The sequence below is a fragment of the Oerskovia sp. NPDC060338 genome, from assembly GCF_042726295.1.
Classification (GTDB): Bacteria; Actinomycetota; Actinomycetes; order Actinomycetales; family Cellulomonadaceae; genus Oerskovia; species Oerskovia merdavium.
Map to the genome: position 1 here is coordinate 1 of NZ_JBHXCQ010000010.1, position 115,343 is coordinate 115,343.

Below are 115,343 nucleotides of genomic sequence, written 5' to 3' on the forward strand. Positions count from 1 at the left end.
CGCCGATGGTACTGCCCTGGAGACGGGGTGGGAGAGTAGGTCGCCGCCGGACAACCATTCACCAAAGGCCCACCCCACACGGGGTGGGCCTTTGGTATTTCCATGAGCCCCGAACAACCGGCCCGCCAGGCCAGCACCACACCACCACCACACGGCCGGCCCACCAGAACCCAGCCCCGGAGCACCCCGTGCCCGGGGCACTTCCATGCCCTGACGACCACGGCGACCGTCCCGCGGGGCGGCGCGTTCGGGGGCGTCCGCCCCGCTAACCTGACGAGATGGGAGCGCGAGGTATCTACGTCGAGGTGCGCATCGCGGCTCCTCTCGATACGGTCTGGTCCCTCACGCAGGACCCCGAGCAGCACGTGCGTTGGGACGTGCGGTTCTCCCGGATCGTCCCGACCGAGCCGACCGGAACCGGGGCTACCCGGTTCACGTACACACGCCGCCTGCCGCTCCGCACGGTCGCCGGCGACGGCGTGAGCATCGGCGACACCAGCGGGCGGGAGGGCTCCCGCACCTCGGCCCTGCGGTTCGCGACGTCGGACCCCTTGTCACCGATTCGTTCCGGCCGTGGCTACTGGCGCTACGTGCCGGCCGGGGACGGCGTCTGCTTCGTCACGGGTTACGACTACGTCCCCGGCTGGGGGCGGCTCCTGGACCGTGTCGCACGACCCGCTCTGGGCTGGGCCACGGCGTGGAGCTTCGATCGCCTGCGCATCTGGGCAGAGCGCGGCGAGCCGCCCGAGCGCTGGCCGCTGCGCAGCGTCCTGTGGCTCTGGCGGCCCGAGCGACCGCGCGCAGGGCGCTGCCGCCGGGCTCCGGCTCGTGGCCGGCGCCGGGACGACCACCTGCGCGACGCACCAGCGACGCTCGTGTCCCTCCCCGCACCGAGGAGCGCACCATGACGTCGATCTTCCAGAAGGCCATGGGCCCCGACTTCGCGCGGCTGCACCCCATGCTGCAGCGCCGGTTCTCGGTCGGGCTCGACAGCGGCGAGGCGTGCACCGGTCGCGGCGTGATGTCCGAGGTCCGTCGTGGACCGTGGTGGACCGTACCCTTCCTCCAGCTCGGCCGGCTCCGCAACATCCTCGTGCCCGACACGGGCACAGACGTGCCGTTCACGATCGAGAACTACCCGTACCTGGACCCGCTCGGGCGGGAGACGGTGACGTTCGTCCGGGAGTACGAGATCCGGGGCAGGCGACGACGGTTCGACGCCACGATGGTCCTGGTGGGTGACCGGGTCGTCGACTACCTCGGCACCCACCAGCACCTGGCCGTCGACCTCGACCTCCGAGCGGACGAGCGCGGTGGCCTGGTGCTGACGTCCGACGCCCAACGGTTCTACGAGGGGCCGGTCGGGTTCCGGTTCCCCCTGCTGCTGAGCGGTCGCGCGCACCTCCACGAGTGGTATGACGAGGCCGACGCGGTGTTCCGGGTCGACCTCGAGGTCACCAACGAACGGCTCGGGTTCCTCTTCGGGTACCGGGGCTCGTTCACGTGCGGGTGGACCCCCGCGCGCGACGCGCCCGACCGTCTCAAGCCCCGTCGGCACGAGCAGCGGACCTGACGCCCGCCGCCCACGTGGTGCGACCGCCACGGTGCGCCGGACGCCCCCGTGACCGCCGTCGTCGGGCACTAGACTGACGACCATGTCCACCATCTCCCGTGATGAGGTCGCGCGCGTCGCCGTGCTGGCCCGCATCGACCTCCGGCCCGAGGAGCTCGACCGCCTCGCCGGCGAGCTCGACGTCATCGTCGATGCGATCGCCCAGGTGAGCGAGGTCGCCACTCCTGACGTCCCCGCCACGAGCCACCCGCTCCCTCTGACCAACGTCTTCCGAGACGACGTCCCCGTGCCGCCGCTGCCCGTCGAGGACGTCCTCGCCGCAGCACCGGCCAGCGAAGACGGACGCTTCAGCGTCCCGCAGATCCTCGGGGAGGAATGATGACGAACGACCTGACGCGGCTGAGTGCCGCGGACCTCGCCGCGCACCTGGTCTCCGGCGAGGTGAGCAGCGTCGAGGCGACGCAGGCGCACCTCGACCGCATCGGTGACGTCGACACCGCGGTCCACGCGTTCCTGCACGTGAGCACCGAGGACGCCCTCGCGACGGCTCGCGACATCGACTCGCGCCGCGCCGCGGGCGAGGACCTGCACCCCCTCGCGGGCGTGCCCATCGCGGTGAAGGACGTCGTCGTCACCAAGGGCCTGCCCACGACGGCCGGCTCCAAGATCCTCGAGGGCTGGATCCCTCCCTACGACGCGACGCTCGTCGAGCGCATCCGCGCCGCGGGCCTGCCGATCCTCGGCAAGACCAACATGGACGAGTTCGCCATGGGCTCCTCGACGGAGCACTCGGCGTACGGCAACACCCACAACCCGTGGGACCTCGACCGCATCCCCGGCGGCTCGGGCGGTGGCTCGGCCGCGGCCGTCGCCGCCTACGAGGCGCCCCTCGCGATCGGCACCGACACGGGCGGCTCGATCCGTCAGCCCGGCGCCGTGACCGGCACGGTCGGCGTCAAGCCCACCTACGGCGGCGTGTCCCGCTACGGCCTCATCGCCATGGCGTCCTCGCTCGACCAGGCAGGCCCCGTCACGCGGACCGTCCTCGACTCGGCGCTCCTGCACGAGCTCATCGGCGGCCACGACCCCCGCGACTCGACCTCGATCAACGAGGACCTGCCGCTGCTCGTCGACGCGGCCCGCCAGGGCGCGATCGGCGACCTGCGCGGCCTGCGCGTCGGCGTGGTCTCCGAGCTCTCGGGCGAGGGCTACCAGGAGGGCGTGAGCGCACGCTTCGCGGAGTCGCTCGACCTGCTGCGCTCGCTCGGCGCCGAGATCATCGAGGTCTCGTGCCCGCACTTCAAGTACGCGCTCGGCGCCTACTACCTGATCATGCCGAGCGAGGCGTCCAGCAACCTCGCCAAGTTCGACGGCATGCGCTTCGGCCTGCGCGTCGAGCCGGAGGACGGTCCCGTCACGGCCGAGCGCGTCATGTCCGCGACCCGCGGCCAGGGCTTCGGCGACGAGGTCAAGCGCCGCATCATCCTCGGCACGTACGCACTGTCGGCGGGCTACTACGACGCCTACTACGGCAGCGCGCAGAAGGTCCGCACGCTCATCCAGCGCGACTTCGACGCGGCGTTCGCCCAGGCCGACGTCCTGGTCTCCCCGACGGCCCCCACCACGGCGTTCAAGTTCGGCGAGAAGCTCGACGACCCGCTCGCGATGTACCTCAACGACGTCGCGACGATCCCCGCGAACCTCGCGGGCGTCCCGGGCATGTCGCTGCCGAACGGTCTCTCGGACGACGGCCTGCCCGTCGGCTTCCAGATCCTCGCGCCGGCCAAGGCCGACGACCGTCTGTACCGCGTGGGCGCCGCTCTCGAGGCCGCCCTGGAGAACACGTGGGGCGGGCCGCTGCTGGCCAAGGCCCCGGAGCTGGAGGTCGCGCGATGAGCGCACACGCAACCGTGGACCTGGTCGACTACGACGAGGCCGTCCGCCGCTACGACCCGGTCATCGGCATCGAGGTGCACGTCGAGCTCGGCACCAAGACCAAGATGTTCTGCGCTGCCGAGGTCGAGTTCGGCGGCGAGCCCAACACGCAGGTGACCCCGGTGAGCCTCGGGCTGCCCGGCGCGCTGCCCGTGGTCAACGGCAAGGCCGTCGAGTACGCGATCAAGATCGGGCTCGCGCTCAACTGCCAGATCGCCGAGTCCTGCCGCTTCGCCCGGAAGAACTACTTCTACCCGGACGTGCCCAAGAACTTCCAGACGTCGCAGTACGACGAGCCCATCGCGTTCGACGGCTACCTGGACGTCGAGCTCGAGGACGGCACGATCTTCCGCGTCGACATCGAGCGTGCGCACATGGAGGAGGACGCGGGCAAGAACACCCACGTCGGCGGGGCGACCGGGCGCATCCACGGTGCCGAGTACTCGCTCGTCGACTACAACCGTGCGGGCATCCCGCTCGTGGAGATCGTCACGCGCCCCATCACGGGTGCGGGGGAGCGCGCCCCGGAGGTCGCTCGTGCGTACGTCCAGACGCTGCGCGACATCTTCCGTGCGCTCGACGTGTCCGAGGCACGCATGGAGCGCGGCAACGTCCGCGCCGACGTGAACCTCTCCCTGCGCGCGACCCCCGAGTCGCCGCTCGGCACGCGGACCGAGACCAAGAACGTGAACTCGTTCCGCTCGATCGAGCGCGCGGTCCGCTACGAGGTCTCGCGTCAGGCCGCCGTCCTCGACGAGGGCGGCACGGTCATCCAGGAGACGCGTCACTGGCACGAGGACACCTCGGTCACGACGGCCGGTCGCGTGAAGTCCGACGCCGAGGACTACCGCTACTTCCCGGAGCCGGACCTGGTGCCCGTCGCACCGAGCCGTGACTGGGTCGAGCAGATCCGCGCCACGCTGCCCGAGCTCCCCGTCGCGCGCCGCAACCGCCTCCAGGGCGAGTGGGGCTACGCCGACGCCGAGATGCGGGACGTCGTCAACGCGGGCGCTCTCGACCTCATCGAGGCGACCGTCGCGGCCGGTGCGAGCCCCGCGGCCGCACGCAAGTGGTGGATGGGTGAGCTCGCCCGCTACGCCAAGACGAGCGACACCGAGATCGCCGAGATCGCGGTCACGCCCGCGCAGATCGCCCAGCTCCAGGCGCTCGTCGACTCGGGCCGGATCAACGACAAGCTGGCTCGTCAGGTCCTCGAGGGCGTCCTCGCGGGCGAGGGCGACCCGGAGGCCGTGGTGGTCGCACGCGGGCTCGAGGTCGTCTCGGACGACGGCGCGCTCCTCGAGGCGATCGACGCCGCCCTCGCGGCCCAGCCCGACGTCGTCGAGAAGGTTCGCTCGGGCAACATGGGGCCCATCGGTGCGATCATCGGAGCGGTCATGAAGGCCACCAAGGGCCAGGCCGACGCCGGGCGCGTCCGCGAGCTGGTCATCGAGCGGATCGGTTGATCCGTGCCCCGAAGCACCACGGAGGTGGTCGCGTGACACGCGGACCCGAGCTCTACGGCGAGATGATGCGGCTGCGACCCATCGAGGCTCGCGACGCCGAGCGCATGTGGGAGTCCGTGCAGGACCCGGAGTCCAACCGGCTCACGGGGACCACGGCCGAGTTCACGCGCGAGCAGATCGACGAGTGGGCGGCCACGATCAGCGACCGCGAGGGCCGCTACGACTGGGCCATCACCTCGCCGGCCAAGCGGGACGGTCAGCTCGTGAGCGACGAGATGTTCGGCGAGATCGTGCTCAACGACATCGACGAGCACGCGCTCTCGGCCAACCTTCGCCTGGCCCTGCTCCCCAACTACCGGGGGCGCGGCTACGGTCGCGAGGCGATCTTCGAGGTCCTGCGCTTCGCGTTCGACCACCCCGAGGGTCCGCACCTGCACCGCGTGAGCCTCGACGTGCTCAGCATCAACCCGCGGGCTCGCATGCTCTACGAGTCGCTGGGCTTCCGCGAGGAGGGCCGGCTCCGCGACGCGTTCCGGGACGGCGACGGCTGGGCCGACGCGATCGTCATGAGCATCCTCGAGGACGAGTTCCGCGCGGGGCTCTGAGCACGACCACCCCGCCGGGCTGGACACCAGGACGAGCGTGACCTCCGGGTCACGCTCGTCCTGTCGTGTCCGGGGCGGTCAGCGTCGCGCGCGCTCGAAGTCCTCGAGCGACACCTTGCGCTCGACCGCGTGGTCCACGATGCGCTCGGGATACCCGGGAGCACCACCGGGGAGCTTCCACGGCTCGTGCACGGCCTTGCCGGTGATGCCGCGCAGCTCGGGCACCCACTCGCGCACGTAGGCGCCGTCGGGGTCGAACTTCAGGCCCTGCGTGACCGGGTTGAAGATCCGGAAGTACGGCGCGGCGTCGCGCCCGGTCCCCGCGACCCACTGCCAGTTGAGCTGGTTCTGCGACACGTCGCCGTCGACCAGGTGGGCCATGAAGTGCTCGGCCCCGCGCTGCCAGCGCACGTGCAGGTCCTTGACGAGGAACGACGCGACGAGCATCCGGACGCGGTTGTGCATCCACCCGGTGCCGAGGAGCTGGCGCATCCCGGCGTCGACCATCGGGTAGCCTGTGCGGCCCTCGCGCCACGCGCCGAGCAGCGCGTCCTCGGTGGCTCCGCCGGCCCATGCGTCCTCGGGGACCACGGCCCGCAGCGAGCGCCGAGCAGCGCCAGGGTGGTGGAACAGGACGTCGGCGTGGAACTCGCGCCACGCGAGCTCCGAGCGGTAGGTCGCGGCGGCTTCCTCGGGCACCGCGCCCGAGCGGACGGCCGACGCGAGGTCCGCGAGCAGCGTCCGCGGGTGGATCTCGCCCCACTTGAGCGCGGGCGACAGGTACGAGGTCCCCGCGAGGTCGGGGCGGTCGCGGTCGGTCGGGTAGTCGGCCAGGCCGTCGGCCAGGAACGCGCGCCAGCGGTCGATCGCCGCCGCCTCGCCTGCGGCCGGCAGCCGTGCCCGGACGTCCGGTGCGTCCGGGAGACCGTCGGACGTGAGCATGGCCCACGCGACGTCGTCGGGCAGGGGAGCGGGAGCGCGCCAGCCGTGCTCGAGCCACGCCGTCCGGAACGGCGTGAAGACCTGGAAGGGCGTCCCACCGCGCGTGCGGACGCGCCCGGGCGCGACCGCGTAGGGCGAACCCGTCCGCTGCAACCGCGTGCCGCGCTGGGCGAGGAGCGCCTCGACCTCGTCGTCGCGGCGACGCCCGTAGGGCTCGTAGCTCGCGGCCACGTGCACGGACCGCGCGCCGACCTCGGCGCAGACCGCGGGCACGACCTCGCGCGGGTCGCCGTGGCGCACCACGAGCCGGCCGCCGGTCGAGGCGTCGAGCCCGTGCAGGCTGCGGGCCAGGTATGCCTGCCGCACGGGTCCGGCCGACGCCCAGAGCGCGGGGTCCAGGACGTAGAGCCCGACGACGTCGCTCCCCGTCGCGCGCGCCTCGCCCTCGGCCTCGCCCAGGGCCGGGTTGTCGGCCAGGCGCAGGTCGCGGCGGAACCACAGGACGGTCGGTGCGGGGGAGGGCATCCGCCCACGCTAGCCGGGGCCGGGCGCTGCGTGCACACGGGCCGCCACCAGTCGCCACGACCACCTGCCGGTGGCAGCATCGATCCATGAGCGGCAACGACGAGCGGCCCGTCCAGCCCGACCTCCCGGACCCCCGGCTCGAGGCCGAGGCAGCCCCTGCCGCCGGCCGGGTCCCGCGCGACCACGCGTTCTTCGGCCACCCGATCGGGCTGATGACCCTGTTCACCACCGAGCTGTGGGAACGGTTCAGCTACTACGGGATGCGCGCGATCCTGCTCTTCTACCTGACGGACTCGATCGCCGACGGGGGCCTGGCCCTCGACGAGGTCACGGGGCTCGCCCTGGTCTCGATCTACGGCACGGGCGTCTACCTGCTGTCGGTGGTCGGCGGCTGGCTCGCGGACCGGGTCATCGGCTCGCGGCGCTCGGTCCTGTACGGCGGGATCATCATCGCGGCGGGGCACGTCTCCCTGACGATCCCGGGGGCCGGCTTCTCGATGTTCGGCATCGCGCTCGTGGCGCTCGGCACGGGGCTGCTCAAGCCCAACGTGTCCTCGATGGTGGGCGAGCTGTACACGCGCGACGATCCGCGCCGCGACTCGGCCTTCTCGATCTTCTACATGGGCATCAACCTCGGCTCGCTCCTGTCGCCGATCATCGTCGGGTTCGTCAACCGGCAGTGGGGGTACCACGCGGGCTTCGCGGTCGCGGCGGTCGGCATGGCGATCGCCCTCGTGTTCTTCGTCGCGGGGCGCAAGTACCTGGGGGGCGCGGGGGACTCGGTGCCCAACCCGCTCACGCGCGAGGAGTACCCGAAGCTCGTCCGGATCGGGCTCTTCATCCTCGCGGGGCTCGTGGTCGCGGCGCTCATCGCCTGGGCCGTGTCGGGGGCGTTCGGCATCTCGACGTTCATCGACACGCTGTCCTACGTCGCGTTCGCGGCACCCATCGCCTACTTCCTGGTGATGTTCCGCTCGCCCAAGGTCACGGCCCCCGAGCGCTCGCGGCTCACGGCGTACATCCCGCTGTTCGTCGCGGCCATGCTGTTCTTCATGATCTTCGAGCAGGCGGCCACGACGCTGTCGAGCTTCGCGAAGAACCGCACCGAGCTCTCGTTCTTCGGGATCGCGATCGAGCCCGCGTTCTTCCAGTCCGTGAACCCGTTCTCGATCGTGGTCCTGGCACCGGTGTTCGCGTGGATCTGGGTCAAGACCAAGGACCGCCCGCCGACGGCCGTGAAGTTCGCGATGGGCCTGACGCTCGCGGCGCTCTCGTTCGTGTGGCTCTCGGCCGCGTCGGCGATCTTCGCGGACGAGAAGGCCCCGGCCTGGGTCCTGGTCTCGGTGTACGTCATCCAGACGCTCGGCGAGCTGTGCCTGTCCCCGGTGGGGCTGGCCGCGACGACGCTGCTCGCGCCCAAGGCGTTCCGCAGCCAGGCCATGGCGCTGTGGTTCCTGGCCCCCGCGGCGGGGCAGGCGATCACGGCCCAGATCGTCCAGGTCACGCAGGGGGCGTCGGACACCGCGTACTTCGGGGTCGTCGGCGCGATCACCATGGCGTTCGCGCTCGTCCTGTTCGCGCTCGCCCCGTGGGTCACGCGACACATCCGGCACGCGGACGCGCAGGAGGCGGCGGCACCCGCGCACTAGCGGGTGACAGTGCGGGACGGCTGCCCGGCGGGGACGTCCGGGTACTGACGGTGCCGCACGCCCGACGGCGCCACGCGCGCGGGTGCGTCGCTGCACCCGGGCGCGTGGCGCCGTCGGGCATGCCGGGCGACGGGTCGCCTCAGCGCATCCAGGCTGGCACGCCCACGCGCTCCGCGACCCCGCCCAGCCCCCACGTGCTGCCCGCACGGGTCAGGGCCACGACGACCACGACGAGCGCGGTCACGACGTGGTCCTCGACGACCGGGTTGGTGGAGCCCACGGCCACGGGCCACGTCGTGGCCCACAGCAGCGCCATAAGGAGCGTGCCCGAGACCGCGGCGACGCGCGTCCCGACGCCCAGGAGGAGCGCGAGGCCCGTCGCGCCCATGCCGAGCATGAACAGCCAGTCGGTCGCGGGGCCGGCCAGGGCGCCGAACGTGTCGGCGAACGGCCCCGAGAGCGAGGACAGGTAGCCCTGGGTCGGGGAACCCCCGCCGACCCACGCACGCTCGGCGGGGGTCGCGTAGCCCAGGCCGAAGGTCTTGTCGAGCACGGGCCACAGGAAGACGAGCGAGATCGCGATGCGCAGCACGGCCAGCGCTCGGCGTGCCGCGGGCAGCGTGACGACAGGGGGCGTGGTCGCGTGCGGTGCGGCCGTGGGGTCGGTCGAGATGGACGTGGAGCGGGGGTTCAGGGTCGGTGCAGCGGTGGCCTGGCTCATGGGTCTGGTCTCCCTGGTCGATGGGTCGTCCGCCGGACGGCGCGGGGCCGGGGTGCGGGACGAGGTGCTGCCTGCGGGGACCGCGGTCCCCTCGTGGTCGAGGGATCGGCCTCTGCGGGCCAGTGGCGGCGGGGTCCGAGCAGCCCTGTCAACTAACCACCGGGGTGAAGTCGCCTGCAACCTTTTGAGCAGATTGACGGGTTTTCCCGTATCGGTGGTGCTACGTAGGGGATCGCACATCCGGTCCCCGGTGGGAGCGCTGCCTCCCGGCGGGGACCACGAGCCGGACGCCCGACCTGCGGGGTCCGGGGCGGGCGTAGTGTGTCCGAGCGGTCACCTCCCAGGCCGCAGCACCACGTGAAGGAGCTGAACCGCCATGAGTCGCCCCCTGCGCTCTCGGACGTCCACCCACGGCCGCAACATGTCCGGTGCCCGCGCGCTCTGGCGCGCCACCGGCATGGGCTCCGAGGACTTCGGCAAGCCGATCATCGCGATCGCGAACTCGTACACGCAGTTCGTACCGGGCCACGTCCACCTCAAGGACATGGGCGACCTGGTCGCGTCCGCGATCCGCGAGGCCGGCGGCGTCTCCAAGGAGTTCAACACCATCGCGGTCGACGACGGCATCGCGATGGGCCACGCGGGCATGCTCTACTCGCTGCCCAGCCGCGACCTCATCGCGGACTCGGTCGAGTACATGGTCAACGCGCACTGCGCGGACGCCATCGTGTGCATCTCCAACTGCGACAAGATCACGCCCGGCATGCTCAACGCCGCGCTGCGCCTCAACATCCCCGTCATCTTCGTCTCCGGCGGCCCCATGGAGGCGGGCAAGGTCGTCGTCGCCGACGGTGTGGCCTCGACGCGCCTGAACCTCGTCAACGCGATCAACTACGCCGCGGACGACAACGTCAGCGACGAGGCGCTCGCGCAGGTCGAGGAGGCCGCGTGCCCCACGTGCGGCTCGTGCTCGGGCATGTTCACCGCGAACTCGATGAACTGCCTCACCGAGGCCCTGGGCCTGTCCCTGCCCGGCAACGGCTCGACGCTCGCGACCCACGCCGCGCGCAAGGAGCTCTTCCTCGAGGCAGGCCGCACGATCGTCGACCTCGCGCGTCGGTACTACGACGAGGAGGACGACTCGGCCGCGCCGCGCAACATCGCGACCAAGGCCGCGTTCGCCAACGCCATGACGCTCGACGTCGCGATGGGCGGCTCGACCAACACGGTCCTGCACATCCTCGCGGCCGCCCAGGAAGGCGAGATCGACTTCGACCTGACGGACATCGAGCGCATCAGCCGCCAGGTCCCGTGCCTGTCCAAGGTCGCGCCGAACCACCCCAACTTCCACATGGAGGACGTCCACCGCGCGGGCGGCATCCCCGCGCTCCTGGGCGAGCTCGACCGTGCCGGTCTCCTGGACCACGACGTGACGTCGGTGCACACCCCGACGCTGCGCGAGTGGCTCGACGACTGGGACGTGCGCGGAGGCAAGGCGACCGAGCAGGCTGTCGAGCTGTTCCACGCCGCGCCGGGCGGGGTCCGCACCACGCAGGCGTTCTCGACGTCGAACCGGTGGGAGTCCCTCGACGTCGACGCCGCGAACGGGTGCATCCGCGACCTCGAGAACGCCTACACGGTCGAGGGCGGCCTGGCCGTGCTGCGCGGCAACCTCGCCGAGGACGGCGCGGTGTTCAAGACCGCGGGCGTCGACCCGGACGTCTTCCACTTCGTCGGCAGGGCCCTGGTCTGCGAGTCGCAGGACGAGGCCGTCGAGAAGATCCTCACCAAGCAGGTCGAGCCCGGCCATGTGGTCGTCGTGCGCTACGAGGGCCCCGCAGGCGGGCCGGGTATGCAGGAGATGCTCTACCCCACGTCGTTCATCAAGGGACGCGGCCTCGGCAAGGTGACCGCACTCATCACCGACGGGCGCTTCTCGGGCGGGTCGAGCGGGATCTCGGTGGGTCACGTCTCGCCCGAGGCCGCCGCGGGTGGCGTGATCGGCCTGGTCGAGGACGGCGACGAGATCGAGATCGACGTCGATACGCGCCTCATCCGCCTCAACGTGCCCGACGAGGTGATCGCCGAGCGCCGCGCCAAGATGGAGGCCTCGGAGAGCCCCTGGCAGCCCGTCGACCGCGACCGCTACGTCTCGCCCGCGCTGCAGGCCTACGCCGCGATGGCGACGTCCGCCGACCGCGGTGCGGTGCGCGACGTGTCGCTGCTCAAGCGCCGCTGAACCGCGCACCGGCACGACGACGGGCCCGCCCCCGGCAGGGGGCGGGCCCGTCGTCGCGTGCGGAGCCTGGTGCGCGGCGGCGCGCGGTGAGCGGTGCGTGCGTCAGCACTGCTCCTCGGACTGCTCGGAGATGATCCACGTCGCACCCTCAGGGACCATGACGGCCGACCCGCAGGCGCCGCCCGCGTACGCGACGGACAGCACGGTCGCGTCGGGGCGCTCCTCGCGGACCGCGATCTCGACCTCCGCGACGTCGCCGACCGCGGCGTAGAGCTCGGCCGTGGTCGTGATCATCGACGAGCAGTCCGTGATGCCGGGCCACCCCTGCGCGGTCATCTCCGCGACCATCCGGTCGACGAGCGCGGGGGCCATGTAGCCGCAGGCCGTCTCGACCGCGGGCGCACGGCTCGCGGTGAGCCAGGCGCGAAAGCTCGCCTCGGGGGACTCGTCGGCGACGTCGGGCTCCGGCGTGGGCTCGGGGGCCACAGGAGTGGCGTCGACAGCGGCCTCGGTGGCCGCCGCGGTGCCCGTGCTCGACGGCGTGGCGGTGGGCGTCACCCGTGGCTCGGAGGTGCCCGAGCACGCGGCCGTGAGCAGGGCGAGCGCGACGACAGGAGCGAGCACCACGGCTCGCCGGGCTGACGGGAGCGAGGTGGTCCGGGAAGAGCGGACGGGCCGGAGCGAGGGGCGATATGTCGTGGTCATCGCGGCATCCTTCCCGACGAGGCGATGCCTCGGCGAGCCGCCACGCGCGCTGTGGCCGCACTTCACCCGTGAGGAGATACTCGGGTATGGCCAGCGACGACATCGACATCAAGCCCCGTTCCCGGACCGTGACCGACGGCATCGAGGCCACGGCCTCGCGCGGCATGCTCCGCGCCGTCGGGATGGGGGACGACGACTGGGTCAAGCCCCAGATCGGCATCGCGAGCTCGTGGAACGAGATCACGCCGTGCAACCTGTCGCTCGACCGGCTCGCGCAGGGCGCCAAGGAAGGCGTGCACGCGGGCGGGGGCTACCCGCTGCAGTTCGGCACCATCTCGGTGTCCGACGGCATCTCGATGGGGCACGAGGGCATGCACTTCTCGCTCGTGTCCCGCGACGTCATCGCGGACTCGGTCGAGACCGTCATGCAGGCCGAGCGGCTCGACGGGTCCGTGCTGCTCGCGGGCTGCGACAAGTCGCTGCCCGGCATGCTCATGGCCGCCGCGCGCCTCGACCTCGCGAGCGTGTTCCTCTACGCGGGCTCGATCATGCCCGGCTGGGTCAAGCTCGAGGACGGCACGGAGAAGGACGTCACGCTCATCGACGCGTTCGAGGCAGTGGGCGCGTGCTCGCGCGGGCTCATGAGCAAGGGCGACCTGGACCGCATCGAGCGGGCCATCTGCCCGGGCGAGGGCGCGTGCGGCGGCATGTACACCGCGAACACCATGGCGTCGGTCGCCGAGGCCATGGGCATGTCGCTGCCCGGTTCGGCCGCACCACCCTCGGCGGACCGCCGCCGCGACAACTTCGCGCACCGCTCGGGCGAGGCCGTCGTCGAGCTGCTGCGCCGCGGGATCACGGCGCGAGACATCATGACCAAGGAGGCGTTCGAGAACGCGATCGCCGTGGTCATGGCCTTCGGCGGCTCGACCAACGCGGTCCTGCACCTGCTGGCGATCGCGCACGAGGCCGAGGTCGAGCTGACGCTCGCGGACTTCGACCGCGTCGCCGCCAAGGTGCCCCACCTGGGCGACCTCAAGCCGTTCGGCCGGTACGTCATGAACGACGTCGACCGTATCGGTGGCGTTCCCGTGGTCATGAAGGCCCTGCTCGACGCGGGGCTGATCCACGGCGACGCGCTCACGGTCACGGGCCGGACGGTCGCCGAGAACCTCGCGGAGATCGACCCCCCGGACCCCGACGGCAAGATCCTGCGCGCGCTCGACAACCCGATCCACCACACGGGCGGCATCACCATCCTGGGCGGCTCGCTCGCGCCCGAGGGGGCCGTGGTCAAGTCCGCGGGCTTCGACTCGGACGTGTTCGAGGGCACGGCCCGCGTGTTCGAGCGCGAGCGCGCGGCGCTCGACGCCCTCGAGGACGGGACCATCACGGACGGCGACGTCGTCGTGATCCGCTACGAGGGCCCCAAGGGCGGACCGGGCATGCGCGAGATGCTCGCGATCACGGGAGCCATCAAGGGAGCGGGCCTCGGCAAGACCGTGCTGCTCCTGACGGACGGGCGCTTCTCGGGCGGGACGACCGGGCTGTGCGTGGGCCACGTCGCACCCGAGGCGGTCGACGCCGGACCGATCGCGTTCGTGCGCGACGGCGACCGGATCCGGCTCGACGTCGCGCGCAAGACGCTCGACCTGCTGGTCGAGGACGCCGAGATCGAGGCCCGCAAGGAGGGCTGGGCGCCGCTCGCCCCGAAGTTCACGCGCGGGGTCCTGGCCAAGTACGCCAAGCTCGTCCAGTCGGCCTCGCGCGGGGCGATCCTCGAGTAGGGGGCCTGGACGCGGTCGCGGCCGGGGCCGTTGAGAGCGCCCGGACGCGACCCGCCCACGTGCTCGGCACGCTCGTCGCGCGTGCTGGCGACGGACCCCCGCCTGCGGGATAGTTGGACAAGGAACGCTCCGTCGCAGCACCTCCCCGGTCCGACCGGCCAGGGCCCGCGACCCCGGCTCGCCACGACGTTCCGCAGGGTCCCCGTCCACCCGACACCGCACCGGAGCAGCAGCCATGAGCGACGAGATCACCGCCCGACAATTCCACGACAGCGACGGGGTGGAGGACTGGCGCGTGCTGCTCGGCACCGCGCAGACCAGGTTCAGGACGGGCTCGTTCACCGCGGGCGTCGAGCTGGTCGACGCGATCGGCGAGCTGGCCGAAGGCATGAACCACCATCCCGACGTCGACCTGCGCTACGCGACCGTGACCGTCCGGACGTCGTCCCACGACGTCGGCGGCCTGAGCAAGCGCGACCTGACGCTCGCCCGCCGCATCTCGTTGGCCGCCAAGGAGCTCGACCTCCCGGCCGAGACCGACGGCCTCCTCGAGGTCGAGATCGCGATCGACGCGCTGGACCGGCCCGCGGTACGCCCGTTCTGGCGGGCCGTCCTGGGCTACGTCGACGGGCCCGAGGAGGACGAGGGGCTGGGCCTGGGGGACCGCGCCGGCTACGGGCCCCCGGTCTGGTTCCAGCAGATGGACGCCCCGCGGCCCCAGCGCAACCGCATCCACCTCGACGTCACAGTCCCGCACGACCAGGTCGAGGCGCGCGTGACCGCAGCCATCGCCGCAGGAGGGCACCTGGTGTCGGACGACCGGGCGCCGGCGTTCTGGGTCCTCGCGGACGTCGAGGGCAACGAGGCGTGCCTGTGCACGTGGCGCGGGCGCGACTGAGCGGCCGTCCGGCGTGACGGTCGCGGCCCGACGGTCGTCGGGTCCGGCGTGCGTCAGGGCGCGCGCGACCTCGCGGCGCGGCCCGTTCGGGAGCGCCGCGGCGCGGAGAGGTCACGCGCGGGCCACGACCAGCGTCCGGTAGGACGGGATCAGGACCCCACGCTGAGCGCTGCGCGAGACGACCCGCAGGCTCTGCCCGTCCCCCCACAGCGTGCGCAGCAGCGCGCCGATCTCCGCACGCGCCAGGGCCGCGCCCAGGCACAGGTGCCGCCCGGCCCCGAACCACAGCTGGCGGCTCTCGCGCACGTAGGGGCGGTCGGCACGGAACCGGCCGGCGCCGATGTTCGCGCTCCACACGAGCATCATGATGCGCTCGCCCTCGGCGAGCCGGCGGCCCGCCACCTCGACGTCGGCCGCGACGCCCCGACCGATGACCGAGGCGGGGCTCGTGACCCGCAGCCCCTCGCGCACGGCGTTCTCGACCGCGTCGGGCTCGCCGGGACCGCGGACCTCACCCGCGGCCTCGCGCTCTGCGTCGACGCGCATCAGGTCCAGGAGCCGGTGCTGCTCGCCCGTGTCGACGAGCAGAGCGGTGGTCCGGGCCATCGCGGAGGCCGAGGTCTCCGTCCCCGCGACCATCAGCAGGCACGCGAGCCCCGTGGTCTCCTCGAGTCCGAGCCCCAGCTCGCGGCACCGGCCGAGAAGGGTGTCGCCGGGGGCGTCGCGCCACCCGGCGGGAACCCCTCGCGTGAGCTCGGCCACGATCTCGCGCGCCGCGGCGACCTGCCCGGGGGACAGGTGGGTCGAGCCCGCGCTGCCCAGGGCGATCGTCGCGAGGCGTTCGCCGGTCTCGAAGACCGTGAGCGCGTCGTCGTCGGCGGGCCAGGTCCCCGCGCCCGGAGCGCGGTCCGCCGGGGCCGGCACGCCCAGGAGCGAGATCATCATGCGGCCCACGAGCACGCGGGCAAGGCGCGCGACGTCGACCGTCGCCCCCTCGCGCAGCGCGGTCCGGGCGTCGGCGAGCGGACCCGACCACGCCCCGGCGACGAGCTCGGCCGAGCTGCCCTCGGTGAACAGCTCGCGCGAGCGTGAGCGGAGCTCGTGGTGCCCCGCGCCGTCGAACAGGTCGAGCACCCAGTCGCCGAGGATCTGCGCCCACAGGTGCCCGACCCCGCCCTCGCCCACGATCGTGAACGAGCGGTGGTCGCCCAGGACCGTGCGGGCGACGACCGGGTCGGCCGTGACCCAGCCGAGCCCGGGCACCTTGCGCAGGGGCGGACCGGGCAGCCGACGCGCGGCATGGCCGCCGAGCAGCACGGCGGCCATGCCGGGGCGTGCACGGCGCAGGAGGTCCACCTCGTGGCGGGTCGTGGGAAGCATGCCCGACAGTCTGGCCCATCCGGGCGGCACGCGGGATGGGGAGTTCTCACCCGTGGAAAACCCCCGACCGCGGCCGTTCCGTGGCTACGCTGTCGCGAGTGCCGATCCTCGCTGACCTCTCCGTGCGCCCCTCGGGCGCCCGCCACCCCGTCGTCTCGGCTCCTGTCCCGCCCGCTCCTGTCGCGGTTCTCGCAGGGGTGAGCGTCCACCTGCCCGAGCGCACGGTGCAGGTTGCGGACGCCGAGCGGGCGCTCGCCCGCTCGAGCCGACCGGGGGCGGTGCCTCGTCTGCCGATGGTCTCGCGCCTGACCGGTGTGCAGCAGGTCCACGTCCTGCCCGACGACTGGAACGCCTCGGACCTCGCGGTCGCCGCCTCGCTCACGCTGCTCGCGTCCCAGGGCCTGGGCGCGGCCGACGTCGACCTGCTGATCTTCGCCTCGGCGAGCCAGGACATGGTCGAGCCCGCCACGAGCCACATCGTCGCCGCCAAGCTGGGCGTCCGGGCCCCGGTCATGGACGTCAAGAACGCGTGCAACTCGGTCCTCAACGCGCTCGAGGTCGCGGAGGCCCTCGTCGCGACGGGACGGTACGCGACGGTCCTGGTCGCGTGCGGCGAGGCGCCCTCGCGCGCGGTCCGGTGGGACGTCCCGGACCGGGCGACGTACCTGCTGTCCGCGCCGGGCTACACGATGTCCGACGCCGGAGCGGCCGTCCTGGTCCAGCGCGCAACGGGGCACGGCGAGGGGTCGGGGCCCGCGCACGGGACCTGCGCGTGCTCGGACAGGCCGCGCGGCATCCTCGCGAGCGCGTTCGGCGCCGAGTCGAGCCACTGGGACGTCGGCATGCTCCCCGGTGGCGGCACGGCGTTCCCGCGCGACCTCGACCGCACGTACTTCGAGATCGACGGGTCGCGCCTGCGTGACGCCTTCCTCGCGCTGGGTCCCGGCGTGATCCTCGACGCGCTGGTGCGTGCGGGCCTCACGTGGGACGACGTGGCCCTCGTGGCCGTGCACCAGGTCGCGGTCGCCTACCTGGCCGACGTCCACGAGGCCCTCGGGCTGCCCGAGGACCGCACGATCGTCACGGTCGCCGAGCACGGCAACGTCGCCTCCGCGACGCTGCCGCTCCAGCTCGTGACCGCGCTCGAGAGCGGCCGTGTGGGTCCGGGCGACGTGGTGCTCCTGGTCGGTCTCGCCGGCGGGATCAGCATCGGCGCCATGGCGGTGCGGCTGTGAGCGCGCCCGCGCCCGGCGGGGGCGAGGCGCGCCACGAGGCGCGCCCGGTCCGGCTCGCGGTCGTCGTCCCGGCCCTGGACGAGGCGCACGAGCACGGGATCCTCACGACCCTGCGTGCACTGCGGGCCCAGGAGGACCGGGACTTCGACCTGGTCGTGGTGGACAACGGCTCGACCGACGGCACCCCGGACCTCGTCCAGGCGACCATCGCCGACTGGGCCGAACCGCGCTGGCGCCTCGTGACCGAGGAGCAGAAGGGCACGGGCGCCGCGGCGGACACGGGCATGCGAGCCGCGATCGCCGGGGGCGCGACCCACCTAGCGCGCACCGACGCGGACTGCGTCCCCCCGCCGGACTGGACGGTCCGCGTGAAGGCGGCGTTCGCCGTCGGGCACGACCTGGTGGCCGGACGCATCGTGGCGCGCACCGACGACCTGCCGGTCTCCCGCGTGCGTCAGGCCGTCCTGTCGGGGGCCGTGAGCCTCGCGAGCACGTTCGGGAAGTTCCGTCCGGGCAACCAGGACCCGTCCTACCTCGGCCCGTACGTCATGGCGCCCGGGTGCAACATGGCGATCACCGCGGACCTCTACGAGCGCGCGGGCGGCTTTCCCCGCACCGCGATCGAGGACCTCCACGAGGACCGTGCCCTGGTCAACGAGGTGCGCCGCCTCACGTCGTCCTACGGGGCGCACCCCGAGGTCGTGGTGCGGGCCTCGACGCGCCGAGCGCACGCCTGGGGGCTCGTGCGGACCCTGGGTTGGTACGCCGACCACCGCTACAAGCCCGAGGTCGTGGACATCCGATGACGACGTCGTCGACGGTGAGGAGGGGCGGCCCGGCCACGGTGGAGGACGCCGCGGCCCGCGCCGCCCACCGCTGGGAGGAGCGCGTCCAGCGCGGGGCGCACCCGCTCGTCTACCCGGCGTTCCGGGCGCTTGCCCGGCGCGGACCGGTCGTGCGCGTCCCGGGGCTCGGGATCGTCGTCAACGACGCCGTGACCGCCCGCGAGGTGCTGCTCGACACCGAGCACTTCTCCAAGGTCGGCCCGGGGGCACCCTCGGACCTGTGGACCCCCGTGCTGGGTCCGTCGGTCCTGCTCAACATGGAGGGCGAGGACCACGCGACGCTGCGCCGGGCCCTCGCGGGGCTCTTCACGCCGCGCTCGGTCGCGCAGCTCACGGCGACCGAGGCCGGGGCCTCGCTGGGGACGCTCGCGCCGCGACTGCTCGCGGGCGAGACCGTGGACCTCGTGGGCGAGGTCGGGGCGCTCGCGGGCACCGTGATCTGCCGCATGACCGGGCTGCCGCCCACGGACGCCGCGGTGCGCGACGCGATGGTCGCTGCGCAGTCCGTCGTCGGGATGGTGCGCCTGCACCGCCGCAGCCTCACCCCGACCCAGGTCCGTCACGCCCGGGAGGTCCTGGACCGCCTGAGCGAGCCGGCCCGCACGGCGTACCGCGACGGCGACCCGTCGACGGTCCCCGGGCGCATGCGCGGTCTGGGCCTGAGCGAGCGCGAGGCGCTGGGTGCGGTCGGGGCGTTCGTCATGACGGGCACCGAGACCATCCAGTCGTTCACGCCGCGCCTGGTCGCGCTCGCGACCGACACGGGCTGGACGGACCGCCTGCTGCGGGCCGAGCCGGGCGACCCGCTGCGCGGGCGGGTCGTCGAGGAGGCGCTGCGCGTCACGGTCCCGACGCCCGCGATGCTGCGATCGGTCCGCTCGGCGCACCACGTGGGCCCCGTGCCGGTGCGCGCGGGGGAGCGGGTCGTGATCGCGACCGTGACGTGCTGCCGGGCGGGCGGCCCGTTCGCACCTGACCGTGACGCGGACCCGGTCCTGCGCAACCTCTGGTTCGGCGCGGGCCCGCACTTCTGCCTGGGCATGCCGCTCGCCATGGCCCAGGTGGGAGCGGTCCTGGACGCGCTGCGCCCGCTCGCGGCGGCGGGGCGCACGCTCGCGGTCACCGACCGCGAGGTCGCGCGGGGAGTCCTCATCCCGTCCTACCGGCGCCTCGAGATCGCGGCGCGCCCGGTGGGCGGAGAGCAGTCGGCAGTACAGGAAGCAGGGGAAGAGACATGAACGGCCCGACGACGGAGCACCTGATCGAGACCATCGGCGTCCACGCGCGGGGAGGGCTCGGCGACGCGGTGGCGCTGCGCTGGTGGTCGAGACCCATCCACCGGGTGCGTGCAGACCGCGCCCCGCACGACCACGTGCGCGAGGAGCTGACCTACCGGGAGCTGATGCGCCGGGTCGAGGCCACGGCCGACGCCCTGCACCGTGAAGGGCTGCGCGCGGGGGACCGCGTGCTGTTCTCGGTCCGGCCCCGACCCGAGGGGATCGTCCTGGCGCTCGCGGTCGTGCGGCTCGGCGGCGTCATCGTGTTCGTCGACCCCGGCTCGACCCCCGAGCTCTTCGGGGCGCGCGTGACCGCGGCGGACCCCCGCTGGGCCATGACCGAGGCGTTGCTCTACGCGGTCTCGCGCGGGCCGCTGCGGCACGTGGCCAGGTCGCGCGGCCTCCTGCTGCCGGACTACGCGAGCCTGCCCCTGCGCCACGTCCGCTCGGGCAGGTGGCTGCCCGGGGTCCCGGGCCGCTCGCTGTCGGCGCGCTCGCTCGCGACGGGGCGTCACGGCGGCGGGCGCCGCCGGTTCGTCGCGGGGGCAACGCCCGTCTCGGACCTGCCGCTGGATGCCGAGGCGCTCGTGGTCTTCACGTCCGGCACCACCTCCGACCCCAAGGCTGTGGTCCACTCGGTGGGCTCGCTGGGTTCGGGGTGCGCGCTGCTGGCCGGGGCGTTCTCCCTGGAACCGGGCGGGGTCGTGCACACCGACCAGATGCTGCTCGGGATCCCGGCTCTCCTCGCGGGCGGAACGTGGTCCATCCCTCCGGGCACCCCGGGGCAGGACGTCGTGACGTTCGCCCGGCACGCGGCCGGCGAGGCCGGGACGTACCTCGTGCCCGCCGACCTCACGCTCCTGCTCGACGCGGTCGAGTCGGGACGAGCCCCTGCGCGCGGCCCGCAGGTCGCGCTCGTCGGCGGCGCCCCGGTGACGCGCCCCCTGCTCGACCGTGCGCGCCGCCTCCTGCCGGGCACACGCTGGATCGGGGTCTACGGGACGACCGAGATCCTTCCGATCGCGGTCGTCGAGGCCGACGACAAGCTCGCGCACGCGGGCGACGGCGACCTGGTCGGGCCCCTGCTGCCGGGGATCGAGGCGGTCGTCGACACGAGCGCCGTGGAACCCGACGAGGGGCTCGGGCAGGGCTCGACCGCCGGGAGGGGCTCGACCGCCGCGCCGGACGCCCCCGCGACGGCACCCCACCCTCTCGTGGGCGAGCTGGTCCTGCGTGGTCCCTCCCTCATGAAGGGCTACCTGTCGCACCTCGACGGCGGGCAGCCGCCCGTGACCGAGCACCGCACGGGCGACCTCGCCTACCTCGACGAGCAGGGACGGATCGTGCTCGTCGGGCGCACGCGCGACATGATCATCCGCGGCACCGTGAACATCTATCCCGGCCTGTTCGAGCCGCGCCTGGCCGCGCTGCCCGGGGTCGGCGAGGCCTCGCTCGTGGGAGTCCTCCAGGACGACGGCGACGAGAAGGTCGTGCTCGTCGTGACGTCGCGCCACGCGAGCGGCCCATGGACAGGGGACCACCCGGGCACAGTGGACCTCCGAGGCGACGGCCAGGGCGACGGGGTCGAGCGCCACGGTGCCGGTGACAGTGACGACGCAGCAGTCCGCGACACCCGGGGAGCGCACGCTCCCCGCACGTCCTCGGCAGCCCCGGCACCGGTGACCCCCGCGACGGGAGCAACCCTCGCACCCGCGGTGAGCGCCGCCGTCGGGCAGGGGAGGGCGCCCGTCCTGACGAGCGACCACCCGCTCGTCCGCAGCGTGCGCTCGGCGCTGCCGGCCGTGCTCGACCACGGCGCGCTGCCCGACCTCGTGCTGCACGCCGACCACCTGCCGCTCGCAGGTCGTAGCCGCAAGCCCGACCGCGCGGCCCTGTCCCGTGCGGCCGCGCATCACCTCGCAGGCGCGGAGCCCAGGGCGAGCACTGGCACGGGTACGGGCACCACGTGAGCCTGCGCATCGGGGTCACGGGGGCCTCGGGGTTCGTCGGGGGAGCGGTCGCCCGACGCGCCGTGGCCGACGGGCACCGCGTGTGGACCTTCTCGCGACGCGACGCGCGCGTCGACGGGGCCGAGCACCGGACGTGGGACCTCGCCGCCGGGCCGCTCGCCGACCCGCCCGCGCTCGACGTCGTCGTGCACGCGGGGGCCGCGGTCTCCGACTGGGCAGCCCCCGACGTCGCCTGGGCGACCAACGTCGAGGGCACGCGTGCCGTGCGCGAGACGTTCCCCGCAGCCCGGTGCGTGCACGTGTCCTCGGGCAGCGTCTACGACCCCTACACCCCCACGGTCCGCGGGAAGGAGCGCGAGGCCCCCGTCGACCGCTACCTCAACGCGTACGGGCGCACCAAGGCGGCAGCCGAGCGCGTGCTCGTGGCCGACGCCCGGACCCCCGGTCGGGGCCCCGTCGTGATCCTGCGCCCGCACGCCGTCTACGGCCCCGGCGACACCACGCTGCTGCCGCGGATCGAGGCGGCGGTCCGCGGGCGACGGCTGGTCCTGGTCGGGGACGGGACCGCGGCCCAGTCGCTGACGCACGTCGACAACCTGGTCGACGCGGTGCTCGCGGCCTCGACGGTGGACCTGCCGGGCGGTGAGGCGCTCGTCGTCAACGTCGCCGACGCCGAGCCCGTGGTCCTGGGCGAGGTCCTGGTCGAGCTCCTGCACCGCAGGGGGCACGACGGCGTCACGCTCACCGGCATCCCGGCCCGCCCCGGGTGGGTGCTCGCCGCGTGCGCCGAGGCCCTCTCGCGCTGGACGCGGCGGACCGAGCCGCCGCGGCTCACGCGGTACGCGGTCAGCCATCTCGCGGTCGAGCGGACCTACGACCTGACGGTGCTGCGCGAGGTCCTGGGGGTCGAGCCGCGGGCCACGTCGCTCGTGGGGGCCGAGGCGTGGTGAGGCCCCGGGAGTCACGGCCGGCTCCTGACGTGCAGGACGGGCGGCAGCACACGCGGCGTCACGGCCCACGCACGAGAAAGACCCTGGCGCGCGAGGCGGACCCCTCAGGGTCCTGCCTCGTGCGCCAGGGTCTTCTTCGCTGCGACCGCGATGGGCCGGTGGGCCGGTAGGGCAGCCAGGTCCGGCAGGGCTCTCAGAGCGCGGCGAGCGCCTGACGCACGGCCTGCGAGAGCGCCTTGCCGTCGACGCGGCCGATGCCGCTCGCGGCGGCCGTCGCGGTCTTCATGACGTTGCCCATGTCCTTCATGGACGAGGCGCCGGTCGAGGCGATCGCGTCGGCCACGAGCGCGTCGAGCTGGGCGGGCGTGAGGCTCGCGGGCAGGTACTTCTCGATGAAGTCGGCCTCCGCGGTCTCGTTCTCGGCGCGCTCGGGCGCGTCGGCGTCGAGGTAGATCTGCGCGCTCTCGCGTCGCTTCTTGACCTCGGCGGCCAGGACGGTCTGGACCTCGGCGTCGCTGAGCTCGTGCGCCGCGGAGCCGGACTTCTCCGCGGTGCGGACGGCGCCGATGACCTGGCGGAGGGTGTTCTTGGCGAAGTCGTCGCGGGCCTTCATGGCGGTGGTGAGGTCGGCGGTCAGCCGCTCGATCGTGGTGGTCATGGGTCAATGGTGCCTGGTGCGGGGCCTCAGGTCCTACGCCATTGCGCTTCTCGCCCACCGCCCGGGGTGGGAAGCGCCCTTCCCGGCGCGTCCCGGCGCGCACCCGACCAGGAGCGGTGAGAGGCTCGACGACGTGAGCGCATCGACCGAACCGACCACCACCCCTCCTGCCCGCCCGGTCGGCGGCTGGTCCGCCGGGGAGCCGCCCTGGTGGACGAGCGCGGTGGTCTACCAGGTCTACCCGCGGTCCTTCCAGGACTCGGACGGTGACGGGATCGGTGACCTGCCCGGGATCGAGCGGCGGCTCGACCACCTCGTGGCCCTGGGCGTCGACGTCGTGTGGCTCTCGCCCGTGTACCGCTCGCCCCAGGACGACAACGGCTACGACATCAGCGACTACCAGGACATCGACCCGATGTTCGGGACGCTCGAGGACTTCGACCGGCTGCTGGCCGCGGCGCACGACCGGGGCCTGCGGGTCGTCATGGACCTGGTGGTGAACCACTCCTCGGACGAGCACGCCTGGTTCCGCGAGTCGCGCTCCAGCCGAACCGACGCGCGGCGTGACTGGTACTGGTGGCGCCCGGCGCGCGAGGGCATGGAGCCCGGCACGCCCGGGGCCGAGCCCAACAACTGGCGCTCGTTCTTCGGCGGCCCCGCGTGGGAGTACGACGAGGCGACGGGCGAGTACTACCTGCACCTGTTCTCCCGCAAGCAGCCGGACCTCAACTGGGAGAACCCGGACGTCCGCCGCGCGGTCCACGACATGATGACGTGGTGGCTCGACCGCGGCGTCGACGGGTTCCGCATGGACGTCATCAACCTCATCTCGAAGGTCCCGGGGCTGCCCGACGGCGAGGTCCACTACGGCGCGTACGGAGACGGCAGCCCGTTCTACACGAGCGGCCCGCGCGTGCACGAGTTCCTCCAGGAGATGCACCGCGAGGTCTTCGCCGGGCGGCCCGAGAAGCTCCTGACGGTGGGCGAGACCCCGGGGGTCACGATCGAGGACGGCGTGCTCTTCACGGATCCCGAGCGCCGCGAGGTCGACATGGTGTTCCAGTTCGAGCACGTGGGCATCGACCACGGGTCGAGCAAGTGGGACGTCAAGCCTCTGCGCCTGACGGACCTCAAGGCGACGTTCGGGCGCTGGCAGGTGGGGCTCGCGGAGCGCGGCTGGAACTCGCTCTACTGGAACAACCACGACCAGCCACGCATCGTGTCGCGGTTCGGGGACGACGGCGAGCACCGCGTCGCCTCGGCCAAGGCGCTCGCGCTGCTGCTGCACCTGCACCGGGGGACCCCGTACGTCTACCAGGGCGAGGAGCTCGGGATGACGAACGCGGGCTTCACGTCGATCGACCAGTACCAGGACATCGAGTCCCTGGGGCACTTCCACGAGCTGGTCGACGCGGGCGTCGCGACCGAGGAGCAGATGCTCGTCGCGCTGCGCGCCATGAGCCGCGACAACGCCCGTACTCCCGTGCAGTGGGACGCGTCGGAGCACGCGGGCTTCACGACGGGCACGCCGTGGCTCGCGGTCAACCCGAACCACGTCACGATCAACGCGGAGGCCGAGCGCGCCGACGACGGCTCGGTCTTCCACTTCTACCGCCGCCTGGTCGCGCTGCGCCACGACGTCGCGGTCGTCGCGCTGGGTGACTTCCACATGCTGCTCCCGGAGCACGAGGCCGTGTACGCGTTCACGCGCACGCTCGACCTGCCCGCGCCCGCCGAGGGGCCCGACGGCGCAGCGGCCGCCGCGAGCACGGCGTCGCGCGACGAGCTGCTCGTCCTGGTCAACGTCGGCGGCGCCGAGCAGGAGGTCCCCCCGGAGGTCCTGGCCGGCTGGGAGGGCGCCGAGGTGCTGATCGGGACGCACGACGACGCGAGCGCGGGCCGAGCCGGCGCGCTGCGCCCCTGGGAAGGCGTGGTCCTGAGGAGGTCGTGAGCCCGTCCCGGGCCGCGGGGAGGCGACCCGTCGGACCCGGGCCGGCCACCGCCGTCGGGCCGGACGTCCCATTCCCTGAGACGTCCGGCTCGACGCATGACATCCCCGAGGCAAGGGCGTAGTGTGCACAACGTGCAGACGATCCTTCTCGTAGTACTTCCTGAGCGCGCCGGCTGAGGCCAAGCAACCAGGTCTCGTCAGCGCGCTCACCCCTCGAAGAGCCCTCACCGGGTACGAGGGGTTTTTTCATGTCACGACCACGACTGTCACGGCCCTCCCTCCGGGCACACCCCGCCCCGGAAGCGGCCACCGTCGCACCACACCGCGACCGCACAGCACGGAGAGCAGCACCAGCACCAAGAGCAGTACCAGCACCACCACGGTGAGCTCGATCCAGCCGGTGGCAGCCAGCCGCCACCGAGAAACAGGAGATACCGATGGTCCAGGGTCCCCACCCGGCACCGCCGACGCAGAGCGCCCCCGCGCCCGCCGGTGAGGCCGCGGCGCCGAAGCCAGCCCCGTCCCCCGCGAGCGTCGCAGCCCGCCCCGAGAGCCGAGCCCGCTCCGCGGCGCCGGGCGAACGTGCGGTGAGCTCCGTCGTCGGGCCCGAGGAGGTCACGGGCGCGCAGTCGATCGTCCGCTCGCTCGAGGAAGCCGGCGTGGACGTCGTCTTCGGCATCCCCGGCGGCGCGATCCTGCCCACGTACGACCCGCTCATGGACTCCAAGAAGCTCCGCCACATCCTCGTGCGCCACGAGCAGGGTGGCGGCCACGCGGCCTCGGGCTACGCCCACGCGACCGGTCGAGTCGGCGTGACCATGGCGACGTCCGGCCCCGGCGCGACGAACCTCGTCACGCCCATCGCCGACGCCAACATGGACTCGATCCCGCTCGTCGCGATCACGGGCCAGGTCGGCGCGTCCCTGATCGGGACCGACGCCTTCCAGGAAGCGGACATCGTCGGCATCACCCTGCCGATCACCAAGCACAACTTCCTCGTGACCGACCCGGACGAGATCCCGCGCGTCATCGCCGAGGCCTTCCACATCGCCCAGACCGGGCGTCCCGGGCCCGTCCTCGTCGACATCGCCAAGTCGGCCATGCAGGCCCGCACCACGTTCTCGTGGCCCCAGGAGCTCCAGCTGCCCGGGTACCACCCCGTGACCAAGCCGCACTCCAAGCAGATCCGCGAGGCCGCCCGCCTGCTCGCGACGGCCAGGCGCCCCGTGCTGTACGTGGGCGGTGGCGCGATCCGCGCCAACGCCTCGGCCGAGCTGCGCCGGCTCGTGGACCTGTCGGGCGCTCCCGTGGTGACCACGCTCATGGCCCGCGGCGCGCTGCCCGACTCGCACCCGCAGAACCTCGGCATGCCCGGCATGCACGGCACGGTCCCCGCGGTCGCGGCGCTCCAGAAGGCCGACCTCATCGTCGCCCTGGGCGCGCGCTTCGACGACCGGGTGACGGGCGTGCTGTCGAGCTTCGCCCCGCACGCCACGATCGTCCACGCGGACATCGACCCCGCGGAGATCGGCAAGAACCGTGAGGTCGACGTCCCGATCGTGGGCGACCTGCGCGAGGTGCTCTCGGACCTCGTGCCCGAGCTCGAGCGCGAGCACGGCGCCAAGGGCAAGCCGGACCTCGGCGCCTGGTGGCACCAGATCGACGACTGGCGCGAGACCTACCCGCTGGGCTACTCCGAGCCCGAGGACGGCCACCTCGCCCCGCAGCACGTCATCCAGCGCCTGGGTGAGATCTCCGGCCCCGACTCGATCTACGTCGCGGGCGTCGGCCAGCACCAGATGTGGGCCGCCCAGTTCATCCGCTACGAGCACCCCAAGACGTGGCTCAACTCGGGCGGGCTCGGCACCATGGGCTACTCGATCCCCGCCGCGATGGGCGCCAAGGTCGGCCAGCCCGACAAGACCGTCTGGGCGATCGACGGCGACGGCTGCTTCCAGATGACCAACCAGGAGCTCGCGACCTGCACGATCAACGAGATCCCCATCAAGGTCGCGCTGATCAACAACTCCTCGCTCGGCATGGTCCGCCAGTGGCAGACCCTGTTCTACGAGTCCCGCTACTCCAACACCGACCTCCACACGGGGCGCGGGACGCAGCGCGTTCCCGACTTCGTGAAGCTCGCCGACGCCTACGGCTGCGAGGGCATCCGGGTCGAGTCCAAGAGCGAGGTCGACGCCGCCATCAAGCGCGCCATGGAGATCGACGACCGTCCCGTCGTCGTCGACTTCAACGTCTCGCGCGACGCGATGGTGTGGCCCATGGTCGCCTCGGGCGTCAGCAACGACAACATCCAGTACGCACGCGGCATCTCGCCCGCGTGGGACCGCGAAGACTGAGTCCGGGGAGAGCCGCAACCATGTCCCGTCACACCCTCTCCGTGCTCGTGGAGAACAAGCCCGGCGTGCTCACGCGCGTCGCGGGCCTGTTCGCCCGGCGCGCGTTCAACATCCACTCGCTCGCCGTGGGCCCCACGGAGCACGAGGAGATCTCGCGCATCACCGTGGTCGTCGACGTCGACCAGAACCCGCTCGAGCAGGTCACCAAGCAGCTCAACAAGCTCGTCAACGTGATCAAGATCGTCGAGCTCGACCAGGCCTCGTCGGTCCAGCGCGAGCTGCTGCTCGTCAAGGTCCGCGCCGACGGCGCCAACCGCACGGGCGTCCTCGAGGTCGTCGAGCTGTTCCGCGCCAAGGTCGTCGACGTCGTCCCCGACGCCGTGACGATCGAGGCCACCGGCACGCCCGAGAAGCTCGCGGCCCTCCTCGGTGCGCTCGAGCCCTACGGCGTCCGTGAGATCGTCAAGTCCGGCACCGTGGCCGTCGGCCGTGGCGCCCGCTCCATCACCGACCGGGCGCTCGACCGCGCCCACCGGTCCGCCTGACCCGTCCTCCCGGTGGACACCCCCACACTGCCCACCGCCGTCGAACTATCGTGTTCGGCATCACCTCAAGAACCCAAGGAGTAACACCGTGGCAGAGCTCTTCTACGACGACGACGCCGACCTCACGATCATCCAGCAGAAGAAGGTCGCGGTCGTCGGATACGGCAGCCAGGGGCACGCGCACGCGCTGAACCTCCGCGACTCGGGCGTCCAGGTCGTCATCGCACTCAAGGAAGGCTCCAAGTCGATCGCCAAGGCGACCGACGAGGGCTTCGAGGTCAAGACGGTCGCCGAGGCCGCCCAGTGGGCCGACCTCATCATGATCCTCGCGCCGGACCAGCACCAGCGCTCGATCTACAACGACGAGATCAAGCCGAACCTGGCCGCCGGCAAGACGCTCGCGTTCGCGCACGGCTTCAACATCCGCTTCGGCTACATCGAGGCCCCCGAGGGCGTCGACGTCATCCTCGTCGCCCCCAAGGCGCCGGGCCACACGGTGCGTCGCGAGTTCGTCGCGGGCCGCGGCATCCCCGACATCATCGCCGTCGAGAAGGACGCGTCGGGCCACGCGTGGGACACCGCGCTCTCGTACGCGAAGGCTATCGGCGGCACGCGTGCCGGCGTCATCAAGACGACGTTCACCGAGGAGACCGAGACCGACCTGTTCGGTGAGCAGGCCGTCCTGTGCGGTGGCGTGTCGCAGCTCGTCCAGTACGGCTTCGAGACCCTCACCGAGGCCGGCTACCAGCCGGAGATCGCCTACTTCGAGGTCCTGCACGAGCTCAAGCTCATCGTCGACCTCATGTGGGAGGGCGGCATCGCCAAGCAGCGCTGGTCCGTCTCCGACACGGCCGAGTACGGCGACTACGTCTCGGGCCCCCGCGTGATCGACCCGCGGGTCAAGGAGAACATGAAGGCCGTCCTCGGGGACATCCAGAACGGCGCGTTCGCGAAGCGCTTCATCGACGACCAGGACGCGGGCGCACCCGAGTTCAAGGAGCTCCGCGCCAAGGGCGAGGCGCACCCGATCGAGGCCACGGGCCGCGAGCTGCGCGGGATGTTCGCGTGGGCGAAGTCGGGCGACGACGACTACGCCGAGGGTTCGGTCGGTCGCTGACCTCCGCTCCGCTCCGGCGAACCTTCTGAGGAGGGTGACCCGTGCTGCGCGATCTTCCATCCGGCCTGGCGGCCTCCCGCCAGACCCGACCACGATCGCGCAGCACGGGTCACCCTCCTTCTGCGTCGTCGGGAGTCCGGATCGCACGGCCCGACGGCGGTGCCTCCTCGGTCGCTCGGGTCGCGCCTCGGTACCTGTGCGTGCGCACGGTCGCGCCTGCGGTGACGATGACGGGTGCTGGCGCCCGGGGCGACGGGGTAGGTCCGCCAGGGCGACAGGTGCTCGCGCCGGGGGCCGTGCCGGTTCGCCGAGGGGGACGTGCTCCTCCGACGAGACGGTCGACCGGGTGGATTCTGAGCGACATCCACCGGTGAAAGTGCGACAAGACGGGCAGTCCGGCGCTCCGTGGTCCACCATGGACGCATGAGCGACGACATCGACCGCAGGGCAGACGGCACGAGCGCCGGTTCGAGCGAGGACCCGCGAGCCGCAGAGCTCCTGGAGTTCTGGGAGACCGCGCGCGTGCGTGCGGGGGAGGGCAAGGTCGGAGTGGTGACCGGGTTCGGTGTCTCCGCGACCGTCCCGCCCCCGGCCTGGTCGTTCGGCGACAACCCCGAGCTCGCCGACGGGCTGCTCCACGCGGTGCTCTCGGGCGAGAAGACCGCGACGTCGTCCTCGCACTGGGAGTACGACGACGAGACCCCGGTGCCGGCCGTCGGCGAGCTGTCCATCATCCTGGACGGCGACGGCCACCCGCGTGCGCTGATCCGCACCACGTCCGTCGAGATCCTGCCCTTCGACCAGGTCGACGCCGACTTCGCGGCGGCCGAGGGCGAGGACGACCGGACGCTCGAGGCATGGCGTGCCGGGCACCGCGACTACTTCACGAGGGTCCTGGTCGGCCACGAGTTCCGCGACGACATGCCCGTGGTCTGCGAGCGCTTCGAGCTGCGGTTCCCGCGCAAGCGATGACTCCAGCGGAGCTGCAGACGGCCTCGGGCATGTTCGCCGACCGGCTGCGTGTCCTGGTCGTCGCGGCGCACCCCGACGAACCCGACGAGTACGCAGGAGGCATCGCCGCACGGCTCGCCCTGGCCGGTCACGGCGTGAAGTTCCTGTCGCTGACGAACGGCGACGCCGGGCACTGGTCGACGCCCCGCAAGGCTCTCGCGCGCCGGCGTGCGGCCGAGGCGTTCGCCGCGGCGCGCGAGCTCGGCGTGCAGGAGTACGAGATCCTCGACGAGCACGACGGCGAGCTCGTGCCGGGCATCGCGCTCCGTCGTGAGGTGGTCGCCAGGATCCGCCGCTGGCAGGCGGACCTGGTCGTCACGTTCCACGACGAGTGCCCCGGCCATCTCGACAACCGCGCGGCCGGACGCCTCGTGCGCGAGGCGGTCTCCGTCGTCGGGCTCGCGAACGTCGTGCCCCGCGTCCCAGCCCTGGCGATCCCGCCCGTGTGCCTGCTCATGCCCGACCACGACGCGCTCGCCCACCACCGGCACGACGTGGTGGTCGACGTGAGCAGCACGATCGAGGCCAAGCTGCGGGCCTGCCTGGCCCACGCCTCGCAGTTCCTGGAGTTCGCGCCCTGGCAGCGCGGGCTGCTCGACCAGGTCCCGCCCGCGAGCGACCCCGCGGGGCAGCGGGCGTTCGTGCTCGAGCACTGGGAGCCGTACCTGTACACCCAGCCCGAGATGCGCGCGGCGGTCGCCGCGGCAGGCCTCGACCCCGTCGGGGAGTACGCCGAGTCGTTCCAGCTCGCCGACTACGGGCGGGCGACCACGGCGGCCGAGGTGCGCGCCCTGCTGGGGTGAGCGGAGATCGCGGCGAGCGGACGGCGCATGGTGCGCTCCGCCGTCGGGCAGGAGGGCCACGACCGCCAGAGGGTGGGTGGTGGTCGCCGTCCCAGGCCGCGACCACCACCCGTCGGGGCAGGTGAGAGGAGCTACCCCGAGTGCGAGGGCGCGCGGGCGGCGGTCGTCGTGCTGGGGCGCGCCGCCGGGGAGGAGACGGGCGGAGCGCCGTGGTCCGCGAGGTGCAGCGAGACCCGGTCGAGCAGCAGGGAGCGGACGTCGGCCGCGACGACGGCCTCGGCCCCGCGCAGCACGGGGGCGACCGGCACCAGGGTCGGCGCGATGGGCGCCACGCCCTGCTCGGTGTCGATGAGGTGGCTGCGGGTCGCGTCCGCGAGCCGCTGCCCGCCCGCGATGCACGTGGGGCCGCCGAGCACCAGAAGGTGCGGCTCGACGACCGCGACGACCGGCTGCACCACGGCAGCGACACGACGACCGAAGTCCTCGACGAGCGCCACCACCGCGGGGCTGTCGGGGTCGGCAGCCATGGCCGCGAGGATCTCGTCGTAGGTTTCGCCCGGGACGCCGTGGCGGCCAGCGAGCTCTTCGAAGCGGCGCCCGCCCACGAGGTCCTGCAGGTTCATCGAGTGGTCGTCGTACTCGCGGACCGTCACGGGGACCGGCAGGTAGCCGAGCTCGCCCGCGGCCCCCGTCGCGCCGTGGTGGAGCGACCCGTCGATCAGCGTGCCGAGGCCGATGCCTCCGCCGAGCCAGAGCAGCGAGAAGCTCTTCTCGGTGCGACGGCCCGCGTCGCGCTCGGCGATCGTGGCGAGGTTGACGTCGTTCTCGATCCGGACCGGGACGCCGAGATCCTCCTCGAGGAGCGAGCGGACGGCGAGCAGGGGCCACCCCGGCAGGTCACCCACGAGCCAGAGGTCCCCGCTGACCGGGTCGGCCGCAGCCTGGACCCCGGCGACGATCGTCCCGACCCGCTCGACGGGCACGCCCGCGTCCGCGCAGGCAGCGTCCCACGCGGCGCGGACGTCGCGGATCGCGGTGCGCTCCGCGGACGTGGGGACCTCGGCCGCGCCGAGGACGTTCCCGCGGGCGTCGACCACGCTCGCCTGCACTCCTGTCGGGAGGACGTCGAGAGCCAGGCCCACGACGACGTCGGTGCGCGCGGCGTACATGACGGCCTGCGGACCGCGCGCCCCCTGGACCGCTCCGGTCGCCTCGATCAGCCCGGCGGTCTCGAGGCGAGCGACGATCTGGGAGGATGTAGGGCGGGAGACGCCGGTGAGGTCGCCGATCTGGGACCGTGTCATGGGGCCGGTGTCGAGCAGGAGCTCGAGCGCTGCGCGGTCGTTGATCGTGCGGAGCAGTCCCGGTGTTCCTGGGATGTGCGTGCGGGACACGTCGTTGCGGCCTCTCTGCCAGCGTCTTAGGAAAGTTTCCTAAGAGTTCCCTACTCTGGCGATTTGTGCAAGTTGAGATGCAGGCGCGGCCATCGGTGGCCCGGATCGGCCGCTTGTACACCATCGCCGAGGCGCGCTGCGATCGTTGGCGGCGAAGAGAGCGCATCCCGGCGCACCGCATGGCGAAGGGCCGCGGAAACTCGCGGATCGCGCCGTCGGGAGCGTTCGAGGGGTGAGATGGGCGTCCCGAGGACTGGCGCCCGGGCGTAGCGTTCGTCGCATGACGCGCAACATCGAACTGGCAGTGGTGGCCGGAGACGGCATCGGCATCGAGGTCGTCGAGCAGGGCCTCGCGGTCCTCGAGGCGGCTCTCACGGGCTCCGACGTCAAGGTCTCCACGACCCCCTTCGACCTGGGTGCGCGCCGCTGGCACGCGACCGGCGAGACCCTCACGGACGAGGACCTCGCGGCCATCCGCACCCACGACGCGATCCTCCTGGGCGCGATCGGCGACCCCACGGTCCCGTCGGGCGTCCTCGAGCGCGGCCTGCTGCTCAAGCTGCGCTTCGCGCTGGACCACTACGTCAACCTCCGCCCGGGCAAGCTGTACCCCGGCGTGAAGTCCCCGCTGGCGGACCCGGGCGAGATCGACTTCGTCGTCGTCCGCGAGGGCACCGAAGGGCCGTACGTCGGCAACGGCGGCGCGCTGCGCGTCGGCACGCCGCACGAGATCGCGACCGAGGTCTCCGTGAACACCGCGTTCGGCGTCGAGCGTGTCGTGCGCGACGCGTTCGCCCGCGCCCAGGCGCGCCCCCGCAAGCACCTGACGCTCGTGCACAAGCACAACGTCCTGGTCCACGCCGGCCACCTGTGGCGCCGCACGGTCGAGGCCGTCAACGCCGAGTTCCCGGACGTCACCACGGACTACCTGCACGTGGACGCAGCCACGATCTTCCTCACGACGAACCCGTCGCGATTCGACGTCATCGTCACCGACAACCTGTTCGGCGACATCCTGACGGACCAGGCCGCCGCGATCACGGGCGGCATCGGCCTCGCAGCCTCGGCCAACATCAACCCGGACCGCACGGCCCCCTCCATGTTCGAGCCGGTGCACGGCTCGGCCCCCGACATCGCGGGCCAGGGCAAGGCGGACCCCACCGCCACGGTCCTGTCCGTCGCGATGCTGCTCGACCACCTCGGCCTGACCGAGCAGTCGCAGCGCGTCGAGGCCGCGGTCGCCGCGGACCTCGCCGAGCGGGGGAGCCGAGTACGGTCGACGGCCGAGGTGGGGCGCGAGCTCGCTGCCCGCGTCGCCGGCTGATCGGTCCCCGATTCGCCGTCGCGCCGCCGTTCGTCCCCCCGCGCGGGGGTCGGACGGCGGCGCGCACCCTCTGCCGTCCTCACCGCTCCCACGTCCTCTTCGAAGACCCGGGAGTTCTCGCCCGCCCTGCGGGCGCCACGAGGCGCTCCGTCATGGAAAACTAGGCGACGAACCCACCCGGGTCGCCAGGTGAAAGGCCCATGACATGACTTCCCCCCTCACAGCGCAGCCCGCTTCCTCGGCCGAGGACCTCGTCGCGCTCTTCGACATCCGCCCCTCGGACACCCCCACCTCTCCCGAGGCGAGGGCCGCAGCGATCGCCGCCCCCAAGTTCGGCACCGTGTTCTCGGACCACATGGCCCGGATCAGCTGGAACGCGACCGACGGCTGGATCGACCGCCGCATCGAGAAGTACGGTCCGCTCCAGCTCGACCCGGCCACCGCGGTCCTGCACTACGCCCAGGAGATCTTCGAAGGTCTCAAGGCGTACCGCCACCAGGACGGGTCCGTGTGGACCTTCCGTCCTGAGGCCAACGCAGCCCGCTTCGCCCGCTCGGCCCACCGTCTCGCGCTCCCCGCGCTCTCGGTCGACGACTTCATCGGCTCGATCACGGCGCTCGTGCGCACCGACATCGAGTGGGTCCCGGACGGCGAGGAGGCGAGCCTCTACCTGCGTCCGTTCATGTACGCCTCGGAGTCGTTCCTGGGTGTGCGCGCCTCGCTCGAGGCCGAGTACCTCGTGATCGCCTCGCCCGTGGGCCCGTACTTCTCGGGAGGCGTCAAGCCCGTCTCGATCTGGGTCGACCGCGAGTACAGCCGCGCCGGCGCGGGAGGCACGGGAGACGCCAAGTGCGGCGGCAACTACGCCTCGAGCCTCCTGCCGCAGACGCTCGCGCAGGAGAAGGGCTTCGAGCAGGTCTGCTTCCTCGACTCGTCGACGAACACCTTCCTCGAGGAGCTCGGCGGCATGAACGTGTTCGTCGTCAAGGCGGACGGCTCGGTCGAGACCCCCGAGCTCACGGGCTCGATCCTCGAGGGCGTGACGCGCTCGTCGATCATCCAGCTCCTCACGGACCGCGGGCACGACGTGAACGAGCGTCGCATCCCGCTCGAGGAGCTCCTGGCCGACATGCGCTCGGGCGCCGTGACTGAGGTCTTCGCGTGCGGGACCGCGGCGGTCGTCACGCCGATCGGTCGTCTGGGCGGGTCGAACTTCGACCACACGATCGCCGACGGCGGCGCGGGTGAGCTCACGCTCGCGATCCGCGGCGAGCTCACCGACATCCAGAACGGCCGTGCGGCCGACCGGCACGGCTGGATGACGCGCCTGGCCTGACGGACCGCCGCTGACCTGCCACCGGGTGCGGAGCAGCCGTCACCGATCGACGCGATCGGTGACGGGTGCTCCGCACCCGGCGTCTCTCCAGGTCTCAGACCGCCCGGCGCACGATCGTCCGGCCGGCGACCCCCGCGAGCAGCGACCAGACCGCGACCCCGATCAGCAGGTTCACGAGCCCGGACAGCGCGGCCGACGTGGTGTCCGACGTCCAGGCGAACGGCAGGGCCGTGATGACGACGGTCACGAGCGCCATGATCCAACCGAAGAACGCTCGCGGCCTCGGCGTCGTGAGGATCAGCAGGTGCAGCAGGCCCGCCGCGAGGAGGGCCAGGATCGCCCCGTCGATCGCGAACGCGGCCTGGTGCGAGCCGGTCGTGAAGATGTCCGGCGGTGGGACGAGCGTGAACGAGAAGATGCGCTCGAGGATGATGACCGCCACGAGGCCGATGAGCGCCGCGACGAGCGCAGTGGCGGCGGCGCCGGCCCAGAAGCGGCCCACCTCGACCGCGAGACGCGGGTCCGCGGGGTTGACGGGCTCGTGCGGTGCGGGGAAGTCGGCCCGCGGGTCGGGCGGGACGACGGGCGGGATCGCAGGAGGCACTCCCTGGGGGAATCCGGGGGAGCCGGGCTGCGGGACGTTGCCGCGGGGCGGGAAGTTCGGGTCGCTCATGGTGCGTCTCCTGTCGTTGCAGGCTGCCGTTCCGGGCGCTCACTGGTCGGGGTGCTCAGTCCGTGGACACCGTCCCATCCTCGTGGCTGCTGTGGCAGCATGTGTCCTGTGACACACCTCGTCTCCCACCTCATTATCGAGTAGCGCGCCCGGCCACCACACCGGACGCGCAAACCTCCCGCACCCTCGGGGGGTTTTTTTGTTGCCTGACACCACCCCCGTCGGGCTTCGAAGCGCCGGGCACGAGCTTCACGAGAGCGACAGCCCGGCGCGTGGGAACGACGAGCACCCGGTGGCGCGCAGAAGCGTCCCGCCCTGATCCACCTAGAGTGGTCTCGCCCAGGCGGCACCGCTGGACCCCGAGATTCTCCCCAGAGAGCGGCACGATGACTTCCCAGGTGAACCCCGTAGCTCCTGCCACAGCGAGCGCACCCTCGACGTTCCACGTCTACGACACGACCCTGCGCGACGGCGCGCAGCAGGAGGGCATGAACCTCTCCGTCTCCGACAAGCTCGCGATCGCGCCCTTGCTCGACGAGCTGGGCGTGGGGTTCATCGAGGGTGGGTGGCCCGGGGCCATCCCCAAGGACACCGACTTCTTCTCGCGCGCGGCCAAGGAGCTCACGCTCAAGAACGCCGTGCTGGCCGCGTTCGGCGCCACGCGCAAGGCAGGGATCCGGGCCGCGGACGACCAGCAGGTCCTCGCCCTCGTCGCGTCTCAGGCGCCCGTCGTGACGCTCGTCGCGAAGTCCGACATCCGCCACGCCGAGCGCGCGCTACGGACCACCGGTGCCGAGAACCTCGCCATGATCACCGACACGGTCGCCTTCCTCGTGGCCGAGGGGCGTCGCGTGGTCCTGGACGCCGAGCACTTCTTCGACGGCTACCGGTTCGACCCGGCCTACTCGCGCGCCGCGGTCGAGGCCGCGTTCGCCGCGGGAGCCGAGGTCGTGGCGCTGTGCGACACCAACGGCGGCATGCTGCCCGAGTGGGTCGGCGAGATCGTCACGGACCTGCGCGACACCGTCGGGATCCCGGACGGCCTCCTCGCCCAGGCCGGCGACCCCCTCCTCGGCATGCACGCGCACAACGACTCGGGCTGCGCGGTCGCGAACTCGCTCGCGGCCGTCGCCGCAGGGGCCGCGCACGTCCAGGGGACCGTCAACGGCTACGGCGAGCGCACCGGGAACGCGGACCTCATCACGGTCGTCGCGAACCTCGAGCTCAAGCACGGGCGCACGCTGCTCGTCGACGGCGGCCTGCAGGAGACCACGCGCATCGCGCACGCGATCAGCGAGATCACCAACATCTCCCCGTACGCGCGCCAGCCGTACGTCGGGGCGAGCGCGTTCGCGCACAAGGCCGGGCTGCACGCCTCGGCGATCAAGGTCGACCCGGACCTCTACCAGCACATCGAGCCCACGCTCGTGGGCAACGACATGCGCATGCTCATCTCGGACATGGCAGGCCGCGCGTCGATCGAGCTCAAGGGCCGCGAGATGGGCTTCGACCTGTCGGACCAGGCCGACGTGCTCTCGCGCGTGACGCACCGCGTCAAGGAGGCCGAGGCCCGCGGGTACACCTACGACGCGGCGGACGCCTCGTTCGAGCTGCTGCTGCGGGAGGAGATCGCGGGCGAGCGGCCGCAGTACTTCCGGGTCGAGAGCTGGCGCACGATCGTCGAGCGGGCCGGGGGACGTGGCACCGAGGCGACGGCCGAGGCGACCGTCAAGCTGCACGCCGGAGGCAAGCGCATCGTCAAGACGGGCGAGGGCAACGGGCCCGTGAACGCGCTCGACCACGCGCTGCGGCTCGCGCTGCGGCGCGTCTACCCGGAGATCGAGGCGTTCGAGCTGATCGACTTCAAGGTCCGCATCCTCGACACCGAGCAGGGCACGGATGCCATCACGCGCGTCCTCATCGAGATGACCGACGGGGCGACGTCCTGGTCGACGGTCGGCGTCGGGCCGAACCTCATCGAGGCGGCCTGGGAGGCGCTGACGGACTCCGCGATCTACGGGCTCATCCACGCGGGCGTCCTGCCGCGCTGATCTCCGGCAGGTCCCGGCGTCCGCTCGGCCCGGCCCCTGCGACGCAGGAGCGGGCGTGGCCTCCCGGTCACGCCCGTTCCCGCGCCCGCGTCAGCGGCGGGTGGCGGCCTCGAGCAGCTCGACGACGTGCACGTAGTCCTCGCCCGTCGCCCGGCTCAGGCCCATCTCGCACGTCCGGTTGCTCGACGCGTACGCCTCCGCGCGGCCGTGCTCGTGTGCGTGGGCAGCGACCTCGGCGGCCTCGGCGCGCGTCGCCGCGGCCGTGAGCTCGGGATGGAGCATCCCGCGGTCGCCCGCGAAGCCGCAGCACCCCGCGTCGAGGGGGAGCACGACGTCGTCGGCCACCGCGCGCGCGACCGCCTCGAGGTCGCCGACGACCCCCAGGTGGATCGACGAGCAGGTCGGGTGCAGGACGAGCGAGGCCAACGTGCTGCCCGCGGTCCGCGGGTCGCGACCGGCCGCCTCGAGCGCGGGCAGCACGTCGTGGCGCACGAACGTCACGGCGTCCAGCACGCGCAGCCGTTCGAACCGGTCGCGCGCCTCGCCCACGAGGTGCGAGCCGACCCGCTCGAGGCCGTGCGTGCAGCTCGACGCGTCCGAGACGACGGGCAGGCGGCCGCCGTCGGTCGCCGCCCAGAGCGCGTCGAAGGTCCGCTCGGCCATCGCCGTGGCGCCGTCGGTCAGCCCTTTGGAGACCCAGGGCGTGCCGCAGCACAGGCCTTCGACGCCCTCGGGGATCGCGACCGAGATCCCGGCGCGCTCGCACAGCGCGAGGAACGCGGGTCCGACGCCGCCCGGGCTGGGCGAGGCGTCGGCGGGCGAGAAGAGCGAGCCCATGCACGACTGGAAGAAGACGACGCTCGCCGCGCCGTGCGCCGGGCGGTCACCGGGGGAGACCCGTCGCGGTCCGGGCCCCGGGAGGTCGGGCCCCACGAGCGGCACGACGTCGTCGCCCAGCACCGCGCGCCCCACCTTCGACGCGGCAGTGACCAGGGGCGTGGGCACCAGGTCGACCACGCCGAGCGCGCCGCGCAGGCCCGTGACCGCGCCGCCCCAGTGGTCGGCCGCCACGCGCCCGGCGCGCTGGACCACGGCCCCGTGGCGCTGCGCGCGACGGACCTTCATGACCTTGCCCGTGTCGATCCCGACGGGGCACGCGGTCACGCACAGCGAGTCGACCGCGCACGTGTCGACCGCGGAGTACTCGTAGGCGCGCTCGAGCTCGCGGAGCTCGCCCGGGGCGGCCGTGACCATCTCGCGCAGCAGAGCGATGCGCTGCCGAGGAGTCGTCGTGACCGTCCGTGACGGGCACGCGGGCTCGCAGTACCCGCACTCGACGCACCGGTCGACGACGTCCGCGAGGTCTCCCGCTGCGGCCGTCCCGACGGGCGGCACGAGCTTGAGGTGCTGCAGGTGCGCCTCGTCGTCGTCGGTGAGGAGCACGCCGGGGTTGAGGATGCCCTCGGGGTCGCACAGTGCCTTGACCTCGCGCATCACGGCGTGCAGGTCGTCGCCGAACTGCCGCCGGACGAACGGCGCCATGATGCGGCCCGTGCCGTGCTCGGCCTTGAGCGAGCCGCCACGGCCGAGCACCAGGCCCACCATGTCCTCGGTGAAGGCCGCGAAGCGGTCGAGCTCGCCGTCGTCGGACAGGCGCGGGGTGATCATGAAGTGCAGGTTGCCGTCCTTGGCGTGCCCGAACGTCACGGCGTCGTCGTAGCCGTGCTGCGCGAAGAGCCCGCCCAGGTCGCGGACCGTCGCGGTGAGGTCGGGGACCGGCACGACCAGGTCCTCGAGCAGGGCCGTGCTGCCCGGGGCGCGGGCTCCCGCGACCGCGGTGTACAGGCCCTTGCGGACGCGCCACAGCCGCCCACGGGCCGCGGGGTCACGCGTGAGCTCGGCGGGCGTCGCGAGGTCGAGCGAGCCGACGACGGCGCGCGCTGCCTCCTCGAACGGCTCGAGCCCCTCGGCGCTCGTGGCCTGGTACTCGACGAGCAGGGCCGTCTGGGTCGTCGCGGCCGCGAAGACCCGCATCGACGCGTCGGCGAGCGGGTCGGCCGCCGCGACGCGCAACGACGCCGCGTCAAGCAGCTCGATGGCCCGCGCGCCCGAGCCCGTGATGGTCGCGAGCGCGTCGGTCGCCTGCTCGAGCGCGTCGAAGACCAGGAGCGTGGTCGAGGCCGCGGGGAGCAGCGGGACGGTCCGGAACGTCACGTCGGCCACGAAGGCCAGCGTCCCCTCGGACCCCACGACCAGGTGCTCGAGGATCTTGACGGGAGACTCGTGGTCCACGAACGCGTTGACCCCGTAGCCCATGGTGTTCTTCATCGAGTACTGGTGCGCGATGGTCGCGCGCATGGCCTCGCTCGCCCGCACCCGGTCGCGCAGCGCGGCCAGGCCGCGGTGGAGCGCGGGCTCGAGCGCGCGCAGGCGGTCGTCGGCGTCGGGTGCTCCCGTGTCGAGCACGGTGCCGCTCGGCAGGACGAGCGTCATCGACTCGATCGTGCGGTAGGCCGTGTCGACCGTGCCGCACGCCATGCCCGAGGAGTTGTTCGCGACGACGCCGCCGATCGTGCACGCGATCTCGCTCGCGGGGTCGGGGCCGAGCCGTCGCCCGTGGCGCAGGAGCCGCCCGTTGACCGAGCGCAGCGTCACGCCCGGCTGGCAGCGCACGCGCGCGCCGTCGTCGAGCACCTCGACGCGCGTGAAGCGCGTGCGGGTGTCGACGAGCAGCCCTGCGCCCGACGCCTGGCCCGACAGGCTCGTCCCGCCCGAGCGGAACGTGACCGGGAGCCCGCGGCGACGGGCCTCGGCGAAGGCGGCGACGACGTCGGGCACGTCCTGCGCGCGCGCGACCGCCTCGGGGCGCAGCAGGTAGTGCGACGCGTCGTGGGCCTGGGCGACCCTCGTCAGCAGGTCCGTGCGGATCTCGAGAGCCCGCGTCGTGGCGGCGGAGACGGTCGTCATGCTCGTGCCTTGCGCTCTCCGTCCAGCCGGTGGGGCTGGACCGCGTCGTAGGTGGCCTTGAGGTTGGCGCTCGTCTGGTCGTACAGGCGCTGCGCGACCCGGACGAACAGGAAGTCGACGACTGCGAGCTGCGCGATGCGGCTCGACAGCGCGCCTGAGCGGAACTGGGTCTCGCGTGCCGTGGTGCCGAGCACGACGTCGGCCTCCTGCGCGAGGGGCGACTCGGGGAAGTTGGTGATCGCCACGCTCGTCGCCCCGCGCCGGTGCGCGATGCCGAGCGCGTGGTTGGTCTCGACCGTCTGCCCGCTGTGCGAGATCCCGATCGCGACCGCGCCCGGGCCGAGCAGCGCGGCCGACTGGAGCTGGAGGTGCGGGTCGGGCGACGCGAAGCACACGAGCCCGATGCGCTGGAGCTTCTGTGCGAGGTCCTGCCCCGTGAGCCCGCTCGACCCGACGCCGAACACGTCGATCCGCGGCGCGGCCGCGACGGCCGCGGCGACCTGCTCGAGTGCCGCGAGGTCGAGCATGCGCGCGGTCTCCTCGATGGTCCGCGCCTCGTGGAACGCGATCTTCGCGACGACGTCCTCGGCCGTGTCCGTCTCGTTGATCTCGCCGTGCGCGACGTTCGAGCGCTCCATCTCCATCTCGCGGCGCGAGGTGGCCTGCGCGAGGTCGATCCGGAACTCGGGGTAGCCCGCGTAGCCGATCGCCCGGCAGAACCGCACGACGGTCGCCTGCGAGGCGCCGGCGCGCGCGGCGAGCTCGTTGATCGTCGACCCGACGACGGCGGTCGGGTCCGCGAGCACCGCCTCGGCGATCCGGGCCTCGGCGGGGCGGAGCGTCGGCAGGGCCTGTCGGATGCGGACGAGTCCGTCACCTGTCATGTCGGATCTCCTGTGATCGGGGTGGGTGTGGACGGTGCGGGAACAGGGGGTTCGTCGCCGAGGCTCAGCCAGGGTGCACGGGCGACGAGGGGAGCGGCAGGCGTGGGAGCGTCGGTGGTGCTGCTCGTGGCGCCCTGGGTAAGCAGCCGGGCTAGGTGGAGCGCGCCGTCGAGCGGGGTGCCCGCGGAGGGGACGAGCTCGGCGTCGGGACGCAGGGCCGCGAACCGGCGCGCGAGGGCGCCCGTCAGGGACGGGCCGGCCGCGAGGACCCCGCCCGTGGCCGCGGCGAGGGGTGGCAGGCCGGGAGCGAGCGCGGCGGCGAGCGTCTCGGCCAGGTGCCTGCCTGCCTCGGTGAGGATCTGGACGCTCGCGGGGTCGCCCGCGGCAGCAGCCGCGGCGACGTCGGGCGTGAAGGACCCGAGGACCTGGGCGCGGTCGGCGCGCGTGTAGAGCTGGGCGGGCCAGGTCGGCACGGGGCCGAACCGCGCCTGGGCCGTGGCGAGAAGGGGACGCGAACCACCGGTCGCCCGCCCGTCGTGGGCCGCGAGGGCTGCCCGCAGCCCGTGCGCACCGATCCACGAGGCCGACCCGAGATCACCCAGGAGGTGCCCCCAGCCGTCGGTGCGTCGCCAGACGTCGCGGAGGTCGGTGCCCAGCGCGATCGCTCCTGTGCCGACCGCGACGACGGCTCCCGCTCGCCCGCCCAGGGCGCCCAGGTGGGCCGTGAGGGCGTCGGCCGCGACCGCGGTCCGGCCCGTCGCGAGGGACGAGCGGAGCGCGGCGTGGACCGTGGCGGGGTCCGGGACGAGCGTGGCGAGGCCCGTCGCGCCGACCGCGGCCGCGGCGACGACCGGGGGTGCGCCGTGGGGCCCGGTCCTGGCCGCGACGAACGACGCGCACAGGTCGCGCACCACGTCGGCGACGTCGCTGCCGTCGGTTCCGATCGCGACGCTGCGCCCCGTGAGCTCGGTGCGGTGCCGTGCCTCGTCAGGGGTGACGGCGGGGTGGTCGGCGTCCGGCCGGTCGGCGGAGGGCGCGGGGACGGCGGGCAGGGGGACGGCGACGAGCCGGCTCCCGCTGCCGCCCACGTCGATCGCGACGAGCCAGCGGGGCGGCGTCGGGAAGGGTGGGGGCTCGGGAGAGGTGAGGGCGTCCGTAGCGCTCTCCGTGCGGGCGAGGTCGACGTCCGGCGTCCAGGTCACGCCTCATTCTGGCATGAAATTTCAGAACAACACTAGACCGCGGAGAAAACTTCCACGCGTGTCGTCCGGCCGGAGGTGTGCGGCGGGGAGGGCGTCGGGGTGCCGTGCTGCTTGGAGGTTACTCCTCCTTGTGGTTCACGTCACGGGTGCTCGGCGGTCGCGGGCGCCCGCGAGGGGACGGGGCGCGTGCCGCGCGACGTACCGTGGTCACCATGAGAGGCGAGTACAAGGTTCCCGGTGGCAAGCTCGTGGCGGTCGACGTCGAGACGGACGACGGGAGGCTGTCGCGCGTCGCGCTGAGCGGAGACTTCTTCCTCGAGCCCGACGACGCCCTCGAGGACATCAACGCGGCCCTGACGGGGCTGCCCGAGACCTCGACCGTGGCCGACCTGGCCCGGGCCGTCGAGTCCGTCCTGACCGACGACATCACCATGGTCGGGTTCTCTCCCGAGGCCGTGGCGATCGCCGTGCGCCGCGCGCTCGGCCACGCGACCGGCTGGGACGACCACGTCTTCGAGATCATCCACGAGGGGCCCGAGCAGCCCGCGATGCACCTCGCGCTCGACCAGGTGCTGACCGAGGAGCTCGACGCCGGGCGCCGCGGCCCCACGCTGCGCATCTGGGAGTGGGGGGCGCCGGCCGTCATCATCGGCTCGTTCCAGTCGCTCCGGAACGAGGTCGACCCCGCAGGAGCCGACAAGCACGGCATCACCGTGGTCCGCCGCATCTCGGGCGGCGGGGCCATGTTCGTCGAGCCGGGCAACACGATCACCTACTCGCTCACCGTCCCCGCCTCGCTCGTCGAGGGCCTGAGCTTCGAGCGCTCCTACGCGTTCCTCGACGACTGGGTGCTGGGGGCGCTCGCCGACGTCGGCGTCGAGGCGACCTACAAGCCGCTCAACGACATCGCGTCGCCGGCCGGGAAGATCGCCGGCGCCGCGCAGAAGCGACTGCGCGGGGGAGCGGTGCTGCACCACGTGACCATGGCCTACGACATCGACGCCGACAAGATGCTCGAGGTCCTGCGCATCGGCCGCGAGAAGATGAGCGACAAGGGCACCAAGAGCGCCAACAAGCGCGTCGACCCCCTGCGCTCGCAGACCGGCATGGCGCGCGAGGACGTCATCGAGGCGTTCAAGGCGCACTTCCGCTCGCGCTACCGCACGGTCGAGGGTGGCGTCACGCCCGACGAGCGCGCCCAGGCCGAGGAGCTCGTGCGCACCAAGTTCGGCACCCCGGAGTGGACCGCGCGCGTCCCGTGACGCGATAGGGGTGGGCCCGCCCCGGCGCATGCCCGGGCGTGCTCGCGGGGGGCCGGGAGCCGCCGTGTGCCGGGCAGGTTAAGAACGTGTCACAACTTCGCGACCGGCTTCCCTCTGCCCGTCGATGGCGGTAATCTTCACGGACACCCAACCTGATGTAAGTTTATTTCAGAGTCGAAGGGGCCCGAGGATCCGGTGCCCCACGAACGATCAGGTCCGCAGGGACGAACGGCTGGCCGCGACGCGGCAGCCGACCAGAAAGGAAGTCACGGCATGCAGCGACGCAGCACGGTGGCCGTCACGGGCACACTCCTCCTGGCGCTCGGCCTCACCGCGTGTGGCGGCGGGGACAGCAGCAGCGGCGAGAGCACGGGGGACGCAGCCGCCGCCGACCACTCCGGCGAGACCCTCACGGTCTGGATCATGGAGGGCACCAACCCCGACGGGGACGCCTTCTTCGACGAGGTCACCACCGCCTTCAAGGAAGAGACGGGCGCCGACCTCCAGATCGAGTTCCAGCCGTGGGCCAGCGCTCACGACAAGTTCACGACCTCCATCGCGGGCAACACCACGCCGGACGTCGCCGAGCTCGGCACCACGTGGACCGGCGAGTTCGCGGAGGTCGGCGCACTGTCCGACCTCTCGGACAAGATCAAGGCATCGGGCCTCGAGGAGGACCTGGTCCCCGGGCTCGTCGAGTCCGCGACGCTCGACGGGGCCCAGTACGGCATGCCCTGGTACGCGGGCGTGCGCTCGATCGTCTACCGCAAGGACCTCTTCGAGGCGGCCGGCATCGAGGTGCCGACGACCTGGGCAGAGCTGCAGACCGCAGCAGAGACGCTCAAGGCCGCGAACCCCGGCCTGATCCCCTTCCCGATCGCCGGCGACAGCCAGTACGGCGCCATGCCCTTCATCTGGGGTGCGGGCGGCGACCTGGCCGTCAAGGACGGTGACACCTGGACGTCCGAGATCAACTCGCCGGACTCCGTGAAGGGCCTCGAGTTCTACACCGGTCTCGCGACCGAGGCGGGGCTGTCCACTGCGGCGGCCACGACGTGGAAGGAGACCGACCTCCTCTCCAACTTCGAGCAGGGCAACGTCGGCATGATGATCTCCGGCAGCTGGACCCCGGGCAAGATCCTCACGGACGTCCCGGACATGGCCGACAAGATCGGCGCGTTCCCCATCCCGGGCGAGACCGACGGGCTGTCGGACTCGTTCCTCGGCGGGTCGCACCTGGGCGTGTTCGCGGCCAGCGAGAAGCAGGACCTCGCGTGGGAGTTCGTCGAGATGATGACCACGGGCAAGTTCGCCGAGGCGTGGGGCAACCAGTCCGGCTACTTCCCGGGTCAGACCTCGCTCCTCGAGAAGGTCATCGAGGAGAACGACCCGCTCGTCGCGCCGTTCGCCCAGCAGATGGTCGAGGCCGGCGCCTCGGTCCCGGTGACGCCGCTCTACGGCCAGATCCAGGGCAAGAAGACGGTCGAGACCATGCTGCAGTCGATCCTCTCGGGCAGCGCCACGGTGCAGGAGGCCGCCGACACCGCGGCCGCCGACATGAACGAGACCTTCGGGTCCTGACGAGCCCATGGCAGATCTGCACTCGGTTCCCGGCGCGTCGGCCGACCAGCTGACGCGCCGGGCCCCGGCCCCGGCCCCCTCGTCCACCCCGCGCCGCCGCTCCGGCATGCGCGGCCTGCTCGGGCACAAGTCCCCGCTGCGCCCCTGGCTGCTCCTGGCCCCTGCGCTCGCCGTCCTCGGCGTGCTGCTCCTGTGGCCCCTGGTCCGCGTCGTGATGATCTCTCTGCAGGACTACGGCCTGCGCCAGATCGCGTCGGGAGAGTCGAACTACATCGGCTTCGACAACTACGCCGCGATCTTCGGCGACTCGTTCCTGTGGACCGTCGTCCTGCCCAACACGATCGGCTTCGCCGTCGCGTGCGTGGTGCTGACGGTCGTCCTGGGCACGGCCGTCGCGCTGTTCCTCAACAACCTCGGGACGTTCTGGCGCACGATCTGCTCGACCGCGATCATGGTCGCCTGGGCCGTGCCCGCGATCACCGGTACCTACGTGTGGATCTGGATCTTCGACCCGCTCAACGGCCTGGTCTCGTCGGTGCTCGACTCGGTCGGGCTGATCGACCCCGCGACCACCAACTGGTTCACCGAGCGCCTGAGCTTCTACGCGATCGCGACGCTCAACGTCGTGCACCACGGCTTCCCGTTCGTCGCGATCACGGTCCTCGCGGGCCTGCTGACGATCCCCAAGGAGCTGCACGAGGCCGCCATGATGGACGGAGCCTCGCCCTGGCGCCGGTTCTGGGCCATCACCGCGCCCATCTTGCGCCCCGTCTTCGCGGTCGTCACGATCCTGTCGACCATCTGGGACTTCAAGGTCTTCACGCAGATCTACCTGATGCCGGGCGGAAACGGCGGCAACAAGGAGGTCTTCAACCTCGGCGTGTGGTCCTACATCCAGTCCTTCGCGCAGGGCAAGTACGGGATGGGCTCGGCGATCGCCGTGCTGCTCACCCTGATCCTGCTCGGGATCACCGTCGTGTACATGCGCACCCTGTTCAAGGAGGAGGAGCTGTGAGCGCCCTGACCGGTACCCCGTCCAGCGCCCCGCGCGCTGGAGACCGCACGGGGGGCGGAACGACCGACGACCGTGCCTCGCTCGCCCCGCGCCCCCCGCAGGTCCTGCGGGTCAAGGCGCGCAAGCGCCCCCTGCCCACCGCGGGCAAGGTCGTGGGCATCGTCGCGCTGCTCGTCTTCGCGCTGTTCCCGGCCTACTGGATGTTCTCCTCGGCGATCGACCCCGAGGCCGCGACCCGCGGGGCGCGGATCCTGCCCGCCGGCGTCACGTGGGACAACTTCGTGACCGTGATCGACGACGGCGGGTTCGGCCAGTACCTCCGGAACTCGATCGTCGTGGCGATCGGCGCCGTCGTGTTCTCCTCGGTGCTCGCGCTGCTCGCCGCGGTGGCCGTGAGCCGCTTCAGGTTCCGCTTCCGCAAGTCGATCCTCGTGCTCGTCCTCATGGTGCAGATGGTGCCCCTCGAGGCCCTCGTCATCCCGCTGTTCCTCCAGATGCGCACCCTCGGCATGCTCAACTCGCTCCTGGGCCTGACGATCGTCTACATCGCCTTCTCGCTGTCGTTCGCGATCTGGATGCTGCGCGGCTTCGTCGCGGCGGTCCCGGTCGAGCTCGAGGAGGCCGCGTACCTCGACGGCGCCTCGTGGGGTCGCATGTTCTGGAAGATCCTGCTGCCGCTCGTCGCCCCCGGCGTCGTCGCCACGAGCGTCTTCTCGTTCATCACGGCCTGGAACGAGTTCATCTTCGCCCTGACCTTCCTGCAGCAGTCGGCCAAGTACACCGTGCCGATCGGCCTGCAGAAGTTCTTCGGCGAGAACACGACCGACTGGGGCGCGGTCATGGCCGCCTCGACCCTCATCACGCTGCCCGTGATCGTCTTCTTCGTCCTCGTGCAGCGCAACCTGTCCTCCGGCCTGACCGCTGGGTCGGTGAAGGGATGACCACCGTGCACCACGACGCGCTGCGCGCCGTCAACGGCGTCCTGCTCCCCGGTTTCACGGGGACGGACGCCCCGGCCTGGCTGCTCTCGGCCTGCGAGGAGGGCCTCGCGGGCGTCATCTACTTCGCGTACAACACGCCCGACGTCGCCACGACCGCCAGGCTCTCGGCGAGCCTCCACGAGGTCTCGCCCGACCTGTTGATCGCGATCGACGAGGAGGGCGGGGACGTCAGCCGGCTCGAGGCCGCCACGGGGTCGAGCATCCCGGGGGCAGCTGCGCTCGGGACGATCGACGACGAGGACCTCACGGAGCGGGTCGGGCTCGCGCTCGGCCGCCTGCTCGCCGCGACGGGCGTGGACCTCGACCTCGCCCCCGTGCTCGACGTCAACTCCCGGACCGAGAACCCCGTGGTCGGTGTGCGCGCGTTCGGCGCGACGCCCGACCTGGTGTCCCGGCACGGGGCCGCGTTCGTGCAGGGCCTGCACCGGGCCGGGGTCGGGGCGTGCGGCAAGCACTTCCCGGGGCACGGCGCGACCGACGTGGACTCCCACCTGTCGCTGCCGGTGGTCGACGACCCGCTCGAGACGATCCGCGAGCGCGACCTGCCGCCGTTCGTCCGGGCCTTCGAGCCCGACGTGGGGATCGACTCGATCATGACCGCGCACCTGCTGGTCCCGGCGATCGGCCCGCGGCCGGTCTCGCTCGAGCCTGCTGCGGCGCTCGTGGCACGGGAGATGGGCTTCGAGGGGCCGATCATCACCGACGCCCTGGACATGGGCGCGGTCAAGGGCGCCGACGGGATCGGCGAGGTCGCCGTCCAGGCGATCGAGGGCGGGGCCGACCTGCTGTGCCTCGGCACCACGGTCGGGCGCGACGACGAGGAGCTGTTCCGCCAGGCGCAGAGCGCGCTCCTCGCGGCCGTCGAGCAGGGCCGGATCACGATCGAGCGCCTGCTCGGGTCCGCGGCCCGCACGGCGCGCACGGTGCGCCGGGTGCGCGAGCTCCAGGCCTCCGCGGGCGCGACGTGCGGCCCGACCGAGGCGACCGCTGCGCTCGAGGCGCTCGCCGCCGTCGGGCAGGAGGCCGCCGAGCGGGCCGTGCGCACGCACGGACCCCGCACGCACCTCGACCCCTCCGGCCCCGCACCCGAGGTGATCGACCTGCGCCAGCGGTTCGACCACGCCGCGGGGCGCACCGCCCAGCACGTCCAGAACGCGCTCCGGGCGACCTTCCCCGGCACCGACGTCCACGTCTTCTCCGACCCGGCCGGGTGGGAGGCGACGCTCGCCGCGGTCTCGGCGGTCCGGTCCGCAGGTGACCCCGTCCGCCCCCTCGTCGTGATCACGCGCGAACCCGTCCCGGGCAGCCGCGAGGCCGGCATGCTCGACGCCCTGCGCGGCGCGCGCCCCGGGCTCGTCGTGGTGCACACCGGGTTCCCCGACGCCGTGCCCGCCTGGTTCGGGGACGAGACCACCGTGGTCGTCGCGTGCGGCACCGGACGTGCCAACGCGCGCGCCGCCGTCGGGCAGCTGACCACCACCACCGCGGAGGTGACCCGATGATCGTCCTCGGCCTGTCCTCGGGCACGTCGGTCGACGCGATCGACGCGGCCGCCGCCGACTTCCACCTGGGCCCCGACGGGGTCCTGCGCATGCGCCCCCTGGGGCACACCGAGTACGAGTGGCCCGCGGCGCTGCGCGAACGCATCCTCAAGGCGCTGCCGCCGGCTCCCGTCGACATGGGCGAGGTCACGCAGCTCGACACGCTCATCGGGCAGGAGTTCGGCCGCGCCGGACGCCAGGCCATCGACGACGTGGCGGGCGGCGACGTCGACCTCGTCGCGTCGCACGGCCAGACGCTCTACCACTGGGTCGTGGGCGCCCGCGCGCACGGCAGCCTCCAGCTCGGCAACGCCGCCTGGATCGCCGAGCGCACCCGTCGCCCCGTCATCAACGACTTCCGGGTCGCGGACATCGCCGCGGGCGGGCAGGGGGCGCCGCTCGTGAGCGTGCTCGACGCGCTGTGGCTCGGGCGCGACCCGCAGTCCCCGGACGGTGCGCCGGCCGGGCTCAGTGCGGCGCTCAACATCGGCGGGATCGCGAACGTCACGCTCGTCGGCGAGGTCGAGGCGCCCGTGACCGGCTGGGACACCGGGCCTGGCAACTGCCTCATCGACCTCACGATGCGCCAGCTCACGGGAGAGCCCTTCGACCGCGACGGCTCCCTGGGCGCGACCGGGACCGTGGACCAGGCCGCACTGCGCGCTCTGCTCGACGACCCGTACTTCGCGGCCAAGGCCCCCAAGTCGACCGGTCGCGAGCTGTTCGACGCGACCTACGTGCCGCGCAAGCTCGCCGCGGTCCGCCCCGACCTCACGGGGGCCGACCTCGTCGCGACCCTCACCGAGCTCACCGCCGTGACCATCGCGGAGGGCCTGCTCTCGGTCGCTCAGGGCGCCCACCGTGACGGTGACCCCCAGCGCGAGGTGCGTCGCGTCGTCGTCTCGGGCGGCGGGGCGCACAACCCGACCCTGCTCGCCCGTCTGCGCGCCTACCTGCCCGAGGGGTGCGAGCTCCTCACGGCCGACCAGCTCGGCATGCCGATCGACGCCAAGGAGGCGTACCTGTTCGCGCTGCTCGGCTTCCTGTCGGCCCACGGGGTCGCCGGGACCGCCAAGGGCGAGCAGCGTCGACGCTCGACCGGGGCGCGCCGCGCGACCGTGCTCGGCTCGCTCACCCCGCCCACCCCGTTGATCTGGCCCGCGTTCACCGGGCCCATCCGCCGGCTCGTGCTGGCCAACACCCCGTTCGGGCTCGCCCCGATGCCGAAGGGAACGCACCGATGACCGACACCCGCCCCGCCACCCAGGGGGACCTCTCGGCCGGGCACGCCTCCGCCGCCGAGGACTGGCAGGAGGTGCTCCGGCTCGCGTCGCCGACCGAGGAGCGCAACCCGCGCACCACGGACATCGACCTGCTCCCCACGGCCGAGGTCGTGCGGCGCATCACCGACGAGGACGCGGGCGTCGCAGACGCCGTGCGTGCCGAGGCCGACCGCATCACCGCGGCCGTCGACCTCGCGGTGGCCGCGCTGCGCGGCGGTGGCAAGGTCCACTACTTCGGGTCGGGCACGTCGGGCCGCCTCGGCGTGCTCGACGCGGTCGAGCTGCTGCCCACCTACGGCGTGGGCGAGGAGTGGTTCGAGGCCCACCTCGCCGGGGGCGCGGGCGCCATGATGCTCGCGGTCGAGGGAGCCGAGGACGACGTCGAGCTCGGCCGCGCCGACGCCGACGAGGTCCGGGCCGGGGACCTGGTCGTGGGTCTCGCGGCGAGCGGGCGCACGCCCTACGTGGGTGGCGCGTTCGACGTCGCACGCGAGCGCGGCGCCGCGACCGTGCTCGTGAGCGCCAACCCGCAGGCACGCCTCGCGTCGCGCGTCGACGTCGCGATCCTGCTCGACACGGGCCCCGAGGTCGTCACGGGCTCGACCCGCATGAAGGCCGCCACGGCGCAGAAGCTCGTGCTCAACACGTTCTCGACCGCGACCATGATCCGGCTCGGCAAGACGTACTCGAACCTCATGATCGACGTCCGCCCGACCAACCAGAAGCTCCGCGCCCGGATCGTGCGCATGCTCGTCCAGGCCACGGGGCTCGAGACCGACGAGTGCGAGCAGACCCTGCACCGTGCCGGCGGCGAGATCCACGTCGCGCTCGTCATGCTGCTCGCGGGCGTCGGCGTCGACGAGGCGCGCGAGGCCCTGCGGGGAGCCGGGGCACCCGGCGTGCGCCGAGCGCTCGAGCTGCTGGGGGCCTAGGGCCCCGGGGCCTCGGGGCCGGGGCGGCCTGGGGCTGCCCGCGTCCCCCCGTGACCCCGGCCGTCACCTGTGCCGATCCCGGCGGTCGTCCTCGACCGCCGGGATCCGTCGTCCCTACCGGGGCTCGGTCGCGGGAACCGCAGCGGGCAGCGCCGCGGCGACCTGCGCCTGGAGCTCGGTGATGATCTTCTGGGCCCGTGCCGCACCGATCGCACCGGCCGCGATACCCGTGCTCACGAGCGAGACCCGCACGATCGAGCCCGAGTCGCCGAGCGCGAACGTGCTGACCTGGATCTTCAGGTGCTGGCTGGCCTTGCCCGCGAACGCACCGAAGGCCAGCGTGACCCACCGGGTGCCCCGCTCGCCGTCGGCGCTGTGCGTACCGGTCGGGGTGAGCCGGACGCCGGCCTCGGTGAGGGTCGCGTGGGCGATGTCGCGCGCCGCGTCCGGGTGGGCGGAGGTGTGGAGGTCGAGCGTGGAGGCCATGGTCTTCCGTTCGTCGTGGCCGAGCGCCCGGCCCCCAGGACAGGGCGGGCGCGTCCGAGGACGACGACGAGTATGGCGGCAACGGGTCGTGGTGAACAGCCCCGTCCGCCGACGGTCCTCGACGGTGGTGCCGGTGGACGGACGGCCAAGAGCGTGGGTCGGTCGTGCGGACCGGACGGCCGGGAGCGCGGGCTGTCCTGCAGCCCGTCAGCCGGCGGGCGCAGCGACGGCACGGGCCCCGAACACCGCGGTCCCCACGCGCACGATCGTCGCGCCCTCGGCGATCGCCGCCTCGAGGTCTCCGCTCATGCCCATCGACAGCTCGCGCGCCTCTCCCGTCCCCGGGGCGCCGCTCGCGAGCACCTCGTCACGTATCCGGCGCAGCCGCTCGAACCCGGCGCGCACCAGCGCGGTGTCGGGGGAGTTCGCCCCGATCGTCATGAACCCCGTGAGGCGAAGACCCTCCAGGGCGGCGACCTGACGGGAGAGGTGCGCGGCGCCGTCGGGCCCCACCCCCGCCTTGGACTCCTCGCCCGACACGTTGACCTGGACCATGACGTCGAGCGTGCGGCCCTCGCGCGCGCAACGGCTCGCGAGGGCCTCGGCGAGAGCGAGCGAGTCGACCGACTCGACGCCCGTGGCCGTGGCCAGGACCTGGTTGACCTTGTTGCGCTGCAGGTGCCCGATCATGTGGACCCGCACCGAGCCGTCCGCGACCAGGTCGGCGAGGTCGGGGGCCTTGGCGACGAGCTCCTGGACGCGGTTCTCGCCGATCAGCGTCGCGCCCGCGGCCACGACCGCGCGGACCGCCGCGGCGTCCTGCGTCTTGGTCGCGACGAGGAGCTGCACCTCGTCCGGGGCACGGCCCGCGGCGAGGGCTGCTGCGTCGATGCGCGCGCGCACCGCGGCGTAGCGGTCGGCGATGGTCGGGGTCGTGCCGAGTGGGGAGCTGCCAGGGGCGGAGTGGTGGGGGGACACGCGAGCAGTCTAGTTTTCGGCGGGCGCGCGCCGGGCCGGGGTGAGTCCTGCCCGACGGCGTCGCGCACCCCGGGAGGGCAGCGCACCGTGGGTGGGGCGAGCCGGGCGGCCGCGGGCTGCGCAGGTCCGGTGGCGCGGCCGACCCCTCCGCGTGGGCGGGCTGGGGGAGAATCGGGGCATGAACGCGATCCTGAACGTCATCTGGCTGATCTTCGCGGGCCTCTGGCTCGCGCTCGGTTACGTCCTGGCCGGCATCATCTGCTGCGTCCTCATCATCACCATCCCGTTCGGGATCGCGAGCTTCCGCATCGCCGGCTACGCGCTGTGGCCGTTCGGGCGCACGGTCGTCGACAAGCCGACGGCCGGCGCGTTCTCCACGATCGGCAACGTGATCTGGGTGATCTTCGCCGGGATCTGGCTCGCGATCGGGCACGTGATCACCTCGATCCCGCTGTTCGTCTCGATCATCGGCATCCCGATGGGCATCGCCAACCTCAAGATGATCCCCGTCTCCCTGCTGCCGCTCGGCAAGCAGATCGTGCCGACGAACGCGCGCTTCGGGGCCTGAGGGGTCACGATCGGGTGGGGCCGCTGACGTCGACTGCGACCTGACGTGACGACGACGGGAGAGCCATGCCGGGCGGGAGCGGCGGCCAGGGGGTGCGTCCGGGCCTGAGCCTGCGACGCACCTGGTGGCGCGTGCTCGACTACGCGAGCGTCCTCCGCTGGCAGGCCGCGGGCATCACGTCCCGGGTGGACCCCGACGACCTGCGCACCCCGGCCCACCCGGTCGGGCCGCCCGTCGTGCTCGTCCCGGGCGTGTACGAGTCGTGGCACTTCCTCCTGCCGCTCGCCACCCTGCTGCACGAGCACGGCGTGGCCGTCCACGTGCTCCCGGAGCTCGGCGACAACCGTCGGCCCGTCGCCGCCGGGGCAGCCGTCCTCGGTCGCTACGTCCGCGAGCACGACCTGCGCGACGTGGTCGTCGTCGCGCACAGCAAGGGCGGGCTCATCGGCAAGCTCGCCATGGTGCGCGACGACCCCGAGGACCGGATCGCGTCGATGATCGCGATCAACACGCCCTTCGCCGGGTCGGCCTACGCGCGCTGGTTCGTCGCGCCCGCGGTGCGCGCATTCATCCCGAACGACGCGACGATCGTGGCACTGTCCGCCGAGCGGGACGTGAACGAGCGCATCACCTCGGTGCACAGCCGGTGGGACCCGCACATCCCCGCGGGCAGCTTTCTCGAGGGGGCGCAGGACGTCGTGCTCGACACCCCGGGCCACTTCCGGCCGCTCGCCGACCCCCGGCTGCACGCGCTCCTGCTCGAGCGGATCGTCGGGGCGTAGGGCTCTCCGGGGGGTGGCAGGGGCGGCCCTGTCGTGGGCGTCGTGGGCGTCGCGTCGGGGCACCCGACGCGGACGTGCCGCGACCAGCGGGCGGCGTGTGCCGTCGTCGGGCCGCGAGGCCGCGCCATGGGCGGTCAGTCGCGCGGGAGCTGCAGGACGCGGGTCAGGCCGGGGGAGTCGGGGTCGTCGACGATCTTCACGCCGTCGAGCCAGGACCCGATCACGTGCGCGAGCTCACCGGGGTGGCTGAAGTTGATCGCGTGCGCCGCGCCCTCGATCAGCGCGATCGTGATGTGGTCGCCCGCCATGCGGCTCACCTCCCGCACCCGCGTCGGGGGCGGCATGAGCGGGTCCCTGCTCCCGATGACCGCGAGCGTCGGGACCGCCGACGCGACGATGCGCTCCAAGGACGGGAAGCGGGTCAGCTCGCTGAATAGGTGGAACGTGTTGATCGGCCCGAACCTCACGTAGTCCGGGACCGCCACGCGCGCCATCTTGCGGCTCTCGCGCGGACCGTCCGCCGCGAGCTGTCGGATGGCCCGCGCCAGACCCTGGTTGTGCACGCCCCCCGCCGGAGACACGAGCACGATGCGGTCGACCCGGTCGGGCGCGCTGTGCGCGACCTCGAGGCTGATGGGGCAGCCCATCGAGTTGCCGACCAGGACCACCTTCTCGAGCTCGAGGGAGTCGAGGATCCGGATCAGCGCGTTCGCCAGGGCAGGGATCCCGAGCGTGTAGTCCCACCGTTCGCTCCGGCCGTACCCCGGCAGGTCCGGGACGAGGTTCGTGGCCCGCGCGGCCAGTCGGCGGGCGGTCGGCATGAGGTAGGTGCCCGAGATCGCGAAGCCGTGCACGTGGACGATCGGCAGGGCGTCCGGGACGTCGGCGCTGCGCCGGTAGAACACCGGGTGCCCCGCGACGTCGACGGTTCCCTCGGTCCATCCCTCGGCGTTCACGACCATGAGACCGATCGTGGCACCGCGGCCCTGCGGGGTCCACCGGTGCGGGTCGGTTGCCGGGCGCGGCCGGGTGGGTTGCCGAGCACGAGGTTGCGGTCGCCCTGGCGCCCAGGACGACCGCAACCTCGTGCTCGGCGGGACGTGCCCCGTCGGGTCCCGTCGAGCCTCGCGGTCAGCGGGCCGTGAAGAAGGTCGGCTCGCCCCACCCGGTGGTCGCGGTCCAGAGCCCCGGGGCTCCGGCGGGCACCGCGACACACACGTTGCCCTCGGCGACACCACCTGCGTAGAGCTCGCCGACCTCGTCGAGGTCGCCCGGGATGACACCGCAGTAGTCCTCGTAGGTGACCGAGTCGTCGCCGACGAACTTCACCGTGATGTCGAGCCACGGAGTGCCTGAGGTCGCGCCCTGGTAGGTCGCCGTCACGGGGACGATCCAGAACTCGAGCCCGGCCTCGGGCGGAGAGTTGAACTGGTTCTCGGCGCTGATCTCCCCCCAGGCCTCGCGCGGGGTGCCGAGGACGAGGGACCAGTCCTCGTTGCTGACGGTCGTCCCGACAGGGAAGGGGTTGGCACGCGTCCCGCCCGCGGGGGCAGGGGGTGCTTCGGGGGTCGCCTCCGGGGCCGGCTCTGCGACGGGGGCCTCGACGGCGGGCTGATCCGCGGCGTTCTCGTCCGTGGTGGTGAGGTTGTCCGAGCTCAGCCCGCAGCCCGTCAGGCCGACGGCGAGCCCGAGGGCGACCACGGCGATCGTGAGGCGCCGGCGCGACCGACCGGTGACGGTCGCGTGAGACCCGGTGGTCGGGTCGACGGACAGAGGGGCGGTGTCGATGATCTTCATGGGATGTCCTTCGTGAGTGCCCGACGGCGGAGACGCCGTCGAGAGGGTGGGCTCGGCCAGGTGCAGCGCGTCAGAAGCGCGGCAGGTTCCAGAGGTGCTGGGTCGTGCGGCCGTCGATCGTCGTGGCGAGCGTGCGACGTCCGTCCGGACCGATCCGGGCGACGACGTCGGCCTGGTGGTGGTTGCGTTCGTCGAACGTGCGGAAGCGCTCGCCGGAGACGATCCGGCGGTGGATGCCGATGACGCTGGTCGTGGTCGTCGGGCCTGTGGTCGTGACCGAGTGGAGGACGGCGACCACGTGCTCGGCCGCTTCTCCGCCCGGGGACGTGCCGGCGGTGTCGGTGTCGCGTGGCAGGGTGCGGATCGCGCGGATGAACGGCATGAGCGTCAGAAGCGCGGGAGGTTGAGCAGGTTGTTCGTCTCGCGGCCGTCGGCGACCGTGGCGACGTAGCGGGTCCCGGAGGGGGACGTCCGGGCGACCACGTCCGCCTGGGTTCCCTGAGGGCTCAGCGAGCGGAAGGCGTGACCTGAGGTGATCCACGCGTGGACCTGGTCGCGCGTGGCACGGGAGAGCTGGCCGGTGGTCGTCGTGGACCAGCCCAGCTCGGTGATGTGCTGGCTCGAGGTGCCCGGGTGAGCGACGCGGACGGAGCGGAGGTAGTTCATGGCTGGTCCTCTCGGGGACGGTCGGCCGGCTCGTGCGGGACGGTCGGGGAGGCCGGCGGCGTCAGCGAGACGCAGCGCGGACACAGCCCGCGGCCGTCGAGGATGCGGTAGACGTGTCCGCAACGGCACCTGACGTGGCTCATGCGTGCCCTCCCTTCCCGGCTCGTGGCCGGAGCGGTGATCACGGAGGTGATCGACTGAGACGAGCCTGGTCGAGCCGACGAGGAAGAGCCATCGCCGAACTGATAACCCGGCTTATCGCGTCGCGCGGCAGAAGGGGAGTCGGGAAGGCGCTACTGTCCTTTCAGCGAGCTCGCCCGACGAGCTCGCTCACCTACCGGTCCTGATGAAGGGAGCTGCTGTGCCGTCGGTCCTCGACTCCCTCACGCTGTCCCTGCCGGACATCGCCGAGCTGGCGCACGTGCAGCGCCCCGTGGTCTCCATGTGGCGCCGGCGGTACGCGACGGCGGCCTCACCGTTCCCGGAGGCGGTCGCTACCCGTCGTGACCAGCAGCGGTTCCGGGCCTCCGAGGTGACGGCGTGGATCGAGCGCAGCGGACTCGGCCGGAACCCCTCGTTCGCGGCCGACGTCGCGATGAGGGCCGCGCTGGACGAGGTCCCCGGCCTCGACGCGGACGCGGCGCTCGACGGCCTCACGTCGCTGCTCTACGTCAAGGCGCAGACGGGTGAGTTCCTCGGTGCGCTCGGTCGTGCAGAGGTGCTCGACCTCGCCGACGAGGTGGACCCCGACGACCACCTGGCCTACTCGGAGATCGAGGCGCTGGGCGACCGGCTGGGCGACCTGTGCGAGCTGGCCGACACGGCGGCCGACGCCGCCTACACACCGGCGGGCGCACTGGAGGCCGTCCTGCTCGACCGGCACCGGGCCGGACGCAGGACGCTCACCGAGTCGGCAGCATCCGAGGGAGCCCTCGACGTCGTGGGCAGGATCGTCCTGGCGCTCACGTCCGGACGCGGGCCGCTCACGCTCGCCAACCCGCATGCCGACTGCGGCGACCTGCTGGTGGCAGCAGTCCGGGCAGGGAGCGACGCGAACGGTGACCACGACGCCCCGGCCTGCGCCGTGCCCGACGTGCGCACGGATCCCGCGACCCGGCTCGCGCGCAGGCGCCTGGGTGTCCTCGGCGTCCGTGTGCTGGACCTCGACGCCGACGACGCCGTGGGCCACGCCGTCTCGCCCGGCGCGACGATCGTGGCGCAGCTCCCTCCCGTCGGCAGCCCCCCGTGGTCCGACGACGACGTCCTGCGCGCGGTCGAGACCCTCGCCGTGCAGCGCGAGCCCGGCCGGTTCGCCGTCGTGCTGGGGCCCGCGGGCGCGCTCGTGGGAGCGGTCGACGGCGAGGCGGAGAAGCTCCGGTCCAGCCTGCTGCGCAACGACCAGGTGCGGAGCGTCGTCGAGCTCCCGGCGGGGCTCCTCCCCGGGCGTTCGCGCGAGCGCCTCGCGATCTGGGTCCTGGGCGACCCGCCCGCCGACGTCGGGCTCGCCGAGCAGTGGACGACCGTCTCGGACCTCGCGGGCGAGCGCGTCACCGGGGGAGCGCTCGACGAGGGCGTGATCGACGACCTCGTGACCGACGTCGTCGCCGCTCAAGGGACTCGCAGGGACGTCCAGGGGCACGCCTTCCGCTTCACGCGTTTCGCCTACACGTCCTCGCTCGTCGCCTCACGGAGCGACCTCTCGGTGGACTTCCGTCGGCTCCGGGTGGGCCGGCGGGACGACGGCGGCCGTGCGGCCGTGCGTGCGCACGAGCTCGCCACGGGGCTCGGGCTCGCAGGGGCCGAGTCCGTCGTCCCCGGCCCGGGGCGAGATCCGCGCCGCGAGACGCTCCGGTCGGTCGAGGCCCGCGGGGGTGTGCGCAGGATCTCCGGGAACCGGCTGGACCCGAGTGCCATCGGTGCGGTCGGCGAGGTGCCGGTCGTCGGTCCTGCCGAGCTGACCGGTGACGTGTTCCTCGGCGAGCGGCGCATGGACCGGCTCACGTTCTCCGCGCTCCCCGCCGCCCGGTACACCGAGCCTGGCGACGTGATCTTCTGCACCGCGCCCTACCCGGCCGCGGTGGTCGACCACGTCGGACTGTCCGTGGTGGAGTTCCCGGCGCAGGTGCTGCGCATCGACCGGGCGCGAGCCCCTGGCCTCCTCCCGCACGTCCTCGCCGAGGACATCTCGTCCCAGCGTGCGACCGCCAAGCGGTGGCGCACGTGGGAGGTGCGCGAGGTTCCCGAGGACCAGGTGAGCGCTCTCGAAGAGCTGCTCGCCGCCGTCGGGCAGCGCGAAACCCTGGTGCTCGACGAGGCCCGACGCCTCGCCGAGCTCCGCACGACCCTGACCCGGGGCGTCGCCGACGCCCTCATCCAGCTCCGAACGGTGGACAATGCCTGACGACGCCCCGACCCTGTTCGACGTCCCCACGACCCCGAAGAAAGCAGGACCAGTGCCTCCCCGCACCAAGGCAGCAGCCACGAGCAAGGCGGCTCCCTCAGCTCCTTCGTCAATGAAGGAGCTCAAGGACACGCTGTGGAAGGCCGCGGACAAGCTCCGCGGCTCCATGGACGCCTCGCAGTACAAGGACGTGATCCTGGGGCTCGTGTTCCTCAAGTACGTCTCGGACGCGTTCGAGGAGCGTCGCGGCGAGATCCTCGCGGAGCTGGCCGCCGACGGCCTGAGCGAGGAGCAGAGCCAGCAGTTCCTCGAGGACATCGACGAGTACACGAGCCGCGGCGTCTTCTGGATCCCCCTCCAGGCGCGCTGGGGCTATCTCGCGGAGAACGCGAAGGGCCGGCCGGCGGCCATGGGCGAGCCGTTCGCGCCGATCGGGCAGCTGATCGACGATGCCATGGACCACATCATGGGGTCGAACCCGTCGCTCGCGGCCACGCTGCCGCGCATCTTCAACCGTGACAACGTGGACCAGCGACGCCTGGGCGAGCTGCTCGACCTGTTCAACTCGACGCGCTTCACGGGCGAGGGCGCGTCCAAGGCGCGCGACCTGCTGGGCGAGGTGTACGAGTACTTCCTGGAGAAGTTCGCGCGTGCCGAGGGCAAGCGCGGCGGCGAGTTCTACACGCCCGCCGGCGTGGTGCAGGTCCTCGTGGAGGTCCTCGAGCCGTACAGCGGGCGCGTGTACGACCCGGCGTGCGGGTCGGGCGGCATGTTCGTGCAGGCCGAGAAGTTCATCGAGAAGCACGGCGGCAGCCCGCAGGAGATCTCGGTCTACGGCCAGGAGCTCAACGAGCGCACGTGGCGCCTCGCGAAGATGAACCTCGCGATCCACGGTCTCACGGGCAACCTGGGGCCCCGCTGGGGTGACACGTTCGCGCGCGACCAGCACGCGGACACCCAGATGGACTACGTCATGTCCAACCCGCCGTTCAACATCAAGGACTGGTCGCGCTCGGAGTCGGACCCGCGCTGGCGCTTCGGTGTTCCTCCCGTGGGCAATGCGAACTACGCGTGGATCCAGCACATCCTCTCCAAGCTGACGCCTACCGGGTCTGCGGCCGTGGTCATGGCCAACGGGTCCATGTCGTCCAACTCGGGCGGCGAGGGCGAGATCCGCGCGCAGATCGTCGAGGTCGACCTCGTGAGCTGCATGGTCGCGCTGCCGACCCAGCTCTTCCGCTCCACGGGCATCCCCGTGTGCGTCTGGTTCTTCGCCAAGGACAAGACGGCAGGCGCTCGCGGATCGGTCGACCGCACCGGGCAGGTGCTGTTCATCGACGCACGCAACCTCGGCTACATGGTCGAACGCGCCGAGCGTGCGCTGTCCGACGAGGACATCGCGAAGATCGCGGGGACCTACCACGCGTGGCGCGGCACGCCCTCGGCGGTTGCCGCGGGCCTGGAGTACGACGACGAGCTGGGCTTCGCCCGCTCCGTGAGCCTGGCCGAGATCAAGGACGCGGGATACGCGCTCACGCCCGGACGCTACGTCGGGGCCGCCGAGGTCGAGGACGACGGCGAGCCCATCGAGGACAAGATCGCGCGGCTGACGGGCGAGCTCTTCGAGCAGTTCGAGGAGTCGGCACGGCTCGAGGCCGTGGTGCGGGAGCAGCTGGGGAGGGTTCAGTGATCCCGGAGGGGTGGGAGTCTACGACTCTAGGGAAGATCGTTGCGGAATCCGGCGGGTCAATCCAGACTGGGCCGTTTGGTAGCCAGTTGCACGCTTCTGACTACGTCCTGCAGGGCATCCCATCTGTGATGCCTGCGAATATCGGTGAGAACTTCATCATCGAAGACGGCATCGCTCGTATCAGTGAGGACGATGCGCGTCGCCTCCAGCGCCATCGCATGGAGCCAGGGGACATTGTCTACTCGCGTCGTGGGGATGTCGAACGTCGGGCACTCATTCGCGAGGATAACGCGGGATGGCTCTGTGGAACGGGTTGTCTTCGTGTGCATTTCGGGTCGCACGGCGAGAATGATCCCGCATTTGTTTCCTATCAGCTCGGGACCGAGTGGACGCGTGAGTGGATCGTTCGACACGCCGTCGGGGCGACGATGCTTAACCTCAACACAGGGATCCTCTCGGCGGTCCCTTTGGAGCGACCGCCGCTTCATGAGCAACGGGCCATCGCCGAGGTGCTGGGGGCGCTCGACGACAAGATCGCGGCCAACTCCAAGCTTGCCTCCACGGCCGAGGACCTTGCGCGGACACTCGCTTTGGCCGTGCCCGTTACGGTCCCGCTCGGTGAGATCGTTGAGCACATCAAGACCACGGTGAACCCTGAAGGGCTTGCAGACGACAGGGTGGCCCACTTCAGCCTGCCGGCCTTCGATGCGGGGATCGAGCCCGAGATCGTCGGTCCGCAGGAGATTAAGAGCAACAAGTTCCTCGTTCGGGAACCGAGCGTCCTCGTGTCGAAGCTGAACCCGCGGTTTCCCCGCGTCTGGAATATCCCGACTATCTCGCCTTTGACTTCCCTGGCTTCGACGGAGTTCGTCACCCTTCGGCCGAGGTTCTCGTCGACGACGGTGCTCTGGGCGCTGACGTCGCAGCCTGCTTTCGGAGCGGCTCTTGAGGCGATGGTTGCCGGAACTTCTGGGAGCCATCAGCGCGTCAAGCCGGCTGAGATGCTGTCGACGCTCGTCCCAGACCCTCGGACCATGAGCGATGTGCTAGTTGGGCAGATCGGTGGACTCGGCTTGCGGGCGATCTCGAGCCGTGACGAGAACCGCACCCTCGCCGCCACTCGCGACATCCTGCTCCCGCAGCTCATGTCCGGCAAGCTCCGCGTCAAGGACGCCGAGCGCATCGTCTCCGAGGTCGCCTGACCGCGATCCGCGACGCCGCCGCGATCCTGTGTGATCGAGATGCGGCTAGCGGGGGTCGTCGCGCCTGATCAACCCCCCGTTGGCCGCATCTCGATCACCGCTCATTTCGACCGACCCTCCCAGAGGCGGCGATGTCGTCGTCGCCCGATCTCCCCTGCCCGCAGCACCCTTCACCCGACAGCAGGAAGTCATGAACCATCACGCCGGCGCACTGACGCGGCGCCCGAGGCGACTACCCCACCCGCCGAGCCCGGCCTCCGAACGGGACCGGCGCCGTCGGGCCGGAAGCGCTGGCTGCTGCTGGTCGGCGCCCTCCTGGTCGGCGCCCTCGGACTCCTCGGAGGACCCGCCGTGGCGGTCGCCCTGCTCTCGAGCCTCGTCTGGTTCGTGGTGAGCGCTGTCCTCTTCGGCCGACACCTCGACTACCGTCGCCCACGCCGGCCGCATCGCACGGTCGCGAAGCTGGGACACGTCCGGCGCGAGCCTCCGCGGCAGATCCCGCTGCTCTCGCGGGTGTGCGTGATCTGTGGCCGGCCGCTGACTAACGGCGAGAGCATGCGAGCCCGGGTCGGATCGACGTGCATCAAGCGCTACGGCCCGCGCTACGCCCACCAGGCGAACCCGGACCACGGCGTCTGGGTCGCCGAGATGATTCGTGCGCGGGCCGATCAAGCGGAACGCCAGGCTCGTCTCAACGTCGAGTTCGACCGCGCGACCGCCGCGTACCCGGGGCTCGTCGCGGCCTGGGAGGCCGAGAGAGCATCGGAGACCGGGCGCCTCCGACGGGATGCCCGCCGGCGAGCGGCCCCGATGCTCGTCTCGTCGATCGCGGCGTGCGTCGCCTCGGTCGTGGTCGCGGGATTCTTCGGATAGTTCACCCGGCCGACCCTGTCCGACGGTGACGGAGGTGACTAATATCGGGCCCGCTGAGCACAAGATGATCGAAGCGTAGAAGGAGCGGAACGCGGTGCGGAGAACAGCTGGGCTCGTCGTCTTGTCATTCCTGGGACTCCTGACGACGGGCTGCGCCGCCTACGCGCCGGGCGGAAGCGGGTCCCATGGAATCTGGGCCGACGACACTGACGACTTCGGAAACTACGAAGAGCCTGCGATCTACGTACCAGAAGAGGGTGTCCCGGAAGAGTACGACCTGGAATACCAGTGGGAACAGATGGTGCCCGAACAGCCGGCAGCCTGGTCGTGCTATCTCTCGATCACCTTCAACGAGGACTGGCACGACGACGTCGAGTGCAGCAACGGAATCGACTTCGACAGGCCGTACCTGCGTGAGTGGGACGGCTTCGTGACCGAGGACGAGCTCATGCAGTCCGCCCTGGAGTACGAGAACGCGCTCAACGGGGGCTGAACATGTCTGCGGTGAGCGCCTCCGACCGGACCTGCTACGTGCAGTAGTGCGGGCTCTCTCCGCAGACGACTCCCTGAGCGATATTCGCGAGGAACGCAACGAGGGCGACGACGCCGAGGATCATCGCGACGATCGCGCACAGGAGGAGGATCGCGCCCACCACGATCGCCACGATCGAACCCGTGCTCAGCTTCCGGGGGCTTGGAGACGGCGCGGTCTGGACGGCCTGTGAGTGCTGGGTCCACTGCTGCCCGTCGAACCAGCGCACCCGCTGCGGGTCGTTCGGGTCGGGGTACCAGCCGGGCTGGTGGGTCACGGTGTTCTCCTCGGCTGTGGTGGTGTCTTCCGTGTTCAGGTGCTCCGTGTCGACGGCCGGGATGCGGCTCGCCGGGCACCGCCGGCTGTCACCCGCAGACGCTGCCGACCATCGCGATCTATCTGATCATCCCCTGATCGCGGCCCTCGTCGCGTCACGGCACTGTGCCACAGGGACTGAGCACGGGGTCGACCCCCTGAGCCCCGTTCCACCGTGATCCCAGGAGAAATCAGGACTGACCAGCCCACCGCGCCCGTCCCGGACAGCGGCGAACCCGGTGCCGACGTTCCGCCGCCCCCGTCGCCAGCCGACGCCCAGACCTGGGCGGCGTCGACGAGAGAGGGCGAGGATGGACGGGGTCGTGACGGTGGAGGGGGCGGAGTGATGCCCCCGACCTCGAGTGAGGCGGATCGCAACTTCACGCCGCATCGAACAGTGATGGATGGCACGATAGGAGAAGTTAACGGCGTAAGCCGCAGAATATTGCCACCTGGAGGTCGCCATGGCCCACGCCTACTCGCCGCCCACCCTTGACGCTCTCGTGATCCTTGGCGCCCAGATCGCGACGGCTCGCCGTGGACGCCGATGGACAGCGGCCGAGCTCGCCGAGCGTGCCGGTATCTCCCTCACGACACTACGACGCGCGGAGCAGGGCGCCCCGTCAGTGGCTATCGGGGTGGTGTTCGAGCTCGCGACCCTGGTCGGCGTCCCGCTGTTCGGCCAGGACGCCTCAGGCCTGCGCGCCGCTCGCTCGCGCGCCATGGATCTCCTGGCCCTGCTCCCTCAGCGGGTGCGCGAGACCAGCAGGGAGATCGATGATGACTTCTGACCGCGAACACGTCTTCGTCTGGGTCTGGCTCCCTGGAAGGACGGATCCTGTCGTTGCGGGTCGGATCGACCGTGCGGGCACGACCTACCGCTTCACCTATGGCCGGTCATACCTGGAGCGTAGCGAAGCGATCAGCCTGTACACACCTGAGCTGCCGTTGCGACGGGGGGCCACGGAACCGCTCGCGGGACTCGACATCGCCGGGGTCCTGGCCGACGCCGGTCCTGACTCCTGGGGGCAGCGAGTCATCCTGGCCCGTCACCTCGGACACCTCGACCGTGACAGCGACACGGGCGATCTCGACCGCCTGACGTACTTCGTCGAGTCGGGGTCCGACCGCATCGGTGGACTCGACTTCCAGGAGTCGGCGACCACCTATGTCGCCCGGGACGTCGACCATCACGCCGACCTTGTCGAGCTGATGACGGCCGCGGACACCCTGCAGGCAGGCAACCCGCTGTCCCGGTCCCTGGCTGAGGCGCTCGTCCGGGGAACATCGATCGGAGGAGCGAGGCCCAAGGCCCTGATCGACGACGGTGAGCGCCGGCTCATCGCCAAGTTCTCCTCGGCGACGGACACCTACCCCGTGGTGAAGGGTGAAGCGGTCGCCATGAACCTCGCCGCCCGCGTCGGTCTGGACGTCCCCGACAGCGAGTGCGTGCGGGTGGCCGACAAGGACGTGCTGCTCGTCGAACGCTTCGACCGCCCCGCAGACGGCAGCCGTCGGCTCATGGTCTCGGCCCTGACGATGCTCGGGCTGACGGAGATGACCGGTCGGTACGCCACCTACCCCGACCTGGCTGATCTCGTCCGGTCCCGGTTCACCACACCTGCCGCGACGTTGCGTGAGCTGTTCTGCCGGATCGTGTTCAACGTTCTGATCGGGAACACGGACGACCACGCCCGCAATCACGCCGCGTTCTGGGACGGCCACGACCTGAGACTGACTCCTGCCTACGACCTGTGCCCGCAGGTCCGCAGCGGCGACGAGACGGCGCAGGCGATGGCGATCGGCCGCGATGGCCAGCGTGCTGCTCGTCTGGGGGTGTGTGTCGACGCCGCGGCGGAGTACTTGCTGGACCGGGGTGAAGCACAAGAGATCGTCGAGCATCAGCTCGCCGTCGTGAACGAACAGTGGCGCGATGCCGCTGACGAGGCGCGCCTGACGGTACTCGATCGCCAGAGCCTGTGGCACCGTCAGATCCTCAACCGATCGATCTTCTACGGGTCTCAGGACGCCTGAACCGTGAGGGGCCAGATGCCGCTGCCCCGATAACCCCCATATCACTTCACCCACCGCGCCCCGCCACGAGACCACCAAGAATGAGTCATGGCGCCGATAGGCTCCGACCAGCACTCCCGCACAAGCTGGCCGCGCCGCAGCGGCAGCACCCGACATCACGGAGGATCCATGAAGCTCACCGAGGACGCCTGGGAACACCTGGCCCTCGACGACCTGGGCGAGCTCTTCTGGACCGTGAAGCACGGCAAGGAGATCGCGCCCGGGGCGAGCGCCGTCGTCGGGCCGGACGGGCACCCCGTCCCCGAGCGTGAGTCGTGGGACGAGCTCCTCATCCCCACCCGCCTGCGCACCGCGCTGCGCGCTCTCAACCCGGACGTGCCGCGCGAGTACCTCGACCAGGCGCTCGCCGCGATCGTCGCCCCGACGTCGAACGACGCGATCGCCGAGAACAAGCGCGTCCACGACTTCCTGACCGACGGGTTCCGTGGCATCAGCTACATCGACGCCGAGGGCATCGAGCAGAACCCGACCATCCGCCTCGTGAGCAGCGAACCGTCGGAGAACGACTGGCTCGCGGCAAACCAGGTCACGGTCGTGCGCGGCGACGTCGAACGGCGCTTCGACGTGGTCCTGTACCTCAACGGGATGCCCGTCAGCGTGATCGAGCTCAAGAACGCGGGCACCAGGGCAGCCGACCTCGCCGCGGCCCACGCCCAGGTCGCGACCTACGTCCGTGAGCTGCCGCTGGCCTTCCGCTTTGTCGTACTGACCGTCGTCTCCGACGGCATCACCGCGCGCTACGGCACGCCCTTCACGCCGTTCAACCACTTCTCGCCGTGGAACGTCGACGACGACGGCCGCCCCGTCGGGCCGTCCGGCCGCCCGGACGGCGTGCAGGGGCCCGACGGCGACACGCCCACCGAGGACGAACCCGTCACCGCGCTGCGGCTCGCCCTCTACGGGTTGTTCGACCAGCTCCGCTTCCTCCAGCTGCTGCACGGATACGTCGCGTTCGACGAGGGGAGCGAAGGGCTCAGCAAGCGCGTCGCCAAGCCTCACCAGTACTTCGCGGTCTCCAAGGCGATCGAGAAGACCATCACCGCGGTCGCGTCCGACGGCAAGGCGGGCGTCGTCTGGCACACCCAGGGCTCGGGCAAGTCCATGGAGATGGAGCTCTACACCAACCAGGTCATGCGGCACCCTCGGCTGCGTAACCCCACGGTCGTCGTCGTGACCGACCGCACCGAGCTCGACGGCCAGCTCTACGAGACCTTCCGGCGCAGCCAGCTGCTGCCCGAGGAACCCCGTCAGATCCGCCGTCGCGAGGAGCTGCGGACCGAGCTCGCCGGCCGGGTGACCGGCGGCATCTACTTCACGACCCTGCAGAAGTTCGGGCTCTCGCCCGCCGAGAAGCAGGCAGGCACCAAGCACCCGCTGCTGTCCGACCGGCGCAACATCGTCGTCGTCGTCGACGAGGCCCACCGCAGCCACTACGACGACCTCGACGGCTACGCCTGGCACCTCAAGAGCGCCCTCCCGCACGCCACGCTCATCGCGTTCACCGGGACACCCATCAGCACCGCCGAACGTGACACGCGCGCGGTGTTCGGCGAGGACATCGACGTCTACGACCTCTCCCGCGCCGTGCACGACGGCGCCACGGTCCCCGTGTACTTCGACTCCCGTCTCGTGAAGGTCGACTTCGTCGACGGCGCCGACGAGTCCACGATCGACGCGGCCGCCGACGAGATGACCACGGGGCTCGACGACGCCGAGCGCCGCCGCATCGAGTCGAGCGTCGCGGTCGTCAACGCGATCTACGGTGCCCCGGCCCGCCTGGAGGCGCTCGCGGCCGACCTCGTCGCGCACTGGGAAGGGCGCCGGACCGCGATGTTCGAGTCGCTCGGCCGCGCCGGCCACGAACGCACCCCGGGCAAGGCGCTGGTCGTCGGCGCGACCCGCGAGATCTGTGCACGGCTCTACAGCGAGATCGTCACCCTGCGCCCCGACTGGCACTCCGACGACCTGGCCACCGGAAAGATCAAGGTCGTCTACTCGGGGACGCCGTCGGACCCCGCGCCCATCCGCGATCACGTGCGGCGCGACAGCGAGAACGCGGCCATCAAGCAGCGGCTCAAGGACCCCGACGACGAGCTCGAGATCGTGATCGTCAAGGACATGATGCTCACGGGCTTCGACTCCCCGCCCCTGCACACCCTCTACCTCGACCGTCCCATCAAGGGCGCGCTGCTCATGCAGACGCTCGCCCGCGTCAACCGGACGTTCCGCGGCAAGACCGCAGGCCTGCTGGTCGCCTACGCCCCCGTGGCGGAGAACCTCGCCGCCGCGCTGCGCGAGTACTCGCCCCAGGACCAGAAGACCCGACCCCTCGGGCGCCAGGTCGAGGAAGCCGTCGCGCTGGCCGAGCTGCTCGTGACCCAGGTGCGTGCGACGCTCTCCGGGTTCGACTGGCGCGCACGGCTCGCCGTGGACGACAAGCGCGCGTACGTCCTGGCCGTCCACGCGACCGTGAACCACCTGCGTGACCCGGGCACGGTCGGCAACCGGCCGCAGGACGTCGAGGACGGCAGCGACACGCTCGGCGCGACCTTCCGCCGTCAGGCGGGTCAGCTGCACAGGGCCTGGGCCCTTGCCGGGGGAGCGGACCACCTCACCGACATCGCCGACGACGTGCGGTTCTTCGAGGAGGTGCGCGTCTGGATGGGGAAGTTCGACGCCGAGGACCGCCAGGCGCGGGGCGAGGCGATCCCCGACGACGTCCAGCGCATGCTGAACCAGCTCGTCGCCGAGAGCGTCGACTCGGGCGAGGTGCTCGACATCTACCAGGCGGCCGGCATGGAGTCGCCGCGCATCGACGAGATCGACACGTCCTTCCTCGCGACGGCCACGCACGCCGAGAACCCGCACCTCGCGATCGAGGCGCTCCGCAAGGTGATCCAGGAGGAGTCGCGCGCCGCGACCCGCAACAACCTGGTGCGCCAGCGCGCGTTCTCCGACCGGCTCAACGAGCTCATGACGCGGTACACCAACTCCAACCTCACGTCCGCCGAGGTGATCGCAGCACTCATCGAGATGGCGCACGAGGTCTCGGCCGAAGGTGACCGCGGTGCCCGGTTCTCGCCGCCCCTCACGAGCGACGAGCTCGCGTTCTACGACGCGGTCCGGGCCAACGAGTCGGCCGTCGAGGTCCAGGGGGACGGGGTCCTCGCCGACATCGCCCGCGAGCTCCTCACGGTCCTGCGGCGCGACGTGCGCACCGACTGGACCGTGCGCGAGGACGTGCGCGCCAAGCTGCGCTCCTCGATCAAGCGGCTCCTCGTCAAGCACGGCTACCCGCCGGACAAGCAGCCCGGAGCGATCAAGCTCGTCATGGAACAGATGGAGTCGATGGCCCCGCGCTACGCGGAGCGCGAGGAGGGGGCGGCGTGATCGAGCTCGTGTCGGAGAAGGTCTGGGAGTCGCTGCGCACGGTGACGTGGCCCGGGCCGGTGCGTGCCGCGATCGCCTACGTGGGACGTGAGGCCCCGGAGCTGCTACCTCTGGGCGCGGGGGACACGCTGGTGTTCGACGGGTCCGACGAGTCGCTCGCCGGTGGCACCACGAACCCCGCTGCGCTCCAGGTGCTGTTCGACCGTGGCGTGGTCCTGGTGTCGGTCGCCCGGCTGCACGCCAAGGTGATCGTCGGCGGGTCCGAGGAGACCGGTGAGCGCAAGACCCTCGTCGGATCGGCCAACGCCTCCGAGCGCTCGCGCACGTCGCTGCGTGAGGCGGCGCTCCTGACCGACGACGTCGAGGTCGCCGCACAGGCGGACCTCCAGATCGATCGATGGTCGGGCGCCCGCGGTTCGGAGTGGGTCGATCAGGAGTGGATCGACCGGGCCCGGGGGATCTATCGCCCTCAGGCCGCTCGGAAGCCACGAGCGGTTCCTCGTGCACCGACGAGCGCTGGATTGTGGGTCGTCCCATGGATCGAGGACGAGACTCCTCCTTCGCCCCAGGTCGAGGCAGTGCTCGGACTGGTGGCTCAAGAGTTCGTCGAGCACTCGATCGAGAGATACCGCCTGGGGGAGGACGGGTACAAGGACGGCGTCCGTGTCGGCGACGAGTTTCTGCCGTTCACCTTGGCCGACGATCAGGAGGTTCCGACAGGGAACCGCAGGTCGTGGCCGGTCACGACCGTCGTTCGTCTCGTCCGCGACTCGACGGACGGCTCGACCGTAGCGATCTGTGTGACGCCACCTTCGCAGGCCTCGGTCACCTATGCGGCGGTGAGACGGGTCGCGGAGGGTCAAGGCCACGATCTCCGCGCGGAAGGACCGTTGCCCGCGAGCACCGCGGCCTCGGTCCGTGCCCTGTGGTTGCCCGAGGAGGAGTCATCGGACGCAGAAGGCGAAGCGAGTGGGTCGGGGCTGCGGTCCCGTCCGCTCGACTGCCCGCGGTGCGGCGCAGAGCTTCGCCTCATCTTCTGGGGAATGCCTCCCGGACCGGTCGATCCCGACGTCTACGTGATGGGCGGCTGCGCTCTACCTGCGGGACCGGTCGCCACCCACTCCTGCCCCGCGTGCGGGTGGGAAGGTCGTCGTCGGGACTGGGAACCGGAGCACGTGCGCCTGGTCGAGTCGCTCGATGACCTGTTCCGTCACCTCGGAGTCGATGACTTGGAGTCTCTCGCGGACAGGGTCACGGACGACCTCGACCACGACCCGGTCGGCCTCGACGTGCACGAGGACTCCGACGGCAGCGTGATCGGGGTCGAGGCGATCCTCGGTGGTACCGGCGTCCTCCTCGAGTTCCCCTTCAGCAACGTCGACTTCTGGGACACCTGGGACGGCCTGCACGACAGCTGGGAGCTGCGCACGGACGAGCAGGAGCGCGAGCTCGACGAGGCGTGAACCGGCGGAGCGCACCCAGGCAAGCAAGATCGGGTGCGCTCCGTCGTCGGGCTGGAGGGCCCGGTAACGGGGCCCTTCAGCCCACCAGCCCCAGCGCAGCCACGACCTCTTGCTCTCCCACGGCCTCGGGCACGACGATCGCGTCCCGCAGCGTCGACTTCTGCTGCAGCAACCGGTCGAGGTTGAGGTCGAACGACGTCGTGTCCGGGTGGAGGGCCATCGGGAGGTAGACGTGGACGGGCCGCGTCTGACCGATCCGGTAGATGCGGTCCGTGGCCTGCGCCTCCTTGGCAGGGTTCCAGTGCCGTTCCAGGTGGATCGCATGGTTGGCCCCGACGATCGTCAGCCCCACCCCGACCGCGAGCGGCGACATGATGATGACGTTGAAGCCCGGCGCTCGCTCGAACTCCCCGATGATCCCCTTGCGCGTCGCGCCCGAACCCACCGCGGCGGTGTCGCCGTTGACGACACGAACCCGCAGCCGGTAGCGCTCCTGCAACCACAGGGCCAGCCGAGCCTGGACCTTCTTGTTGATGACGAACACGATGACCTTCTCGTCCACCGCCCGCACCTCGTCGATGACCCGGACCGCCGCGACCATGCGCGCGGACAGGTCGAGGTCCGCGGGATCGCTCGACAGAGGCGCGTCCCCCGACGCCGACGGGTGGAGGCTCACACCACGCAGAGCCTGGACGGTCGCGAGCGCCGCCCCCCGGACCCCCGGGCCGTTGCGCCGGTAGCCCTCGAGCACCGCGTCGTACGCGTCGCGCTGAGTCACGGGCATCACGACGCCGAGATCTGGGCGGGCGACCTGCGCGGGCCCGCCCTCGGGGCCGTAGACCGTCTTGGGAGGGAGGTCCCTGAGGTGGTCCTCCTTGATCCGTCGCAGCATGAACGGGCCCACGAGCTCACGCAGCTCCTGCCCGATCCGGGACTTCTCCTCGCTCGGAGCCTTCTCCATCCGCGAGACCCACTGCGTGCGGAACTCGGCCCAGGAGCCCAGGAGTCCCGGCTGGGCGGCGTCCATGAGGCACCAGAAGTCGAGCATCTTGTTCTCGACCGGGGTTCCCGTGGCCAGCAGCATGAACCGCGCCTTGAGCGCCTTGGCGGCCCGGGTGCGCAGGGCGTCGGGGTTCTTGATGGTCTGGGCCTCGTCGAACACGACCGCACCCCAGTCGACCTGCGCCAGCGAGAGCTGGTACGAGGCGAGCGTCTCGTACGTCACGAGAACCAGCCGGCCCGGCATGTCGAGCCGACTCCTGCCGTGCTCCGGACCGATCTTCAGCGAGAAGCGGATCGCGTCGGCACGCAGCATGCCCTGGTCGTCGAGGTTCACGACGCTCGCCGTGGTCTCCTTGCCCCGCCCCAGCTCCTGGAAGGCTGTGATGCCCTTGCCCTGGAGCACCACGACGTCCTCGAACGGGTTCGTCGCGAAGGTCGCGTCGATCTCCGCCTGCCAGTTCTCGATCAGCGAGACCGGGAGGACCGCGAGCGTCGGGCGTACCGTCCCCCCACGTGCGCGCTGTGCCTCGAGGAACTCGCGCAGCGCGACCAGCGTCATGTAGGTCTTGCCGAGGCCCATGTCGTCCGCGAGGATCGCGCCCTGGACGCGCGAGGGGTCGCCGTCGGGCTTGAGGAGAGACGCGGTCATGAGCCGCACCATCCACTCGATGCCCTCGCGCTGGTGCGGGTACGGCGAGCGCAGGAGGCTCGCGTAGTCGACCGGGCGCGCAGGAGGTGTGCTCGACGCGGAGGCCCGGAGCGCTTCGCCCACGTCCTGGACGTCCGCGACGTGGACACCGACCTGAACCGTCCGAGGGGCCGCCGGGTCCGACGGGTCGGTCGCGTCGTCGTCGCCGGGTTCAGGCAGGAGAGTCTCGTCGAGGAGGCGATCACGCGCCGTGGCGAGCTCGCTGTCGACCGTGGACCTGTCGCTGATGTCGACCAGCTGGTCACCGACCGCGATGACGGATCGACCCTGGTCCTGCGCGGCGCGCACGTCCTGCTCGACCGTGTCCAGCTGAGGGAGGGTGGCGATGAGCCCCGCGAGGATGCTGGCCGGCTGCACGCCGTCCGAGTCCCCGAACCACGAGATGCCCGACTCGCTCGCGTCGGCGAAGGTCTGCGGGACGATGATGCCCACGCCCGCGACGCGGACCCCGAAGTTCAGCTCGACGTCGACGAGCTCGTGGTCGAAGAACTGCCCTGGCGCAGTGAGGAAGTCCCGTGCCCTCTCTGCCGGGATGCGGGGCGTGGCCAGCACGTCCCGCACGCCTGCGAGGCGCTGCTCGTCGAGGAGGACGAGCTGCTCGTCGACGCGCAGGACGCCGGCCTGACGGTCGCCCTCGATCTGGTGCCACCTGCTCGCCAACCGATCCGGGTCGACGTCGGGCCCCAGGTCGGGAGAGATGCGCAACGAGCCGTCGTGCTGCTCGTCGACCAGGAGCCCGACCCGGTCCGGGATCGTGGTGGACCAGCTCGTGAGGTGCCCCAGGGGGAGCGGGAAGGGCTCGTCGCGGTCCGGGTCGTCGGGCAGGGGGATCCTGGCGGCCTGGAGCTCGGCGACGAGACGGACGTTGTTCGTCTCGGTGCGGTCCTCGAAGGCCAGCGCCTCGTGGTGCTCGACGGCGCAGATCACCTTGAGCGCACGTGGCGAGAGCCGGTACTGGGTCGCCGTGCCGATCGTCAGGACGGGACCGTTCCGGCGGCACGGCTCCAGGTGGCTCCCGATGCGGGCCCCGAGGGTGACGGAGAACGTGCGGGACGTCGTGTTGCCCCGGACCTCCGGTTCGAGCGTGCCGGGAAGGCGCCGGGGGAGACCGAGGACCTCGGCCTCGTCGTCGCCCAGACGGGCCACGTCCGCCGAGCGCATCGCGAAGCCGTTGGGCAGGAGGTAGGCCGCACCCTGCTCGGCGAGCATCTCGAGGACCAGGTGCTGCTCCTGGGCCGACCGCTGCCCTTCGCCTCGGTGCAGCAGCGCGAGGTCCTCGGGCGTCGTGACGAAGTTGGCGCCGTCGGAGTCGTACGACACCGCGAACAGCCGCATGGGCGACTCGGTGTCATCAGGGCGCATGCGCCGGGCTCGCAGGAGGTCACGCAGGCCCATGTCAGCTCCTCAGCGGGGTGCGGTGGTGGATCGGGAGGCCGAAACGGTGCTTGAGCGTCGAGTAGTCCTCAGGGGTGAGGACGCTCTGCGGGTCCACAGGGATGCCCAGGGTCTCGACGAGGAAGGTCAGCGCATTGTTCTGCCATGTCGTGGCGGCGTGCGGGATGCCCGCATGAGCGCGCCATCCGGCCGGGTGCTCTCGAGTGTGAGCTGCCGGGACGTCGTTGATCAGTTGATCCGGGGTGAAGACTCGGTGAGAGTAGTCGAAGAGCGGCGCGGTGGGGCGGCCTGCGTAGATCCAGAACCTGAAGTTGTGAGACCCCTCGACGACGTGGAAGTCGCCGCAGTCCAGGATCACGATCGCGGTGTCCGCACGTTGCGTGAGGCTCGCCGCGTTGATGTGCTTGCGTCCCATCTGCCGTTGGACGGACAGCCGGGCGCCGGCCCCCAGGACGACCCGCGACTCGCGGACGAGGCCGCTCTCGTACAGCCCCCACAGGAACTTCTTGCGGGCCGGGAACATTTGCTCCAGTTTTGCGTTGCGGGTCATGAGTCCGTGGTTCTCCACGGCGTTCAGGAACAGGTGCAGGTCCTCGACGCTCATCCACCGGACGGCCTTGTCGCGGGCGCGCTGCGGTAGCGGCTCCCACCAGGTGTGCCACTGCGCCTGCCGCTGGAGTCGCGGGTCCCCACCGATCTTCACGATCGCGTCGAGCCACTCGTCGCACGGAGCGGTGTCCGGCTTGTCCGTCATGGCGACGAGGATCTGGTGCCCGAAGTACATGTCGTCCGTGCCCAGGGACTCCACGACGGTCTTCGACGTGAGCTCCGCCAAGAAACCGAGCCCGTCGGCCCGCGTGTGGTCGGCCGACCCGATCTTCTCGAGGAAGACCGCCTCGCGGACGCGGATGCCGTACCGGCCGTTGACGTGCCCGTTGATACCGATGAGGCGCAGCCAGTCCACGAGAGCCATCCCCGTGGCTCGCAGCCCCTGCGCGACGGCGCGCGGCGCCTCGATGTCGAGGAGGAACTCGGAGTTGTACCGGAAGGCGTCGACGATGTCGCGGCTCGCGGGCGGGCTCGGTGATGGTGGCGGGGGTGGTGGGACGGAGGCACTTGCGTGGGATGGAGGCGGCGGGGGCGGCGTCTCCGCGCGAGTCCTGCGGACCGGGATCTGCGTGACGGCTCGCTCGACGGCGGTGCTCGTGGCCTCGAACAGTCCCGGGGACCAGGAGTCGAGGCGGTCGAAGTGGGTCAGGAACATCGATGCGAGTGCCGCGACGAGCAACCGGGAGGGACGAGGTGCCTGTGAGTCGACGAGCAGCGACACGACAGCCGGGGTCATCGACGCGCGGGCTCGTTCGCGGTCCTCCGACCAGACCGTCACGACGGCGCGGGCGAAGCGGCGCTCGGGGAGGCGTGCGGAGAGCAGATCGATCCGCCCGGAGTCGATCAGGCGGCGGACCTCGGCGAGCAGCAGGTCGAACTGTCGGCCTGTGCCGGCGCGGGCCGTGAGGCGCTGGGCACGGTCCGTGAGCCGGTCCCACGAGTCGAAGGACCCGACGGGCCATCCGGGGAGGAACAGCTCGGGCCTGGTCCCCATGTCAGGGCACCTGGCCGGTCGCGTCGGCATCCTCGAGGATCGCCGAAAGGTCCTCCGCCGTCGGACGGATCACGGTGAACCGCACGTCGATGCGCCGGTTCGCGGCACGATCCGCCTCGCTCTCCTGGACGGTCGTCGCGGGTCGCGTCTCGCCGTAGCCAGAGACGGAGAACAGGGGGCTCCCGTCCGTCCGGCGCAGGTCGTCGAGACCTCCGCCGTCGGGCAACGAGGTCTCCCACAGGCGCCACAGCGAGATCGCGCGGAACGTGGAGAGGCCCCAGTTGCCGGTTCCCTCGAGCCCGCCGAACGACTGGTTGTCGGTGTGTCCCTCGACGAACACCGTGTCGAGGTAGCGGAAGCGCTCGTCGTGGCGCAAGGAGTCGTCGATCGCAGCCCCGATCGCGAGGGCGACGTCCCGGTGCTCGGGCCGGATCTCGAACGACGCCGAGTCGAAGCCCAGGAGGGCAGTCGGGATGCTCAGCACCGAGTTGTCCTGGCTGACGATGACGTCGATGCCCTGCGCCTGGAGCGTCGTGGCCACCTCGACCAGCACGTCCGACCGGACCTCCTCGGCGTGCTGCAGAGAGGTGATCTGGTCCGAGAAAAGGCTGCGTTGCTCCTGCGCCGTCTTCTGCTCGGCGGCGAGGGCCTCCTGCTTCTCGGTGAGCTGGAGGACCAGTGCGACCACGGCCAGGATGAAGACGGCCAGGAGAGCCGTCATGAGGTCCGAGAAGGAGATCCAGTACGGGTTCTCCGCCTCCTCACGAGAGCGAGCTCTTCCCCGCGTCCTGCGCACCGATCCTCACCTCCATCTCGGCGATGACCTCGGAGAGCGCGTTGGTCGCGTCGAGCATGTGCGAGGAGAACGCGTGCGTGTGCTTGTTCCAGTCGCTCATCCGCTCGGAGGTCTGGTGGTGGACCTGGTCCGAGTACTGGTCGAGCCAGTCCTTGAGCGAGGCGGAGTGGTTGTCGACCTGCGACCTGAGGTCGTTCAGGAAACGGCCCTGGTGGACCTGCATGGTCTCGAAGCTCGTCCCCGCAGCGCGAGCCGCCTGGGTGAGCCGCTCCGCCGCGTCGAGCGAGGCCGAGTTGATCTGCTCGAGCGCTTTCGTGTGGTTGCTGAGGGCCGCAGCTGCCTGCGCGTGAGCCTCGGCCGTCCCCTCGAGCGCCTGGGCGCCCGCGTTCAATGACGACTCGAAACGTTCGCTCGTCTGCGCGAACGTTCGTGCGGTGCCCTGCAAGGTGGTCGACGACGTGTCGAGCGACGTGGTCGCGGTACCCATCTTGGTGGCGGCCGAGTCGAGTCCCAGGGTGATCGCGGTGAGCGAGCCGTCGAGCAGGCGGGCCTGGCGTGCCGTCAGCTCGGACAGCTCGGTGAGCTGTTCGCGGAAGGCCTCGGCCTGCTCGGCCGTCGCCGTCGACTGCGCGGCCGCGCTCTCCTTGAGCAGGACGATCGCGCCGCCGACCTTGTCGGAGACGGAGCCGAGGGCGGAGTCGAGCGTCGCCGTCGCGGCGTCGAGCTGCTCGGCCTGGCGGGCTCCGACCGCCTCGAAGGCGTCCGAGAGCCCCGCGACGGAGCTGTCGACGCGTTGGGCGACAGCGGCCACGGTGGCGTCCAGCGTCGAGGAGGCCGCGCCCAGCTGTTCCGCCTGACGCGTCCCGATCGACTGGAACGCGTCCGCGAACTTGTCGACGAGCTTCTCGAAGACCTCGGCCGACTGCGTCGCGGTGCTCTCGGCGAGCGAGGCCATCGAGGGCGCCATCGACGTCTCGATGGCGCGCGTCAACGCGGCCTGCATCTCCTGGGAGATGCCTGCCACTGCTTCCTGGAGCTGGGTGCCGATCTTCTCGTGCAGCTCGTTGAGGGCGATCGCGGAGTCGTGGGTGTTCTTCTCGATCTTGACGAACGACTGCTCGGGAGAATGGAGGACGAAGAGCTCGTCGATCCGTGACTGGAGCCGTGCCGTCTCGGCGGCCACCCGTCGCTCGGCGAGCTTCTCGACGATGTTGACCACGAGACTGAAGAAGACGCCCCAGACGGAGGCGGTGAAGCCGAGGCCGGCCCCTGCCACGAGTCCTTCGATACCGGAGCGCATCTCCTCGACCGTCGCGCTCTCGCTGAGGTTGAGGCTGTTCAGGCCCGTTGCCAGGCCGATGAACGTGCCGAGCAGTCCGACGGCTGTGAGGACGGCCGGGGCCGCCGTCAAGAGCCGGTTGCTCACCAGACGCGGCGCAAGCCGGTCGGTGTTGAAGTAGTGGTCCGCCTCGACGGTGTTCCAGAGCCTGCCGTCCGATTCGACGAGGGTCTCGTCGAACTCACGCCAGAGGGCGCCGACCCCGCTCGACGCCGAGATGCTCTCCGACGTCGCGAGCAGCTCGCTCCGGAGACGTGGCAGCTCGTCCTGGTGGACACCGTCGAGCATTCTGGCGACTGATGTGATGGCGTTCGTCGCAGCCCTGTACTGGATGGCTGTGTACAGCAGTGCCCAGCCGGCGATTCCGATGATCAGGACCACGAAGACGACCACGATCAACGCATGCGTGTCGCCGTTGAGGGCAGCCGGAAAGTCCGGAAGCAGGTTCTGGAGGGATTTGAAGATGCCGTCGTCGGACATCGGCTGGGTACTGCCTTTCGCGCGGAAGGGTGCCTCGATCGCGACATCGTCGGGAGGCTCGCCGAATGGTCCCATGTGGGCGCGAACGGAAGAGAACTCGTCCATGCGATTTCACCCGGTCGCCGACGGCTCCAGGGGGTGCGCGGTCGGGCCCGTGAACCTCCCTCGAGCGCCCCCCGCCGGGTCACGGCCGGGGGCAGCCGCGACGATCCTCGGTCGAGCACGAGGTTACGGCCGTCCTGGGCGCCATAGCGACCGCAACCTCGTGCTCGGCGGCGGGGCCGGCAGCCAGCCAGAAGTCAGCGCGTGAACGCCAGCGCCCAGGTCTCAGGTCCGCGCTCGAGGTAGTCAACTGTGAACGTGCCCGGCCACCGCGCGTCGACCTGCGCCAGGAGCGGTAGCGGGTCGTGCGGGGCGAGGAGCACCATGCCGGCGCCGGGCGCGACGCCGTCGAGCGCCCCGAAGATGGTCGCGTGCCGGATCGCGTGCGGGACCGCGCGGGCGTCGAGCACCGGGAGGTTGCCGGCGTCGTCGTGCCCGCCGCAGCCGCACGAGTGCCCCTCGGTGGCGGGCTCCGTGGCCTGGGCGGGGGTACCAGCGGCCGAGCCCCCGGCCGTCGGCACCGCATCGCCGGCCCCCGCCTCGGCAGCCGGGCCTGCGATGGCCGTGCCCGCCGCAGGAGGCGCCCCCTCCGAGGCGCCACCACCGCAGCCGCCTCCCGCGCCGTTGCCGCACCCGCAGCCACCGGCGTCACCCGGCTCGGCACCCGCCGAAGCCTCGGCGGCCTCTCCGCCTTCCCCGTGCGAGTGCCCGCCGAGCAGCTCGTGCATGCCGTCGAGGACGCCGGCGAGCGAGACGTCGGAGGACAGTGCGAGCAGCGGCAGGATCTGCTCGTTCTCCTTGGTCATGTGGGTCTCGAAGAGCACCTGGAGCGCGCGGGCGTGGGCTGCGGCGCGGACGGGGGTGGCCGCGTTGTCGAGGGCGTCGACCAGCTCGCCGATCACCCCGTGCTCGGCGATCATGGCGTCGACCAGGAGCCGGGCGTGCTCGTCGCGGTGCGCGTGGGGGTACATCGCGGCTTCCTCGGCCTGCGCGTGGGGCAGGAGGTCGGAGCGGGTCCAGTCGACGAGCCGTCGGTGGGCGAAGGCTGCCGGTGCACCCGACTCCACGGCCTGGACCAGAGCCTCGACGAGCAGCCCGAGGGTCCCGTTCATCTCGGTGTGGTGGGCGACGACGGCCTCGACGGCGCGTGAGTCTGCGGCCGACGTGGCCAGGACGATGCTGCTCATGACGTGAGACCTCCGAGTGCGGGGAGTGGTTCTCCAACGCGCCAAACATTAGTACACTTTATTCCGTGGAAAATACGCAGGCTGTCGGACGGGCAGAGCGCGCAGCGCCCCCGCGCCCCGGGTTCGGCCCGCCGCTCGTGCGGCGCGCGGTCCGCCCGGCCCGGCTCTCGAAGGCCCGGCTCGCCGTCCTGGACGTCCTCGCGTCCCAGCCCGAGCCCTGCTCGGTCAGCTCGGTCGCGACCGCGCTCGACCAGCACACCAACACCGTGCGCGAGCACCTCGAGGGCCTCGTCGAGGCGGGGCTCGCGACGAGCGAGAGCGCCCCGGCGCACGGCCGCGGACGCCCGGCCCGGCTCTACGCCGCGGTCACCGAGTCGCCGACGACCGCAGGAGCCGCCGAGTACGCGGGCCTGGCCTCGGCGCTCGCGGCTCAGATCGCCCGGTCGAGCGCCGACCCGGTGGGCGACGCGCTCGCCGCGGGTCGCGCCTGGGGCGCGGAGCTCGTCGGAGACGTCTCAGGTCCGGGCACGGTTCCCGACGGCGCCTCGCACCCTGCGAGCGTGGGTGGCACAGGGCGCGGGAAGAGCGCGCCGGACGCGCGCAGTGAGTCCAGCGGGGGACCCGACGACGTCGGGCACCCGGGCAGCGCGGGCGACGGTCCAGGGGCCCCCGAGAACGGGAGACCCGGCCGAGGTGCTGATGACGCCGCGAGCGCCGCACGCCACGAGGTCGTCGACCTGCTGGATCGCCTGGGGTTCGCCCCTCGGCCCGACGACGACGCGGCCTCGGTCGCGCTGACCCGCTGTCCCTTGCTCGAGGCCGCGTACCGCAACCCCGAGGTCGTGTGCGCGGTGCACCTCGGCCTGGCGCAGGGAGCGCTCGAGCGGCTGGGGGCCCCTCGCGAGGGGACGTCCCTGCTGCCCTTCGCCGAGCCGGGCGCGTGCCGCCTGCACCTGCGGGCCACGGACCGCGCTGTCACCGCCGGCCGGCCCACGGACCGCGCCGCCACTGCCGGCCGCCCCACAGCCCGGCGCGTCACCACTTCGTCCGCCAGCCCGCTCGGTACCTCGCCGGTGACCGACACGTCCGACGGCAACCGCTGATGCGACGCGTCATCTTCGTGCTGCCCGCGGGCCTCGCGCTCCTCGCCGGGCTCGACGCGGCGCTCCTGCTGCTCGGCCTGCCGGCCCCGCTCACGACAGAGCGCCTGCCCCAGATCCACGGCGTGCTGCTCGTCCTGGGATTCGTCGGCACCGTGATCGCGCTCGAACGTGCCGTCGCGCTGCGCACCCGGTGGGGCTTCGCCGCCCCGGCGCTGCTGGGCGCGGGCGCGCTGGCCCTGCTCAGCCCGGCCCCGCTCGTGGTGGGCCAGGTGCTCCTCGTCGCGGGCTGCGGCGCGCTGTGCCTGGTCTACGTCCCGCTGTGGCGGCGCCAGCGCGACGACGCGGTCCTGGTCCAGCTCATCGGCGCCCTGCTCGCGACGGGTGGCGCGCTCCTGTGGCTCGGCGGCGTGGGCGTCGCGGACGTGCTGCCGTGGCTCGCGTGCTTCGTCGTGGCCACGATCGCGGGCGAGCGGCTCGAGCTGGCCCGGATCGCGTTCCTCGGTCGCGGCGCGGGCCTGATCCTGTGGGTCTGCTGGGCGCTCGCGGTCGGGTGCGTGGCGACCCTGCTGTGGCCCGCGGTCGGCTACGTCCTGCTGGGCGCGGCCGTCCTGGTGCTGTGCGGCTGGCTCGCGGTGCACGACGTCGCCCGGCGCACCATCCGGTCGACCGGCCTGGCGCGGTACATGGCGGCGTGCCTGCTCGCGGCGTACGTCTGGCTCGCGGTCGCGGGGACGATCTGGCTGCTCACCGGGCGCCAGGCCGCGGGGCCCGGGTACGACGCCGTGATCCACGCGGTCTTCCTGGGCTTCACGATCTCGATGATCATGGCCCACGCGCCCGTGATCCTGCCCGCGGTGCTGCGCGTGCGGCTGCCGTACACGCCCCTGATGTACGGCCCGGCGGTCCTCCTGCACCTGGGGCTGCTGGTCCGCCTGGGCCTGGGCGACGCCCGGGACCTGCCCGTGGCCCACCAGGTCGGGGGAGTGCTCAACGTGGCCGCGCTGCTCGCGTTCATGGTGCTCATGCTCGGGGTCGGGATCCGCGCGCGCCTCGCGCCGGCGCCCGGGACGCAGCCGCGTGACGCCGTCGGGCCCGTGCCTTCCCTGCTCGAGGAGACCGCTCCGTGAAGCTCGACCTGTCCGCCCAGCCCGCTCCGCTCAAGCCACTGACCGACCGCTCCGCCTGGCACCTGCGCGCCAACGCCCCCGTGGTCGGCTGGCTCGTGGCGACCGTGGTCGTCGCGGTGGGCCACCGGTGGATCCCCGCGTCGCCCTGGCTGCTCGTGCACCTGTTGCTGCTCGGCGCGGTGACCAACGCGATCTGCGTGTGGAGCCAGCACTTCACCGACGCGCTGCTCAGCCGGCGGGTCACGCCCGCCTCGCGGCGCTGGCAGGTCGCGCGCCTGGTGCTGCTCAACGTCGCGGTCGCCGCGACGGTCGCGGGCATGGTCACCGCGACGTGGGTCGTGACGCTCGTCGGGGCTGTGGGGGTGGGTGTCGCGGTCGCGGCCCACGGCACCGCCCTGTGGCTCCAGTCGCGCCGTGCGCTCACGGCCCGCTTCGCGATCTGCGTCGGGTTCTACGTCGCGGCGGCCTGGCTCCTGCCGTTCGGCGCGGGGCTCGGTGCGACCCTAGCGCGCGGCCTCGACGAGGGCTGGCACACGCGCGTCGTGCTCGCGCACGCGGGCTTCAACCTGCTGGGCTTCGTGGGCCTCACGGTCATGGGCACGCTCGTGACGCTGTGGCCGACCATGCTGCGGACGAAGATGGCCGACGACGCGCCTCGTGCCGCGCGCACGACTCTCGCACTCATGCTGGTCGGCCTCGCCGGCGGGGTCGTCGCGGTCCTGGCGGCCTCGCCGCCCGTCGCGGCCGTGGGGTTGGCGACGTACCTCGCGGGCGTCCTGGTGTCGGTGCGGCCCATGGTCACCGCGGCCCGACGGCGTCCGCCCGCGACCTTCGCGACCTGGTCCGCGGCGTGCGCGCTGGCCTGGCTCCTGGTGTCGCTCGCGACCCTGGTCGGCGTCTTGGCACTGAGCGCGACGTGGGAGACGGCCGCCGCGCGCGTCGGGATCGTGACCGTGCCGCTCGCCGCGGGCTTCGCGGCCCAGATCCTGCTGGGCGCGCTGACCTACCTGGTGCCCGTGGTGCTGGGCGGCGGCCCCGCGGCCGTGCGCTCGACCACGGCGGCTCTCGAGCGCGGGGCTGTGCTGCGGGTCGTGCTGTTCGACGGCGCGCTCGTGCTCTTCGTCCTGCCCGCGCCGAGCCTGGTGCACGTGCTCGCGTCGCTCGTCGCGCTGGGCGCCCTCGTGGCCTTCCTCCCGCTGCTCGTCGGGGCCCTGCGCGCCCACCGCCGGGCCCGGCGCACGCCGTTCGTGGCGCCGACCGCCGACGACGTCGCGGCGGCCCACGCGCTGGGGCAGGACCTGCGCGCGCGGACCGGAGCCCGCCAGGGGCCGCCCGTGGAGGCCGTGACCGGACCGCGGCGCAAGGGCCTGGCAGTGGCTGCCCTGAGCGTCCTGCTCCTCGTCGCGGCGGGCGGCGTGGCTCTGGACCCGGCCGCGCTCGGGACGGGGACGGGCGCCGCACCCGTCGAGGCCGGGGCGTCGGGAACCGTCGTGCCCACGGGGCGCACGACGACCGTCGAGGTCGAGGCCCGCGACATGCGGTTCTTCCCCGCCACGATCGAGGTGCCCGCCGGGGACACCCTGGTGCTCGTGGTGACCAACACCGACACCACGGTCCACGACCTCGTGCTCGACACGGGCGCGACGAGCGGGCGGCTCGCCCCCGGGGCGACCGAGACGTTCGAGGTCGGGGTCGTGGGGCGCGCGGTCGACGGGTGGTGCAGCATCGTCGGTCACCGGCAGATGGGCATGGTGCTCTCGATCGAGCCGACGGGCGGCGCGGCTGACGGGACGAGCCTGGCTGGCGGCGACGCCGGGAGCGGCGCGGACTCCGGCTCGGCCGGGCACGACGGGATGGCGGGCATGGACCACGGTGCGAGCGACTCGGACGACGGGTCCGGCGCCGCGAGCGCCGCGACCGACCTGGACTTCATGGCGACGCCGGGCGACGACTTCACGGCGCACCCGGCCGAGCTCGCGCCCGCGAGCGCCGAGACCGTGCACCGCGTGCGGCTGCCCGTCTCCGAGCTCGTGACCGAGGTCGCGCCCGGGGTGACGCAGAAGCTCTGGACGTTCGGCGGCATCGCGCCGGGGCCGACGCTGCGCGGCAAGGTCGGGGACCGTTTCGAGATCACGCTGGTCAACGACGGCACGATCGGGCACTCGATCGACTTCCACGCCGGGGCGCTCGCCCCCGACGGTCCCATGCGGACGATCGCCCCGGGCGAGGAGCTGACCTACACGTTCACGGCGACGATGTCCGGGGTGTGGATGTACCACTGCTCGACCATGCCCATGTCCGCGCACATCGCGAACGGCATGTTCGGCGCGGTCGTGATCGACCCGCCGGACCTGCCCGCGGTCGACCGGGAGTACCTGCTCGTCCAGTCCGAGTACTACCTCGGGCCGCAGGGCGGCGAGGTCGACATGGACCGGCTCGCGACGGGTGACCCCGACGTCGTGGCCTTCAACGGCTACGCCAACCAGTACGACGCGGAGCCCCTCCCGGCGCGCGTGGGCGAGCGCGTGCGCGTGTGGGTCCTCGCGGCGGGGCCCAACCGGGGGACGGCCTTCCACGTCGTGGGCGGCCAGTTCGACACCGTCTTCAGCGAGGGCGCCTACCGGCTGCGTCCCGGCAACGCCGAGGCGGGCGGGTCACAGGTGCTGGGGCTCGCGGTCGCCCAGGGCGGCTTCGTCGAGCTCGCGTTCCCCGAGGCGGGCCGGTACCCGTTCGTGAGCCACGCCATGATCGACGCCGAGCGCGGCGCGCACGGGTTCTTCTCGGTCACGGGGTAGTCGGTCCGGGTGGGCGGTCGGGACGTAGGGTGTCATCGGTCCGTACCCGATCGTCCGCCGGAGGCAGCATGCACGTCGACACCCCGAGCCTGCTCGCATGAGCGGCGTGCGGGTCGGGCGCTGCGAGCAGTGCGGAGCCGACGTCCAGTGGCTGCCGTGCTACGACGGTCGTCGTCGGGCCTTCGCGCTCGACGAGGTCCGCAGCGTGCACGCGGGCGACGAGGTGCGCTGGTTCCTGACGTCGAACCGGGGGGCCGTGCCCGGGACGCAGCTCGCGTACTCGCCGACCATGCCGTTCCGGGTGCGGCACGTGTGCCAGCGCCAGCCGCAGGGATACGGCGAGGAGACGCTCGACAAGGCCGCGGTCCTGCGCTCGGCCCCGCAGGTGCGCGAGTTCCAGGTGCGCCCGCCCTACCGGTTCGGCTACCGCTGGGAGTCCGAGTGGGGGCACGTCGTGCACCCCGACCGGGGGCTGTGCGGGGCCAAGGTCATCGGCGAGATGACCCCGCGCGAGGCCGAGCGCCTCCCGACCATGCCGATGTGCAAGGAGTGCGTGAAGCGGTACTCGCGCCGCCACCCGCACGACCAGGTGCGCCGCCCGCCCGAGCCCTCCTGAGACCGCCGTCCCGACCGTCGTCACCGAGCCGGCGACCGCACCTGCGCTGCCGGCCCCCCCGTCCTGAAGGAGTCCCCGTGCCGCCCTACGACCTCGACCACCGGCTCGTCGTCGGTGTCTCCTCGAGCGCGTTGTTCGACCTCTCGACGTCCCAACGGGTCTTCGACGAGCAGGGGATCGACGCCTACCGCGCCTACCAGGACAAGTACCGGGACCGCATGCTCCGGCCCGGTGTCGCGTTCGAGTTCGTCCAGCGGCTCCTGAGCCTCAACGACCTGTCGCCCGCGGCGGGAGACCCGTTGGTCGAGGTCTTCATCCTGTCCAAGAACGACCCCTCGACGGGCCTGCGCGTCATGAGCTCGGTCGCGGCCTACGGGCTGCCCATCAGCCGGGCGATCTTCACGCAGGGCGTCGCGCCCTACGCGTACATCCCGGCGCTCAACATCTCGCTGTTCCTCTCGGGCGACGCGGGCGACGTGCGCGCGGCGACCACGCTGGGACACCCGGCGGGGCAGGTCCTGGGGAGCGCCGCCGTCGGGCACGTCGCCCCGCCCGGCCCGACGGCGACGCGCACGTCCGGCGCTCGCGTCGCCCCGGGAGACGCTCCGGTCGCGGTGGAGACGGCGGTCGAGGCCGCCGCTGAGGCCGGGGAGCTGCGCGTGGCGTTCGACTTCGACGGCGTGCTCGCCGACGACAGCGCCGAGCGCATCTTCCAGTCGGGCGGGCTCGAGCAGTTCCACCAGTACGAGAGCGCGCGCAAGATCACCGAGCACCACGCCGGACCGATCCTCCCGTTCCTGCGCGCGCTGAGCACCATCCAGCGGCGCGAGGAGGAGCGGGTCGCCGAGGACCCGGACTACCGGCCCCGCGTGCGCGTCTCGATCGTCACGGCCCGCAGCGCGCCCTCGCACGAGCGGGCCGTCAACACCCTGCGCTCGTGGGGCGTCACGGTCAACGACGCGTTCTTCCTGGGGGGAGCGGACAAGGGGCGCGTGCTGCGCGTCCTGCGCCCGCACATCTTCTTCGACGACCAGCGCGGGCACCTCGACCCCGTGGCGCGCGAGGTCGCGAGCGTCCTGGTGCCGTACGGCGTGACGAACGAGGTGGCGCCACCCGCGCCCGACGCCCCGGCGCTCGTCCCCGCCGGCTGAGGGAGCACCGTGCCCTTCCTCGCCCCGCTCGCGGGCGACCCCGACCGATGGACGACGGCCACGACGGTCGACCTGCGCCAGCTTCCCGTGACGGGCCGCTGGAAGGTGTGGTTCGAGGTCCTGACCGAGTTCGGCCACAGCTCACGGCCCGCCGACGAGCAGACGGCGGACGGGCCGGTCTGGCGTCGCGCGAGCGTCGAGCAGACCGTGCCGCAGGGACTCGTGACCGACCTCGCGTCGGTGCCCGTGCCGCTGTGGGGAGTGATCGCGAGCTACGGCCGCCAGACGCTCCCGGCGATCCTGCACGACGCGGCCTCGCGGGAGCTCGCCGCGTCCGCCACCCCCGCGAGCGCGCGGCGGGCCGCGCGCCGCGACGCCGACCACCTCTTCCGCGAGACGCTGCGCCAGTCGGGGACGGGACCCGTCCGTCGGCTGCTCATGTGGGCCGCGGTCCGGCTCTTCGGTCACGTCCCGCTCGCGGTCGTGTTCCTGCTGGCCGTCGTCGCGGGGATCGCCGCGCTCTGCCTGGGAGCCGCAGGGGCCGGGACGCCATGGGTCACCGGCGCCTGGATCGTCGCAGGAGGCGCCGCCGCCGCGCTGCTCGTCCTGGCCGTCCTGCTCGGGGTCGAGAGCCGCCCCGCCGCGGGCGGGAGCCGTCCACGGTGGGTGCCCACCGCCGTCGGGAGCCTGCTCGGCGCGGCCGGGACCGGGGTCGTCGCGCTGCCGCTGCTGCTCCCGCTGATCGTGCTCACGACCGTCGCCGAGCTCGTCGTGGGCGCGGGCGAGGAGGGCAGCGGCGTCCGGGCGCAGGGCGCCTCGGGCGACGGGCCCCCGGCCACGCGCATCACGTACGCGTCACCCGGGTGAAGTCGCCCGCGGGGGCCGACCGCGGTACGAACGGCTCACCCGCGCGACCGTAGGCTTCGCTCGTGCCACCAGCTGCCCGCCCGACTGCCACCCGTCCCACCCCGGCCCGCGCCGGCGCGCCGCGCCCGGGCGCCGACGACCGGCCCGACGCCGACGGAACGCGGCGCCCACCCCGCGACCGACCGCAGCGCCCCGCGCTGCTCGGTCCCGCCGCCCGCACGGTCCGCGCGCACCTGCCGACCTACCTGCGGGCGGTGCTGCTCCTGCAGGGCACCGCGGTGCTCGTCGCGGTCCCGCTCATGGTGTGGCTGTTCGACCTGGCGCTCGCGGCTGCGGGCGCCGGCGCTCTCACGCACCTCAACGTGCTGCGCGTCCTGTCGAGCCCGGTCGCGGTGATCCTCCTGCTGGTCGTGGCGCTCGTCGCGTCGGTCGTGGTCCTGTTCCAGCAGGGCGCGTTCCTCGCGATCGGCGCGCGGCTGCGCGCGGGGGAGCCGGTCTCGGTGCGGGCCGTCGGCGCGGACCTCGCACGCACGAGCCGCAAGCTCCTCGGCCCGCAGCTCCTGCTGTTCGTGGGGTACTTCTTCGTGCTCGTGCCCGTGGGCAACTTCGGCACCGCGGCGTTCCTGGTGCGCGGCATCGCGATCCCGGAGTTCGTCGTCGGGGAGCTCCTGAAGTTCGACGGCGGCGTCTACGTCTACGTCGCGTTCCTCGCGGGGGTCCTCTACCTCAACCTGCGGCTGGTCCTGACGCTCGCGTTCCTGCTGACGTCCGACGCCTCGGTGTCGGGCTCGATGGCCGCGAGCTGGCGTGCGACGCGCAGGCTCTGGCCGCGTCTCCTGGGCACGTTCGCGGTGGTCGCGCTCGGTGTGGTCGTGGTCGCGGCGGGCATCGTGACGCTCGCGCTGGTCCCGACGCGCGTCGCCGACCTGGCGGCGCCGGGCGCCGCGCCGGTCGTCGCGGGTGTGACGCTCACGCTCGTGCAGGTGGTCGGGTTCGTGCTCGTGGGCTTCGTCGCGGCGTTGCTCGCGCAGGTCGTGGTCGCGGTCGCGGGGGAGCGGCGGGAGTTGCTGCCCGACGGCGCGGCTCCCGACGGGAGCGCCTCGTCGCCCGGGCAGGTGGCAGGCTCCGCGGAACTGCCGGTGTCCGGGGACGCGGATCTGCGGGACGGCGAGGAAGGCCCGATCGAGGAGGCCGCGGTCGGTCCGGCGATCGGGGTCGTGACTGCGGCGGTGGGCTCGTCGCGCACGGCGGGCTCGTCGGGCTCGTCGGGTCGCGTGCCGCCCGTCCTCGGCAGCGGCTGGGCGAGCCGACCGCGCGGCGTGCGTGCCGCCGTCGGGCTGGCTGCCGTGCTGGTGCTCGTCGCAGTCACCGCGGCCAACACGCACGCCATGACGACCCTCGCGCGTGAGGAGCCCGGTGCGGTGATCGCACACCGCGGCGACCCGGGCGGGGGGGTCGAGAACTCGATCGCGTCGCTCGAGTCCGCCGCGGCGCTCGGTGCGGACTACGTCGAGCTCGACGTGCTCCAGGCCGCGGACGGCGGGCTCGTCGTCTTCCACGACCTGACCCTGCGACGCCTCGCGGGATCCGACCGGGCCGTGCACACCATGACGCTCGACGAGCTCACCTCGACCACCATCCGCCAGGGCGGGTTCGAGGCGACCATCCCGTCGCTCGAGGAGTTCGTCGAGCGCGCCCAGGAGCTCGACGTGCCGCTCCTGGTCGAGCTCAAGGCGCACGGCCACGAGACGCCGACGTTCGTCGCGGACGTCGTCGCGCTCCTGCGGGCGCACGGCGTCGCGGACCAGTACCTGGTCCAGTCGATCTACCCGGAGCAGGCCGACGAGGTGCACGCGCTCGGCCCGGAGATCGCGGTCGGCTACGTCGTCCCGTTCCTGCGCGGGCAGCTCGGGGTCCTGCCCGTCGACTTCGTCGCGATCGAGCAGTCGTCCGACTCCTCGCGCGTGCGGGCCGAGGCGCGCGCGGCCGGGATCGACGTCTACGTGTGGACCGTCAACGACCCGGCCGCGATGCGGTCCCAGCTCCGCGGCGGCGTCGACGGCATCATCACGAGCAGCCCCCGCCGTGCCGTCGCCGAGCGCACCGCGGTGCGCGACGACCTGGCGTTGTCGGCACGGCTCGAGGACAAGCTGCGCGACGCGCTCGCGTGGTGAGGCGTCGTCGAGGAGCGTGCTGCCTCAGGACTCGGTGATCGCCACGTCGGTGGACAGGTGGACCGGCATGTAGTCGTCGACCGCGAGGACCCACAGGCCGTCCGCCCCCGCAGGGACCTCGAGGCAGACGTTGCCCCGGGCCGAGTCGTCCGTGCCGATCAGGCCCGTGCCGACGAGGGAGTCGGGGACGTCGCCGCAGCCCTCCTCGTACTCGGTGCCGTCCCGGTCCACGAACCAGAGGTCGATCGACCCGTGGGCGGTCACGGTGCTCGACGGCCCGACGTACATCGCGTCGACCGGGACGATCCAGTACTCCATGCCCTCGGCCGGTGCCACGTTGACGTCGTTGTGCGCGAGGATCTCGGCGGTCGCCTCGTGCGGGATCTCGAGCAGGACCGACCACTCGTCGGTGTACACCTCGCCCTCGAGCGCCCACGGGTCGTCGAAGGTCCCGCCGTCCTCGCCCGCGAGCGGGTCCTCCTCGTGGTACTCGTCCCACGACTCCTCGTCAGGAGCGGGCCCCGCGGACCACGGCTCGGCCGCGGCGTCGGCGAAGAGCTCGTTGCCTGCGACCACTGCCAGGGTCGCCGCGGTCGCGCCGACACCACCGATGACCAGGCCCGCGACGCCCGCGAGGACCCCGACCAGGACGCGCGAGGGGCCGCGCGGCCTGGCTCCGGGCGCTGGAGCACCCGCCGCCGAGCCCTGACCCAGGGCGTGGGGGCGCGGGGGACCGTACGGGTTGGGTGTGCCCGGTGCGGCGGGGGGTGGCGATACCTGACCGGGGTGGGGGATTCTGCCGACCGGAGGGATGCCGGGGGTGACGCCCGGCGTGATGGGCAGGATGTTCGCCGGAGGCTGGGCGGTGCTGCTCTGCGGGCCGGTGTCAGGACCGGTGCCGGTGCCGGTGCCCGGGGCGGGGGCCGGCACCTGCGGCGGCGGGAGCGGCTCGTGCGGTGCCGGTGGCACTGCGCCGACGGGCATGCCCGGCGGCGACCCGGGGGTCGGTGACGAGGGCGGGGCGAACAGATCACTCACGGGTGCTCCACGGTGCGACGGGACCGGCTGGTCCGGGAAGGGTGTCGCTCGGCAGCTCGCGCGCCGCGCGCCCGGATCATCCCACCTGGGAGCGGCTGCGCGCCAGGGGTATCCGTGCAGGCCAGGGCGTCGGACCGGGCCGGAACGGGTCGGGTCGGGTCGGACCGGGCCATGCGCTGCGGCCGCTGCTGCCGCGGCCGAGCACGGGGTTCCGTGCACACGAGAACGAGGTTGTGGTCGCTATCCCCTCGATAACGACCACAACCTCGTTCTCGGCACCAGCACCAGCACCGGAACCGGCACCGGCACCCCCGAGCGCCGGTCCCCGCTCAGGTGGTCAGCCCTCGCGCGGCCCGTCCACGTCCGACCCGACCAGGAACTGCGAGTATGCCCCGATGGTCAGGAACGTCGGGAAGTCCTCGGCGAGCGCGACGGCGCGGAACACGTGCGCGGCCTCGTCGACCCGGTCGCCCTCCCCGCGGGGCAGGTCGTCGACGACCTCGGCGAGCAGCGCCTCGACGCGGGCCCGGGTGATGGGCACCCCGTTCTCGGTGCGGGTCCCGGACGCGATCCACTGCCAGACCTGCGAGCGGGAGATCTCGGCCGTCGCGGCGTCCTCCATGAGGTGGTCGATCGCCGCGGCGCCCACGCCGCGCAGCCAGGACTCGATGTACCGCACGCCCACCGAGACGTTGGACCGCAGGCCGGCTGCGGTGACCGTGGCGCCCGCACGGCGCACCGACCCGATGTCGAGCAGCTCGTGCTGCCCCACGCTCACGTCGTCGCGCAGGCGCGAGACCTGGTTCGGCCGGTCGCCCAGCACGGCGTCGAACTCGGCCCGCGCCGCGGGGATGAGGTCGGGGTGCGCGACCCAGGTGCCGTCGAACCCGTCGCCGGCCTCACGCCGCTTGTCGGCGCCGACCTGCTCGAACGCCTTCTCGGTCACGTCGAGTCGGCGGCGGTCGGGGATGAACGCGCTCATGCCGCCGATCGCGTGCGCCCCGCGCTTGTGGCACGTCGCGACGAGGAGCTCGGTGTAGGCCCGCATGAACGGGGCGGTCATGGGCACCTGCGAGCGGTCGGGCAGGACGTACTGGTCGCCGCGCGTGCGGAACGACTTGATGACCGAGAACAGGTAGTCCCAGCGGCCCGCGTTGAGCCCTGCGCAGTGGTCGCGCAGCTCGTGGAGGATCTCCTCCATCTCGAACGCGGCGGGCAGGGTCTCGACGAGCACGGTCGCGCGGATCGTGCCCTGCTCGATCCCCAGGTACTCCTGCGCGAACACGAACACGTCGTTCCAGACGCGTGCCTCGCGGTAGCCCTCGAGCTTGGGCAGGTAGAAGTACGGTCCGCGGCCGCGCTCGACGAGCTCGCGCGCGTTGTGGAAGAAGTACAGCCCGAAGTCCACGAGCGACGCCGAGGCCGAGACCGCCACGCCCGCGCGGTCGACGTAGCGCAGGTGCTTCTCGATCAGGTGCCAGCCGCGGGGCCGGAACACGATGGTCGGCAGGTCGGTCAGCTCGGTCGAGCGCAGCGCGTACTGCTTGCCCTCAGGGGACGTGAACGCGAGCGTGCCGCGGATCGCGTCGTGCAGCGCGAGCTGGCCCTCGATGACGTTGCGCCACGTGGGCGAGGACGCGTCCTCCTGGTCGGCGAGCCACACCTTGGCGCTCGAGTTGAGGGCGTTGATCGCCATCTTGGGGTCGGTCGGGCCGGTGATCTCGACGCGGCGGTCCTCGAGGCCGGGGGCGCCGTGCGAGCCGGCGACGCGCCACGACGGGTCGTCGCGGACGGGCCGGGTCGCGGCGCGGAAGTCGGGGTCGATCCCGTCGGCGACGTCCTGGCGGCGCTGCTGGCGGTCCATGAGCAGCCCGTGACGGGCGGCCAGGAAGCGGTCGTGCAGCGCGGTGAGGAAGTCGAGGGCTTCGGGGGTCAGGATCTCGCGGTAGCGCGAGCCCAGGTGTCCGGTGACGTCCAGGGTGCCCGACGGCGTCGCGCGCCGCGCGTCGTCGTCGCGCCCGTGGTGGTGGCCGGGGTGCTGACCGGCCGAGGTGGGCCGGTCGGACGAGGTGCGTGACGTCGTCGGGCCGGAGGAGTGGGTCGTGAGGGTGCTGGTCATGGCGGGCTCCGATGGTCTGTGCCGCGAGGTGGAGGGGAGTGGTCGAGGTAGAGGGCTGGAGCCCTCTACCTCGACGCGAGACCTCTACCTCGGCGAGGCGGGCAAGGCTTAGTGGAACTGGGCGGTCTCGGTGGATCCGGCGAGCGCGAGGGTGGCGCTGTCGGGGTTGAGAGCCGTGGCGACCCGGTCGAAGTAGCCGGTGCCGACCTCCCGCTGGTGGCGGGTGGCCGTGTAGCCGTCGGCCTCGGAGGCGAACTCGGCCTCCTGCAGCTCGACGTAGGCGCTCATCGCGCGGTCGTTGTACCCGCGGGCGAGCTCGAACATGGAGTGGGACACGGCGTGGAAGCCGGCCAGGGTGATGAACTGGAACGCGTAGCCCATCGCGGCGAGCTCCTTCTGGAAGCTCGCGATCTGGGCGTCGTCGAGGTGCTTCTTCCAGTTGAACGACGGCGAGCAGTTGTACGCGAGCTTCTTGTCGGGGTGCTGCGCGTGGATGGTCTCGGCGAACCGGCGCGCCAGCTCGAGGTCCGGCTCGCCCGTCTCGACCCAGATGAGGTCGGCGTAGGGGGCGTAGGCCAGGCCGCGCGAGATGACGGTGTCGATGCCCGGACGCGTGCGGTAGAAGCCCTCGGCCGTGCGCTCGCCCGTGAGGAACTCCTGGTCGCGGGGGTCGACGTCGGACGTGATGAGGTCCGCGGCGAGGGCGTCGGTGCGGGCGATGATGACGGTCGGGACGCCCGCGACGTCGGCCGCGAGGCGGGCCGCGTTGAGGGTGCGGATGTGCTGCGAGGTCGGGACGAGGACCTTGCCGCCCAGGTGGCCGCACTTCTTCTCGGACGCGAGCTGGTCCTCCCAGTGCACGCCCGCCGCGCCGGCCTCGATCATCGAGTGCATGAGCTCGTAGGCGTTGAGGGGGCCGCCGAACCCCGCCTCGGCGTCGGCGACGATGGGGGCGATCCAGTCGCGCTCGGGCGTCCCGAGGGGAGACTCCGCGGTCTCGATCTGGTCGGCGCGCAGGAGGGCGTTGTTGATGCGGCGCACGACGGCCGGGACCGAGTTGGCGGGGTAGAGCGACTGGTCGGGGTAGGTCTGGCCCGACAGGTTGGCGTCGGCCGCGACCTGCCAGCCCGAGAGGTAGATGGCCTTGAGACCGGCGCGCACCTGCTGCACGGCCTGGTTGCCGGTCATGGCGCCGAGCGCGGCGACCCACTCCTCGGTGTGGATGAGGTCCCACAGCTTCTCGGCACCGCGACGGGCCAGGGTGCGCTCCTCGCGCACCGAGCCGCGCAGGGCCACGACGTCCTCGGCCGTGTAGTCGCGCTGGACGTCGGCCCAGCGGGGATCGGTCGACCAGGAGAGCGCGAGGTCGGCCGCGGACTGACGCTGGTCGCCGGGGCGTGAAGGTGCGTGCCCGGGGGTGTGGCCAGAGGGTGCGACGGGGGCCGTGACGGCCTCGGTCCGGGAGGCCGCGGACGCCGGGCGGGGCGTGGCGTACTCGTTCTCGGAGCGACGGCTGATGATGGGCGGGGTGGTCACGGGGTGCCTCCAGAGCTTCATTGCGTGCGGTGGTACTCGTTCCGGTCCGCTCGTGGTGAGCGGTAGCCGTGGAACGACCTTCCTTCGCCGCGCAAGGGGTCCACAAGGACTTCATTCGTAGAAGAAGTCGAGTTCTTCTGTTGTGCGCAAGGAGTGACGTGTGTCACCCTCAGTCATGGCAACTGACCCCGGCCCGGCGCAGAAGATCGCTGCGCCGCCCCGCGAGATCCTCGGCCCCCTCGGCGGCACGCTGGCCGTCGAGGACGAGGCCGACGCCCTGACGATCGGCCGCCGCATCCGGCACCTGCGCACCGAGAGGGGCATGACGCTCGACGACCTGGGTGCCGCGATCGGGCGTGCGCCCTCGCAGGTGTCCGTGATCGAGAACGGGCGCCGCGAGCCCAAGTTCTCCCAGCTCCAGGCCATCGCCCGTGCGCTCGGCGCGAGCGTCGAGGACCTGCTCTCGGCCGAGCCGCCCACCCGCCGCGCGGCCCTCGAGATCGAGCTCGAGCGGGCGCAGCGCGGCCCGCTGTTCGCCTCGCTCGGGCTGGGCGCCGTGCGGGTCGGCAAGTCGCTCCCGAGCGACGCGCTCGAGGCCATCGTGGGCCTCCAGCGCGAGCTCGAGCGCCTGCACACCGAGCGGGCCGCGACCCCCGAGGAGGCGCGTCGTGCGAACACCGAGCTCCGCGCGACCATGCGGGCTCAGGACAACCACTTCCCCGAGCTCGAGGCCACCGCGCGCGAGCTGCTCGACGGCGTCGGGCACGCCCGCGGACCCATGTCGCAGCGCGTGGCCGCCGACCTCGCGACCCACCTGGGCTTCTCGCTGCACTACGTGCACGACCTGCCGCACTCGACCCGCTCGGTCATCGACCTGCGCCACCACCGCGTGTACCTGCCCAGCACGGGCACGCGCGCGTCGAGCGACCCGCGCTCGGCCCTGCTCCAGGCGCTCGCGTCGCACGTCCTGGGCCACCACGAACCGCGCGACTACGCCGAGTTCCTGCGCCAGCGCGTCGAGGCCAACTACCTCTCGGCCGCGCTGCTGCTGCCCGAGCGGGACGCGGTCAAGCTCCTCAAGGAGGCCAAGGACGCCCGCGAGATCTCGGTCGAGGACCTGCGCGACGCGTTCTCGGTGTCCTACGAGACCGCGGCCCACCGGTTCACGAACCTCGCCACGACGCACCTGGGCATCGGGGTGCACTTCATGAAGATCCACGAGTCCGGGATCATCCACAAGGCCTACGAGAACGACGGCGTGCGCTTCCCCGCGGACCCCCTCGGCGCGGTCGAGGGCCAGTACGTGTGCCGCCACTGGACCGCGCGCACGGTGTTCGCGGTCGAGGACCGCCTGAGCCCGTTCAGCCAGTACACCGACACCCCGACCGGCACCTACTGGTGCACCTCGCGCGTCCAGGACTCCGACGACGGCCAGTTCTCGGTGAGCGTGGGCGTGCCGTTCGCGCACGTCAAGTGGTTCCGGGGGCGCGAGACGAGCGAGCGCACGGTCTCGCGCTGCCCCGACGAGTCGTGCTGCCGGCGCCCGCCCGCCGCGCTGACCGAGCGCTGGGGCGAGCAGTCGTGGCCCAGCGCGCGCCCGCACGCGAGCATGCTGGCCGCGATGCCCGTGGGGGCCTTCCCGGGCGTGGACCAGACCGAGGTCTACCGGTTCCTCGAGGCGCACGCGCCGGCGCTGCGGTAGCCAGCGAGGCGACAGGTCAGCCCAGGCGGGGGAAGACCGGCACCGGCGTGCCCACGCGGTCGGTGCCGGATTCCTGCCCGCCGCCCGCGGGCCCGCCGAGCTGCTCGCGGAGCCGCGCGGCGCCGTCGGGCACGAACGGCGAGAGCTCGACCGCCACGACCCGGCACGCCTCGACGAGCCGCGCGAGCACTTCGTCCAGGTGCGCAGCAGCCTCCGCAGCGTCCGCGTCCCCGGCCCGCTCGCGCGCCGCGAGCTCCCACGGCTTCTCGGTGTTCACGTACCGGTTGGCCGCGTCGACGACGCGCCGCACGGCTCCGGTCGCGGCCCGCAGGTCGGCGTCCGCGAGGGCCGCGTCCACGGCAGGGGCGACCTGCCCGACGGCGGAGCCCAGCTCGTCGGGTGCGCTCGCCCGGGTGCGGGGGAGCGCAGGCACGACGCCGTCCCGGAACCGGTGCACGAGCGTGAGCGTGCGGTTGACCAGGTTGCCCACGCCGTGCGCCAGCTCGTCGTCGTGCCGGGCCACGAGGCGCTCGGCCGTGAACTCGGCGTCGCCCAGGAGCGGGACCTCGCGCGCGAACCACCAGCGCAGCGCGTCGGTGCCGTAGGTGTCCACGAGCCCGACGGGGTGCACCGCGGTACCCGCGGACTTGGCGAGCTTGGCGCCGCCGGCGGTGACGTAGTCGTGCACGTGGATCGTGGTGGGCAGCGGCTCGCCCGCCGAGAGCAGGAGCGCGAGCCAGTACACCGCGTGGAAGCGCGTGATGCCCTTGCCGATCACGTGCACGCGCTCGTCGCCGCCGGACCACCAGGTGCGGTAGTCGACCGCGGCGCCCGGGTCGGCCGGGTCCGAGCCGTAGCCCAGCGCGGTGACGTAGTTGGTCAGCGCGTCCCACCACACGTAGACCACCTGCGACGGGTCGCCCGGGACGGGGACGCCCCACCCGTCCGAGCGGGTCGCGGGCCGCGAGACGCTGAAGTCCTCGAGCCCCGCGTCGACGAACGCGAGGACCTCGTTGCGCTTGGCGGGCGGGTTGATGCGCACGCGCCCCGACGTGATCTCCTCGCGGACGCGGTCGGCGTAGCGGGACAGCCGGAAGAACCAGTTCTCCTCGACCACGCGCTCGGGCAGGGGCAGGTGCTCTGGACAGCGGCCCGACGCGTCGAGCTCGTCGGGGGAGTAGAACTGCTCGCAGCCCGCACAGTACAGACCCTCGTAGGAGCGCAGGTAGAAGTCGCCGGCCTCGGCGCACCGCCGCCACAGGGCCTCGACGCCCGGACGGTGGCGGGGGTCGGACGACGTCGACAGGAAGTCGTCCGTGGACAGCGACAGCGCGGGGCGCAGGGCGCGGAAGTCCTCGACACGCTCGGCGACGAACTCCCCGACCTCGCGGTCTGCCGCTCGGGCCCCGCTCACGTTCTTGAGGGCGTGGTCGTCGGTGCCCGTCAGGAAGCGGGTCGGTCGCCCGCGCAGTCGCGCGTGGCGGGCCAGGACGTCCGTCTGGACGAGCTCGAGCGCATGGCCCAGGTGCGGGTCGCCGTTGACGTAGGGGATCGCGGTCGTGACGTAGAGGGTGGGGCTGCTGGGTGGTGTCGTGCTGCGGGGCTGGGCGGGTGCGGCGGTCATGGCGGTGGTCCTCTCGGGGACTGCGGCACCTCGGGAGGTGCCTCGACGGGCGCCTCGACCGCACCGGGCCCGGACACACGAAAGGCCTCGCTGCGGCGAGGCCTTGGGTGGTGACGAGCGTGCTCAGCGCATCACGAAGGGCCCCGGGTGGGGCGCATCATGACGGTCGACGAGCAGCTCATGCGTCCGACCCTAGCAGCGTCGCGGCGCGGTCCTGAAGCCGGCGGGCACCGGGTGGGATCGGGCCGGGCGTGCGCGGCCGGCACCCGGCCGGTCGGCCGTCCAGGTGTCGCGCCCGGCGCGCTACGGCAGGAGCTGACGCACGAGCGCGTCGGTCGCCCAGTCCTGCCAGGCCTGGGGGGACCAGCCCAGGTCGAGCACGAGCGTGCCGTACGTGTCGGGGCCGAGCAGCGTGTGGGTGATGTCGGTCGCGACCTGCGTGCTGGTGCGGAGCGCGGACTTCGTGGCGAGCGCACTCGTCAGGGTCGCGGCGACGGTCCGCCGCTGCTCCTGGTTCGTGGCCCACAGGTCGGCGAGCGCAGGCAGGCCGGGCGCGGCGTCGCGCAGCACGCGCAGGAGGGGGGCGACGCGTTCGAGGACGGCGCGGGCGCCCGCGACGTGCAGGGCCAGGTGGCGCGCGGGATCGGGCTCGGCGAGCACCTCGCGGGCCCAGGGGCGGTCGAGCGTGGCGACGTCGTCGTGGTCTCCCGCGACGCGGACGTCGAGCAGCTCCTTGAAGAGCGCGTGCTTGGTGCCGAACGTGTAGTAGATCGTCTGTGTGGCCACGCCCGCCGCGCGTGCGACGTCCTCGACCGAGGTGCGGGTCCAGCCGTTCGTGACGAAGAGCTCGTGCGCCGCGTCGAGGATGCGGGTGCGTGTCGCGCGGGCCTTCTCGGCGCGGGTGGGGGGCATGGGTCTCCGGGGACGATCGCCGACAATTGACTGTAGTGAGACTACAGTGATATTCACTAGAGCATGACTCTAGTGAACGTGCGGGACGTGCTCGTGATAGGTGGCTACGGGGCGGTCGGGTCCGTCGTGTGCGAACGGCTCGCCGAGGCGATCCCCGGGCGCGTGGTCCCCGCAGGGCGCAACCTTGACGCCGCACGGGCGCTCGCGCGACGGATCGGCTCCCCGCGCGCGGTGCGCGTCGACCTCGCCGACCCCGCGACCCTCGTTGCGGCGCTCGACGGCGTGGGCCTGGTCGTCCTGGCGGTCGAGCCCGGTGACGACCGGGTGGCCCGGGCGTGCCTCGCACGCGGCGTGTCGCTCGTGGACGTCTCGGCGTCCCGTGAACAGCTCGAGGCGACCGAGCGCCTCGACGAGGTCGCCCGTGACGCGGGCGCCGCGGCCGTGCTGAGCGTGGGCGTCGCGCCCGGGCTCACGAACCTGCTCGCCCGGCGTGCGCACGACCTGGTCGGCGGTGCCCAGGAGATCGAGGTCGCGGTGGTCCTCGGCGGGGGCGAGGCGCACGGCGCGGACGCGATCCGCTGGACGGTCGACGGCCTGGTCGGTCCGCAGCCCGACGGCGGCGCACGCCAGGTGCTGCTGCCCGGCCTCGGGCGGCGCACCGTCCATCCCTTCGACTTCTCCGACCAGCACACCCTGCGTCGCACGCTCGACGTGCCGCGCGTGACGACGCGGTTCGCGCTCGACTCCCGCCTGCTGACCGCATCGGTGTTCGGGGCGCGGCGTGCGGGGGTCCTGCGCGCCTTCCGCGGCGGGCGCGGGCGGCGGGCGCTCGCATCGGTCTTCGCCGCCGTGCACGTGGGCGGTGACCGGTTCGCGCTCGCCGCCACGGCGCACCACGGCGACCGCGAGGTCCAGGTCTCGTTCGTCGCGTCGGGCCAGGGGCGGGTCACGGGGCTCGTCGCGGCCGAGGTGGCGCTCGCGGTCCTCGCGGGGCACGTCGCGCCGGGCGTGCGTCATGTCGAGCAGGTCGACGGCCTGGCCGACCTGCCGGAGCGGCTCGTCGCGGCCGGAGGAGAGGCGGCCGTCGAGGTGTTCGTCGACGGGGGCGCTCAGCCGTCGGGCGCGGAGAGCGGGCGCCTCAGCCCGTCGAGCTCGACGCGGCGGGCTGTTTGGTCAGCATCTGCTCCTTGAGGCGCAGGGTGTCGTCCTCGTCCCAGCCGTCGGGGGCGTTGAGCGCCGACCAGCCGTCGGCGTACTCGAGGTAGTAGACGTGCCCGTGACCTGCGGGGATGTCCGAGGCCGCGGCCACGAACAGGTCGCCCGTGAGCTGCCAGAACGTCACGACGGGGCGCCACTCGACGGCGTCGAGCACGTCGGGCCCGCGGGGCTCGCGCATCCAGTCGGGCTCGGACCACAGCGTCGTGGGGGACCACCACGTGACGCCGTCGGACGCGTGCTGGACGTAGACGACGCGCGGCGTCTCCCACGTGCCGGGCACGGACCAGATGTTGGCCGCGCTCGAGACCTCGGTGCCCCACCGGACCTGGGCGCCCTCCTCGTACACGGGCGAGTACTCGAGCGAGCCGGCGTCGCGGTGGTTCGTGAAGTCGGTCCAGTTGGGCGTGAAGTTGGGCGTGCCCACGAACATGGCCCCGTCGGTGCGGGTCGTCATGTCCTGCAGGCCGCTGAACGCGCCCTGCGCACCGAACGAGCCGAGCGAGATGCCGAACGCCATGAGCTGCGGACGCGAGTCCTCGGGTTGCTTCGACCACGCCTCGTACACGGCCTCGTAGAGGGCCTTGCCCGCGTTCGGCGGGGTGCTGCGGTCACCGACGAAGCTGATCCAGCTCGGCAGGTACGAGTACTGCATCGAGGCGATCGCGGTGTCGCCTCCGTGCATGAGCTCGAGCGAGTTGCTCATGCCGGGGTCCACCCAGCCCGTGCCGGTCGTGGTGGCCACGACCAGGACCGAGCGGTCCCAGGCGTTCGTGCGGTCGAGCTCGTCGACCACGCGCTGGGCGGTCGCGTCGAGGTCGCCCTCCGGGTCGAGACCCGCATAGACGCGGATGGGCTCCTGGACGTCGGCCGGGTCGACCACGTCGCCGCCCGCGGCGAACTCGGTCAGCTCGGCCTGCGTGGGGCCGAGCGCCACGAACCGGCGCCCTTCGGCACCGAGCGACTCCCAGGACGAACCGGACTCGGGCGAGCCCGATCGGTCGGGCGAGGTGGGCGGGGCGAGGTCCGGGTCGATCTTCTCGTTGGCGCTCGCGTAGACGTTGTTGAGCATGTGCAGCGCGCCGGCCCAGATCACGCCGTTGAAGAGCAGCACGACCACGACGGCGACGATCACCCCGCTCAGGAAGCGGGCGACCGGCTTGGGCATGATGTTGTCCACCAGCAGGCTCACCCACTGCGCGACGCGGCGCAGCGCGCGGCCGAGCTGCAGGACGCCGATCGCGATGAGGACCGCGACGAACACGACCGCGACGTCGTTGGCGGGCGCCTGCTCGGGCATGCCGAACAGGGCGCGCAGCTCGTGCTGCCACCGGGCGCCCAGGACCAGGAAGACCGGCACGAGGACGATCGTCGCGGCGCCCAGGACCCACCAGGCGATGCGGCTCACGCGTGGGCTCCAGCGGATCCGGAGCCCCACCTTGAGGGCGAACCACTCGACGAACGCCCCGATCCCGTACCCGCCGACCATGCTCATGCCCGTGATGAGCGCCTGGTAGTACCAGGCGCGGGGGATGAGCGAGGGCGTGAGGGAGAAGCAGAAGAACAGGAGGGCGAGGACGAGCCCGGTCGTGGAGAAGCGCCGCGCGTAGTGCTGGAGCCAGGCCCACGGCCGACGGCGCAGCGGTGGCCGCGTGCTCGCCTCGCCGTCGGGCGTCGCCGGGCGGGCTGGGGTCCGTGCGCCGGAGCTGCCCGTCGGCCCGGCAGGTCCGGCGGGTCCGACGGAGCCATCGGAGCCGGCGCCCTCGGGGACCTCGGGCGTCCCGGCGTCCGGAGCGTTCTCGGGCTTCTGCGTGACGTCTGGCTGCACGGGTGCGATCGTACGGGGCTGGGGGTTTCGCGCCACCGGGCGCCGGGTGAAGCCGGTGGGGCGGTCCCCGCCGGGTGAGGGAGTCCGGAGCGCTCGCGGCTCCCGCCACCTCGCCCGGCCGGGACCTGGCTCAGCGCTCGTCGTCGGCGGCGTCCCCGATGTACGTCGAGACGTCGTCGGGCAGCCCGTCCTCGTTCATGTCGTCGGAGCGCTTGCGCCGGGCGTCCCAGCGCAGCGCCGTCGCGGCGAGCAGCGCCGAGATCACAGAGGCCAGCAGCACCGCGGCCTTGGCCGAGTCCGTGTGCTCGGAGTCGGGGAAGGACAGCTCGGCGATGAGGAGGGAGACCGTGAACCCGATACCGGCGAGCAGGCCCACGGGCAGCAGGTCGCGCACCCCGATGCCGGGCGCGAGCCGCAGCGGCGTCAGCCTCGTCACGAGCGCGGTGACGCCGAGCACGCCGATGCCCTTGCCGACCACGAGCCCCACGATGATGCCGATCGCGACCGGCTGGCCGATCATCTCGCCGATCCCGCCGCCGTCGACGAGCGAGACGCCGGCCGCGAAGAACGCGAAGATCGGCAGGGCGATGCCCGAGGAGATCGGTCGGACGACGTGCTCGAACCGGTGCGTGCGCGAGGTCTTCTCGCCGAACAGGACGACGGCCGGGACCGTGAAGCCCAGGAGCACGCCCGCCACGGTCGCGTGGATCCCGGACGCGTGGACCAGCGCCCAGACGACGAACGCGAGCGGGAGCAGCAGCCACCAGTGCGTGCGGCGGCGGCGCACCAGGAACGCGAACAGCGCGACGCCCACGAGCGCCAGGCCCAGCGGGGCCCAGTGCAGGGTCTCGGTGTAGAAGACCGCGATGACGACGATCGCGAGCAGGTCGTCGACCACGGCGAGCGTGAGCAGGAACGTGCGGATCGCCGTCGGGAGCCCGCGGCCGAACACCGCGAGGACCGCGAGCGCGAACGCGATGTCGGTCGCGGTCGGGATGGCCCAGCCGTGCACGGCGTCGGCGCCGCCTCCCCAGAGCGCGACCGTGACGTAGAGGATCGCGGGCACGATCATGCCGCCCACGGCCGCGAGCATGGGGACGCCGGCCTGGCGCGGGTTGCGCAGCGAGCCGGCGACGAACTCCTGCTTGAGCTCGACGCCCACCACGAAGAAGAAGATGGCGAGCAGCCCGTCGGCGGCCCAGGTGGACAGCGACAGGTCGAGGTGGAGGGACTCGGGTCCGAACGTGAGCGCGGACAGGTCGAAGTACGCCGCGCGCCAGGGCGAGTTGGCCCACACGAGCGCGATGATCGCGGCGCCGATGAGGAGCGCGCCGCCCGTGGTCTCGCGTGTGACCCAGCGCTTCCAGCGCTGCGCGGCGCCGGGGCGCGGCGCGGGCTGGGCGGCGGGCGAGGGGGCGGGGTTCTCGCTGCTCGACGGCGTCGCGCCAGCAGGGAGGTTCACCGCGCCGTCCGCGGTCGCCGGGCCGGGCGTCGCGCTCGTGCGGGGGGAGTCGTCCGGGGTGGGGGTGTGCTGCTCGTGCGTGCTCACAGGGCTCCTGTGGTTGAGGGGTCGTCGACGTCACGCCGACCAGACTTCCCGGCACACCAGCGTCCCATCTTACCGGTGGCCCGGCTCGGGCGGGCCCGCCCGTCGGGTCCTGGACCGGACCGGAGGAGGACGGCACGCTCGCCGGGGGATGCCGGAAGGTGGACACGGACGCGACCGAAGTCCGCCGAAAGGGGGATGTCTCGGACACCCGCCCGGCAGGAGCATGTACGGGTGTACGAGAAGACCCCTGACGCGCCCACCCCCACGCCGCCCTCCGCATCGACCACCCCTCGCACCCCGGAGGAGACGGTCGTGGGGTGCTCGTCCGCCGACACGCTGTTCCTCCGTGCCGTCCTCCCGGTCCTCGGTGCCGCGGCCGGCGTCGGCTTGCGCTGGCTCGCGGCGTGGATGTCCGGCCTGTCGTGGGCGCCGTGGCAGGGCATCGCCCGGTCTGTCGACACGCTCGCCGACAGGTGGGGTGCGTGCACCGTCGTCGGGCTCGCGATCGTGGGCGCGATCGTCGGAGCGGTCTTCGCCCAGCACCTGGTCGAGACCATGGGGCGCGTCGCGGTGACGTCCACGGGGGCCGGGTTCAAGACCAAGGACACCCTCGAGACCCTCGGGCGGTCCGAGGTCACCGACGTGTTCGCGGACGGCAAGGAGATCGTCCTCCTGCGCGGCGAGCGGGAGGTCGCCCGGTGGTCCGCCGACCTGCCCTCCGCGGAGGTCCGGGCGGCCTTCGACACGCACGGGTGGCCCTGGCGTGAGACCGGTGACCCGTTCCGTGCGGCATACCGCCTGTGGGAGGCGGGCGACCTGGGGCTTCCCGCGGGGGCCGACGCCCTCCTGCGCGCACGAGCCGGACTGATCGACGCGGGAAAGGACGACCACGTGCGCGAGCTGCGAGCCGACCTCGCGGCGATCGGGGTCGTGGTGCGGGACGAGGGGACCGTGCAGCTCTGGCGTCCGGTCGCGCCCGCCGCGCCCACGGGCGCGATCGGCGTCGAGCGCCGGGCCTGAGGGAAGATCAGCCCGCCGCGTCGACCAGCCCGGCGAGCTTGGTGACCGTGTTCCAGTTCCTGGCCGTGCCCCACAGCCCGACCGTCCGCAGCAGCACCGCCGGCGTGAGCCTCGAGGTCCCGACCCCGCCCTGGTACCAGGTGTAGCTGACCGGCCCGGACCACGCCATGTGCTCGACCCCGTAGGCGAGCGGGTCGAGCGCTGCGACCCGCTCCGGGTCCGGTGCCGCCGGGTAGAACGTCAGCAGCAGGTGCGACGGGTCCTGGCCCGCGGCCTCGGGGAAGGGGTTCGCGGCGACCGCTCGCTCGAGGTCCGCGCCCGTCAGCGCGAGCACGTCGACGTCCAGCCCCAGGCGCCGGGCGAGCCCTGCGCGCACGAGGCGCGCGACGTCGTCGGGCCCGGAGGCTCCCGACGTCCCCGGCGAGACGACAAGGTTCCCGCTGTTGAGGAGCGTGCGCGCGCCCGCGAACCCTGCGTCCTGCGCGACAGCGCGCAGGTCCGCCGACAGGACCTTGCGGCCCCCGCCCACGTTCACCCCGCGCAGCAGCACCGCGTAGGCCGACGGGACGCTCGACCCGGACACGCCTCAGCCCAGGAGGTTGCGCGCGGACGCCGGCATGCCGGGCGTCGACGGGGCGACCGCCACGGGCGGGCGGACCACGCAGCGGAAGCCGATGTGGCTCGTCGCGGTGTCGACCGCCTGGGGCGAACGAGCCGCGGGCCGGTAGCGCAGGCAGTACTCCGGTGCGCACAGGTGCGACCCGCCCTTGAGGACCCTGCGGGGGATCGCCGAGCCGGGCTCGGCGCTCGCCGCGGCCCGAACGTCCGTCGCGGTGTCCTCGTCGAGGCCGGCCGCTCCCAGCGGGTCGTGCGGGGCGGGGTGGGCCGCTGCCATGGCTGCGCCGGTGCTCGGCGCGCAGCACGCGGGCATCTCGATCGTGAGCGCGTCACGTGCCGCGGCGACCTCCTCGGCCGTGCGGGCGTCGACCGCGTGGTTGGGCGTGTAGAAGGACGAGGTCCACTCCCAGACGTTGCCGGTCATGTCGGCGAGCCCGAACCCGTTCGCGGGGAACGTCCCCACGGGGCTCGTGCCGACCCACCCCCGGGCGCCCGTGTTGCGGTACGGGAACGAACCCTGCCAGTGGTTCGCGAGGAGCTCGCCGTCGGGCTGGTACTCGTCGCCCCAGGCGAAACGCGCGCCGTCGAGCCCGCCGCGTCCCGCGTACTCCCACTCGGCCTCGGTGGGGAGCGACCTGCCTGCCCACGCCGCGTAGGCCTGGGCGTCCTCGTACGAGACCTGCACGACCGGGTGGTCCTCGCGGCCCTCGATCGAGCTGCCCGGGCCGTGCGGTGCGCTCCACCGGGCCCCGGGCTGCCAGCGCCACCACTGGCGCCAGTCGGAGAGGTTCACAGGACCGGCGGTCGGGGTGAAGACGAGCGCCCCCGGCTGGAGGTCCTCGACCGCGACGCCCGGGTAGTCGGCCGGGTCGAGCGGACGCTCGGCGACCGTGACGTAGCCCGTCGCGTCGACGAACGCCGCGAACTGCGCGTTGGTCACCGGGTGCTGCTCGATCTCGAACGGGCCGACCGTGACCTCGTGGACAGGAGCCTCGTCGGGGTAGAACTCGGTCGATCCCCGCCGGTACGTGCCGCCGGGCAGCGGGACCAGGGGCGAGAGGGTCGAGGTCGGGCGGGCCGTCACGGGGGCCGTCGCGGGGACGGTCGTGCCGGCCCGACCGGCGCTGCCGGTCGTCCCGCCGTCGGGCCCCTTCGTCTGCTCGGGTGCCGATGACGTGCCCGCTGCCGTGTCCATGCGTCTCCTCGTGTCGAGCTCGTTCTCGATACCGCTCTGATGCCGCCCGGACACCGCTCCGGTGGCGGGCCGTGCCGGCGTCCGCACCGGCGCCGTTCGGTGGCCGCGGTCGGGGTGGTGCTTGACCTGCAGCGATGCCGTCCGTCCTGCCCGCGCGCACCGCCCGTCCGAGCCTAGTGCCGTGAGTGGCGACCGGAGTAGTCAACACCTCGGCAGCATGCGGGCACGTCGGCCCGGTCCGTCGGACGACGGCAGGGACACGTGACGTGCCCCACCGTGGCGGCATCGCCCTCGACCCTGCCGCTGCGGGGGCGTATATTCCGACGGGAATATTCCTGGGGGAACGACCGTGCTGGAGTGCTCGCGCACACCCGCCGCTCCGGCTCTCCGGCCACCCGTCGTCGGCCGCCAGGTTGCTCGCACGAACCACACCAACGAACCAACGAGCCACCCCACCGTCAGGAGGCGAGACATGGCACGCAAGGAGCTGTCCGCCGCCGCGCTCCTGCTGCTCGGGCTCCTCCACGAGCAGCCCATGCACCCCTACCAGGTCCACCAGACGCTCAAGCAGCGCGGGGACGACCGGCTCGCGAGCATCACGCCGGGCTCGGTCTACCACGCGATGGACCGCCTGGAGTCCGAGGGGTACGTCGAGGTGGTCGGCACCGACCGCGAGGGCAACCGTCCGCAGCGGACCACCTATCGCCTGACCGGCGCGGGGCGCGACGCGTTCGCCGACCGCACCGCGCTGCTGCTCGGTCGACCCCGGCGCGAGCACCCCTCGTTCCCGCTCGCGCTCTCGCAGGCGCACGCGATCGACCGGGCGAGCGCGGTCGACGCGCTGCGGGACCGGCGGGCCGCGTCGGCCGAGGAGCTCGCGTCCTACATCGCCAGGTACGACGTCGTCCGCAGCCACGGGCTGCCACGTCGCCTCCTGCTCGACGTCGAGTACGACATCCACCGGATCGAGTCCGAGCTGGCCTGGATCGACCGCCTGCTCGCCGACCTCGACTCCGGCGCCCTGGACTGGGACGAGTCCGTCCCGCAGTCCTTCCGTGACTTCTCCGCCGCCCGCTCGCGGGCCGCGGCCGCAGGTGACGTGCCCTGACGGGCCGCCGGCGTCACGCCGGTTCCGCTGCTCGCGCAGCCCTTCCTGAACTCCCCGCACTTCTCCGAGCCCGAGGACACCCATGACCACCACGCCACCCTCTTCCGAGAGCCTGCCGACGACCGGCACCCGGACGGACCCCGCCACGCCGACGCTCGCTGCACCACCGGAAGGCCCGCCCGCAGGCGCACCCGGGGCGCCCGGCGCGACCGCAGGACCGCCGCTCGTCGACCTCGGCGGGCGCAGCCCGTGGAGCATCCTGCCCGCGCTGTGCCTGGGCTTCTTCATGATCATGGTCGACACCACGATCGTGAACATCGCGGTCCCCACGCTCGTCGACACGTTCGACACGACCCTCACCGCGGTGGGCTGGGTCAACAGCGCCTACCTGCTCACCTACGCGGTGCTGCTCCTGCTCGCGGGTCGCCTGGGCGACCGGTTCGGCCCCAAGCCCGTGTTCGTCCTGGGGCTCGTGGTCTTCACGCTCTCCTCGCTGTGGTGCGGGCTCTCCGGGTCGGTCGAGATGCTCATCGTGGCCCGCGCGGTCCAGGGCGTCGGTGCCGCCCTCATGACCCCGCAGACCATGTCGATGATCACGCGCGTCTTCCCGCCGCGTCAGCGCGGCGCGGCGATGGGGCTGTGGGGCGCGGTCGCGGGGGTCGCGACGATCGCGGGACCGCTGCTCGGCGGTGTGTTCGTCGAGTCCTGGGGCTGGGAGTGGATCTTCTTCGTCAACATCCCCGTGGGCGTCGTGGCTCTCGTCCTGGCGCTGCGGAGCCTGCCGTCCCTGCCGACCAACAAGCGCAGCTTCGACATGGTCGGGGTCGCGCTGTCGATCGTGGGCCTGTTCCTGTTCGTGTTCGGTCTGCAGGAGGGCGAGACCTACCACTGGGGCACGGTCGTGGGCCCGCTCACCATCTGGTCGATCATCGGCCTGGGGGTCCTGGTGCTCGCGGCGTTCGTCCTGTGGCAGCGGCACCTGGGCGACCGCGCCCTGCTGCCGCTCACGCTCTTCCACTCGCGCAACTTCTCGCTCGCGAACGTGTCCGGCATGGCCGTGTCGTTCGGGATGATCGGGATCTTCTTCCCGCTGACGATCTTCCTGCAGTCGATCCTGGGTCTCTCGCCGCTCGAGGCGGCGCTCATCAACCTGCCGGGGTCGCTCGTGTCCGGTGTCGTGGCACCGTTCGCGGGCAGGCTCTCGGACCGGATCCCGGCCAAGTGGGTCGTCGCGACGGGCTTCGCGCTGCTCGCGGCGTCGGTCGCGTGGCTCAGTGTCGCGATCACACCTGACGCGAGCACCCTGTCCATCGTCGCGCCCATGACCCTGTTCGGGATCGGTACCGGCGCCGTCTTCTCGCCGCTCGCCAACCTCGCCACGTCGGGGCTCGACCACCGCACGGCGGGCGCCGGCGCGGGCGCGTTCAACACGTTCCGTCAGGTGGGCGGCGTGATCGGTTCGGCCGCGATCGTCGCGACCCTCACGAGCCGTCTCTCGGCGACCCTGCCCGCGGCCGCGCGCGACGCCGCGGCGGGCCTGCCCCCCGAGCTCCGCCAGCCGTTCGTCGACGGCTTCGCGTCGGCCGGCGGGTCGTACACGGGCGCTGCCCAGAGCTTCGATCTCCCGGCGGGCATCCCTCCCGAGGCCGCGGCGCAGATCCGCGAGGCCGCCACGACCGCGCTGCACCAGGGATTCTCGGTCGCGGTCGGGCAGACGCTCCTCGTGACGTCGGCGGTCCTGGTGATCGGGCTCGTCGCGGCGCTCGCCATGCGGGGGACGCACGTCGCGCACGCGGACTGAGCACGCGGCGACGGAGCCCGACGGCGGAGCGTGCGTGCCGCCGTCGGGCGTGCCGGGCCCTGCCTGCCCCGTCCCAGGGGCGGGCGGGGCCGTCACGTGAACGGCAGGTGACATCTCGGACGCGCGGCGTGTCAGGTCGACACGGCCGAACTTCACGGGCGTAGTTTCGAACGTGACGGACGACACACGTCGTCCTCCGGGAGGCCATCCGATGGAGTTTCTGCTCCGCGCAGGAGGGCCGGCACCGGCCTTCTGTCGGCCGGTCGCCTGCCCCACCCAGCGAGAACGGCGCTGAGCGCCGGAGGGAGCCTGCTGTGGTCCGAACCGCCTCTGCTTCTGGAGCTGCACCCGACGTCACGGACATCGCGTCCCGTGGCACGACGTCCCCCGAGGGTCTGCGCACCTTCGTCATCGACACGTCCGTGCTCCTGTCCGACCCGCGAGCCATGCTGCGCTTCGCCGAGCACGACGTCGTCCTCCCCGTCGTCGTCATCACCGAGCTCGAGGCAAAGCGCCACCACGCCGAGCTCGGGTACTTCGCCCGCAGCGCGCTGCGCATGCTCGACGACCTGCGGGTCAAGCACGGCCGCCTCGACGCCCCGCTCCCCGTGGGGGCCGTGGGCGGGACGCTGCGCGTCGAGCTCAACCACACGGACCCGGCGGTGCTTCCCGCCGGGTTCCGTCTGGGCGACAACGACACGCGCATCCTGTCGGTCGCGGCCAACCTCGCGAGCGAGGGCTGCGACGTGACCGTGGTGTCCAAGGACCTGCCCATGCGGGTCAAGGCCTCGGCCGTGGGTCTGCGGGCCGAGGAGTACCGGGCCGAGCTCGCGATCGACTCGGGCTGGACCGGCATGGGCGAGATCGACGTGAGCGACGAGCAGATGGCCGACCTGTGGGAGCACGAGTCGGTCGAGCTCTCGGCCCTCGACGCCGCCACGGTCGCGGCCGCCGAGCCGCTCCTGGTGCACTCGGGGCTCGTGGTCCACTCGCCGCGCGGCTCGGCGCTGGGCCGCGTCACGGCAGACAAGCACGTGCAGCTCGTCCGGGGAGACCAGGACGTGTTCGGCGTGCACGGGCGCTCTGCCGAGCAGCGCATCGCGATCGACCTGCTGCTCGACCAGGAGATCGGGATCGTGTCGCTCGGCGGGCGTGCCGGGACGGGGAAGTCCGCGCTCGCGCTGTGCGCGGGCCTCGAGGCGGTGCTCGAGAAGAGGCAGCACCGAAAGATCATGGTCTTCCGTCCCCTGTACGCCGTGGGCGGCCAGGAGCTCGGCTACCTGCCCGGCTCCGAGGCCGAGAAGATGAACCCGTGGGCCCAGGCCGTGTTCGACACCCTGGGGGCGCTCGTGTCCAAGGAGGTCATGGAGGAGGTCGTGGACCGCGACGTCCTCGAGGTCCTGCCGCTGACCCACATCCGCGGACGCTCGCTCCACGACGCGTTCGTCATCGTCGACGAGGCCCAGTCGCTCGAGCGCAACGTCCTGCTGACCGTGCTCTCGCGCATCGGCCAGTCCTCGCGGGTCGTCCTCACGCACGACGTCGCCCAGCGTGACAACCTGCGCGTCGGGCGGCACGACGGCGTCGCCGCGGTGATCGAGGCGCTCAAGGGTCACCCGCTGTTCGCGCACGTGACCCTGACGCGCTCCGAGCGCTCGCCCGTCGCGGCGCTCGTGACGGAGATGCTGGAGAGCATCGAGGTCTGACCGCGCCCGATCGGCGGCGGGTCGTGGCCCTCGCTCCTGACGGGCGGGGGCCACGTCGCGCTCCCGCGGTCAGGCCGCGGTGCTTCCGGCCCTCGGTGCTGCTGGGCGTCGCCGCGCGTGGACCAGCACCACGGTCAGCACGCCGACGACCGCGCCCACGGCCGTGTCGAGCGCCCGGTCGAGCGCGATGCCCTCTCCGGTCCCGCCGAGCGACGTCATGAGCAGGGCCATGGGCGTGATGGTCAGCATCGCGAGGCCGTAGTGACGCCCCACGACGATCTCGGTGACGACCTGGAGCACGACGACGAGCGCCGCGGTGGCCCAGAACCCGAGGTGCGCGTCGAGCAGCGGCCACGCGATCAGGGCGCCGGCGACCGTGCCGAGCGCCCGCTGGAGCGCGCGGACCACGGCGTGCTGCGTCGTCGTGCCCTGGAGCGTCGCGGTGGCGCCCATCGCGGCCCAGGCCGGGTGGCCGAACCCGGCGACCTGCGCGATCGCCGCCGCTGCGGCCGCCGCGAGCGTCACGCGGGCCGCGCGCAGACCCCAGCCTCCGTCAGCGAGGGACCTGTGGGCTGTCTGGCGCAACGAGAGGCGAGGTGGAAGGGCAGCGGGGGTCCCGGCCGCCCCGGAGAGCTCGTCGGCGAGCCGTAGCGCGGTGGCGCGCGTGCGGCCGTGCGAGGCGTCGTCGGCGAGGACGGTCCGGGCCAGGGTCACGGCCTCCTGCGCGCGCCCGACGGTGCCACGGTCGTCGGGCGCGAGGGCCGCGGCCTCGGCGGCGAGCGTCGCGCGGCGCACGGCGAGCCGCGCGGGTCCGCTCGGCCGGACGAGGAACCCAGCCAGGCACACGACGCACGCGACCACGACGCCCAGGAGCGCGGCGAGGCCCCGCGGGGCGAGGTCGGCGAACGTGGGCGCTCCGGCCAGGCCCGCACCGGCCGCGAAGACGACGATCGTGGCGCCGGGCGCACCCGTGCGCACGAGCTGGCACAGGGCCGTCATGCCGCCCGCGAGCAGTGCGACGACCCCGAGCGTCACGGCGGCCGGGGCGCCGGCGGCCGTGATCGCGGTCGTGAGCAGGATCGAGCCGGTCATGGTCGCGCCCACCAGGGCGAGCAGAGCGGCACGACGGCGGTACGGGTCGAACCGCCCGTAGAGCGAGGTCAGGGCACCGAGGGCCGCGAAGCCCGCGAGGTCCTGGTGCCCGCTCGTGGCGGCGAGGACGAGCGTGAGAGCGACGCTCGCACCGCACCGCAGGGCTGCTGCGAGGGTCGCGTCGACAGAGGTGAGTCGGAGCGCGGCCCGCAGGTGGGAGGGGTCGAGGACCTCGCGTGCGGCGGTGCGGACGGGGGAGCGTCGGTCGGCTGGTGGCTCGGGGGACAGGGCTGTGGCGGTCGCGGAGGAGAGTGGCATCCTGTCCAGGGTACGCCTCGTTCGGAGATGTTTCACTAGTGAACTAGTTGGCGACGGGCACTACGCTGGGTCTCGTGGACTACGTGGAGCGCCTGCGCGAGCAATGGGCAGAGCAGATGCCCGACGTCGACGTCTCGCCCGCCGACTCGATCGGCCGGATCACCCGGATCGCCGCGCTGCTGGCCGAGGCGAGCGACGCCGCCCTCGCGCAGCGGTCCCTGACCCGCCCCGAGCTCGAGGTGCTCACGGCCCTGCGGCGCGCGGGCCGCCCCCTGCGGGCCCGCGAGGTCACGACCATCACCCGCGCCCCCGGCGCATCGATCAGCAAGCGCCTCGACCACCTCCAGCGCGAGGGGCTCGTCGAGCGCACCGTCGTCGAGCGGGACCGCCGGGGTGTGCTGCTCTCGCTCACCGAGGAGGGGACCCGGCTCGTCGACGAGCTCTTCCCCGCCCAGCTCGACCGCGAGCGTGCCGCGCTCGGCGGGCTCACCGGCGACGAGCGCGAGCGCCTCGCCGAGCTGCTCGCGATCGTGCTGCGTCGGGTGGACCCGGTCGAGTACTGAGCGGCAGGGGCTCGGGCGACGAGAGCGCCCCGGGCAGTCGTCATCGGGCCAAGCCTCCCGAGCCGCGCGAGGTGGACGGCGACGCCGAGGACGTCGACGGCCAGGTCGGTGCTCCGTCAGCTGCTGGTCGGTCTCGCTCCGTGTCGCTCGGTGTCGACGGCGGCGAGCAGGGTCTCGACGTCGGCCTCGGAGAGGATGAAGGGTGCGGCACAGATCCTGAGGCAGGAGACCCGCTCTGCGCGGGTCCAGGTGTCCCAGGGGGCTGACGAGGCCAGGTATCGGACCACGATCGGAGGCTCGGTGCCGCGGTTGGACCACTGAGCCCATCGGCGCCAGCCCGCTGCGCGCCCTCGATCCTCGGTCCGGTCGCTCTCGTCGAGAATCGCCTGAAGCATCTTCGACGCTGCGTCCGCGACGAAAGGGCTGCCGAAGTACGGCTCGGGCACATCGCCGGATTCATCGAACTTCAGGCGAACGATCGCCGCCAGGGTTGCTTCGCACTCCTGGACCGTCAGTGCCACCTGCACGTGTGCTTGCTCCTTGCGTACGTGTCGCCCCGGTGGGGAGAGTCTGGCGCCGCCAAGGGTACGGGTTCTCGTCGCCGCCCGGGTACGTCGTCGGCGAAGCGCGGATCGACAGCGTGTGCCCGGCGACGAGGTGCGCACAGGGGTGGCAGGAACGACCGACGGCGTGGGCCGGGTGACCGCACCCGGCACACGCCGTCCGTCGTGCAGGCCGAGGGGTGCGCTCCACGCCGGAGCGCACTCCTCGCTGCCTCAGCGCCTCGTCAGGCCTGCGGCGGGCGCGTCATCGACAGGACGTCGAGCGCCGTGTCGAGCTGCTCCTCGGTGACCTCGCCGCGCTCGACGAAGCCCAGGTCGATCACGGCCTCGCGGACCGTGAGGCCCTGCTTGACCGAGTGCTTGGCGACCTTGGCCGCCGCCTCGTAGCCGATCACGCGGTTGAGTGGCGTGACGATCGACGGCGAGGACTCCGCGAGCGCACGCGCGCGCTCGACGTTGGCCGTGATGCCCGTGACGGTCTTGTCCGCGAGGACGACCGACGCGTTCGACAGCAGACGGATCGACTCCAGGACGCCCAGCGCGATGACCGGGATCTGCACGTTGAGCTCGAAGCTCCCCGAGGCCCCGGCCCACGCCACGGTCGCGTCGTTGCCGATCACGCGCGCGGCGATCATGAGGACGGCCTCGGGCACCACGGGGTTGACCTTGCCCGGCATGATCGACGAGCCGGGCTGCAGGTCCGGGATGAAGATCTCGCCCAGGCCCGTGTTGGGGCCCGAGCCCATCCAGCGCAGGTCGTTGCAGATCTTGGTGATCGAGACCGCGATGGTGCGCAGCGCGCCCGAGAGCTCGACGAGCCCGTCGCGCGAGCTCTGCGCCTCGAAGTGGTCGCGCGCCTCGGTGAGCGGCAGGCCCGTGTCCTCGACCAGCAGGGCGATGACGCGCTGCGGGAAGCCGGCCGGCGTGTTGATGCCCGTGCCGACGGCCGTGCCGCCCAGGGGGACCTCGGCCGCGCGGGGGAGCGCCGACTGCAGGCGCTCGATCCCGTAGCGCATGGCCGCGGCGTACCCGCCGAACTCCTGGCCCAGCGTGACCGGGGTCGCGTCCATGAGGTGCGTGCGGCCCGACTTCACGACCGTCGCGAACTCGGCCGCCTTGGCCTCGAGGGCCTCCGCGAGGTGCGTCAGGGCAGGGATCAGGTCGTGCACGACGCCCGCGGTCGCGGCCAGGTGCACCGACGTCGGGAAGACGTCGTTGGACGACTGCGACGCGTTGACGTGGTCGTTCGGGTGGACCTCGCGGCCCAGCGAGCGCGTGGCGAGCGTCGCGAGGACCTCGTTGGTGTTCATGTTCGACGACGTGCCGGAGCCCGTCTGGAAGATGTCGATCGGGAAGTGGGCGTCGTGCGCGCCCGAGGCGACCTCGTCTGCGGCGGCCACGATGGCGGCCGCGACGTCCTCGTCGAGCACCCCCAGCTCGGCGTTGGCGCGCGCGGCGGCCTTCTTGACACGAGCAAGGGCCTCGATGTGGCTGCGCTCGAGAGGAGTGCCCGACAGCGGGAAGTTCTCCACGGCGCGCTGCGTCTGCGCGCGGTAGAGGGCGGCCGCGGGGACGCGGACCTCACCCATGGTGTCGTGCTCGATGCGGTAGTCGGAAGCGTCGGCAGAAGTCATGGGGCTAATGGTGCCGCACGAGCACGGGTGATCTCGAACCCGGCCGCGGGGCGGGTGCGTGCTGCACGCCGCCCGCGCGGACCGGTTCCGGCGCGGGAGGGCGCCGGTCAGACGTCCGGGGTCTCGCCGACGTCGCCGACGACCTCGACGAGCCGGGCGCGGCCGTCCGCGAGCGTGTACTCGACACCGACGATCGCGAGCCGGCCCTCGGCCACGGCGTCCGCCAGGGCCGCCGAGTAGCCGTGGAGCATGTCGACCGTGTGGCGCACGTGCTCGCGGCGCAGCGTGTCCGGGTCGAGGGTCTCGAGGCTGCCCGTGCTGCTCGTGATGTTGACGATCGAGGGGATGACCCGGTCCACGACCGCACGGACGAACCCGTCGGCCTGCTCACCGGTCGAGAGGGTGTGCGCCGCCGCGGCGATCGCACCGCAGCTGTCGTGGCCGAGCACGACCACGAGCGGGGTGCCCAGGATGTTGACCCCGTACTCGATCGAGCCGATCACGGTGGTGTCCAGGACGTGACCCGCCGTCCGCACGACGAACACGTCGCCCAGGCCCTGGTCGAAGATGATCTCGGCGGCGACACGGGAGTCCGCGCACCCGAAGATCACGGTGTGCGGGTGCTGCGCGACGCTGAGCTCGGCCCGGCGCGCGGCGCCCTGGGAGGGGTGCTCCATCTCGTCGCGGACGAATCGCCCGTTGCCGTCGCGGAGCATGGCCCAGGCCTGGGCGGGGGTCAGCACGGGTGGGGTCTGCTCGGTCGTCTCAGTCGTGGTCACAACCTCCATGTTCGCTCACGGGAGCGCGTCCCGTCGGCGGTGTTCACGATCCGGCCCCCGCCGTGGACGCGGCGACCCGACCGGGCGGGGCGAGCGGCGCCGTCGGGCCGTCGCACGGACCGCTCGACAGCCCACCGGAATGTCCCCCCT

General features: G+C 72.4%; 91 protein-coding genes and 1 pseudogene. 57 read left to right on the top strand and 35 right to left on the bottom strand.

Features of this window, described 5'->3' with window-relative positions:
• Positions 1-278: 278 nt before the first annotated feature.
• From ACFWGN_RS13090 to ACFWGN_RS13115, 6 genes are all read left to right on the top strand, one after another.
• Positions 279-908 (top strand): SRPBCC family protein, encoded by a 630-nt coding sequence (locus tag ACFWGN_RS13090; RefSeq protein WP_377617332.1) that lies wholly within the window; start codon positions 279-281, stop codon positions 906-908.
• On the top strand, positions 905-1,573 hold the full coding sequence (locus ACFWGN_RS13095) for a DUF4166 domain-containing protein (protein ID WP_377617334.1): 669 nt from the start codon (positions 905-907) through the stop codon (positions 1,571-1,573). The genes ACFWGN_RS13090 and ACFWGN_RS13095 overlap by 4 nt, the downstream gene beginning before the upstream one ends.
• Positions 1,574-1,655: 82 nt before the next feature.
• Positions 1,656-1,952: an Asp-tRNA(Asn)/Glu-tRNA(Gln) amidotransferase subunit GatC gene (gene gatC, locus ACFWGN_RS13100; RefSeq protein WP_030152198.1), complete on the top strand. Its 297-nt coding sequence runs from the start codon at positions 1,656-1,658 to the stop codon at positions 1,950-1,952.
• Entirely contained in the window at positions 1,952-3,469 is a 1,518-nt protein-coding gene (gene gatA, locus ACFWGN_RS13105) for an Asp-tRNA(Asn)/Glu-tRNA(Gln) amidotransferase subunit GatA (protein WP_191803508.1), read from the top strand. Before gatC ends, gatA begins: the two co-directional genes overlap by 1 nt.
• On the top strand, positions 3,466-4,974 hold the full coding sequence (gene gatB / locus ACFWGN_RS13110) for an Asp-tRNA(Asn)/Glu-tRNA(Gln) amidotransferase subunit GatB (RefSeq protein WP_377617336.1): 1,509 nt from the start codon (positions 3,466-3,468) through the stop codon (positions 4,972-4,974). Before gatA ends, gatB begins: the two co-directional genes overlap by 4 nt.
• 32 nt (positions 4,975-5,006) lie before the next feature.
• Positions 5,007-5,579 (top strand): GNAT family N-acetyltransferase, encoded by a 573-nt coding sequence (locus ACFWGN_RS13115; RefSeq protein WP_377617338.1) that lies wholly within the window; start codon positions 5,007-5,009, stop codon positions 5,577-5,579.
• A gap of 78 nt (positions 5,580-5,657) precedes the next feature.
• Here the strand turns inward: ACFWGN_RS13115 and ACFWGN_RS13120 are convergent, their stop codons facing one another.
• A complete protein-coding gene (locus tag ACFWGN_RS13120) occupies positions 5,658-7,046 on the bottom strand; it encodes a cryptochrome/photolyase family protein (RefSeq protein ID WP_377617340.1) in 1,389 nt (462 codons plus the stop codon).
• An 86-nt stretch (positions 7,047-7,132) separates the two neighbouring features.
• Here ACFWGN_RS13120 and ACFWGN_RS13125 point away from each other — a divergent pair, with 86 nt between their 5' ends.
• Positions 7,133-8,695 carry a peptide MFS transporter gene (locus tag ACFWGN_RS13125; protein WP_191803502.1) on the top strand — a complete coding sequence of 521 codons (1,563 nt, stop codon included), beginning with the start codon at positions 7,133-7,135 and terminating at the stop codon, positions 8,693-8,695.
• Positions 8,696-8,834: 139 nt separating this feature from the next.
• Here ACFWGN_RS13125 and ACFWGN_RS13130 read toward each other — a convergent pair whose 3' ends face one another.
• Positions 8,835-9,416 carry a DoxX family protein gene (locus tag ACFWGN_RS13130; RefSeq protein WP_377617342.1) on the bottom strand — a complete coding sequence of 194 codons (582 nt, stop codon included), beginning with the start codon at positions 9,414-9,416 and terminating at the stop codon, positions 8,835-8,837.
• A gap of 376 nt (positions 9,417-9,792) precedes the next feature.
• Between ACFWGN_RS13130 and ilvD (ACFWGN_RS13135) the strand changes: the two genes are divergently transcribed.
• Entirely contained in the window at positions 9,793-11,655 is a 1,863-nt protein-coding gene (gene ilvD, locus ACFWGN_RS13135; RefSeq protein ID WP_377617344.1) for a dihydroxy-acid dehydratase, read from the top strand.
• Between the two features lie 102 nt (positions 11,656-11,757).
• On the opposite strand, the gene ACFWGN_RS13140 is transcribed toward ilvD (ACFWGN_RS13135), so the two are convergent.
• A complete protein-coding gene (locus tag ACFWGN_RS13140) occupies positions 11,758-12,360 on the bottom strand; it encodes a hypothetical protein (RefSeq protein WP_377617346.1) in 603 nt (200 codons plus the stop codon).
• A gap of 86 nt (positions 12,361-12,446) precedes the next feature.
• On the opposite strand from ACFWGN_RS13140, the gene ilvD (ACFWGN_RS13145) reads away from it, so the two are divergent.
• Both ilvD (ACFWGN_RS13145) and ACFWGN_RS13150 read left to right on the top strand, forming a co-directional pair.
• Entirely contained in the window at positions 12,447-14,147 is a 1,701-nt protein-coding gene (gene ilvD, locus ACFWGN_RS13145) for a dihydroxy-acid dehydratase (RefSeq protein WP_191803495.1), read from the top strand.
• Positions 14,148-14,382: 235 nt separating this feature from the next.
• Positions 14,383-15,045 (top strand): VOC family protein, encoded by a 663-nt coding sequence (locus ACFWGN_RS13150; RefSeq protein WP_191803493.1) that lies wholly within the window; start codon positions 14,383-14,385, stop codon positions 15,043-15,045.
• 111 nt (positions 15,046-15,156) lie between these two features.
• Here the strand turns inward: ACFWGN_RS13150 and ACFWGN_RS13155 are convergent, their stop codons facing one another.
• On the bottom strand, positions 15,157-16,425 hold the full coding sequence (locus ACFWGN_RS13155; protein ID WP_377617349.1) for a cytochrome P450: 1,269 nt from the start codon (positions 16,423-16,425) through the stop codon (positions 15,157-15,159).
• A gap of 98 nt (positions 16,426-16,523) precedes the next feature.
• On the opposite strand from ACFWGN_RS13155, the gene ACFWGN_RS13160 reads away from it, so the two are divergent.
• From ACFWGN_RS13160 to ACFWGN_RS13180, 5 genes are read left to right on the top strand one after another with little or no spacing between them, the layout of a single operon-like run.
• Positions 16,524-17,660, top strand: coding sequence for a 3-oxoacyl-ACP synthase III family protein (locus ACFWGN_RS13160; RefSeq protein WP_377617351.1), 1,137 nt, complete (start codon positions 16,524-16,526; stop codon positions 17,658-17,660).
• A complete protein-coding gene (locus ACFWGN_RS13165; RefSeq protein WP_377617353.1) occupies positions 17,657-18,466 on the top strand; it encodes a glycosyltransferase in 810 nt (269 codons plus the stop codon). Before ACFWGN_RS13160 ends, ACFWGN_RS13165 begins: the two co-directional genes overlap by 4 nt.
• Positions 18,463-19,743, top strand: coding sequence for a cytochrome P450 (locus ACFWGN_RS13170; protein WP_377617355.1), 1,281 nt, complete (start codon positions 18,463-18,465; stop codon positions 19,741-19,743). Before ACFWGN_RS13165 ends, ACFWGN_RS13170 begins: the two co-directional genes overlap by 4 nt.
• Positions 19,740-21,752 (top strand): class I adenylate-forming enzyme family protein, encoded by a 2,013-nt coding sequence (locus tag ACFWGN_RS13175; RefSeq protein WP_377617357.1) that lies wholly within the window; start codon positions 19,740-19,742, stop codon positions 21,750-21,752. Before ACFWGN_RS13170 ends, ACFWGN_RS13175 begins: the two co-directional genes overlap by 4 nt.
• On the top strand, positions 21,749-22,702 hold the full coding sequence (locus ACFWGN_RS13180; RefSeq protein WP_377617358.1) for an NAD-dependent epimerase/dehydratase family protein: 954 nt from the start codon (positions 21,749-21,751) through the stop codon (positions 22,700-22,702). Before ACFWGN_RS13175 ends, ACFWGN_RS13180 begins: the two co-directional genes overlap by 4 nt.
• 193 nt (positions 22,703-22,895) lie before the next feature.
• Here the strand turns inward: ACFWGN_RS13180 and ACFWGN_RS13185 are convergent, their stop codons facing one another.
• Entirely contained in the window at positions 22,896-23,360 is a 465-nt protein-coding gene (locus tag ACFWGN_RS13185) for a GatB/YqeY domain-containing protein (RefSeq protein WP_056654456.1), read from the bottom strand.
• 133 nt (positions 23,361-23,493) lie between these two features.
• Between ACFWGN_RS13185 and ACFWGN_RS13190 the strand changes: the two genes are divergently transcribed.
• From ACFWGN_RS13190 to ACFWGN_RS13215, 6 genes are all read left to right on the top strand, one after another.
• Complete coding sequence (locus ACFWGN_RS13190) at positions 23,494-25,311, top strand: alpha-glucosidase (protein ID WP_377617360.1); 1,818 nt, start codon at positions 23,494-23,496, stop codon at positions 25,309-25,311.
• Positions 25,312-25,748: 437 nt separating this feature from the next.
• Positions 25,749-27,668: an acetolactate synthase large subunit gene (locus ACFWGN_RS13195; RefSeq protein WP_191803482.1), complete on the top strand. Its 1,920-nt coding sequence runs from the start codon at positions 25,749-25,751 to the stop codon at positions 27,666-27,668.
• Positions 27,669-27,688: 20 nt separating this feature from the next.
• Positions 27,689-28,213: an acetolactate synthase small subunit gene (gene ilvN / locus ACFWGN_RS13200; protein ID WP_377617363.1), complete on the top strand. Its 525-nt coding sequence runs from the start codon at positions 27,689-27,691 to the stop codon at positions 28,211-28,213.
• Positions 28,214-28,301: 88 nt separating this feature from the next.
• Positions 28,302-29,330: a ketol-acid reductoisomerase gene (gene ilvC, locus ACFWGN_RS13205; RefSeq protein WP_377617365.1), complete on the top strand. Its 1,029-nt coding sequence runs from the start codon at positions 28,302-28,304 to the stop codon at positions 29,328-29,330.
• 423 nt (positions 29,331-29,753) lie between these two features.
• Positions 29,754-30,302, top strand: a complete 549-nt coding sequence (locus tag ACFWGN_RS13210; RefSeq protein WP_377617367.1) for an ASCH domain-containing protein — start codon at positions 29,754-29,756, stop codon at positions 30,300-30,302.
• Complete coding sequence (locus ACFWGN_RS13215) at positions 30,299-31,144, top strand: PIG-L deacetylase family protein (RefSeq protein WP_377617369.1); 846 nt, start codon at positions 30,299-30,301, stop codon at positions 31,142-31,144. Before ACFWGN_RS13210 ends, ACFWGN_RS13215 begins: the two co-directional genes overlap by 4 nt.
• 131 nt (positions 31,145-31,275) lie before the next feature.
• Here ACFWGN_RS13215 and ACFWGN_RS13220 read toward each other — a convergent pair whose 3' ends face one another.
• A complete protein-coding gene (locus ACFWGN_RS13220; RefSeq protein WP_377617371.1) occupies positions 31,276-32,538 on the bottom strand; it encodes an ROK family protein in 1,263 nt (420 codons plus the stop codon).
• Between the two features lie 280 nt (positions 32,539-32,818).
• On the opposite strand from ACFWGN_RS13220, the gene ACFWGN_RS13225 reads away from it, so the two are divergent.
• Together ACFWGN_RS13225 and ACFWGN_RS13230 are read left to right on the top strand one after the other, a co-directional pair.
• The gene (locus tag ACFWGN_RS13225) at positions 32,819-33,862 is read left to right on the top strand and encodes a 3-isopropylmalate dehydrogenase (protein ID WP_056654478.1); all 1,044 of its coding nucleotides are present in this window, start codon (positions 32,819-32,821) and stop codon (positions 33,860-33,862) included.
• Between the two features lie 205 nt (positions 33,863-34,067).
• On the top strand, positions 34,068-35,198 hold the full coding sequence (locus tag ACFWGN_RS13230; RefSeq protein WP_377617373.1) for a branched-chain amino acid aminotransferase: 1,131 nt from the start codon (positions 34,068-34,070) through the stop codon (positions 35,196-35,198).
• 94 nt (positions 35,199-35,292) lie between these two features.
• Here ACFWGN_RS13230 and ACFWGN_RS13235 read toward each other — a convergent pair whose 3' ends face one another.
• The gene (locus tag ACFWGN_RS13235) at positions 35,293-35,871 is read right to left on the bottom strand and encodes a DUF6069 family protein (RefSeq protein ID WP_377617375.1); all 579 of its coding nucleotides are present in this window, start codon (positions 35,869-35,871) and stop codon (positions 35,293-35,295) included.
• Between the two features lie 386 nt (positions 35,872-36,257).
• On the opposite strand from ACFWGN_RS13235, the gene cimA reads away from it, so the two are divergent.
• Positions 36,258-37,922, top strand: coding sequence for a citramalate synthase (gene cimA / locus ACFWGN_RS13240; RefSeq protein ID WP_377617377.1), 1,665 nt, complete (start codon positions 36,258-36,260; stop codon positions 37,920-37,922).
• A 90-nt stretch (positions 37,923-38,012) separates the two neighbouring features.
• Here the strand turns inward: cimA and ACFWGN_RS13245 are convergent, their stop codons facing one another.
• The 3 genes from ACFWGN_RS13245 to ACFWGN_RS13255 are packed head-to-tail and all read right to left on the bottom strand — an operon-like array spanning position 38,013 to position 42,975.
• The gene (locus ACFWGN_RS13245) at positions 38,013-40,889 is read right to left on the bottom strand and encodes an FAD-binding and (Fe-S)-binding domain-containing protein (RefSeq protein ID WP_377617379.1); all 2,877 of its coding nucleotides are present in this window, start codon (positions 40,887-40,889) and stop codon (positions 38,013-38,015) included.
• Positions 40,886-41,773 carry a MurR/RpiR family transcriptional regulator gene (locus tag ACFWGN_RS13250; RefSeq protein WP_191803465.1) on the bottom strand — a complete coding sequence of 296 codons (888 nt, stop codon included), beginning with the start codon at positions 41,771-41,773 and terminating at the stop codon, positions 40,886-40,888. Before ACFWGN_RS13250 ends, ACFWGN_RS13245 begins: the two co-directional genes overlap by 4 nt.
• Positions 41,770-42,975, bottom strand: coding sequence for an N-acetylglucosamine kinase (locus tag ACFWGN_RS13255; protein WP_377617381.1), 1,206 nt, complete (start codon positions 42,973-42,975; stop codon positions 41,770-41,772). Before ACFWGN_RS13255 ends, ACFWGN_RS13250 begins: the two co-directional genes overlap by 4 nt.
• Before the next feature lie 212 nt (positions 42,976-43,187).
• On the opposite strand from ACFWGN_RS13255, the gene ACFWGN_RS13260 reads away from it, so the two are divergent.
• The 7 genes from ACFWGN_RS13260 to ACFWGN_RS13290 all read left to right on the top strand — a co-directional run bounded on the left by ACFWGN_RS13260 (position 43,188) and on the right by ACFWGN_RS13290 (position 51,590).
• Positions 43,188-44,237 carry a biotin/lipoate A/B protein ligase family protein gene (locus ACFWGN_RS13260; RefSeq protein ID WP_191803461.1) on the top strand — a complete coding sequence of 350 codons (1,050 nt, stop codon included), beginning with the start codon at positions 43,188-43,190 and terminating at the stop codon, positions 44,235-44,237.
• Between the two features lie 273 nt (positions 44,238-44,510).
• Positions 44,511-45,818, top strand: a complete 1,308-nt coding sequence (locus ACFWGN_RS13265) for a sugar ABC transporter substrate-binding protein (protein WP_377617383.1) — start codon at positions 44,511-44,513, stop codon at positions 45,816-45,818.
• 7 nt (positions 45,819-45,825) lie between these two features.
• Entirely contained in the window at positions 45,826-46,833 is a 1,008-nt protein-coding gene (locus ACFWGN_RS13270) for a carbohydrate ABC transporter permease (protein ID WP_377617385.1), read from the top strand.
• 104 nt (positions 46,834-46,937) lie between these two features.
• Positions 46,938-47,774 (top strand): carbohydrate ABC transporter permease, encoded by an 837-nt coding sequence (locus ACFWGN_RS13275; protein WP_377617596.1) that lies wholly within the window; start codon positions 46,938-46,940, stop codon positions 47,772-47,774.
• Positions 47,771-49,336 (top strand): glycoside hydrolase family 3 N-terminal domain-containing protein, encoded by a 1,566-nt coding sequence (locus ACFWGN_RS13280; RefSeq protein ID WP_377617387.1) that lies wholly within the window; start codon positions 47,771-47,773, stop codon positions 49,334-49,336. The genes ACFWGN_RS13275 and ACFWGN_RS13280 overlap by 4 nt, the downstream gene beginning before the upstream one ends.
• Positions 49,333-50,619 carry an anhydro-N-acetylmuramic acid kinase gene (locus ACFWGN_RS13285; RefSeq protein ID WP_377617389.1) on the top strand — a complete coding sequence of 429 codons (1,287 nt, stop codon included), beginning with the start codon at positions 49,333-49,335 and terminating at the stop codon, positions 50,617-50,619. Before ACFWGN_RS13280 ends, ACFWGN_RS13285 begins: the two co-directional genes overlap by 4 nt.
• Positions 50,616-51,590: an N-acetylmuramic acid 6-phosphate etherase gene (locus ACFWGN_RS13290; protein WP_377617391.1), complete on the top strand. Its 975-nt coding sequence runs from the start codon at positions 50,616-50,618 to the stop codon at positions 51,588-51,590. The genes ACFWGN_RS13285 and ACFWGN_RS13290 overlap by 4 nt, the downstream gene beginning before the upstream one ends.
• A gap of 114 nt (positions 51,591-51,704) precedes the next feature.
• Here the strand turns inward: ACFWGN_RS13290 and ACFWGN_RS13295 are convergent, their stop codons facing one another.
• Both ACFWGN_RS13295 and ACFWGN_RS13300 read right to left on the bottom strand, forming a co-directional pair.
• On the bottom strand, positions 51,705-52,076 hold the full coding sequence (locus ACFWGN_RS13295) for a hypothetical protein (protein ID WP_377617392.1): 372 nt from the start codon (positions 52,074-52,076) through the stop codon (positions 51,705-51,707).
• A 207-nt stretch (positions 52,077-52,283) separates the two neighbouring features.
• The gene (locus tag ACFWGN_RS13300) at positions 52,284-53,054 is read right to left on the bottom strand and encodes a YggS family pyridoxal phosphate-dependent enzyme (RefSeq protein ID WP_377617394.1); all 771 of its coding nucleotides are present in this window, start codon (positions 53,052-53,054) and stop codon (positions 52,284-52,286) included.
• A gap of 178 nt (positions 53,055-53,232) precedes the next feature.
• Here ACFWGN_RS13300 and ACFWGN_RS13305 point away from each other — a divergent pair, with 178 nt between their 5' ends.
• Together ACFWGN_RS13305 and ACFWGN_RS13310 are read left to right on the top strand one after the other, a co-directional pair.
• A complete protein-coding gene (locus ACFWGN_RS13305; protein WP_191803449.1) occupies positions 53,233-53,622 on the top strand; it encodes a YccF domain-containing protein in 390 nt (129 codons plus the stop codon).
• Between the two features lie 65 nt (positions 53,623-53,687).
• Positions 53,688-54,404, top strand: a complete 717-nt coding sequence (locus tag ACFWGN_RS13310; protein ID WP_377617395.1) for an esterase/lipase family protein — start codon at positions 53,688-53,690, stop codon at positions 54,402-54,404.
• Between the two features lie 134 nt (positions 54,405-54,538).
• Here the strand turns inward: ACFWGN_RS13310 and ACFWGN_RS13315 are convergent, their stop codons facing one another.
• The 4 genes from ACFWGN_RS13315 to ACFWGN_RS13330 form a co-directional block, all read right to left on the bottom strand.
• Positions 54,539-55,366 (bottom strand): alpha/beta fold hydrolase, encoded by an 828-nt coding sequence (locus ACFWGN_RS13315; RefSeq protein WP_191803445.1) that lies wholly within the window; start codon positions 55,364-55,366, stop codon positions 54,539-54,541.
• 169 nt (positions 55,367-55,535) lie between these two features.
• Positions 55,536-56,201: a hypothetical protein gene (locus tag ACFWGN_RS13320; protein ID WP_377617397.1), complete on the bottom strand. Its 666-nt coding sequence runs from the start codon at positions 56,199-56,201 to the stop codon at positions 55,536-55,538.
• Between the two features lie 70 nt (positions 56,202-56,271).
• Positions 56,272-56,583 carry a hypothetical protein gene (locus tag ACFWGN_RS13325; protein WP_377617398.1) on the bottom strand — a complete coding sequence of 104 codons (312 nt, stop codon included), beginning with the start codon at positions 56,581-56,583 and terminating at the stop codon, positions 56,272-56,274.
• 5 nt (positions 56,584-56,588) lie between these two features.
• The gene (locus tag ACFWGN_RS13330; RefSeq protein WP_377617400.1) at positions 56,589-56,867 is read right to left on the bottom strand and encodes a DUF3892 domain-containing protein; all 279 of its coding nucleotides are present in this window, start codon (positions 56,865-56,867) and stop codon (positions 56,589-56,591) included.
• 346 nt (positions 56,868-57,213) lie between these two features.
• Here ACFWGN_RS13330 and ACFWGN_RS13335 point away from each other — a divergent pair, with 346 nt between their 5' ends.
• The 5 genes from ACFWGN_RS13335 (at position 57,214) to ACFWGN_RS13355 (ending at position 63,526) form a co-directional block, all read left to right on the top strand.
• Positions 57,214-59,268 (top strand): hypothetical protein, encoded by a 2,055-nt coding sequence (locus ACFWGN_RS13335; protein WP_377617402.1) that lies wholly within the window; start codon positions 57,214-57,216, stop codon positions 59,266-59,268.
• A gap of 112 nt (positions 59,269-59,380) precedes the next feature.
• The gene (locus ACFWGN_RS13340; protein WP_377617598.1) at positions 59,381-60,958 is read left to right on the top strand and encodes a type I restriction-modification system subunit M; all 1,578 of its coding nucleotides are present in this window, start codon (positions 59,381-59,383) and stop codon (positions 60,956-60,958) included.
• A gap of 128 nt (positions 60,959-61,086) precedes the next feature.
• Positions 61,087-62,160 (top strand): restriction endonuclease subunit S, encoded by a 1,074-nt coding sequence (locus ACFWGN_RS13345; RefSeq protein ID WP_377617403.1) that lies wholly within the window; start codon positions 61,087-61,089, stop codon positions 62,158-62,160.
• Between the two features lie 555 nt (positions 62,161-62,715).
• Complete coding sequence (locus ACFWGN_RS13350) at positions 62,716-63,033, top strand: hypothetical protein (RefSeq protein WP_377617405.1); 318 nt, start codon at positions 62,716-62,718, stop codon at positions 63,031-63,033.
• Between the two features lie 94 nt (positions 63,034-63,127).
• Positions 63,128-63,526: a hypothetical protein gene (locus tag ACFWGN_RS13355; protein WP_377617407.1), complete on the top strand. Its 399-nt coding sequence runs from the start codon at positions 63,128-63,130 to the stop codon at positions 63,524-63,526.
• 34 nt (positions 63,527-63,560) lie between these two features.
• Here the strand turns inward: ACFWGN_RS13355 and ACFWGN_RS13360 are convergent, their stop codons facing one another.
• Positions 63,561-63,842: a DUF2510 domain-containing protein gene (locus tag ACFWGN_RS13360; RefSeq protein ID WP_377617409.1), complete on the bottom strand. Its 282-nt coding sequence runs from the start codon at positions 63,840-63,842 to the stop codon at positions 63,561-63,563.
• Positions 63,843-64,344: 502 nt separating this feature from the next.
• Here ACFWGN_RS13360 and ACFWGN_RS13365 point away from each other — a divergent pair.
• The 5 genes and pseudogenes from ACFWGN_RS13365 (at position 64,345) to ACFWGN_RS13385 (ending at position 70,827) form a co-directional block, all read left to right on the top strand.
• On the top strand, positions 64,345-64,671 hold the full coding sequence (locus ACFWGN_RS13365) for a helix-turn-helix domain-containing protein (protein WP_377617411.1): 327 nt from the start codon (positions 64,345-64,347) through the stop codon (positions 64,669-64,671).
• Positions 64,661-64,966: pseudogene (locus ACFWGN_RS13370) on the top strand (HipA N-terminal domain-containing protein); the annotation flags it as partial. The gene ACFWGN_RS13365 and the pseudogene ACFWGN_RS13370, both read left to right, overlap by 11 nt.
• Before the next feature lie 126 nt (positions 64,967-65,092).
• A complete protein-coding gene (locus ACFWGN_RS13375) occupies positions 65,093-65,914 on the top strand; it encodes a type II toxin-antitoxin system HipA family toxin (RefSeq protein WP_377617600.1) in 822 nt (273 codons plus the stop codon).
• A 168-nt stretch (positions 65,915-66,082) separates the two neighbouring features.
• Complete coding sequence (locus ACFWGN_RS13380; protein ID WP_377617413.1) at positions 66,083-69,364, top strand: type I restriction endonuclease subunit R; 3,282 nt, start codon at positions 66,083-66,085, stop codon at positions 69,362-69,364.
• Positions 69,361-70,827, top strand: a complete 1,467-nt coding sequence (locus ACFWGN_RS13385) for a hypothetical protein (RefSeq protein ID WP_377617415.1) — start codon at positions 69,361-69,363, stop codon at positions 70,825-70,827. The genes ACFWGN_RS13380 and ACFWGN_RS13385 overlap by 4 nt, the downstream gene beginning before the upstream one ends.
• A gap of 76 nt (positions 70,828-70,903) precedes the next feature.
• Here the strand turns inward: ACFWGN_RS13385 and ACFWGN_RS13390 are convergent, their stop codons facing one another.
• The 5 genes from ACFWGN_RS13390 to ACFWGN_RS13410 all read right to left on the bottom strand — a co-directional run bounded on the left by ACFWGN_RS13390 (position 70,904) and on the right by ACFWGN_RS13410 (position 79,440).
• Entirely contained in the window at positions 70,904-73,933 is a 3,030-nt protein-coding gene (locus tag ACFWGN_RS13390; RefSeq protein ID WP_377617417.1) for a DEAD/DEAH box helicase, read from the bottom strand.
• A 1-nt stretch (position 73,934) separates the two neighbouring features.
• Positions 73,935-75,536, bottom strand: coding sequence for an EH signature domain-containing protein (locus ACFWGN_RS13395; RefSeq protein ID WP_377617419.1), 1,602 nt, complete (start codon positions 75,534-75,536; stop codon positions 73,935-73,937).
• A 1-nt stretch (position 75,537) separates the two neighbouring features.
• A complete protein-coding gene (locus ACFWGN_RS13400; RefSeq protein ID WP_377617421.1) occupies positions 75,538-76,332 on the bottom strand; it encodes a flagellar motor protein MotB in 795 nt (264 codons plus the stop codon).
• A complete protein-coding gene (gene zorA / locus ACFWGN_RS13405) occupies positions 76,298-78,151 on the bottom strand; it encodes an anti-phage ZorAB system protein ZorA (RefSeq protein WP_377617423.1) in 1,854 nt (617 codons plus the stop codon). The genes ACFWGN_RS13400 and zorA overlap by 35 nt, the downstream gene beginning before the upstream one ends.
• Before the next feature lie 299 nt (positions 78,152-78,450).
• Positions 78,451-79,440, bottom strand: a complete 990-nt coding sequence (locus ACFWGN_RS13410) for a DUF2249 domain-containing protein (RefSeq protein ID WP_377617425.1) — start codon at positions 79,438-79,440, stop codon at positions 78,451-78,453.
• 65 nt (positions 79,441-79,505) lie between these two features.
• Here ACFWGN_RS13410 and ACFWGN_RS13415 point away from each other — a divergent pair, with 65 nt between their 5' ends.
• From ACFWGN_RS13415 to ACFWGN_RS13445, 7 genes are all read left to right on the top strand, one after another.
• A complete protein-coding gene (locus ACFWGN_RS13415) occupies positions 79,506-80,543 on the top strand; it encodes a helix-turn-helix transcriptional regulator (RefSeq protein ID WP_377617427.1) in 1,038 nt (345 codons plus the stop codon).
• Positions 80,543-81,670: a hypothetical protein gene (locus ACFWGN_RS13420; RefSeq protein WP_377617429.1), complete on the top strand. Its 1,128-nt coding sequence runs from the start codon at positions 80,543-80,545 to the stop codon at positions 81,668-81,670. The genes ACFWGN_RS13415 and ACFWGN_RS13420 overlap by 1 nt, the downstream gene beginning before the upstream one ends.
• Positions 81,667-84,465 carry a multicopper oxidase domain-containing protein gene (locus tag ACFWGN_RS13425; RefSeq protein ID WP_377617431.1) on the top strand — a complete coding sequence of 933 codons (2,799 nt, stop codon included), beginning with the start codon at positions 81,667-81,669 and terminating at the stop codon, positions 84,463-84,465. The genes ACFWGN_RS13420 and ACFWGN_RS13425 overlap by 4 nt, the downstream gene beginning before the upstream one ends.
• A gap of 97 nt (positions 84,466-84,562) precedes the next feature.
• The gene (locus ACFWGN_RS13430; RefSeq protein WP_377617433.1) at positions 84,563-85,081 is read left to right on the top strand and encodes a hypothetical protein; all 519 of its coding nucleotides are present in this window, start codon (positions 84,563-84,565) and stop codon (positions 85,079-85,081) included.
• A 77-nt stretch (positions 85,082-85,158) separates the two neighbouring features.
• A complete protein-coding gene (locus ACFWGN_RS13435; RefSeq protein ID WP_377617435.1) occupies positions 85,159-86,232 on the top strand; it encodes a 5'-nucleotidase in 1,074 nt (357 codons plus the stop codon).
• Between the two features lie 9 nt (positions 86,233-86,241).
• The gene (locus tag ACFWGN_RS13440) at positions 86,242-87,099 is read left to right on the top strand and encodes a DUF1353 domain-containing protein (protein ID WP_377617437.1); all 858 of its coding nucleotides are present in this window, start codon (positions 86,242-86,244) and stop codon (positions 87,097-87,099) included.
• Between the two features lie 62 nt (positions 87,100-87,161).
• Positions 87,162-89,273, top strand: a complete 2,112-nt coding sequence (locus ACFWGN_RS13445) for a glycerophosphoryl diester phosphodiesterase membrane domain-containing protein (protein ID WP_377617439.1) — start codon at positions 87,162-87,164, stop codon at positions 89,271-89,273.
• Between the two features lie 24 nt (positions 89,274-89,297).
• On the opposite strand, the gene ACFWGN_RS13450 is transcribed toward ACFWGN_RS13445, so the two are convergent.
• From ACFWGN_RS13450 to aceA, 3 genes are all read right to left on the bottom strand, one after another.
• Positions 89,298-90,311, bottom strand: a complete 1,014-nt coding sequence (locus tag ACFWGN_RS13450; RefSeq protein WP_377617441.1) for a hypothetical protein — start codon at positions 90,309-90,311, stop codon at positions 89,298-89,300.
• A 337-nt stretch (positions 90,312-90,648) separates the two neighbouring features.
• Positions 90,649-92,430, bottom strand: coding sequence for a malate synthase A (gene aceB / locus ACFWGN_RS13455; RefSeq protein WP_377617443.1), 1,782 nt, complete (start codon positions 92,428-92,430; stop codon positions 90,649-90,651).
• Positions 92,431-92,538: 108 nt separating this feature from the next.
• Positions 92,539-93,966 carry an isocitrate lyase gene (aceA, locus tag ACFWGN_RS13460; protein ID WP_377617445.1) on the bottom strand — a complete coding sequence of 476 codons (1,428 nt, stop codon included), beginning with the start codon at positions 93,964-93,966 and terminating at the stop codon, positions 92,539-92,541.
• Between the two features lie 175 nt (positions 93,967-94,141).
• On the opposite strand from aceA, the gene ACFWGN_RS13465 reads away from it, so the two are divergent.
• On the top strand, positions 94,142-95,668 hold the full coding sequence (locus tag ACFWGN_RS13465) for a helix-turn-helix domain-containing protein (protein WP_377617447.1): 1,527 nt from the start codon (positions 94,142-94,144) through the stop codon (positions 95,666-95,668).
• 16 nt (positions 95,669-95,684) lie between these two features.
• On the opposite strand, the gene ACFWGN_RS13470 is transcribed toward ACFWGN_RS13465, so the two are convergent.
• Both ACFWGN_RS13470 and ACFWGN_RS13475 read right to left on the bottom strand, forming a co-directional pair.
• Positions 95,685-97,292: a methionine--tRNA ligase gene (locus ACFWGN_RS13470; protein ID WP_377617449.1), complete on the bottom strand. Its 1,608-nt coding sequence runs from the start codon at positions 97,290-97,292 to the stop codon at positions 95,685-95,687.
• Positions 97,293-97,595: 303 nt separating this feature from the next.
• Positions 97,596-98,204, bottom strand: coding sequence for a TetR/AcrR family transcriptional regulator (locus ACFWGN_RS13475; RefSeq protein ID WP_377617451.1), 609 nt, complete (start codon positions 98,202-98,204; stop codon positions 97,596-97,598).
• Positions 98,205-98,267: 63 nt separating this feature from the next.
• On the opposite strand from ACFWGN_RS13475, the gene ACFWGN_RS13480 reads away from it, so the two are divergent.
• Positions 98,268-99,395 carry a saccharopine dehydrogenase family protein gene (locus tag ACFWGN_RS13480; RefSeq protein ID WP_377617452.1) on the top strand — a complete coding sequence of 376 codons (1,128 nt, stop codon included), beginning with the start codon at positions 98,268-98,270 and terminating at the stop codon, positions 99,393-99,395.
• On the opposite strand, the gene ACFWGN_RS13485 is transcribed toward ACFWGN_RS13480, so the two are convergent.
• Positions 99,343-101,247 (bottom strand): alpha/beta-hydrolase family protein, encoded by a 1,905-nt coding sequence (locus tag ACFWGN_RS13485; protein ID WP_377617453.1) that lies wholly within the window; start codon positions 101,245-101,247, stop codon positions 99,343-99,345. The genes ACFWGN_RS13480 and ACFWGN_RS13485 overlap by 53 nt on opposite strands.
• A gap of 130 nt (positions 101,248-101,377) precedes the next feature.
• Entirely contained in the window at positions 101,378-102,796 is a 1,419-nt protein-coding gene (gene nhaA / locus ACFWGN_RS13490) for a Na+/H+ antiporter NhaA (protein WP_377617455.1), read from the bottom strand.
• A gap of 231 nt (positions 102,797-103,027) precedes the next feature.
• Between nhaA and ACFWGN_RS13495 the strand changes: the two genes are divergently transcribed.
• Positions 103,028-103,816, top strand: coding sequence for a hypothetical protein (locus ACFWGN_RS13495; RefSeq protein WP_377617457.1), 789 nt, complete (start codon positions 103,028-103,030; stop codon positions 103,814-103,816).
• A gap of 7 nt (positions 103,817-103,823) precedes the next feature.
• On the opposite strand, the gene ACFWGN_RS13500 is transcribed toward ACFWGN_RS13495, so the two are convergent.
• Together ACFWGN_RS13500 and ACFWGN_RS13505 are read right to left on the bottom strand one after the other, a co-directional pair.
• Positions 103,824-104,399, bottom strand: a complete 576-nt coding sequence (locus ACFWGN_RS13500; protein ID WP_377617458.1) for a DUF1697 domain-containing protein — start codon at positions 104,397-104,399, stop codon at positions 103,824-103,826.
• A gap of 3 nt (positions 104,400-104,402) precedes the next feature.
• Positions 104,403-105,485: a formylglycine-generating enzyme family protein gene (locus ACFWGN_RS13505; protein ID WP_377617601.1), complete on the bottom strand. Its 1,083-nt coding sequence runs from the start codon at positions 105,483-105,485 to the stop codon at positions 104,403-104,405.
• Between the two features lie 616 nt (positions 105,486-106,101).
• Here ACFWGN_RS13505 and ACFWGN_RS13510 point away from each other — a divergent pair.
• From ACFWGN_RS13510 to ACFWGN_RS13520, 3 genes are all read left to right on the top strand, one after another.
• The gene (locus ACFWGN_RS13510) at positions 106,102-106,737 is read left to right on the top strand and encodes a PadR family transcriptional regulator (protein ID WP_191803398.1); all 636 of its coding nucleotides are present in this window, start codon (positions 106,102-106,104) and stop codon (positions 106,735-106,737) included.
• Between the two features lie 82 nt (positions 106,738-106,819).
• Positions 106,820-108,538 (top strand): DHA2 family efflux MFS transporter permease subunit, encoded by a 1,719-nt coding sequence (locus ACFWGN_RS13515; protein ID WP_377617460.1) that lies wholly within the window; start codon positions 106,820-106,822, stop codon positions 108,536-108,538.
• A 446-nt stretch (positions 108,539-108,984) separates the two neighbouring features.
• Positions 108,985-110,244, top strand: a complete 1,260-nt coding sequence (locus ACFWGN_RS13520) for a PhoH family protein (RefSeq protein ID WP_377617603.1) — start codon at positions 108,985-108,987, stop codon at positions 110,242-110,244.
• Between the two features lie 69 nt (positions 110,245-110,313).
• Here ACFWGN_RS13520 and ACFWGN_RS13525 read toward each other — a convergent pair whose 3' ends face one another.
• Entirely contained in the window at positions 110,314-111,654 is a 1,341-nt protein-coding gene (locus ACFWGN_RS13525) for an FUSC family protein (protein WP_377617462.1), read from the bottom strand.
• A 74-nt stretch (positions 111,655-111,728) separates the two neighbouring features.
• Here ACFWGN_RS13525 and ACFWGN_RS13530 point away from each other — a divergent pair, with 74 nt between their 5' ends.
• Positions 111,729-112,217, top strand: a complete 489-nt coding sequence (locus ACFWGN_RS13530) for a winged helix DNA-binding protein (RefSeq protein ID WP_318244507.1) — start codon at positions 111,729-111,731, stop codon at positions 112,215-112,217.
• Between the two features lie 116 nt (positions 112,218-112,333).
• Here the strand turns inward: ACFWGN_RS13530 and ACFWGN_RS13535 are convergent, their stop codons facing one another.
• The 3 genes from ACFWGN_RS13535 to ACFWGN_RS13545 all read right to left on the bottom strand — a co-directional run bounded on the left by ACFWGN_RS13535 (position 112,334) and on the right by ACFWGN_RS13545 (position 115,202).
• Positions 112,334-112,744, bottom strand: a complete 411-nt coding sequence (locus tag ACFWGN_RS13535; protein ID WP_191803390.1) for a hypothetical protein — start codon at positions 112,742-112,744, stop codon at positions 112,334-112,336.
• 260 nt (positions 112,745-113,004) lie between these two features.
• Positions 113,005-114,414: a class II fumarate hydratase gene (locus ACFWGN_RS13540; RefSeq protein WP_191803388.1), complete on the bottom strand. Its 1,410-nt coding sequence runs from the start codon at positions 114,412-114,414 to the stop codon at positions 113,005-113,007.
• Positions 114,415-114,521: 107 nt separating this feature from the next.
• Entirely contained in the window at positions 114,522-115,202 is a 681-nt protein-coding gene (locus tag ACFWGN_RS13545) for a carbonic anhydrase (protein WP_377617465.1), read from the bottom strand.
• Between the last annotated feature and the right edge of the window lie 141 nt (positions 115,203-115,343).

Coding starts and splice junctions, on each gene's coding strand:
- ACFWGN_RS13090 (WP_377617332.1), top strand. CDS start 279: ATGGGAGCGCGAGGTATCTACGTCGAGGTGCGCATCGCGGCTCCTCTC.
- ACFWGN_RS13095 (WP_377617334.1), top strand. CDS start 905: ATGACGTCGATCTTCCAGAAGGCCATGGGCCCCGACTTCGCGCGGCTG.
- gatC (WP_030152198.1), top strand. CDS start 1,656: ATGTCCACCATCTCCCGTGATGAGGTCGCGCGCGTCGCCGTGCTGGCC.
- gatA (WP_191803508.1), top strand. CDS start 1,952: ATGACGAACGACCTGACGCGGCTGAGTGCCGCGGACCTCGCCGCGCAC.
- gatB (WP_377617336.1), top strand. CDS start 3,466: ATGAGCGCACACGCAACCGTGGACCTGGTCGACTACGACGAGGCCGTC.
- ACFWGN_RS13120 (WP_377617340.1), bottom strand. CDS start 7,046: ATGCCCTCCCCCGCACCGACCGTCCTGTGGTTCCGCCGCGACCTGCGC.
- ACFWGN_RS13125 (WP_191803502.1), top strand. CDS start 7,133: ATGAGCGGCAACGACGAGCGGCCCGTCCAGCCCGACCTCCCGGACCCC.
- ACFWGN_RS13130 (WP_377617342.1), bottom strand. CDS start 9,416: ATGAGCCAGGCCACCGCTGCACCGACCCTGAACCCCCGCTCCACGTCC.
- ilvD (WP_377617344.1), top strand. CDS start 9,793: ATGAGTCGCCCCCTGCGCTCTCGGACGTCCACCCACGGCCGCAACATG.
- ACFWGN_RS13140 (WP_377617346.1), bottom strand. CDS start 12,360: ATGACCACGACATATCGCCCCTCGCTCCGGCCCGTCCGCTCTTCCCGG.
- ilvD (WP_191803495.1), top strand. CDS start 12,447: ATGGCCAGCGACGACATCGACATCAAGCCCCGTTCCCGGACCGTGACC.
- ACFWGN_RS13150 (WP_191803493.1), top strand. CDS start 14,383: ATGAGCGACGAGATCACCGCCCGACAATTCCACGACAGCGACGGGGTG.
- ACFWGN_RS13155 (WP_377617349.1), bottom strand. CDS start 16,425: ATGCTTCCCACGACCCGCCACGAGGTGGACCTCCTGCGCCGTGCACGC.
- ACFWGN_RS13170 (WP_377617355.1), top strand. CDS start 18,463: ATGACGACGTCGTCGACGGTGAGGAGGGGCGGCCCGGCCACGGTGGAG.
- ACFWGN_RS13175 (WP_377617357.1), top strand. CDS start 19,740: ATGAACGGCCCGACGACGGAGCACCTGATCGAGACCATCGGCGTCCAC.
- ACFWGN_RS13185 (WP_056654456.1), bottom strand. CDS start 23,360: ATGACCACCACGATCGAGCGGCTGACCGCCGACCTCACCACCGCCATG.
- ACFWGN_RS13195 (WP_191803482.1), top strand. CDS start 25,749: ATGGTCCAGGGTCCCCACCCGGCACCGCCGACGCAGAGCGCCCCCGCG.
- ilvN (WP_377617363.1), top strand. CDS start 27,689: ATGTCCCGTCACACCCTCTCCGTGCTCGTGGAGAACAAGCCCGGCGTG.
- ACFWGN_RS13210 (WP_377617367.1), top strand. CDS start 29,754: ATGAGCGACGACATCGACCGCAGGGCAGACGGCACGAGCGCCGGTTCG.
- ACFWGN_RS13215 (WP_377617369.1), top strand. CDS start 30,299: ATGACTCCAGCGGAGCTGCAGACGGCCTCGGGCATGTTCGCCGACCGG.
- ACFWGN_RS13225 (WP_056654478.1), top strand. CDS start 32,819: ATGACGCGCAACATCGAACTGGCAGTGGTGGCCGGAGACGGCATCGGC.
- ACFWGN_RS13230 (WP_377617373.1), top strand. CDS start 34,068: ATGACTTCCCCCCTCACAGCGCAGCCCGCTTCCTCGGCCGAGGACCTC.
- ACFWGN_RS13235 (WP_377617375.1), bottom strand. CDS start 35,871: ATGAGCGACCCGAACTTCCCGCCCCGCGGCAACGTCCCGCAGCCCGGC.
- cimA (WP_377617377.1), top strand. CDS start 36,258: ATGACTTCCCAGGTGAACCCCGTAGCTCCTGCCACAGCGAGCGCACCC.
- ACFWGN_RS13245 (WP_377617379.1), bottom strand. CDS start 40,889: ATGACGACCGTCTCCGCCGCCACGACGCGGGCTCTCGAGATCCGCACG.
- ACFWGN_RS13250 (WP_191803465.1), bottom strand. CDS start 41,773: ATGACAGGTGACGGACTCGTCCGCATCCGACAGGCCCTGCCGACGCTC.
- ACFWGN_RS13260 (WP_191803461.1), top strand. CDS start 43,188: ATGAGAGGCGAGTACAAGGTTCCCGGTGGCAAGCTCGTGGCGGTCGAC.
- ACFWGN_RS13265 (WP_377617383.1), top strand. CDS start 44,511: ATGCAGCGACGCAGCACGGTGGCCGTCACGGGCACACTCCTCCTGGCG.
- ACFWGN_RS13270 (WP_377617385.1), top strand. CDS start 45,826: ATGGCAGATCTGCACTCGGTTCCCGGCGCGTCGGCCGACCAGCTGACG.
- ACFWGN_RS13280 (WP_377617387.1), top strand. CDS start 47,771: ATGACCACCGTGCACCACGACGCGCTGCGCGCCGTCAACGGCGTCCTG.
- ACFWGN_RS13285 (WP_377617389.1), top strand. CDS start 49,333: ATGATCGTCCTCGGCCTGTCCTCGGGCACGTCGGTCGACGCGATCGAC.
- ACFWGN_RS13290 (WP_377617391.1), top strand. CDS start 50,616: ATGACCGACACCCGCCCCGCCACCCAGGGGGACCTCTCGGCCGGGCAC.
- ACFWGN_RS13295 (WP_377617392.1), bottom strand. CDS start 52,076: ATGGCCTCCACGCTCGACCTCCACACCTCCGCCCACCCGGACGCGGCG.
- ACFWGN_RS13305 (WP_191803449.1), top strand. CDS start 53,233: ATGAACGCGATCCTGAACGTCATCTGGCTGATCTTCGCGGGCCTCTGG.
- ACFWGN_RS13310 (WP_377617395.1), top strand. CDS start 53,688: ATGCCGGGCGGGAGCGGCGGCCAGGGGGTGCGTCCGGGCCTGAGCCTG.
- ACFWGN_RS13315 (WP_191803445.1), bottom strand. CDS start 55,366: ATGGTCGTGAACGCCGAGGGATGGACCGAGGGAACCGTCGACGTCGCG.
- ACFWGN_RS13320 (WP_377617397.1), bottom strand. CDS start 56,201: ATGAAGATCATCGACACCGCCCCTCTGTCCGTCGACCCGACCACCGGG.
- ACFWGN_RS13325 (WP_377617398.1), bottom strand. CDS start 56,583: ATGCCGTTCATCCGCGCGATCCGCACCCTGCCACGCGACACCGACACC.
- ACFWGN_RS13330 (WP_377617400.1), bottom strand. CDS start 56,867: ATGAACTACCTCCGCTCCGTCCGCGTCGCTCACCCGGGCACCTCGAGC.
- ACFWGN_RS13335 (WP_377617402.1), top strand. CDS start 57,214: ATGAAGGGAGCTGCTGTGCCGTCGGTCCTCGACTCCCTCACGCTGTCC.
- ACFWGN_RS13340 (WP_377617598.1), top strand. CDS start 59,381: ATGAAGGAGCTCAAGGACACGCTGTGGAAGGCCGCGGACAAGCTCCGC.
- ACFWGN_RS13345 (WP_377617403.1), top strand. CDS start 61,087: ATGCCTGCGAATATCGGTGAGAACTTCATCATCGAAGACGGCATCGCT.
- ACFWGN_RS13350 (WP_377617405.1), top strand. CDS start 62,716: ATGCGAGCCCGGGTCGGATCGACGTGCATCAAGCGCTACGGCCCGCGC.
- ACFWGN_RS13365 (WP_377617411.1), top strand. CDS start 64,345: ATGGCCCACGCCTACTCGCCGCCCACCCTTGACGCTCTCGTGATCCTT.
- ACFWGN_RS13375 (WP_377617600.1), top strand. CDS start 65,093: ATGACGGCCGCGGACACCCTGCAGGCAGGCAACCCGCTGTCCCGGTCC.
- ACFWGN_RS13380 (WP_377617413.1), top strand. CDS start 66,083: ATGAAGCTCACCGAGGACGCCTGGGAACACCTGGCCCTCGACGACCTG.
- ACFWGN_RS13390 (WP_377617417.1), bottom strand. CDS start 73,933: ATGGGCCTGCGTGACCTCCTGCGAGCCCGGCGCATGCGCCCTGATGAC.
- ACFWGN_RS13395 (WP_377617419.1), bottom strand. CDS start 75,536: ATGGGGACCAGGCCCGAGCTGTTCCTCCCCGGATGGCCCGTCGGGTCC.
- zorA (WP_377617423.1), bottom strand. CDS start 78,151: ATGTCCGACGACGGCATCTTCAAATCCCTCCAGAACCTGCTTCCGGAC.
- ACFWGN_RS13410 (WP_377617425.1), bottom strand. CDS start 79,440: ATGAGCAGCATCGTCCTGGCCACGTCGGCCGCAGACTCACGCGCCGTC.
- ACFWGN_RS13420 (WP_377617429.1), top strand. CDS start 80,543: ATGCGACGCGTCATCTTCGTGCTGCCCGCGGGCCTCGCGCTCCTCGCC.
- ACFWGN_RS13430 (WP_377617433.1), top strand. CDS start 84,563: ATGAGCGGCGTGCGGGTCGGGCGCTGCGAGCAGTGCGGAGCCGACGTC.
- aceB (WP_377617443.1), bottom strand. CDS start 92,430: ATGACCAGCACCCTCACGACCCACTCCTCCGGCCCGACGACGTCACGC.
- ACFWGN_RS13465 (WP_377617447.1), top strand. CDS start 94,142: ATGGCAACTGACCCCGGCCCGGCGCAGAAGATCGCTGCGCCGCCCCGC.
- ACFWGN_RS13470 (WP_377617449.1), bottom strand. CDS start 97,292: ATGACCGCCGCACCCGCCCAGCCCCGCAGCACGACACCACCCAGCAGC.
- ACFWGN_RS13475 (WP_377617451.1), bottom strand. CDS start 98,204: ATGCCCCCCACCCGCGCCGAGAAGGCCCGCGCGACACGCACCCGCATC.
- ACFWGN_RS13480 (WP_377617452.1), top strand. CDS start 98,268: ATGACTCTAGTGAACGTGCGGGACGTGCTCGTGATAGGTGGCTACGGG.
- ACFWGN_RS13510 (WP_191803398.1), top strand. CDS start 106,102: ATGGCACGCAAGGAGCTGTCCGCCGCCGCGCTCCTGCTGCTCGGGCTC.
- ACFWGN_RS13515 (WP_377617460.1), top strand. CDS start 106,820: ATGACCACCACGCCACCCTCTTCCGAGAGCCTGCCGACGACCGGCACC.
- ACFWGN_RS13520 (WP_377617603.1), top strand. CDS start 108,985: ATGCTGCGCTTCGCCGAGCACGACGTCGTCCTCCCCGTCGTCGTCATC.
- ACFWGN_RS13525 (WP_377617462.1), bottom strand. CDS start 111,654: ATGCCACTCTCCTCCGCGACCGCCACAGCCCTGTCCCCCGAGCCACCA.
- ACFWGN_RS13540 (WP_191803388.1), bottom strand. CDS start 114,414: ATGACTTCTGCCGACGCTTCCGACTACCGCATCGAGCACGACACCATG.
- ACFWGN_RS13545 (WP_377617465.1), bottom strand. CDS start 115,202: ATGGAGGTTGTGACCACGACTGAGACGACCGAGCAGACCCCACCCGTG.